This window comes from Stenotrophomonas maltophilia (genome assembly GCF_002799155.1).
GTDB classification, from domain to species: domain Bacteria; phylum Pseudomonadota; class Gammaproteobacteria; order Xanthomonadales; family Xanthomonadaceae; genus Stenotrophomonas; species Stenotrophomonas maltophilia_R.
Genome location: NZ_NERD01000002.1, coordinates 3055303 through 3169140, shown reverse-complemented (window position 1 = coordinate 3169140; position 113838 = coordinate 3055303). Strand labels below are relative to the sequence as shown.

Annotated in this window: 98 protein-coding genes, 1 tRNA gene, 1 other RNA gene, 1 pseudogene and 1 riboswitch (1 of these 102 only partly in view); of the genes and pseudogenes, 47 read left to right on the top strand and 54 right to left on the bottom strand. The window is 67.5% G+C overall.

Annotated features, from left to right (window positions below):
* Together B9Y82_RS15195 and B9Y82_RS15190 are read right to left on the bottom strand one after the other, a co-directional pair.
* Positions 1-353, bottom strand: the 5' end (the start) of a protein-coding gene (locus B9Y82_RS15195; protein ID WP_049480602.1) for a CitMHS family transporter. 976 nt of this gene lie to the left of the window's left edge; only the first 353 of its 1329 coding nucleotides appear in the window; the start codon lies at positions 351-353; its stop codon lies beyond the left edge, outside the window.
* Between the two features lie 75 nt (positions 354-428).
* The gene (locus B9Y82_RS15190; protein WP_071228133.1) at positions 429-1568 is read right to left on the bottom strand and encodes an OprO/OprP family phosphate-selective porin; all 1140 of its coding nucleotides are present in this window, start codon (positions 1566-1568) and stop codon (positions 429-431) included.
* Positions 1569-1810: 242 nt separating this feature from the next.
* Between B9Y82_RS15190 and B9Y82_RS15185 the strand changes: the two genes are divergently transcribed.
* Genes B9Y82_RS15185 through B9Y82_RS15170 form a run of 4 tightly spaced genes read left to right on the top strand, consistent with a single transcriptional unit; the run spans position 1811 to position 5615 of the window.
* Positions 1811-2500: a response regulator transcription factor gene (locus B9Y82_RS15185; protein WP_100473873.1), complete on the top strand. Its 690-nt coding sequence runs from the start codon at positions 1811-1813 to the stop codon at positions 2498-2500.
* Complete coding sequence (locus tag B9Y82_RS15180; protein WP_100475248.1) at positions 2493-3884, top strand: sensor histidine kinase; 1392 nt, start codon at positions 2493-2495, stop codon at positions 3882-3884. Before B9Y82_RS15185 ends, B9Y82_RS15180 begins: the two co-directional genes overlap by 8 nt.
* A complete protein-coding gene (locus B9Y82_RS15175; RefSeq protein WP_100473872.1) occupies positions 3881-4936 on the top strand; it encodes an ABC transporter substrate-binding protein in 1056 nt (351 codons plus the stop codon). Before B9Y82_RS15180 ends, B9Y82_RS15175 begins: the two co-directional genes overlap by 4 nt.
* Positions 4937-4964: 28 nt before the next feature.
* Positions 4965-5615 (top strand): response regulator, encoded by a 651-nt coding sequence (locus B9Y82_RS15170; protein ID WP_100473871.1) that lies wholly within the window; start codon positions 4965-4967, stop codon positions 5613-5615.
* 514 nt (positions 5616-6129) lie between these two features.
* Here the strand turns inward: B9Y82_RS15170 and B9Y82_RS15165 are convergent.
* Together B9Y82_RS15165 and B9Y82_RS15160 are read right to left on the bottom strand one after the other, a co-directional pair.
* Positions 6130-8772 carry a hybrid sensor histidine kinase/response regulator gene (locus B9Y82_RS15165; protein WP_100473870.1) on the bottom strand — a complete coding sequence of 881 codons (2643 nt, stop codon included), beginning with the start codon at positions 8770-8772 and terminating at the stop codon, positions 6130-6132.
* A gap of 66 nt (positions 8773-8838) precedes the next feature.
* Entirely contained in the window at positions 8839-10008 is a 1170-nt protein-coding gene (locus B9Y82_RS15160; protein ID WP_100473869.1) for an OprO/OprP family phosphate-selective porin, read from the bottom strand.
* A 333-nt stretch (positions 10009-10341) separates the two neighbouring features.
* Between B9Y82_RS15160 and B9Y82_RS15155 the strand changes: the two genes are divergently transcribed.
* Together B9Y82_RS15155 and B9Y82_RS15150 are read left to right on the top strand one after the other, a co-directional pair.
* Positions 10342-11685 (top strand): dicarboxylate/amino acid:cation symporter, encoded by a 1344-nt coding sequence (locus tag B9Y82_RS15155; RefSeq protein WP_100473868.1) that lies wholly within the window; start codon positions 10342-10344, stop codon positions 11683-11685.
* Between the two features lie 230 nt (positions 11686-11915).
* Positions 11916-14207 (top strand): NADP-dependent malic enzyme, encoded by a 2292-nt coding sequence (locus B9Y82_RS15150; RefSeq protein WP_014038426.1) that lies wholly within the window; start codon positions 11916-11918, stop codon positions 14205-14207.
* 440 nt (positions 14208-14647) lie between these two features.
* Here the strand turns inward: B9Y82_RS15150 and B9Y82_RS15145 are convergent, their stop codons facing one another.
* Together B9Y82_RS15145 and B9Y82_RS15140 are read right to left on the bottom strand one after the other, a co-directional pair.
* Positions 14648-15391 (bottom strand): basic secretory protein-like protein, encoded by a 744-nt coding sequence (locus tag B9Y82_RS15145; protein WP_100473867.1) that lies wholly within the window; start codon positions 15389-15391, stop codon positions 14648-14650.
* Complete coding sequence (locus B9Y82_RS15140) at positions 15388-18732, bottom strand: GH92 family glycosyl hydrolase (RefSeq protein WP_100473866.1); 3345 nt, start codon at positions 18730-18732, stop codon at positions 15388-15390. The genes B9Y82_RS15145 and B9Y82_RS15140 overlap by 4 nt, the downstream gene beginning before the upstream one ends.
* 417 nt (positions 18733-19149) lie before the next feature.
* On the opposite strand from B9Y82_RS15140, the gene B9Y82_RS15135 reads away from it, so the two are divergent.
* The 4 genes and pseudogenes from B9Y82_RS15135 (at position 19150) to B9Y82_RS15120 (ending at position 22281) form a co-directional block, all read left to right on the top strand.
* Positions 19150-19347, top strand: coding sequence for a zinc-finger domain-containing protein (locus tag B9Y82_RS15135; RefSeq protein ID WP_005410967.1), 198 nt, complete (start codon positions 19150-19152; stop codon positions 19345-19347).
* A 15-nt stretch (positions 19348-19362) separates the two neighbouring features.
* On the top strand, positions 19363-20478 hold the full coding sequence (locus tag B9Y82_RS15130; protein WP_100473865.1) for a glycosyltransferase: 1116 nt from the start codon (positions 19363-19365) through the stop codon (positions 20476-20478).
* Entirely contained in the window at positions 20459-21790 is a 1332-nt protein-coding gene (locus B9Y82_RS15125; RefSeq protein ID WP_100473864.1) for an O-antigen ligase family protein, read from the top strand. The genes B9Y82_RS15130 and B9Y82_RS15125 overlap by 20 nt, the downstream gene beginning before the upstream one ends.
* 138 nt (positions 21791-21928) lie before the next feature.
* A pseudogene (locus tag B9Y82_RS15120) lies at positions 21929-22281 on the top strand (REP-associated tyrosine transposase).
* A 42-nt stretch (positions 22282-22323) separates the two neighbouring features.
* Here the strand turns inward: B9Y82_RS15120 and B9Y82_RS15115 are convergent.
* Complete coding sequence (locus B9Y82_RS15115; protein WP_100473863.1) at positions 22324-23241, bottom strand: LpxL/LpxP family Kdo(2)-lipid IV(A) lauroyl/palmitoleoyl acyltransferase; 918 nt, start codon at positions 23239-23241, stop codon at positions 22324-22326.
* Between the two features lie 60 nt (positions 23242-23301).
* Between B9Y82_RS15115 and waaA the strand changes: the two genes are divergently transcribed.
* Both waaA and B9Y82_RS15105 read left to right on the top strand, forming a co-directional pair.
* Positions 23302-24600, top strand: a complete 1299-nt coding sequence (waaA, locus tag B9Y82_RS15110; protein WP_100473862.1) for a lipid IV(A) 3-deoxy-D-manno-octulosonic acid transferase — start codon at positions 23302-23304, stop codon at positions 24598-24600.
* Positions 24601-24823: 223 nt separating this feature from the next.
* The gene (locus B9Y82_RS15105) at positions 24824-26071 is read left to right on the top strand and encodes an amino acid transporter (protein ID WP_100473861.1); all 1248 of its coding nucleotides are present in this window, start codon (positions 24824-24826) and stop codon (positions 26069-26071) included.
* A gap of 100 nt (positions 26072-26171) precedes the next feature.
* On the opposite strand, the gene B9Y82_RS15100 is transcribed toward B9Y82_RS15105, so the two are convergent.
* From B9Y82_RS15100 to B9Y82_RS15090, 3 genes are all read right to left on the bottom strand, one after another.
* Positions 26172-27530: a TolC family outer membrane protein gene (locus tag B9Y82_RS15100; RefSeq protein ID WP_100473860.1), complete on the bottom strand. Its 1359-nt coding sequence runs from the start codon at positions 27528-27530 to the stop codon at positions 26172-26174.
* 16 nt (positions 27531-27546) lie between these two features.
* Positions 27547-28194 (bottom strand): protein-L-isoaspartate O-methyltransferase family protein, encoded by a 648-nt coding sequence (locus tag B9Y82_RS15095; RefSeq protein ID WP_014648346.1) that lies wholly within the window; start codon positions 28192-28194, stop codon positions 27547-27549.
* A gap of 140 nt (positions 28195-28334) precedes the next feature.
* The gene (locus B9Y82_RS15090; protein ID WP_100473859.1) at positions 28335-29012 is read right to left on the bottom strand and encodes a TetR/AcrR family transcriptional regulator; all 678 of its coding nucleotides are present in this window, start codon (positions 29010-29012) and stop codon (positions 28335-28337) included.
* Between the two features lie 118 nt (positions 29013-29130).
* Here B9Y82_RS15090 and B9Y82_RS15085 point away from each other — a divergent pair, with 118 nt between their 5' ends.
* Positions 29131-30261 (top strand): efflux RND transporter periplasmic adaptor subunit, encoded by a 1131-nt coding sequence (locus tag B9Y82_RS15085; protein WP_100473858.1) that lies wholly within the window; start codon positions 29131-29133, stop codon positions 30259-30261.
* 4 nt (positions 30262-30265) lie between these two features.
* Positions 30266-33427: an efflux RND transporter permease subunit gene (locus tag B9Y82_RS15080; RefSeq protein ID WP_100473857.1), complete on the top strand. Its 3162-nt coding sequence runs from the start codon at positions 30266-30268 to the stop codon at positions 33425-33427.
* A 94-nt stretch (positions 33428-33521) separates the two neighbouring features.
* On the opposite strand, the gene B9Y82_RS15075 is transcribed toward B9Y82_RS15080, so the two are convergent.
* The gene (locus tag B9Y82_RS15075) at positions 33522-34427 is read right to left on the bottom strand and encodes a LysR family transcriptional regulator (RefSeq protein WP_100473856.1); all 906 of its coding nucleotides are present in this window, start codon (positions 34425-34427) and stop codon (positions 33522-33524) included.
* Between the two features lie 117 nt (positions 34428-34544).
* Between B9Y82_RS15075 and B9Y82_RS15070 the strand changes: the two genes are divergently transcribed.
* The gene (locus B9Y82_RS15070) at positions 34545-35318 is read left to right on the top strand and encodes an SDR family oxidoreductase (protein ID WP_100473855.1); all 774 of its coding nucleotides are present in this window, start codon (positions 34545-34547) and stop codon (positions 35316-35318) included.
* A 114-nt stretch (positions 35319-35432) separates the two neighbouring features.
* Here B9Y82_RS15070 and leuB read toward each other — a convergent pair whose 3' ends face one another.
* The 9 genes from leuB to ilvC all read right to left on the bottom strand — a co-directional run bounded on the left by leuB (position 35433) and on the right by ilvC (position 45087).
* Complete coding sequence (gene leuB, locus B9Y82_RS15065) at positions 35433-36497, bottom strand: 3-isopropylmalate dehydrogenase (protein WP_100473854.1); 1065 nt, start codon at positions 36495-36497, stop codon at positions 35433-35435.
* On the bottom strand, positions 36487-37065 hold the full coding sequence (gene leuD, locus B9Y82_RS15060; protein ID WP_100473853.1) for a 3-isopropylmalate dehydratase small subunit: 579 nt from the start codon (positions 37063-37065) through the stop codon (positions 36487-36489). The genes leuB and leuD overlap by 11 nt, the downstream gene beginning before the upstream one ends.
* On the bottom strand, positions 37065-38483 hold the full coding sequence (leuC, locus tag B9Y82_RS15055; protein ID WP_100473852.1) for a 3-isopropylmalate dehydratase large subunit: 1419 nt from the start codon (positions 38481-38483) through the stop codon (positions 37065-37067). The genes leuD and leuC overlap by 1 nt, the downstream gene beginning before the upstream one ends.
* A 60-nt stretch (positions 38484-38543) precedes the next feature.
* Positions 38544-39320: a class I SAM-dependent methyltransferase gene (locus B9Y82_RS15050; RefSeq protein ID WP_100473851.1), complete on the bottom strand. Its 777-nt coding sequence runs from the start codon at positions 39318-39320 to the stop codon at positions 38544-38546.
* Positions 39321-39330: 10 nt separating this feature from the next.
* Positions 39331-40917: a 2-isopropylmalate synthase gene (locus tag B9Y82_RS15045; RefSeq protein ID WP_100473850.1), complete on the bottom strand. Its 1587-nt coding sequence runs from the start codon at positions 40915-40917 to the stop codon at positions 39331-39333.
* Positions 40914-42005: a threonine dehydratase gene (locus B9Y82_RS15040; protein ID WP_100473849.1), complete on the bottom strand. Its 1092-nt coding sequence runs from the start codon at positions 42003-42005 to the stop codon at positions 40914-40916. Before B9Y82_RS15040 ends, B9Y82_RS15045 begins: the two co-directional genes overlap by 4 nt.
* Before the next feature lie 96 nt (positions 42006-42101).
* Positions 42102-42353 (bottom strand): ACT domain-containing protein, encoded by a 252-nt coding sequence (locus tag B9Y82_RS15035; RefSeq protein ID WP_100473848.1) that lies wholly within the window; start codon positions 42351-42353, stop codon positions 42102-42104.
* Positions 42337-44073: an acetolactate synthase 2 catalytic subunit gene (gene ilvG, locus B9Y82_RS15030; protein ID WP_100473847.1), complete on the bottom strand. Its 1737-nt coding sequence runs from the start codon at positions 44071-44073 to the stop codon at positions 42337-42339. The genes B9Y82_RS15035 and ilvG overlap by 17 nt, the downstream gene beginning before the upstream one ends.
* 39 nt (positions 44074-44112) lie before the next feature.
* Positions 44113-45087 carry a ketol-acid reductoisomerase gene (gene ilvC / locus B9Y82_RS15025; protein WP_014038401.1) on the bottom strand — a complete coding sequence of 325 codons (975 nt, stop codon included), beginning with the start codon at positions 45085-45087 and terminating at the stop codon, positions 44113-44115.
* A 614-nt stretch (positions 45088-45701) separates the two neighbouring features.
* Here ilvC and ggt point away from each other — a divergent pair.
* A complete protein-coding gene (gene ggt, locus B9Y82_RS15020) occupies positions 45702-47495 on the top strand; it encodes a gamma-glutamyltransferase (RefSeq protein ID WP_238381615.1) in 1794 nt (597 codons plus the stop codon).
* A gap of 658 nt (positions 47496-48153) precedes the next feature.
* On the opposite strand, the gene B9Y82_RS15010 is transcribed toward ggt, so the two are convergent.
* Positions 48154-49731 carry a BCCT family transporter gene (locus tag B9Y82_RS15010; RefSeq protein WP_100473845.1) on the bottom strand — a complete coding sequence of 526 codons (1578 nt, stop codon included), beginning with the start codon at positions 49729-49731 and terminating at the stop codon, positions 48154-48156.
* Positions 49732-49976: 245 nt separating this feature from the next.
* Positions 49977-50078: riboswitch (TPP riboswitch) on the top strand.
* Positions 50079-50160: 82 nt separating this feature from the next.
* Here B9Y82_RS15010 and thiC point away from each other — a divergent pair.
* The 5 genes from thiC (at position 50161) to B9Y82_RS14985 (ending at position 59264) form a co-directional block, all read left to right on the top strand.
* Positions 50161-52005 carry a phosphomethylpyrimidine synthase ThiC gene (gene thiC / locus B9Y82_RS15005; protein WP_100473844.1) on the top strand — a complete coding sequence of 615 codons (1845 nt, stop codon included), beginning with the start codon at positions 50161-50163 and terminating at the stop codon, positions 52003-52005.
* Between the two features lie 92 nt (positions 52006-52097).
* Complete coding sequence (locus tag B9Y82_RS15000; protein WP_100473843.1) at positions 52098-52769, top strand: ion channel; 672 nt, start codon at positions 52098-52100, stop codon at positions 52767-52769.
* Positions 52770-53028: 259 nt separating this feature from the next.
* A complete protein-coding gene (locus B9Y82_RS14995; protein WP_100473842.1) occupies positions 53029-55350 on the top strand; it encodes a winged helix-turn-helix domain-containing protein in 2322 nt (773 codons plus the stop codon).
* A gap of 115 nt (positions 55351-55465) precedes the next feature.
* The gene (locus tag B9Y82_RS14990) at positions 55466-56365 is read left to right on the top strand and encodes a helix-turn-helix transcriptional regulator (protein ID WP_049446610.1); all 900 of its coding nucleotides are present in this window, start codon (positions 55466-55468) and stop codon (positions 56363-56365) included.
* A gap of 49 nt (positions 56366-56414) precedes the next feature.
* Positions 56415-59264, top strand: coding sequence for a TonB-dependent receptor (locus B9Y82_RS14985; RefSeq protein WP_100473841.1), 2850 nt, complete (start codon positions 56415-56417; stop codon positions 59262-59264).
* A gap of 222 nt (positions 59265-59486) precedes the next feature.
* Here B9Y82_RS14985 and B9Y82_RS14980 read toward each other — a convergent pair whose 3' ends face one another.
* Positions 59487-60608, bottom strand: a complete 1122-nt coding sequence (locus tag B9Y82_RS14980; RefSeq protein WP_014038392.1) for an HDOD domain-containing protein — start codon at positions 60606-60608, stop codon at positions 59487-59489.
* Positions 60609-60772: 164 nt separating this feature from the next.
* Positions 60773-61309 (bottom strand): inorganic diphosphatase, encoded by a 537-nt coding sequence (gene ppa, locus B9Y82_RS14975; protein WP_057497596.1) that lies wholly within the window; start codon positions 61307-61309, stop codon positions 60773-60775.
* Between the two features lie 184 nt (positions 61310-61493).
* Between ppa and B9Y82_RS14970 the strand changes: the two genes are divergently transcribed.
* The 5 genes from B9Y82_RS14970 (at position 61494) to B9Y82_RS14950 (ending at position 67261) form a co-directional block, all read left to right on the top strand.
* On the top strand, positions 61494-61985 hold the full coding sequence (locus B9Y82_RS14970; protein WP_100473840.1) for a hypothetical protein: 492 nt from the start codon (positions 61494-61496) through the stop codon (positions 61983-61985).
* A complete protein-coding gene (locus tag B9Y82_RS14965; protein WP_100473839.1) occupies positions 61985-62461 on the top strand; it encodes a hypothetical protein in 477 nt (158 codons plus the stop codon). Before B9Y82_RS14970 ends, B9Y82_RS14965 begins: the two co-directional genes overlap by 1 nt.
* A gap of 84 nt (positions 62462-62545) precedes the next feature.
* Positions 62546-63046, top strand: a complete 501-nt coding sequence (locus B9Y82_RS14960) for an RNA polymerase sigma factor (protein WP_100473838.1) — start codon at positions 62546-62548, stop codon at positions 63044-63046.
* 104 nt (positions 63047-63150) lie between these two features.
* Entirely contained in the window at positions 63151-64086 is a 936-nt protein-coding gene (locus B9Y82_RS14955; RefSeq protein ID WP_100473837.1) for a FecR family protein, read from the top strand.
* A 256-nt stretch (positions 64087-64342) separates the two neighbouring features.
* On the top strand, positions 64343-67261 hold the full coding sequence (locus B9Y82_RS14950) for a TonB-dependent receptor (protein WP_100473836.1): 2919 nt from the start codon (positions 64343-64345) through the stop codon (positions 67259-67261).
* A 97-nt stretch (positions 67262-67358) separates the two neighbouring features.
* On the opposite strand, the gene B9Y82_RS14945 is transcribed toward B9Y82_RS14950, so the two are convergent.
* The gene (locus tag B9Y82_RS14945) at positions 67359-67616 is read right to left on the bottom strand and encodes a DUF2789 domain-containing protein (protein WP_006390068.1); all 258 of its coding nucleotides are present in this window, start codon (positions 67614-67616) and stop codon (positions 67359-67361) included.
* A gap of 107 nt (positions 67617-67723) precedes the next feature.
* Between B9Y82_RS14945 and B9Y82_RS14940 the strand changes: the two genes are divergently transcribed.
* The 5 genes from B9Y82_RS14940 to B9Y82_RS14920 are packed head-to-tail and all read left to right on the top strand — an operon-like array spanning position 67724 to position 70676.
* Positions 67724-68311, top strand: a complete 588-nt coding sequence (locus B9Y82_RS14940) for a biliverdin-producing heme oxygenase (protein ID WP_100473835.1) — start codon at positions 67724-67726, stop codon at positions 68309-68311.
* A 31-nt stretch (positions 68312-68342) separates the two neighbouring features.
* On the top strand, positions 68343-68810 hold the full coding sequence (locus B9Y82_RS14935) for a YbaN family protein (protein ID WP_100473834.1): 468 nt from the start codon (positions 68343-68345) through the stop codon (positions 68808-68810).
* Entirely contained in the window at positions 68797-69525 is a 729-nt protein-coding gene (gene exbB / locus B9Y82_RS14930) for a tonB-system energizer ExbB (protein WP_238381614.1), read from the top strand. The genes B9Y82_RS14935 and exbB overlap by 14 nt, the downstream gene beginning before the upstream one ends.
* Positions 69526-69534: 9 nt before the next feature.
* A complete protein-coding gene (exbD, locus tag B9Y82_RS14925; RefSeq protein WP_100473832.1) occupies positions 69535-69960 on the top strand; it encodes a TonB system transport protein ExbD in 426 nt (141 codons plus the stop codon).
* Positions 69957-70676 carry an energy transducer TonB gene (locus tag B9Y82_RS14920; protein WP_100473831.1) on the top strand — a complete coding sequence of 240 codons (720 nt, stop codon included), beginning with the start codon at positions 69957-69959 and terminating at the stop codon, positions 70674-70676. Before exbD ends, B9Y82_RS14920 begins: the two co-directional genes overlap by 4 nt.
* 78 nt (positions 70677-70754) lie before the next feature.
* Here the strand turns inward: B9Y82_RS14920 and B9Y82_RS14915 are convergent, their stop codons facing one another.
* Positions 70755-72782: a sodium-translocating pyrophosphatase gene (locus B9Y82_RS14915; protein WP_100473830.1), complete on the bottom strand. Its 2028-nt coding sequence runs from the start codon at positions 72780-72782 to the stop codon at positions 70755-70757.
* A 282-nt stretch (positions 72783-73064) separates the two neighbouring features.
* Here B9Y82_RS14915 and B9Y82_RS14910 point away from each other — a divergent pair, with 282 nt between their 5' ends.
* Positions 73065-73568, top strand: coding sequence for a hypothetical protein (locus B9Y82_RS14910; protein WP_100473829.1), 504 nt, complete (start codon positions 73065-73067; stop codon positions 73566-73568).
* A 56-nt stretch (positions 73569-73624) separates the two neighbouring features.
* Here B9Y82_RS14910 and B9Y82_RS14905 read toward each other — a convergent pair whose 3' ends face one another.
* From B9Y82_RS14905 to B9Y82_RS14895, 3 genes are all read right to left on the bottom strand, one after another.
* Complete coding sequence (locus B9Y82_RS14905; protein ID WP_100475246.1) at positions 73625-74014, bottom strand: DUF488 domain-containing protein; 390 nt, start codon at positions 74012-74014, stop codon at positions 73625-73627.
* 120 nt (positions 74015-74134) lie between these two features.
* Complete coding sequence (locus B9Y82_RS14900; RefSeq protein WP_019338785.1) at positions 74135-74929, bottom strand: hypothetical protein; 795 nt, start codon at positions 74927-74929, stop codon at positions 74135-74137.
* Positions 74930-75096: 167 nt separating this feature from the next.
* Entirely contained in the window at positions 75097-76353 is a 1257-nt protein-coding gene (locus B9Y82_RS14895; RefSeq protein ID WP_100473828.1) for a 6-phosphofructokinase, read from the bottom strand.
* Between the two features lie 136 nt (positions 76354-76489).
* Here B9Y82_RS14895 and B9Y82_RS14890 point away from each other — a divergent pair, with 136 nt between their 5' ends.
* The 3 genes from B9Y82_RS14890 (at position 76490) to B9Y82_RS14880 (ending at position 79322) form a co-directional block, all read left to right on the top strand.
* Positions 76490-77053 (top strand): adenylate kinase, encoded by a 564-nt coding sequence (locus tag B9Y82_RS14890; RefSeq protein ID WP_100473827.1) that lies wholly within the window; start codon positions 76490-76492, stop codon positions 77051-77053.
* A 329-nt stretch (positions 77054-77382) separates the two neighbouring features.
* A complete protein-coding gene (mpl, locus tag B9Y82_RS14885; protein ID WP_100473826.1) occupies positions 77383-78747 on the top strand; it encodes a UDP-N-acetylmuramate:L-alanyl-gamma-D-glutamyl-meso-diaminopimelate ligase in 1365 nt (454 codons plus the stop codon).
* On the top strand, positions 78744-79322 hold the full coding sequence (locus tag B9Y82_RS14880) for an LON peptidase substrate-binding domain-containing protein (protein WP_100473825.1): 579 nt from the start codon (positions 78744-78746) through the stop codon (positions 79320-79322). Before mpl ends, B9Y82_RS14880 begins: the two co-directional genes overlap by 4 nt.
* A 167-nt stretch (positions 79323-79489) precedes the next feature.
* On the opposite strand, the gene B9Y82_RS14875 is transcribed toward B9Y82_RS14880, so the two are convergent.
* On the bottom strand, positions 79490-81487 hold the full coding sequence (locus tag B9Y82_RS14875) for a bifunctional DedA family/phosphatase PAP2 family protein (RefSeq protein WP_100473824.1): 1998 nt from the start codon (positions 81485-81487) through the stop codon (positions 79490-79492).
* An 85-nt stretch (positions 81488-81572) separates the two neighbouring features.
* Between B9Y82_RS14875 and B9Y82_RS14870 the strand changes: the two genes are divergently transcribed.
* The 3 genes from B9Y82_RS14870 (at position 81573) to B9Y82_RS14860 (ending at position 83273) form a co-directional block, all read left to right on the top strand.
* On the top strand, positions 81573-82235 hold the full coding sequence (locus tag B9Y82_RS14870) for a serine/threonine-protein kinase (RefSeq protein ID WP_100473823.1): 663 nt from the start codon (positions 81573-81575) through the stop codon (positions 82233-82235).
* Entirely contained in the window at positions 82232-82738 is a 507-nt protein-coding gene (locus B9Y82_RS14865; protein WP_100473822.1) for a DUF2867 domain-containing protein, read from the top strand. Before B9Y82_RS14870 ends, B9Y82_RS14865 begins: the two co-directional genes overlap by 4 nt.
* Positions 82739-82913: 175 nt before the next feature.
* Positions 82914-83273 (top strand): DUF6984 family protein, encoded by a 360-nt coding sequence (locus tag B9Y82_RS14860; protein WP_157804645.1) that lies wholly within the window; start codon positions 82914-82916, stop codon positions 83271-83273.
* Between the two features lie 193 nt (positions 83274-83466).
* Here B9Y82_RS14860 and B9Y82_RS14855 read toward each other — a convergent pair whose 3' ends face one another.
* The gene (locus tag B9Y82_RS14855; RefSeq protein WP_100473820.1) at positions 83467-84150 is read right to left on the bottom strand and encodes a hypothetical protein; all 684 of its coding nucleotides are present in this window, start codon (positions 84148-84150) and stop codon (positions 83467-83469) included.
* 108 nt (positions 84151-84258) lie between these two features.
* Here B9Y82_RS14855 and B9Y82_RS14850 point away from each other — a divergent pair, with 108 nt between their 5' ends.
* The 3 genes from B9Y82_RS14850 (at position 84259) to B9Y82_RS14840 (ending at position 87260) form a co-directional block, all read left to right on the top strand.
* Positions 84259-85077: an SDR family oxidoreductase gene (locus B9Y82_RS14850; protein WP_100473819.1), complete on the top strand. Its 819-nt coding sequence runs from the start codon at positions 84259-84261 to the stop codon at positions 85075-85077.
* 93 nt (positions 85078-85170) lie between these two features.
* Positions 85171-86163: a YiiG family protein gene (locus tag B9Y82_RS14845; protein WP_100473818.1), complete on the top strand. Its 993-nt coding sequence runs from the start codon at positions 85171-85173 to the stop codon at positions 86161-86163.
* Between the two features lie 155 nt (positions 86164-86318).
* Positions 86319-87260, top strand: a complete 942-nt coding sequence (locus tag B9Y82_RS14840; RefSeq protein WP_100473817.1) for a YiiG family protein — start codon at positions 86319-86321, stop codon at positions 87258-87260.
* 102 nt (positions 87261-87362) lie between these two features.
* Here the strand turns inward: B9Y82_RS14840 and B9Y82_RS14835 are convergent, their stop codons facing one another.
* The gene (locus B9Y82_RS14835) at positions 87363-88235 is read right to left on the bottom strand and encodes an ion transporter (protein WP_049413719.1); all 873 of its coding nucleotides are present in this window, start codon (positions 88233-88235) and stop codon (positions 87363-87365) included.
* A 63-nt stretch (positions 88236-88298) separates the two neighbouring features.
* Between B9Y82_RS14835 and B9Y82_RS14830 the strand changes: the two genes are divergently transcribed.
* Positions 88299-89525: an acetylornithine transaminase gene (locus B9Y82_RS14830; RefSeq protein WP_100473816.1), complete on the top strand. Its 1227-nt coding sequence runs from the start codon at positions 88299-88301 to the stop codon at positions 89523-89525.
* A gap of 53 nt (positions 89526-89578) precedes the next feature.
* Here the strand turns inward: B9Y82_RS14830 and B9Y82_RS14825 are convergent, their stop codons facing one another.
* Positions 89579-90181, bottom strand: a complete 603-nt coding sequence (locus B9Y82_RS14825; protein ID WP_100473815.1) for an HAD-IA family hydrolase — start codon at positions 90179-90181, stop codon at positions 89579-89581.
* Between the two features lie 123 nt (positions 90182-90304).
* On the opposite strand from B9Y82_RS14825, the gene azu reads away from it, so the two are divergent.
* Positions 90305-90754 (top strand): azurin, encoded by a 450-nt coding sequence (gene azu, locus B9Y82_RS14820; RefSeq protein ID WP_100475245.1) that lies wholly within the window; start codon positions 90305-90307, stop codon positions 90752-90754.
* Between the two features lie 88 nt (positions 90755-90842).
* Here the strand turns inward: azu and hemL are convergent, their stop codons facing one another.
* Both hemL and thiE read right to left on the bottom strand, forming a co-directional pair.
* Positions 90843-92132, bottom strand: coding sequence for a glutamate-1-semialdehyde 2,1-aminomutase (hemL, locus tag B9Y82_RS14815; RefSeq protein ID WP_100473814.1), 1290 nt, complete (start codon positions 92130-92132; stop codon positions 90843-90845).
* 16 nt (positions 92133-92148) lie between these two features.
* Positions 92149-92775 (bottom strand): thiamine phosphate synthase, encoded by a 627-nt coding sequence (gene thiE, locus B9Y82_RS14810; RefSeq protein ID WP_100473813.1) that lies wholly within the window; start codon positions 92773-92775, stop codon positions 92149-92151.
* Positions 92776-92809: 34 nt separating this feature from the next.
* Here thiE and B9Y82_RS14805 point away from each other — a divergent pair, with 34 nt between their 5' ends.
* Entirely contained in the window at positions 92810-93034 is a 225-nt protein-coding gene (locus B9Y82_RS14805; protein ID WP_006467103.1) for a rubredoxin, read from the top strand.
* A 59-nt stretch (positions 93035-93093) separates the two neighbouring features.
* On the opposite strand, the gene B9Y82_RS14800 is transcribed toward B9Y82_RS14805, so the two are convergent.
* The 8 genes from B9Y82_RS14800 to B9Y82_RS14765 form a co-directional block, all read right to left on the bottom strand.
* Complete coding sequence (locus B9Y82_RS14800) at positions 93094-93939, bottom strand: SirB1 family protein (protein ID WP_100473812.1); 846 nt, start codon at positions 93937-93939, stop codon at positions 93094-93096.
* Positions 93940-94084: 145 nt separating this feature from the next.
* Complete coding sequence (locus tag B9Y82_RS14795) at positions 94085-94528, bottom strand: DUF192 domain-containing protein (protein WP_100473811.1); 444 nt, start codon at positions 94526-94528, stop codon at positions 94085-94087.
* Positions 94529-94549: 21 nt separating this feature from the next.
* On the bottom strand, positions 94550-95197 hold the full coding sequence (gene rpiA, locus B9Y82_RS14790) for a ribose-5-phosphate isomerase RpiA (protein WP_100473810.1): 648 nt from the start codon (positions 95195-95197) through the stop codon (positions 94550-94552).
* A 22-nt stretch (positions 95198-95219) separates the two neighbouring features.
* Complete coding sequence (locus B9Y82_RS14785; RefSeq protein WP_100473809.1) at positions 95220-95699, bottom strand: EVE domain-containing protein; 480 nt, start codon at positions 95697-95699, stop codon at positions 95220-95222.
* Positions 95696-96289 carry a 5-formyltetrahydrofolate cyclo-ligase gene (locus B9Y82_RS14780; protein ID WP_100473808.1) on the bottom strand — a complete coding sequence of 198 codons (594 nt, stop codon included), beginning with the start codon at positions 96287-96289 and terminating at the stop codon, positions 95696-95698. The genes B9Y82_RS14785 and B9Y82_RS14780 overlap by 4 nt, the downstream gene beginning before the upstream one ends.
* An 83-nt stretch (positions 96290-96372) precedes the next feature.
* Positions 96373-96558, bottom strand: a non-coding RNA gene (gene ssrS / locus B9Y82_RS14775) — 6S RNA.
* A gap of 154 nt (positions 96559-96712) precedes the next feature.
* Positions 96713-97009 carry a cell division protein ZapA gene (locus B9Y82_RS14770; protein ID WP_100473807.1) on the bottom strand — a complete coding sequence of 99 codons (297 nt, stop codon included), beginning with the start codon at positions 97007-97009 and terminating at the stop codon, positions 96713-96715.
* Positions 97006-97227 (bottom strand): TIGR02449 family protein, encoded by a 222-nt coding sequence (locus B9Y82_RS14765; protein ID WP_005410898.1) that lies wholly within the window; start codon positions 97225-97227, stop codon positions 97006-97008. The genes B9Y82_RS14770 and B9Y82_RS14765 overlap by 4 nt, the downstream gene beginning before the upstream one ends.
* A gap of 153 nt (positions 97228-97380) precedes the next feature.
* Here B9Y82_RS14765 and B9Y82_RS14760 point away from each other — a divergent pair, with 153 nt between their 5' ends.
* Positions 97381-97929 carry a YecA family protein gene (locus tag B9Y82_RS14760; RefSeq protein WP_100473806.1) on the top strand — a complete coding sequence of 183 codons (549 nt, stop codon included), beginning with the start codon at positions 97381-97383 and terminating at the stop codon, positions 97927-97929.
* A gap of 5 nt (positions 97930-97934) precedes the next feature.
* Positions 97935-99257 (top strand): aminopeptidase P N-terminal domain-containing protein, encoded by a 1323-nt coding sequence (locus tag B9Y82_RS14755; protein ID WP_100475244.1) that lies wholly within the window; start codon positions 97935-97937, stop codon positions 99255-99257.
* Between the two features lie 554 nt (positions 99258-99811).
* On the opposite strand, the gene pepQ is transcribed toward B9Y82_RS14755, so the two are convergent.
* The 7 genes from pepQ to rph all read right to left on the bottom strand — a co-directional run bounded on the left by pepQ (position 99812) and on the right by rph (position 106993).
* On the bottom strand, positions 99812-101143 hold the full coding sequence (gene pepQ, locus B9Y82_RS14750) for a Xaa-Pro dipeptidase (RefSeq protein WP_100473805.1): 1332 nt from the start codon (positions 101141-101143) through the stop codon (positions 99812-99814).
* A 75-nt stretch (positions 101144-101218) separates the two neighbouring features.
* Complete coding sequence (locus B9Y82_RS14745; protein ID WP_100473804.1) at positions 101219-101593, bottom strand: PilZ domain-containing protein; 375 nt, start codon at positions 101591-101593, stop codon at positions 101219-101221.
* Complete coding sequence (locus tag B9Y82_RS14740; RefSeq protein WP_100473803.1) at positions 101590-103869, bottom strand: DUF1631 family protein; 2280 nt, start codon at positions 103867-103869, stop codon at positions 101590-101592. Before B9Y82_RS14740 ends, B9Y82_RS14745 begins: the two co-directional genes overlap by 4 nt.
* Before the next feature lie 135 nt (positions 103870-104004).
* Entirely contained in the window at positions 104005-105231 is a 1227-nt protein-coding gene (gene hemW, locus B9Y82_RS14735) for a radical SAM family heme chaperone HemW (RefSeq protein ID WP_100473802.1), read from the bottom strand.
* A 57-nt stretch (positions 105232-105288) separates the two neighbouring features.
* Entirely contained in the window at positions 105289-105885 is a 597-nt protein-coding gene (rdgB, locus tag B9Y82_RS14730) for an RdgB/HAM1 family non-canonical purine NTP pyrophosphatase (protein WP_100473801.1), read from the bottom strand.
* Entirely contained in the window at positions 105882-106271 is a 390-nt protein-coding gene (locus B9Y82_RS14725; protein ID WP_100473800.1) for a VOC family protein, read from the bottom strand. Before B9Y82_RS14725 ends, rdgB begins: the two co-directional genes overlap by 4 nt.
* Complete coding sequence (rph, locus tag B9Y82_RS14720; protein ID WP_012512000.1) at positions 106268-106993, bottom strand: ribonuclease PH; 726 nt, start codon at positions 106991-106993, stop codon at positions 106268-106270. The genes B9Y82_RS14725 and rph overlap by 4 nt, the downstream gene beginning before the upstream one ends.
* A 124-nt stretch (positions 106994-107117) precedes the next feature.
* On the opposite strand from rph, the gene B9Y82_RS14715 reads away from it, so the two are divergent.
* Complete coding sequence (locus B9Y82_RS14715; protein WP_005410888.1) at positions 107118-107978, top strand: YicC/YloC family endoribonuclease; 861 nt, start codon at positions 107118-107120, stop codon at positions 107976-107978.
* Positions 107979-108043: 65 nt separating this feature from the next.
* Here B9Y82_RS14715 and selD read toward each other — a convergent pair whose 3' ends face one another.
* The 5 genes from selD to fdhE form a co-directional block, all read right to left on the bottom strand.
* Positions 108044-109123 carry a selenide, water dikinase SelD gene (selD, locus tag B9Y82_RS14710; protein ID WP_100473799.1) on the bottom strand — a complete coding sequence of 360 codons (1080 nt, stop codon included), beginning with the start codon at positions 109121-109123 and terminating at the stop codon, positions 108044-108046.
* Between the two features lie 26 nt (positions 109124-109149).
* Positions 109150-109245, bottom strand: a tRNA-Sec gene (locus B9Y82_RS14705).
* A gap of 24 nt (positions 109246-109269) precedes the next feature.
* The gene (selB, locus tag B9Y82_RS14700) at positions 109270-111201 is read right to left on the bottom strand and encodes a selenocysteine-specific translation elongation factor (RefSeq protein ID WP_100475243.1); all 1932 of its coding nucleotides are present in this window, start codon (positions 111199-111201) and stop codon (positions 109270-109272) included.
* Positions 111198-112622 (bottom strand): L-seryl-tRNA(Sec) selenium transferase, encoded by a 1425-nt coding sequence (gene selA / locus B9Y82_RS14695; RefSeq protein WP_100473798.1) that lies wholly within the window; start codon positions 112620-112622, stop codon positions 111198-111200. The genes selB and selA overlap by 4 nt, the downstream gene beginning before the upstream one ends.
* A gap of 3 nt (positions 112623-112625) precedes the next feature.
* A complete protein-coding gene (gene fdhE / locus B9Y82_RS14690; protein WP_100473797.1) occupies positions 112626-113609 on the bottom strand; it encodes a formate dehydrogenase accessory protein FdhE in 984 nt (327 codons plus the stop codon).
* Positions 113610-113838: the final 229 nt, after the last annotated feature.

The following is a 113838-nucleotide window of genomic DNA, read 5'->3' as shown; positions in this document are numbered from 1 at the left end:
TAGGTGGTCGAGCCATCACCGTCGAGCGAGATCAGCATCGCCAGCACGGCGGTGCCGAGCACGATCTTCATCGGGTCGCCCTTGACGAAGCGCAGGATCACCCGCACCAGCGGATCGAACAGGCCGGCGTCGATCATCACGCCGAAGTAGAGGATGGCGAACATCAGCATCACGCCGGTCGGCGCGATCTTCTTGATGCCCTCCAGCATCATCTCGTCGATGCCGGCGCCGAAGCCGCCGATCAGCGCGAACAGGATGGGGATGGTAATCAGGGCGACGAGCGGCGACAGGCGTTTGCTCATGATCAAGTACATGAACGTAATGACCATGCCAAAGCCGAGGATGCTCAGCATCATCTGCGGACTCCTTGCGGAAACAGGACGTGGGGGAGTGGAAGGGGCCCGGGCGGCGTGCCCGGAATGCCGGGCTTAGAAGTCGTACTGCAGGCGGCCGGTGACGGCGCGCGTGCGGTCCACCGTGACCCCGGCCAGGCGGTCGCGGTTGCGGCTTTCGATCACGTTGAGCATGAAGCGAAGGTTGTCGCGCAGGTACCAGTTGCCGCCCAGCGTCCACGCTTCGGTGCTGCCACGGCGCAGGTCGGGTGCACCGTCGAGATGCTGCGCGCCCCACATCTGGTCGTAGCGCAATGCCACTTCGAAGGCACCGGCCTTGTGGCGGATGTCCTTCACCCGCGCGAAGCGGCCGGTCTTGCGGTCATACGCGCGGCTTTCGCCGGTGACGAACCAGCTGAGCATGCCGTAGGCCGCCATCACGTCACCGCGCTGCGCGCCGTCATCGAAGGTGGCACCGCTGAATTCCCCCTGCCACGACAGCGGGCCGCGCACCTGCGCGTATTCCAGCGACCACTTGTTGACGTCGGTATCGCGGCCGGCGGAGAAGTCAACCAGGGTCAGGCGGCTCTCGTCGGACAGGTGGCCGGCCGGGCGCGGGCGGATGCGCAGGCCGGGCACGCCGTTGGCGCCCGGGTTGTCATAGGCCTCGCGGGCCAGCGACAGGCCCAGGTGCAGCACGTCGCCATCGCTGGGCGAGGGGGCCCAGGTGACGCGGCCACCGGCGGCGCGGCCCTTCACCTGCCAGGCGTCGATGCTCTCCAGGCTGTAGAGGCTGGCCGCCCAGGTGAAGTCCCCCGGGTTGGCCTGCCACGACGCACCCAGGCGGTACAGCGGCGCCAGCGTAGTGCCGGCGTTGCCGCGCTCCAGGAAGCTGCCGTAGTTGGAACTGGTGCGGTCATCCAGCGAGAAGTACTGCTTGAACTGGCCCACGGTCAGCTTGCCGGCCTTGCCGAAGCTGCGCGCCAGGTACACGTCCTTGGCCTCGACGCGGTCGCCGGAGAAGTCCGCTTCCAGCTTGTAGTCGACCACGAAGAACTTGCCGGAAACGTCCAGCCAGGCGCGGCGGATCTCGGTGTCGTCCTTGTTCGGGGTGCCGCGGTTGTCGTTGTCGAAGGTGGCGAAGTCCAGGTGCAGGCGGCCACCGAGGCTGGCGGTGACCGGGCGGTCGTCTTCGGCGGCGAAGGCCGGCGCCGACAGTGCAGCCAAGGCCATCATGGCGGCAGGACGCCGCCAGGCAAACGTGAATTCCACAAACCCTCCCAGGTGCGCGCCAGGCGCGCGGCAATCGTGGGCACCGGACGGTGCGCGGCCGCAGTCTGGGTCGGGCAAGCTGTCATCGTCCTGTCAACGATTTGTGCGGTGCAGCGTAAAAGCGGCCGCTGCGCTCCCTGGGCCACGCCCGGCAAGCGCGGCGGCGGCATGCGGTAGCATTCGGTTCCCCTCCCACCCGTGTGCCCATGCGCCTGCTGCTGGTCGAAGACAACCCGGATCTGGCCGATGCGATCATCCGCCGGATGCGCCGCAGCGGGCACGCCGTGGACTGGCAGGCCGATGGCCTGGCCGCTGCCAGCGTGCTGCGCTACCAGAGCTTCGACCTGGTGGTGCTGGATATCGGCCTGCCCAAGCTCGATGGCCTGCGTGTGCTGGCCGGCATGCGCGAGCGCGGCGACAGCACGCCGGTGCTGATGCTGACCGCACGCGATGGCATCGAAGATCGCGTGCAGGCGCTGGACGTGGGCGCCGACGACTACCTGGGCAAGCCGTTCGACTTCCGCGAGTTCGAAGCGCGCTGCCGCGTGCTGCTGCGGCGTGCGCGTGGCCAGGCCAGCGAAGTGGTGCAGATCGGCGGCTTCCAGTTCGACAATGCTGCACACCGAGTCAGCCTCGACGGGGAGCCGATCGAACTGCCCAACCGCGAATACCGCCTGCTGGAGATACTGGTCGGCCGCCTTGGCCAGGTGGTCGGCAAGGACGAGATCGGCAACGGCCTGTTCGGGTTCGACGATGAGGCCGGTCCGAATGCCATCGAACTGTATGTCGGCCGCCTGCGCAGGAAGCTGGCCGCCGCGCCGCTGCGCATCACCACGGTGCGTGGCGTGGGCTACCTGCTGGAAGCCAGTGATGCCAGTGCCGACGCCGATGGCTGACGCGCGCGCTGCGACGCCCGCGCCGGGTTCGCTGCGGCGCACGCTGCTGCTCTACCTCGGCGTGCTGCTGGCGGTGTTCGCGGTGGCCCTGCTGTTCGCCGCGCGCGATTACGGCCAGCGTGCCGCCAACCGCTCCTACGATCACCTGCTGGTGTCCTCGGCGCTGTCCATTGCCGATTCGGTGGCCCTGGTCGATGGCCAGTGGCAGGTCGATCTGCCGTATGCGGCGCTGGACCTGCTGGCGATGGCGCCGGAAGACCGCGTGTTCTACCGGGTGGCCGACAGCCGCGGCACGCTGATCACCGGCTACGGTGACCTGCCCGCACCGCCGCGCCGGCCTGGTACCCAGCCGCAGCTGTTCGATGCGGCGTACAGCGGTGAGACCGTGCGCTTCGTGGTGGTCGGCCGCAGTTTCGCCGCCGCCTCGGCGCAGGGCGAGGTACAGGTGCAGGTCGGCCAGACCCGGCGTGCGCGTGAAGCGGTCGCGCAGGACATGGTCAATCGTGCATTGCTGGCGATCGGTGTGTTGTCCGGGCTGCTGCTGGCACTGGTGGCGTTCGGCGTGCATCGTGCGTTCCGGCCGCTGGTGCGGGTGGAGCGCGAGCTGTCGCGCCGCGAACCGTCCGACCTGAAGCCGCTGGATGCCCGCGTGCCGCGCGAGATGGACCAGATGGTGGCGGCGCTGAACCGTTTCATGGAGCGCCTGTCCAGCAGCAACGAGACGCTGCGCGCGTTCATGGCCGAGGCCGCGCACCAGATGCGCACGCCGTTGGCGGCATTGCGCGCGCAGGCACAGCTGGGGCTGGACGATGATGACCCGGAGGACATGCGGCGCAGCCTGCAGGCGGTCGAGCGCAACGCCACCCACATGAGCCGGCTGCTCAACCAGCTGCTCAGCGATGCCAGCGTGATCCATCGTTCGCACCTGCAACGCTTTGCTGCCGTGGACCTGGCCGAGACCGTGCACCAGGCCCTGCATGAAGCGCTGCCGCAGGCCGGCCCGGCGCCGCGCGTGCAGCTGGCGATGACCGCTGAGCCTGTACAGGTGCATGGCGATGCGCTGCTGCTGCGCGAGGCGATCAAGAACCTGGTCGACAACGCACTGAAGTACGGCGGCGACGGCGCATTGCAGATCGCCCTGACCGTGGAAGGCGAGCAGGCCGTGCTGACCATCGCCGATCATGGCGCAGGCATCGCGGCCGCCGATGCCGAGCGCGTGTTCGAACGCTTCGCCCGTGGCGAAGGTGCGCCATCCGGCGGCGCCGGACTCGGCCTGGCCATCGTCAAGCGGGTGGTCGACAGCCATGGCGGCCGCATCGACCTCAGCAACCGCCCGCAGGGCGGGCTGATCGCCACCATCCGCCTGCCACGGAGCAGTTCATGATCCGCCTGTTCGCCACGGCCGTTGCCCTGCTGCTGGCCCTGCCGGTGCTGGCCGCGCCGGGGGATGTGCGCCGTTTTCCCGCACAGGGAGCGGCCACCGCGCAGCTGCGCATCCACGGCACCACCGACATCGAAGTGTTCGCGGTGGTCATTGCCGACTACCAGCGTCTGCACCCAGGCACCGAGGTGGTGTACGAGGACATCATCACCCAGGACCTGTACGCGCGGTACCTGCATGACCGTGCCGGGCCGGCGTCGCCGGACCTGCTGATCTCAAGCGGCATGGACCTGCAGACCAAGCTGGTCAACGATGGCCATGCGCTGCCGCACCGTTCGGCGCAGACCGCTGCGCTGCCGGCCTGGGCACAGTGGCGCAACGAGGCGTTCGGCATCAGCTACGAGCCGGTGGTGATGGTCTACAACACCCGCGCGATGCCTTCGGCAAAGGTGCCGCACACGCGCCGCCAGCTGCTGGACCGGCTGCGCGCCGAGGGCGCACCGCTGCGCGGGAAGGTCGGCACCTATGACATCGAACGCAGCAGTGTCGGCTATCTGCTGGCGACCCAGGATGCGCAGCGTGGCAGCATCGCCGGCGCGTTGCTGGGTGCGCTCGGCGACAACGACGTGGTCCGCGAGGAGCGCACCGGCGTGCTGCTGGACAAGGTGGCCAGCGGCCAGCTGTCGCTGGTCTACAACGTGCTCGGCTCCTACGCGCAGGCACGCGTCGATGCCGGCGCGCCGCTGGCCATCGTTGAACCCGAGGACTACACGCTGGTGGTGCTGCGCACCGCCGTGATTCCGCGGACTGGCCCGCATCCGGAGGAGGCCCGGCGCTTCCTCGATTACCTGCTGTCGCCGCGTGGCCAGCAGGTGCTCTCGCGCGAAGCGCGCCTGATGCCGATCGTGACCGGCGATGCTCGTGGCGATGATGCGCCGGGCCGCAGCCGCCGTCCGATCCAGCTCGGCCCGGGCCTGCTGGTGTACCTGGATGCGCTCAAGCGCCGCCAGTTCCTCGATGCCTGGCGCAGCAGCGTGGAGCCGGCGGGGCGCTGACGCGGCGGCCTGCCCGTACAATGGCGGCATGAGCGAATACACCATCCTGATCGCCGATGACCACCCGCTGCTGCGTTCGGCGGTGGTGCAGTCATTGCGGCAGAGCCTGCCGCTGGCGCAGGTGCGCGAGGTCGCCAGCGCTGAGGCGCTGGCCGAGGCGCTCGACGTTCAGCCGGACGTGGACCTGGTGCTGCTCGACCTGACCATGCCTGGCGCGCACGGCTTTTCAGCGCTGCTGCATGTGCGTGGCTCGCATCCGGACATTCCGGTGGTGATTCTCTCGTCCAACGACCATCCGCGGGTGATCCGCCGCGCCCAGCAGTTCGGCGCGGCCGGTTTCATCCCGAAGTCGGCCCCGGCCGAGACCATCGGCGAGGCCGTGCAGGCGGTGCTCGATGGTGGCCTGTGGTTCCCGGCGATGGCCGCCGAGCGCTCGGAGGCCGACGCGCTGCTGGCCAGCCGCCTGGCCCAGCTGACCCCGCAGCAGTTCCGCGTGCTGCTGTGCCTGGCCGATGGCCTGCTCAACAAGCAGATCGCCTACACGCTGGGGCTGGCCGAGAACACGGTGAAGGTGCATGTCACCGCGATCCTGAAGAAGCTCGAGTGCCATAGCCGAACGCAGGCAGCGGTGCTGGTGAAGGCGCTGGAGCCTGAGGGCGACGCCGGGGTTGGGTTGTAGTTTCCAGCCAACGGCGCAGCCCCTCGTGGGTGGACACGTAGAGCAGTCATGGGTGAGGCCGGGCAGGTGGACTGCGCAGGGGCCGCTGCAAGTATGTCCATGTAAGCTCGGTCGCCGCATCCATGCGACTCACGCCCCTGCGCAGCCCACCTGCCCGGCCACGGACAGGTTCCGTGCGCATCCATCCACGGAAGAGAAAAGAAGATCAAAAGCAAAGGCAGCCTGGCCGGTCCGCGAAGCCGAGCATGTGCTCGGCTTTACACGAGCAAGCGCAGCGCGCGATCCGCTTTTGATCTTCTTTTTCTTCTCCGTGGGTGGCAGGCCACCGAAATCTGTCAGAGGCCGGTCGGGTTGGGTTCGCGGGGGTGTCAGCCGCATGGATGCGGCTGCCAAGCCTCCAGGGACGGATTCACGGCGTCCCCCGCGCACCCAACCCGACCGGCCCCCCCCACGGCTTTTGCTTTCCACGACCAACCAGACACCACCCACGAGGGGCTGCGCCGTTGGCTGGAAACTACCCGCGATGCCGGATCAGCAACTGACTCATCAGCGCCCGCAGCGCCGGCGGCTTCACCGGCTTGGCCATCATCCCCCAGCCACGCTCGGCGGCCATCTCACGCAATCCCGCATCGCGCTCGGCAGTGACCAGCACCACCGGCGGACGGGCCTGCCACAGTTCGGCCAATGTCTCGTACAGCACCGGCCCGTGGTGATCGCCCATGCGCACGTCCAGCAACACCAGCTCCGGCACGGTTGCTGTACTGGCCAACTGCAGAGCCGCCTGTGGGCCATCGGCCAGAGACACCTCGCAGCCCCAGCGCTCCAGCAGCGCGCGGCTGGCCGCGCACACGTGCGGGTCGTCGTCGATCACCCACACCCGGCGCCCGCGCAGTGGATTGTCCGCGGCCGGTTCCTGCGCCAGTACCGGCGCGGGTGCAGAGGCGGGAATCGCGCTGGCTTCACCGAACGGCACGCCTACGGCGAATACGCTGCCCTGGCCCAGCTGCGAGCGCAGCCGGATCGGATGCCCGAGCAGGCGGCCGATGCGGTCGACAATGGCCAAGCCAAGGCCGGCACCGCGCTGTTGGCCGTCGTGCAGACGGCGGAACTCCTCGAAGATCTCGCCCTGCAACGCGTCGGGAATGCCGGGACCCTGATCGTGCACTTCGATCCACAGCATGCCTTCGCGGCGACGGCAGCCGAGCAGCACGCGGCCGCGTTCGCTGTAGCGCAGTGCATTGGACAGGAAATTCTGCAGGATGCGCCGCAGCAGCGCTTCATCGCTGACCACCACGGCATTGGTATCAACCCAGTCGACCACCAGGCCGCGTGAGTGCGCGGCGATACCGAACTCGCGCGCCAGCGTCTGCAGCAGCGGGCCCAGCCGGAACGCCTGCACGCGGGTGGGGAGACTGCCCGATTCCAGCCGCGCAATGTCAAGCAGGCTGTTGAGGATCGCATCCTGCGCCGCCAGCGCGGCATCGATGTGATCGGCGGTCTGCTGCTGCGACGGGTCGCCCAGCTTGCCGCGCAGCACCGAGACGAACATGCGCGCCGCGTTGAGCGGCTGCAGCAGGTCGTGCACCGCCGAGGCGACGAAGCGGGTCTTGTAGCGGTTGGCCTGCTCGGCTTCGCGGCGTGCTTCGTCCAGGTCGCGGGTACGCTCGGCGATGCGGTGTTCCAGCGCATCGGCCAGCGAGCGCAGTTCGCGCGCCGCGTTCTTGTAGCTGGTGATGTCGGCGTAGCTGGTGACGAAGCCGCCATCGGGCAGGGGATTGCCACGGATCTCCAGCACCGTGCCGTCGTCCTTCTCGCTCTCGCGCATGTGCGGGCGGCCACTGCGCAGGTGGTTCAGGCGGCGCTCGATGGCCTCGTCCACCGGGCCGGGACCGAGCAGGCCACGGCGTGCATTGAAGCGGAACAGGTCTTCGATCGGCCGGCCCACGCGCACCAGGTCCAGCGGGAAGCGGAACAGTTCCAGATAGCGCGAATTCCACGCGACCAGGCGCAGGTCCCGGTCGATCACCACCACGCCCTGCGGCAGGTGTTCGAGGCTGCGGCTGAGGCCGCTGTCGGCATCGGTGGCGGCCTGCAGCAGGCCATCCTGCGCGGTGCGCAGTTCCTGTGCATGCTGCTTGAGCAGGGTTTCCAGCTCGCGGCGGCTGCGCAGGCGATGCTTGGCCAAGCGCCGGCGCTGCTGCACGAACAGCACCAGGAAGCCCAGTGCCAGCCATGCGGCGCCACCGGTGAGTGCCGCAGCGCGGCCGGCAGCGGTGGCGGCACTGGCGTCGTGCAGCAAGTGCAGGTTCCAGCCTTCGGCGGGCAGCGGCAGGCTCTGCCACAGCATCGGCTGCGGCAGCGCCGGGTCCAGCAGGCGCACCATGCGGCCGCCGTCGGCCAGCACGTCTTCGGTGCGTGCGCGCAGCGGCTGCAATGTACGGTCGGCGTACTGGCGGGCGTCCAGCATCTCGCGGCGCTCATCGGCGCCCAGCGGGCGCAGCAGCCGGTAGCGCCAGCTGTCACGGTTGGCCAGGAACACCACGTCGTGGTCGTCGCTGGCCAGCACCACGTCGGGGCTGCTCAACCATTCCTGTTCCAGTGCGGACAACTCGACCTTGATCACCACCACGCCCAGCCGCTTGCCATCTTCTTCAATGGCCTGCGAAAGGTAATAGCCGGGCACGCCGGTGGTCATGCCGATGCCGTAGAAGCGGCCACGGCCCTGCGCCAGCGCCTGGCGGTAGTAGGGGCGGTAGCTGTAGTTCTCGCCGACGTTGGTGGTCGGCTGGTCCCAGTTGCTGGCCGCCACCGCCACGCCGTCGTGGCCGACCAGGGTCAGGGTAGAGGCACGGGTGACTTCATTGGCGCGTTGCAGCTTGAGGTTCAGCCGCTGCCGTTCAACAGGCGAGGGCGGCACGCGCAGTGCATGCAGAAGATCCGGATCAAGCGCCAGCACCTGCGGCAGCGTACCGAAACGGTCGATACGCTGCTTCAGGCCCTGGCCGTACAGCTGCAGCTGGCGTTGCACCTGGCTGCTTTCCTCGCCGAGTGCGCGGCGCCAGGCGTAATGGCCTGCTGCAACCGCGCACAGCATGGTGCCACCGACCATCACCAGCAGGGTCAGCAACAGCATCCGATGGCGGCTGAGCCAATACATGGCGGCAGTCTACGCAGGGCCGGCGGGCGTGGCGTGCACGCCCGCCGGGGTCTGACGTGGAAGGGGTCAGAAGTGCATCTGCGCGCGCAGTTCGAAGATCTCCGGCGTGCTGTGCACGCCACGACGGCTGGCGTCGACCTTCACGTAGTTGGCCTGGAACTTGAAGTGGCTGGTCAGGTACCAGTTCGCACCCAGGGTGAGGTCATGCTGACGGCCACCGAGGATGTCGCCGTCATCGAGATCCAGGCGGCTGTAGCGGGCTACCAGTTCGACTGCCCCGTAGTTGTGTGCGGGCTTGATGTTGGCCACCGCGCCGGCGTTGTACGGGCGCGATTCGCCGGTCAGCACCCAGCTGGCCATCGCGTACTGGCCGCTGCCGGTGTAGTCGGGCTTGCCGTCATGGCGGGTGACCGTAGCGCGCAGGGCTTCGGCCTGCAGCGAGAACGGGCCGCGGATCCAGATGCCTTCCAGGCCGGTGCGGCGGATCTGGTCGGCGGTGACCAGCGCACCGGAATCGACGTAGCGGATGTCGGTCAGGCCGGCTTCCGGGCGCGCGCGCAGGCGGGCGCTGGCCTCGTGGTGCACGTCGCGGCCATCGCTGTAGCCACGCGGATTCTCCTGCGAGTAGGCCAGGCCCAGGTGGATCACATCACCCGGTGCCTTCACCGGCGTCCACACCGCACGCACGGCCTGGGTGGTGCCGGGGTTGTCGCCCTGCAGGTCCTTGCCGCCATAGGCGCCGGCCTGCAGCAGGTACTGCGGGCGCTCCAGCACCCATTCCACGCCGGTACGGCGGCCGGCGTAGAAGGCCTGCACCGGCAGCGCGGTTTCCAGGAACGTGCCGGCGCGCGAGGACGTGTTCGCGTCCAGGCCGACCGGAGTCTTCATGTAGCCGAAGCGGAAGCGGCCGACGTCACGGCCGAAGAAGGCCTTGCTCTCCAAGCGCACGAACACGTCCAGCCAGGTGTCGGACTGGAAGTCGTAGTAGACCATCGCATCATAGACGCCCTTCTTCTTCAGCGTCGCGCCGAACTCCTTGCGGCGCACGGCGTCGTCGTCCTCGAGGCCACTGCCCGAGGAGAAATCGTTGTAGTCGTAGGCGATGTTGGCGGTGGCCGCCAGCTCGGTGCCGTCGCCGAAGGCGTACTTGGTCGGCCAGTTGTCGAAATCGGCAGCCGAAGCGAAGGCGGGAAGCGCGGCCAGCGACAGGGCCAGCAAGGTGGGAATCGGGCGCATGTTGGGTGCGGCTCTCTCAGATTGCGTGTGGACAGGACAACAACGGCCGCAACGGCCGGAACTTTCGCAATGACGCGCCCGGCCGTTCAGCTCGGGCCACCGGCCTCCCCGTGATCGGGCGGTGCGGCGCCAGTGTAGGCATCGCGGCCACCTGAACCGGCGGGCTAGTACCAATAGGTTATCTGCGCCAGCGTGCCCAGCGCGTACAAAGGCGTCCATTGGTCGCACCCCCCCGCGCGTGCAGCACAGGGCCTGCGAGCAGTTTCCACGGTTACGGTTCCCGTGCAGTCCCGGGGCCGTACGTGCCTGAAAACGCCCCTTCCGGAGTCCGCCATGCACATCCCGACCGCAGCACCGGTGCCTGCAAAGCCGTTGCCGATCTATCGCCAGCTGTACTTCCAGGTGATCGTGGCGATCGTCCTGGGCGCCATCCTCGGCCACTACGAACCGCTGGTCGGCGAGAAGATGAAGCCGCTCGGCGATGCCTTCATCAACCTGGTGAAGATGATCATCGCGCCGGTGATCTTCCTGACCATCGTCACCGGCATCGCGGGAATGACCCACCTGCGCACCGTGGGCCGTGTGTTCATCAAGGCGATGGTGTATTTCCTGTTCTTCTCCACGCTGGCGCTGGTCGTCGGCATGATCGTGGCGCACGTGGTGCAGCCCGGCGCGGGCATGAACATCAATCCGCTCGACCTGGACCAGACCGACGTCAACAACTACGTCAAGAAGTCGCATGACCTGACCCTGGTCGGCTTCCTGATGGACATCATCCCGAAGACGCTGCTCAGCGCGTTCGTCGATGGCAACATCCTGCAGGTGTTGTTCGTGGCCGTGCTGTTCGGCATCGCGCTGGCATCGGTGGGCGAGAAGGGCAAGCCGATCGTGAACTTCCTGGAGGCGCTGGTCGCTCCGGTGTTCAAGCTGGTGCACATCCTGATGAAGGCCGCTCCGATCGGTGCCTTCGGTGCAATCGCCTTCACCATTGGCAAGTACGGCGTCGGTTCGCTGATCAACCTGGCCTGGCTGGTGGGCTCGTTCTACCTCACCGCCTTCCTGTTCGTGGCGGTGATCCTCGGCGTGGTCTGCCGCCTGTGCGGCTTCTCGGTGTTCAAGCTGGCGCGCTACCTGAAGGCCGAACTGCTGCTGGTGCTGGGCACGTCCTCGTCGGAGTCGGCGCTGCCGTCGCTGATGGAGAAGATGGAACGCGCCGGCTGCAGCAAGTCGGTGGTGGGCCTGGTGGTCCCGACCGGCTACTCGTTCAACCTGGACGGCACCAATATCTACATGACCCTGGCGGCACTGTTCATCGCCCAGGCCACCAACACCGAACTGACCCTGGGCCACCAGATCGCCCTGCTGCTGGTCGCCATGCTCAGCTCCAAGGGCGCGGCCGGTGTCACCGGTGCCGGCTTCATCACCCTGGCCGCCACACTGGCCGTGGTGCCGGAAGTGCCGGTGGCCGGCATGGCGCTGATCCTGGGCGTGGACCGCTTCATGAGCGAGTGCCGCTCGCTGACCAACTTCATCGGCAATGCCGTGGCCACCGTGGTGGTCTCGCGCTGGGAAGGCGCGCTGGACCGCAATCGCCTGAAGCTGGCGCTGGATGGCCGTGAAAGCGAACTGCCGCCGCCGGTCGATGCGCTGCCAGAGGCGCTGCCGGCCAAGGGCTGATCCAGGTGTGTGGTACCGCGGGGCCGGTCACGACAGTGGCACGGCCCCGCGGCGTTTCAGGGCGTCCCATGGCTGTCATGGGCAGCGCCGAAGCTGGTGTCGCGGTACCGTCGCATACGGCACGGAATTGTGCGGTCGCAGCATGCTTGCGACAGGATAGCGACAGGTCCAGACGCTCCAACGGGGGTATCATCCCCTGTCCCTTCTGCCCATTCATGTAACCCACATCGATGTCCAACGAAGATTTCAAACAGGCCGCCCTCGATTACCACCGGATGTCCCCGCCGGGAAAGATCAAGGTTTCCGCTACCAAGCCCATGCTGACCCAGCGCGACCTGTCGCTGGCGTATTCGCCGGGCGTGGCGTACGCCTGTGAAGCGATCAAGGCCGACCCGCAGCAGGCCAGCGAGCTGACCGCCCGCGGCAACCTGGTGGCGGTGATCTCCAACGGCACCGCGGTGCTGGGCCTGGGCAACATCGGTGCGCTGGCCGGCAAGCCGGTGATGGAAGGCAAGGGCGTGCTGTTCCAGAAGTTCGCCGGCATCGACGTGTTCGACATCGAAGTCGATGAGACCGACCCGGACAAGCTGGTCGACATCATCGCCTCGCTGGAGCCGACCTTCGGCGGCATCAACCTGGAAGACATCAAGGCGCCGGAATGCTTCGTGGTCGAGCGCAAGCTGCGCGAGCGCATGAAGATCCCGGTGTTCCATGACGACCAGCACGGCACCGCGATCATCGTCGGCGCCGCCGTGCTCAACGCCATGGCCATCACCGGCAAGAAGATCGAGGAAGTGAAGCTGGCGACCACGGGCATGGGCGCGGCCGGCATTTCCTGCGTGAACATGCTGGTGCAGCTGGGCCTGAAGCCGGAGAACATCCTGGCCTTCGACCGCGAGGGCGTGATCCACACCGGTCGCACCGACCTGGACCCGGAAAAGCAGCGTTATGCGCGCGACACCGACAAGCGCACCCTGGCCGAGATCGTCGACGGCGCGGACATCTTCCTGGGCCTGTCGGCACCGGGCATCCTGACTGCCGACATGGTCAAGACCATGGCGCCGGATCCGGTGATCTTCGCGCTGGCCAACCCGACCCCGGAAATCATGCCGGAACTGGCGCGCGCCGCCCGTCCGGACGCGATCATCGGCACCGGCCGTTCGGACTACCCGAACCAGGTCAACAACGTACTGTGCTTCCCGTACCTGTTCCGTGGCGCGCTGGACGTGGGCGCCACCGCGATCAACGAGGAAATGAAGATCGCCTGCGTGCGTGCCATCGCTGCACTGGCCCGCCGCGCCGCCACCGACATGGGCTCGGCCTATGGCGGCGACACCCCGAGCTTCGGCCGTGAATACCTGATTCCGCGTCCGTTCGACCGCCGCCTGCTGGTGGAGCTGTCGGCCGCCGTGGCCCAGGCCGCGATGGACTCGGGCGTGGCCTCGCGCCCGATCGACGACATGGGCGCCTACCGCGACAAGCTGGCCCAGTTCGTCTACCGCACCAGCCTGATGATGAAGCCGGTCTACGACCGCGCGCGCAGCGACAAGCAGCGCGTGGTGTACGCCGAAGGCGAAGAGGAAGTGGTGCTGCAGGCGGTGCAGAACGTGGTCGATGACGGCCTGGCGCACCCGATCCTGATCGGCCGCCCGGAAGTGATCGAATCGCGCATCGAGCGCCTCGGCCTGCGCCTGAAGATCGGCGAGAACGTTGAAGTCACCAACATCAACGACGATCCGCGCTTCAACGAGTACTGGCAGTACTACCATGGCCTGACCGGCCGTCGTGGCGTGACCGTGGCCGCGGCGAAGAACCTGATGCGTTCACGCCCGACCCTGATCGCCGCGGTGATGGTGGCGCGTGGCGAAGCCGATGCGATGCTGACCGGCATCGTCGGCCGCTTCCACAAGAAGCTGGGCTACGTGCGCAGCGTGCTGCCGCTGGAGCCGAAGGTCACCTCGACCTCGGCGATGACCGGCGTGATCAACCAGCAGGGCGTGTTCTTCTTCGTCGATACCCACGTGCAGGAAGACCCGACCGCCGAGCAGCTGTGCGAAGCGACCCTGCAGGCGGCCTACCGCATGAAGCTGTTCGGCATCGAGCCGAAGGTCGCGCTGCTGTCGCACTCCAACTTCGGCAGCCATGATTCGAAGGACGCGCTGAAGATGCGCCAGGTGCGCGAGCTGCTGCTCAAGCGCAATCCGCGTCTGAACGTGGATGGCGAAATGCAGGGTGACACCGCGTGGGATGAAGCGCTGCGCCAGAAGCTGCTGCCGGGCTCGACCCTGCAGGGCCGCGCCAACCTGTTCGTGCTGCCGAACCTGGAGGCGGCCAACATCGCCTACAACCTGGTGCGTGTGTTCACCGACGGCGTGGCGATCGGCCCGATCCTGATGGGCGTGAACAAGCCGGTGCATATCCTGACCACCAGCGCGACCTCGCGCCGGATCCTGAACATGACCGCGATCGCTGCGGTCGATGCGCAGATCCGCAAGCAGCTGGAAGCGGAAAAGAAGGCATAAGCCTTCTTTCCACTTCCGCTGCCCACGCATTCTGCCTTTACCCCCGCCTTCGGCGCGCCCCTTCAACAAGAAGGGGCTCTTGGCCGGAACAAAGATGGCGCGTTTGGACGTCGGCGCAAATGAGAACACCGGGCACTGCCCGGTGTTTTCATTTGCCGCAACGGCCGCCGAACCTGCCACACGCGCTACGCAACCCGGTCATTTCCCTGCAATGCCGTTGCGGCCCAATACGCCCACGCGGCCTGGCCGTGGGAAGGGTCCGGACCGGCCTTCCCACCCTGGGCCCGACCACCTCCCCATCGGCGAAAGTGTCATGCGCAATCGAGTGACCCGGCGGTATTTCCAGCAGCTGTTCGCGCTCTACGCAGGTTTCGTGCAGTCGCGCTGAGGCAGCGATGCGGTAGCGCCGGGGATGCCCGGCGGACGTGTGTGCGAGGGTATCAGCGCCGCTTGCCGCGGCGTGCAGGGGCCGGCGGCGGTGCGTCGGAACGCGGCTTGGCGTACTGCGCCCACAACGCCGGCAGTGCCTTGCCGGTGTGCTTCTGCCATAGCGCCGGTGCATAGCGGCCGTCGCGCAGGGCTTTGTCCAGCGCCAGCACCAGGCCCGGATGCTCGGCCTCGGCCCATTTCAGGAACGCGCCGGTGACCCGGTAGCCGCTGTCGAAGTTCTGGCCCTTCTCGACCTTGCCGGGCAGCGCCCAGCCGGCCGCGGCATTGTCCATGCCGTAGCGGTCGCGTGCGTAGTCGGCGATGCCTTCCACCAGCCAGCCCGGCACCCGCGCGTCGCCGTAGCCCGGATAGCCCTGCACGATGTGCATGGCCTCATGGGTGACCAGGTCGATGTCGTTCGGATGCTGTGCCAGCCAACCCGGATTGATCGTGATCGTCGCCGCCTGGTCCTTGTCGCCGACGAACGCGATGCCGGTGTAGGCCGGATCGATCACGATGCGCACCATCGACGGCGCAGCCGGGTGGAAGTCCGCGCGTTCGCGCAGGTAGGCGAAGTAGAACGTATCGATCACCCGCTTGCGCTGCGGCGCGGCCAGGGCGCCACGGGCGTCCTGGTAGTTCAGCGTCACGCCGTCGCGGGTCAGCTGCGCATCAAAGGCCTGGGTCTGGCCAAAGCTGGAAAAGGAAAGGGCAACAAGGGCCAGAGGCAACAGACGGTAGCGCATAGGGCTCATTGTACGGCGCTGGGCGCCAACAGTTCGATCTCCGCCAGCGGCAGCCGGCCCGGCGCCGCCAGGCGCAGGCGGTACTCGCTGTAACGACCGGGTTTGGCGATGCGGAACGGGCGGGTCTGGCGGGCCGACTCGAAGGCTTCGCCGCTGCGCTGGTCGAGCACGGTCCAGCGGCCGTTGCCGTTGCGTGCTTCCAGTGCCCATTCGCCGCCCTGGATGCGGCCGTCGCCGCTGGTGAGCGTGTACATCATCGGCGCGCCTTCGGCCAGGCCGGTCAGGGCGATGGTTGCGCCGCCGCCCAGGCCCACGGTGGTGGCCGCATCGTCGTCGACCAGCGCCGGCAGGGCACGGCCATCGGCCAGCGCCGCCTTCGCGCCGCTACCGAGCAGGTCGTGCAGCAGCTGCGGCCGCTGGCCACGGGCGGTCAACGAGCGCGGCACGTCCTCCACGCCGCTGCCCCAGCGCGAGGGCTCCGGTCCCATCACGAAGTCCAGCGTCGCACCCTTGGCAATCAGGTCGTGCGGCACCCAGGTCTTCGTCCAGGGCGTGCCGTTGATCTTCAGCGACTGCACGTAGACGTTCTCGCGTGAGTTGTTGGCCGCGTTCACGGTCAGCACCGCGCCGCCCTGCAGTTCCACCCGCGCGTGACGGAAGGCCGGCGAACCGATCACGTACTCCGGCGCGCCCATGCGCAGCGGGTACAGGCCCAGCGAGGCCAGCACGTACCATGCCGAGGTCTCGCCGTTGTCCTCGTCGCCTGGATAGCCCTGGCCGATCTCGCTGCCGACGTACAGCCGGGACAGGATCTCGCGCACGTGCTGCTGGGTCTTCCACGGCTGCCCGGCGTACAGGTACATCCACGGGATGTGGTGCGCCGGCTGGTTGCTGTGCGCGTACATGCCCATGCGCACGTCGCGCGCTTCGGTCATCTCGTGGATGGTGCCGCCGTAGGAGCCGGCCAGTGCCGGGTCCGCGGTTTCCGGCGTGGCGAAGAAGGCATCCAGCTTCGCCGCCAGCTTGTCGCGGCCACCGTACAGCGCGGCCAGGCCTTCGCCATCGTGGGCGGCGGTGAAAGCGAAGGTCCAGCCATTGGATTCGGTGTAATCGTGGCCCCACACGCGGGGGTCGTAGTCCTTGGCATCCACGCGCCAGCGGCCATCGTCCGTGCGGCCCTGGAAGAAGCCGGCGGCCGGATCGAACATCGTCGCGTAGCTGGCGGCGCGGTAGCGGAAGTAGTCCGCTTCGGTGCTGTAGCGCTCGCGTGCGGCAGGCGTGGTCGCGCGCCTGGCCAACGCCTCGGCCATATTGGCGATGCCGAAGTCATTGAGTGCGCCTTCCATCGTCCACGACATGCCTTCGTGCACGTCCGCGCTGGCGTAGCCACGGAAGGTCGAACGGTCCATGCCCTTGCGGCCGACATGGCGGTCGGGCGGGACCACGGTCGCGTTCTTCAGCGCGGCGGCATAGGCCTCGGCCGGATCGAAGCCGCCGATGCCCTTCAGCCATGCATCGGCGAAGGCCACGTCCGAGCTGGTGCCGACCATCAGGTCGGCGTAGCCCGGCGACGACCAGCGCGCGATCCAGCCACCGGCACGGTACTGCTCGATGAAGCCCTGCACCATCTGCCCGGCATCGTCGGGGGTGAACAGTGCATAGGCCGGCCAGGTGGTGCGGAAGGTGTCCCAGAAGCCGTTGTTGACGAACACCCTGCCGTCGCGCACGCCGGTGAAGCTGCGCTTCGCGCTGCCGTCGGTGTTGTCATCGCTGGCGCTGGCCTGGTTGGCGTAGCGCCAGTCCGGTGCGGCCGCGCTGCCCGCGTTCTCGTAGCCGGAATTGGGGTACAGGTACAGCCGGTACAGGCTGGAGTACAGCGTGGTCTTCTGGTCGTCGCTGGCATCGCCGATATCGAAGCGGGCCAGGCGTGCGTCCCATGCATCCTGCGCGCGGCCGGCCACGCTCTCCAGCGTATCGGTGGCGGCGATCTCCAGTGCCAGGTTGTGCCGCGCCTGCTCCACCGAGATCAGCGAGGTGGCGATGCGCATCGTCACCTGACGGTCGCTGCCGGCATCGAACTTGATGTAGCCGGTCGGGCGGCCGGTGTCGAGGTGGCCGCTGCTGCGCCAGGGCTTGTCGAAGCTGGCCACCACGTACATGCGGCTGGCGCCGTTGGACAGGCCGCTGCGGGTATCGGTGTAGCCGGACAGCGTCTGCGTGACGGCGTCCAGGGTCAGGCCACCACGCGCGTCGACGTTGTCGAACAGCAGGTTGGCGTCGCCGCCTTCGGGGAAATCGAAGCGGAACACCGCGGCATGGTCGGTCGGCGCGATCGCGGCGGCGATGCCATTGTCGAAGCGCACGTCGTAGCGGTAGGGACGCGCGCTTTCATGGTGGCGGTCGAACGACAGCGCGCGCCTGCGGCGGTCGGCATCGGGCACGCCACGGCTGGCCGAGGGCATCACCTGGAAGGTCTGGCGGTCGCCCATCCACGGGCTGGGCTGATGGCTCAGCGCCAGTGCCTGCAGCTGTGGACGGTTCTGCGCATCGTTCTGCTCGTTCCAGCGGTACAGCCAGTTCAGTGCGCCGGCATCGGTGACCGGGGTCCAGAAGTTGAACCCGTGCGGCACCGCCGTGGCCGGGAAATTGTTGCCGCGCGAGAAGGTGCCGTTGGCCTGGGTGCCGCGGGTGGTCAGCACCCAGTCGGAGACGCGCTGTGGCTGCTGCCTCGGCACTGCATCCAGGCGCACGTCATCAATCCAGCCAGAGACCGGCGCGCCCTCGGCACTGGCCACCTCCAGCTCGATCGCCACCACGCGGCGCCCCTTCAGCGTGGGTACGTCGCCCAGCCGCACCGCCTTGCGGGCCCACTGTTGCGGGTACAGCGTCTTCGACTCGCCCTGCGCGCGTGCGCCGATCGCCACGCCGTGCTGGTCGCGTGCCTCACCGGCCGAAACGCGGCTGCCATCGTCCAGCAGCAGGTCCAGCGAGACAAAGGTCGAAGCGACGGTGTCCTTGCCGACGATCTCCGGCAGTACCAGCCACGACAGCGTGGTATCGGCCTCGATGGGCAGGTCGGCCTTGAACAGTTCGCGCCGCGCGCTGCCGCCCGCGCTGCTGTAGCGCAGTGCATGCAGGCCGCTGTAGCCAGCGTTGCGCTTGGCGGTGTAGGGCGCGGCCGGTCCATTGCCGATCGTGACCTGAAGTGCACCCGCCGCCTGTGACGGGGCAGGTTCGCCCGGTTCGAACGAGGTCTGCAGCCCCTGTGCCAGCACCGGCATCGCAGTGGTCGCACAGGCCAGGGCCAGGGCGAGTGGAAGCAGGGCGCGGCGCGGATCGGACAGGGTCATGCAAGGGTCTCCCGGAAGGGCTGGCGGGCAGAACCCGCATCGGCGGACACCACGGACGGCATCGCTCCGCCCGCCAGGCTGGCAGTGGGAGAGGCGATGCCGGTCCGGTGGGGGCGGGCCATGCGATCGGGTTGGATTGGAGGGGTCGAGGTGCGACCCGGCCCGATCCTGCAACAGCCGCCGCGCGCTGGCAAGTGCCATTTAGTTCGATCCAAATGCGGGAAATATCGCTGGAGGCGATTCCGGTGAGCGAACCTGCCGGAACGACCACAGAATCCTGCCTGGCGCTGCCGCCCAGCGTGCGGCGGGGAGATGCGAGGCATCGACGGGCGCGCGCAACGACCCGTTGCGGCGCAATGTCGGTGCGGCCCAGATGCTAGAATCACAGGCCTCGCAACCCGTTCACCGACATCCGCCATGAGCCATACCGCCACTGCGCCCGCCAACGCCGAGAAGCGCTACACCGTGCACCGCAGCGATCTGCCGCTGAGCTGCCCGACCCCGGAAATGGCGCTGTGGAACTCGCATCCGCGCGTGTACCTGCCGATCGAAGACGAACCCAACGGCGAAGCGCAGTGCCCGTACTGCGGCTCCGTGTTCGTGCTGGCCGACTAAACGGCGGCCCCTTCGATGCGCCGATTGACCGTGGTGCAGTTGCTGCCGGCGCTGCACTCCGGTGGTGTCGAGCGCTCGACCCTGGAAATCGCTGCGGCCCTGGTTGCCGCCGGCCATCGCGCGCTGGTGGTGTCTGCCGGTGGCCGCCTGGTGCAGCCGCTGCTGGACAGCGGTGCCGAGCACCTCACCCTGGACATCGGCCGCAAGTCGCTGCTGACCCTGCGCCATCTGCCTACCCTGCGCCGGCTGTTTGCCGAGGTTGGCGCGGACATCGTGCATGCCCGTTCGCGGTTGCCGGCCTGGCTGGGCCTGTACGCCATCCGTGCCATGCCTGCCGCGCAGCGCCCGCATTGGGTAACCACCGTGCACGGGTTGAATTCGCCCAGCCGGTACAGTGCGGTGATGACCAGTGGCGAACGCGTGATCTGCGTGTCCAATACCGTGCGCGCGTACGTGCAGCGCCACTACCCGACGGTGCCGGAAGAAAAACTGCAGGTCATTCCCCGCGGTGTCGATGTCGGCCAGTTCCCGCGCGTGGCCCGTGCCGACCGTCGCCCGCGGCTGGCATTGGCGGCCGATTACCCCTGGCTGGCCCAGGTGGAAGGCCCGCTGCTGCTGCTGCCGGGGCGCGGCACCCGGCTGAAGGGCCACGCCCACGCGCTGCAGTTGCTGGCCGACGTGCGTGCCGCTGGCGTGCCTGCCCAGTTGTGGATGCTGGGCACCGACGAACCCGGGCGCGAGGCCTATGTGGCTGACCTGCGCAGCCAGGCTGCGGCATTGGGCGTGGCCGAGGCCGTACAGATCAGCACGCCGACGGCACGCATCGCCCAGGCCTACGCCGCCAGCGATCTTGTGCTGCAGTTGTCGGACAAGCCGGAAGCCTTTGGCCGCACCGTGGTCGAGGCGCTGTCGGTCGGCCGCCCGGTGCTGGGCTGGGACCACGGTGGCGTGGGCGAACTGCTGCAGCAGCTGCAGCCCAGCGGCGCGGTGCCGCCCGGTGATGCACGCGCGCTGGGTGAACGTGCGCTGGCCCTGTTGGCGCAGCCACCGTCGTTGCCGACCCGCATCCCGTTTACCCTGCAGGCCATGCAGCGCGATACCCTCCGCCTCTATGCCGATCTCGCCGGCTGACCCCGCTGTCATCGTGCGCGACGACCGCGCCGGGCGCTGGGCGCCCTGGTGGGTGCTGGCGTACGTGGCGATGTGGCCGTTGCCGGGCATCGCCGAGACCGTGTTGGGCCTCGGCGCGATCTATGCTGCCGCGCGCATGATCATGCGCCGGCTGCAGCGCCGCCCGCACCTGTTGAGCACCGCCGCCTGGGCGCTGACTTCGATCCTGTTCCTCGGTTACTGGCTGCCGCAGGCGTTCTCGGCCATCGATGCCATCGACCCGTCGGCCTCATGGACCAAGGCCGCTGCCGGGCTGCGCTACCTGCCCTTCATGTGGCTGGTGGCGATCGCGGTGGCCACGCCGGAACGGCGGCGGCTGACCTTCGGTGGCCTGGCACTGATCACCGGCGCGTGGACGCTGGACGCACTGGTGCAGGCGCTGGCCGGCACCAGCCCGTGGTTCTGGTCGTTGGAGCACCTGAAGCTGGCCGTGAGTGGCCACGCGCTGTGCCCGGCCGGCGAAGCTGTGCTGGCCGACCGCCTCAGTGGCGTGCTTGGGCCGTGCAATCTGAAATTCGGCCAGGTGCTGGCCAGCCTGTCACCGTTCCTGTTGCTGCCGATGGCGCGGCGTTTCGGCAGTGCCGGGTGGCTGCTGGCCGCTGCCGCGCTGGGATGCGTGTTGCTGCTGGCCGGTTCGCGCGCCTCGTGGATCACCTTTGCGCTGGTGCTGGCCTACAGCGGCGTGCGCCAGTTCGGCTGGAAGCAGCTGCTCCTGCTTGCCCTGGTGGCGGCGATGGGCACGGCCGCACTGGCAGCGGGCGTGCCGCAGCTGCGCGAGCGTGTTGCGCGCACGGCCCAGGCATGGAACGAAGACGGGCAGGGCGTTGACGAGGCACTGTCGGGGCGCGCGCGCATCTGGACGGCGGCGGTGTGCATGATCGAAGAACATCCGGTCAACGGTGTCGGTGCGCGTGGCTTCCGCGATGCGTATCCGGCGTGCGTGGCCGACGAAGGCCCCGCAGTGTGGGGCAATCAACCGGCGTTGCACGCCCACCAGATCGTGCTGGAAATCCTTGCAGAAACCGGCGTGCTGGGCTTGCTGCTGTGGTTGGCGGCGGTGGCGCAGGCCTGGCGTGCCTGGCGCTATGCACCGCCGGCCGCGCGTGATCGCGCCCGCCCGGCGATGCTGGCGCTGGCGGTGACCGTGTTTCCGCTCAATACGCACCTGGCGTTCTATTCCGCGTTCTGGGGTGGCCTGACCGTGCTGTTGGCGGCCCTGTTCGCCGGCAGCCTGCTGGCCCGCGACGCAGATGATTCCCCGCCGGTGAAGTGACCGCGCATCTGCGCCTGGCAGGGATCAACCATGGAGCCGATCAGTAGATCCACGCCATGCGTGGATGGGGCTTTCCCGACCCGAACACGGCGACATCTCCAATATCGGTGTCCCCCACCGGTTGCGCACGCTGGAGGCATGGCCAGCCCCAGACTTCGCTACGGTCGGTATTCCCGATCCGGCAACGTGTACTCATTGACCACAGCAACCCTGGACCGCGAACCGTTTTTCGCCGATGCGGCCAACGTGGCGATCCTGGTTGACTGTCTGCGCTTTTTCGAGCGCCGCGGTATCAGCCACAGCCTCGCCTGGGTGGTCATGCCCGACCATCTGCACTGGCTGATGGAGCTGCGCAGCGAAACCTTGGCCGAGTGCATGGCCCTGCTGAAGTCGCGCAGCAGTCGGCTGCTGAACCGGCGATTCCGGTCCGTGCGGGCCTGGCCAGTGCGTTGGGTGCGTACCCGCACGCATGGTGCCGTTGGCCGTTGTAGTTGCCGGCACCCGGATGCAGAGCATCCGCGCATGGCGTGGATCTACTTGTAGAAATCGCTCCGGCCGCCCGGCTGGCGCTTGAAACGGCGGTGGATCCACAGGTACTGGTCAGGGGCCTCGCGCACCATTGCCTCGATGGCCTGGTTGACCCGCGTGGTATCGGCTTCCACGTCCTCGCTGGGAAAATTCTCCAGCGGGGCGCCGATCTTCAGCACGTACTTCCCGCCTTCGCGGCGGTGGAAATAGGGGATCACCGCGCAACCAGTCATCCGTGCCAGCTGGTGGGTGGCGGTGATGGTCGAAGCGGTGTGGCCGAAGAACGGCACGAACACGGTGTCCTTGCCACGCATGTCCTGGTCCGGCGCGTACCAGAGGAAGCCGCCCTTCTTCAGATGGCGCACGGTCGCGCGGATGTCCTCGTTGGCGAACATCGCCTTGGCATAGCGCAGGCGGCCGAACTTCACCGCCCACTCGTACACCGGGTTCTTGTGCTTGCGGTACATGCCGGACAGGTCGACATAGTCGCACAGCAGCCGCCCGCACATTTCCAGGGTCATGAAGTGGCCGGAGACCAGCAGCACGCCGCGGCCTTCGGCCTGCATCTGCCGCAGGTGTTCCAGGCCTTCGATCCGCACGTGCGGGCGGATGCGGTCGATGCTGCCCCACCAGGCACGGATGCACTCGAACACGCCCACGCCCAGCGCGTCGAAACTATCGCGCACCAGGCGCTGGCGCCAGGCTTCGTCCTTCTCGGGGAAGCACAGCTGCAGGTTGACCTCGGCGGCGCGGCGGCGGCTGCCAAGCAGGCGCCAGGTAATCCAGCCGACGCCCCGGCCCAGCGCGCGCTGCAGCATCCACGGCAGGCGGGCGATGGCGAAGGCGCCGAACATGGCGGCAAACATCGGCCAGTTGCGCGGATCGCGCAGCGACGGGCGGACGGCGGTGGTGGCATCGGACATTGGCCCATTCTACCAAGGCGGCCGCGTGTCTTTCCCGGGGGGCTCCCGTATCCTTGCCGCATGCGTAAAGACCCTGTCGAATGGATCCTGCGCGGCCTGTATTCGGTCGTGCTCTACATCCTGCTGCCGATCACCGTGTACCACCTGGTCTGGCGCGGCTTCCGGGTCCGTGAATACTTCCGGCGCTGGGACGAACGCTACGCCTCCTATCCGCAGCCGACCGGCCAGCCGCGGGTGTGGCTGCACGCGGTCTCGGTAGGCGAGGTCAATGCCGCCGCTCCGCTGGTCAATGCCCTGCGCCAGCAGCGCCCGGACATCCGCTGGGTGATCACCACCATCACCCCGACCGGCTCCGAACGCGTGCGCGCGCTGTGGGGCGACGCCCTGGACCATGTCTACCTGCCCTACGACGTGCCGGGCAGCGTCAACCGTTTCCTGGGCCATTTCCAGCCCAGCCTGGCGCTGATCCTGGAAACCGAGCTGTGGCCGAACATGCTGTTCGGCTGCCGTGACCGCGGTATTCCGGTGTACATCCTCAATGCCCGGTTGTCGGCGCGTTCGCTGCGCGGCTACCGGCTGCTGGCCGCACTGATCCGCCGCGCGCTGCGCACCGTCACCTGCGTGGCCGCGCAGTCGCAGGACGATGCCGAGCGCTTCGTGCAGCTGGGGGCGGAGCCCGGCCAGGTGCAGGCGCTGGGCAACCTGAAGTTCGACATCGCCACACCGGATGTGCAGGGCTTCGTCGAACAGTTCCATGCGCGGGTACCGGCCGCTCGTCCCGTGTGGATCGCCGCCAGTACCCATGATGGCGAAGAGCAGGCGGTGATCGACCTGCACCGGCGCCTGCGCCAGCAGCATCCGGACCTGCTGCTGCTGTGGGCACCGCGCCATCCCGAGCGTTTCCCGAAGGTGGAAGCACTGGCGCGCGAACAGGGCTGGAGCGTGGCGACCCGCCGCGTGGACCAGTGGCCGCACGCGGCCACCGACGTGTTCGTCATCGATACCCTCGGCGAGCTGATGCCGTTCTATGCCTGCGCCCAGGTCGCCTTCGTCGGCGGCAGCCTGCAGGCCATCGGCGGCCACAACCTGCTGGAGCCGGCCGCGATGGGAACGGCGGCGGTGACCGGCCCGCACCTGCACAACTTTGCGGAAATCTCCCGGCGCATGCGTGAGGCCGGTGCGCTGTTGATCGGTGAGGACGCGCAGGCGGTGGGCGATCTGCTGCAGCACCTGCTCGACGATGCCCAGGCCCGCGAGGACATGGCACGCGCCGGTTGCACGCTGGTCAGCAACGGCCGCGGCGCGCTGCAGCGCACGCTTGCCCTGGTCGCGCCGCACCTGCCCCCGCCGCACGAGTGATTCCGTCAGCGCGGCGTCAGCGGCGCTGGCGAGCATTGTCGTGATCAACTTCATCAATTCTGCTTAGCGACGATTTTTCTGTCGTTGCTGGACCGACCCTGCCAATGGCAGCGTGCCTGCCATCACATCGTGGCGCACACGGCACCGATTCTGATTCCGCAGGGCGACGCAGGCTGCCAGCCTGCTGTCGACCGCGCTTGGGCGGATATCAAGGGAACTTGCGATGGACGGCGACAGGGGCAGGGACGGCACCGGTGGGGCCCGGCTGGGCATGGACCATCTGGCAGTGGTGGCGCTGACGCTTCTGGTGGGCGGCAGCGTGATCGCGCTGGTGGGTCAGCACACGGCGGCGCAGGCCGGTCCGGCCATCGTGCTGAGCCTGTTGCTGGCCGCACTGGGGGCCGGCCTGGTGCTGTGCTGCCTGCAGGATATGGTGCTGCGGCTGCCGGCGGCAGAGGGCCTGCACGGGCTGCTGGCTGCCAGCTGGGGGCCGCGGGTGGCTGGCGTGCTGGGCGTGGCCCTGCTGCTGGAGCTGGTGGCGACCACGGCGGGCGTGGCGCAGTCCATGGCCCACCATGTATACGCGGTGCTGGCCGCGGAAGGCCTTCAGGCCAGCGACTGGCTACCGGAACAGGTGACGGCGGCGATGGGTCTGCTGATGCTGGGCGCGCTGGCGTTGCTGCCGCCTCGGCGTGCGGTGCTGGTGGCCTGTGCCCTGCTGACGGTGAAGGTCGGTGCGGGGGTGTTGCTGCTGGCGCTCGCGGCACGTTACGTGCACTACGCCCACTGGATTCCCTGGCTGCCACCGGCGACCGCGCCGTATCGCTTTGGGCTGGGCGGTGTGCTGGCGGCTGCGGTGCCGCTGCTGGGGGTATTTGCCAGCGTCGGCTTGGCACTGGGCTTTCCTGCGCTGCGCCGCCGGGGTGCGATGTGGCAGCCGGCCGTGCTGGCGCTGGTCTCGTTGCTGGCGATGTTGCTGCTGATCGTGCTGGCAGCATTGCAGGCCGGGCTGGTCGAGTTTTCCGCGCTGGCCAGTACCCGGCCGCTGTCGGTGGCGCTGCAGATGCATCCGCAACTGCAGTGGATGCTGCCGTTGTTGCCCTTGGCGGGGGCCGCGGGTCTGGCCGCGCTGCAGCTGGTGCTGCTGATGCTGGCCGTGCGGCTGGCAACGTCGCTATGGCCGGGGAGGGGGGATGCGGTGGGACGATCCCGCGCCGGCCTGACCGTGGCGGTGGTCGGGCTGCCAGCGGTGATGCTGGAGTTGTGGCTGCCGCTGGGCACCCTGCCGACGCTGCCGGGTCCGGCAACCCTGCTGGTGATGGCGGCACTGTGCCTGGCGGTGCTGCGTCGACGGAAAGACACGCGGCAGGGAGCAACCGGCCGCGAGCTGATGCTGCCGATGCTGGCCCCCTTGGCGGCGGCCCTGTGCCTGCTTGCGGCGCTGGAGCGCCTGTGGGCATGGCCAGGCTGAGGATTCGCGGGGCCACGCAACAGGACGGTGCGTGTGGAGGCACCGCCTGCAAAAAAGCCACCCTTGCGGGTGGCTTCTTCGTTGCCGGCGGGGCGACGGATCAGTGCGTGGTCGTTGCCGGGTTGCCCGCGTCCTGGGTCAGCAGGCGGTTGACGTCCTGCAGCTCGGCCACGTCCAGCGCACCCAGCGACTGGCTCAGCAGCAGGCGGTTCTGCAGGAAGGTGTAGCGGGCCTGGGCGTAATCCAGCTGCGCCGAGAACAGGATGCGCTGGTTCTGGATCACGTCCAGCACGGTACGGGTACCGACTTCCAGGCCGACCTGCGAGGCGTCGTACGCGCTCTGCGCCGAGACCACCGCCAGGCGGCGTGCTTCCACTTCGCTGATGCCCTGAACCAGGGTCTGGTAGGCATTGCGGGTGTTGCGGTCCAGGGCGCGCTTCTGCTGCTCGTAGCCGTCCTGGGCGATGTCACGCTGGGCCAGCGCCTGGCGCACGCCCGACTGGGTGGCACCACCGGAGAAGATCGGCACGCTCAGGGTCAGGCCGATGCTGTTGGTGCGGGCGTCCGGCGACAGCGAACCGGAACCGGTGCTGTCACCCCAGGTCGCGCTCTTGCCCCAGCTGCCGCCCAGCGACAGGGTCGGGTAATGGCCGCCACGGGCGGCCTGCACGCCAGCCTCGGCGGCGCTGACCTTCAGTTCCTGGGCCTTCAGCGCCGGATTCTGGGAGGTGGCCTGCTGCACCAGCTCGTCGATGTTGCCGCGGTTGGCCGGCACTTCCGGGCGGAAGTCCGCCGGCAGGCCACGCAGGTTGGTCACAGGCTGGCCGGTCAGTTCGGTCAGCGCCTGGTAGTTATCGGCCAGGGTGTTCTGCGCAACGATGGTGTTGGCACGCGCCTGGTCGTACTGGGCGCGTGCTTCGTGCACGTCGGTGATCGGCGCCAGGCCCACTTCCAGGCGCTTGTCGGCGAAGTCGAACTGCTTCTTCGCGGCCGCTTCATTGGTCTGTGCGGCGTTCAGCGATTCGATCGCCACCAGCACGTTGAAGTAGGCCGCCGAGGTGCGCACGATCAGGCTGTCGTTGGCCGAATCCAGGGTGAAGTCCGCCGCCTTGCTCAGTTCACGCTGCGAGCGCAGGTTGTTGATCTGGGTCCAGTTGAACAGCGTCTGGCTGCCATCGATCGTGTAGGTGCGGCGCTTGCTGGTGAACGAGCCGGAGTTGGCGTCGGCATTGGGCTCGCTGCGCGTGCGGTTCAGCTGGGCCTGGCCGTTGATCTGCGGCAGCAGGGCAGCGCGGGCCTGCACGGCGCCTTCCTTGTCGTACAGCCGGGTCGATTCGGCGGCGGACAGCTGCGGATCGCCATTGCGCGCCATTTCGTAGACCTGCAGCAGGTCGGCGGCATGGGCGGACAACGGCAGCAGGGCAGTGGCCAGCGCAACAGCGAGGGATCGGCGGATCATTGCGGCTTCCTTGGACTCAGAGGTGGAACTGGGGGGCCGGGGCGGCACCACGCAGGTAATCGATATCGGTCTCGAACAGGGACTCGCTGCTGCCATCGGCCTTGACCAGCAGGGCCTCCATCGCCGGCGAACGGCCATGGATCACGAACAGGCGACCACCCGGACGCAGCCACGAAGCGAACTGTGACGGCACGACGTCGACCGCACCAGTGACACAGATCACGTCAAAGCGGCGTTCGGTCTGCCAGGACAGGGCGTCGGCCACTTCCACGCGGACATTGGTGCCCAGGCCGGAAGCATCCAGGCGGGCGCGCGCGGCGGCGGCCAGCTCGGGGTCGATTTCCAGGCTCAGCACGTCGCGCGCCAGCGCGCCGATGCAGGCCGACAGGAAGCCGCTGCCGGTGCCGATTTCCAGCACTTCGTCACCCGGCTGCAGGTCCAGCGCCTGCAGGGTACGACCCTCGATGACCGGCTTCATCATCTTCTGGCCATGGCCGATCGGCAGTTCGACATCGGCGTAGGCCAGTGCCCGGTGTGCATCGGCGACAAAGGCCTCGCGCGGCAGGCGGGCCAGGACGTCGAGCACCTTGATGTCCAGCACGTCCCAGGGACGGATCTGCTGTTCCACCATCAGTTCGCGGGCGTGGGCGTAATCAATCGTCATGAGGTTCAAATCCAGCGCAGTGGGCCGGCCATTTTACCGGTGCCGGAGGCCGGCGGCGCGCCCAGAGCATCAGCTGCCGGGGGGCCGGGGTCGCAGTGCCGGAAGTCATCGCGACCTCCGGTTCATTCAGGTTTGCCGTTTCAGCCGGTTCCGGCCCCTCGCGGCGCATAGGCGCGCAGGAAGAAGTCGATGCTGGCGGTGACATGGACAAGAGGGTCGCACTCCACCGGTGACAGTGGCATGCCGCACATCATATGCATGTGCACTTCGCCCTTGACCAGGGTCAGGAACTGCTGGCCAGCCAGGTAATAGTCGGCGATGTCCAGTTCGCCGCGCTCACCGCGCGCGCGCAGGAAATCGGCCAACGCCTCGCAGGTACGCTCCGGGCCGGCCTGCCAGAACAGCTCGCGCAGGCGCTCATCGGTCTCCGGCGCCATCATCATGCGCTGGATCGAGATCGCCGCGTCGGAGGTGATCAACTCGAAGAAGGCCAGGCCGATACCGATCAGCTGGTCGCGCAGTGGGCCGTCAGCGTCGGCCACGAACAGCGCGTCCGGCAGCATTTCGATGCACTTTGACTGCACGGCTTCGGAGAACAGCGTCTCCTTGTCACCGAAGTGGCTGTACACAGTCAGCTTCGAGACGCCGGCCTGAGCGGCGATGGTGTCCATGCTCACGCCGGTATAGCCCTGTTCGATGAACAGTGCCTTGGCTGCTTCAAGGATCGCCGCGCGCTTGCCGAGGTCCTTGGGGCGCCCGGGTCCGGCGGCCTTGGCAGCGGGCTTGGCCGACGGCTTGCGGGAAGTGTGAGAACTCATCGCGACAATACTAGACCAAGCGGTTCGATATTTATACTATACCGGCCGGTTTATTAAATTGGGCCGGCAGTCCCGGCTCTCCCTTAGTTGCAACCCTGCGTTTTCAGGACGTTGACCGATGAAGATCGTGCGCTGGATGGGCGGTATGGTGTGGATGGCTGCGCTGGCAGCCTGTTCGGGACAGGAGCAGGCGCCACAGGCGGCCGTACCGGTGCTGGTGGTTCACCCCGGCGAGCAGGCCGGGCAAGCGCCGGCGGCGTTCCCGGGCACGGTGCGCGCACGGCAGGAAAGTCCGCTGTCGTTCCGCGTCGGCGGCAACCTGGTCAAGCGCCACGTCGATGCAGGGCAACGGGTGAAGAAGGGCGACGTGCTGGCCGAGCTGGACGTAGCAGACTTCGCACTGCAGGCCCGTGCCTCGCAGGCGCAGCTGGCTGCGGCCGAGGCCGATCTGGTGCGTGCCCGCGATGACCTCAAGCGCTACCAGGTGCTGGCCGACCAGCAACTGGTCAGCCGCTCGCAGCTGGACCAGCAGTCCGCCGCCTTCAAGGCCGCGCAGGGGCAGGCCAATGCCGCTCGCGCCAACCTCGATGTGCTGCGCAACCAGGCCGACTACGCGCAGCTGCGCGCGCCGGCCGATGGCGTGATCGCCAGCCGCGAGGCCGAAGCCGGGCAGGTGGTGTCGGCCGGCCAGACCATCTTCAACCTGGCCGCCGATGGTGCGCGCGAAGTGCTGATCGACCTGCCCGAGGGCACCATCCGCGACTATGCGGTGGGCCAGCCGGTCGAGGTGGAGCTGTGGAACCGCCCCGGCCAGCGCCTGCCGGGCACGATCCGCGAGATCGCGGCCGCCGCCGATCCGCAGGCGCGCACCTACGCGACCCGGGTCAGCCTGCCGGCCGATGCGCTGGCCGATGTCGAACTGGGCCAGAGCGCGCGCGTCTACAGCAGCGCTGGCCGCCACGGCACCCTGCAGCTGCCGCTCGGCGCGCTGCAGCGCGGCGCCAATGGTGCCGCCAGCGTATGGGTGGTCGATCCGGCCAACAGCACGCTGAAGGCCGCAGCGGTCACCACCGGCGCCTACGGCAGCGAGACGGTGCCGGTGCTGTCCGGGGTGGGCGCCGCTGACTGGGTGGTCGCCGCCGGCGGGCACCTGTTGCGGGCCGGCCAGCCGGTGATCGCCGTGGACCGCCAGAACCGCCCGGTGCTGAAGCCGGCCACGCCGGCCGCTGCCGCCAAGGCCAAGGAGTAAGCCGGTGCGCCGCTTCAATCTTTCCGAGTGGGCGTTGTCCAACCGCCCGTTGGTGCTGTTTGCGATGCTTGCCTTCGCGCTGATCGGCGCGTGGTCGTACAAGCATCTGGGCCAGTCCGAGGATCCGCCCTTCACCTTCAAGGCGATGGTGGTGCGCACGCTGTGGCCGGGCGCCACCGCCGAACAGGTTTCGCGGCAGGTGACCGAGCCGATCGAGAAGGCACTGATGAATACCGGCGAGTACGAGTTCATCCGCTCGTATTCGCGCCCCGGCGAATCGCAGGTCATCTTCATGGCGCGCGACAGCCTGCGCTCCAGGCAGATCCCGGACCTGTGGTACCAGGTACGCAAGCGCGTGGGCGATATCCGTCCCACGCTGCCGCGGGAGATCGTCGGCCCGTTCTTCAATGATGAGTTCGGCGACACCTACGGCAACATCTATGCCTTGACCGGCAAGGGCTTCGACTACGCGGTGATGCGCGACTACGCCGACCGCATCCAGCTGGAACTGCAGCGCGTTCCCGACGTTGGCAAGATCGACCTGGTCGGCCTGCAGGACGAGAAGGTGTGGATCGAGCTGTCCAACACCCGGCTGGCGACGCTGGGTGTGTCGATGCAGCAGGTGCAGCAGGCGTTGGCCGACCAGAATGCAGTGACCGGTACCAGCTTCTTCGAGACCGCCACCGACCGTGTACAGCTGCGCGTGACCGGCCAGTTCAACGACATCGAAGCGATCCGCCAGTTCCCGATCCGTGCTGGCGACCGCACCGTGCACCTGGGCGACATCGCCGAGGTCAAGCGTGGCTTCGCCGATCCGGCGTCGCCGAAGATGCGATTCATGGGCGAAGAAGCGATCGGCCTGGCGGTGGCGATGAAGGATGGCGGTGACATCCTCAAGCTGGGCGCCAACCTCGATGCCGAATTCGAACGCCTGCAGAAGACCCTGCCGGCCGGCATGCAGCTGCGCAAAGTGTCCGACCAGCCGCAGTCGGTGGAGGAGTCGGTCGGCGAGTTCGTGCAGGTGCTGACCGAAGCGGTGGTGATCGTGCTGCTGGTCAGCTTCTTTTCGCTGGGCCTGCGCACCGGCCTGGTGGTGGGCGTGACCATTCCGTTGGTGCTGGCGATGACCTTCTTCGTCATGCATTACTTCGACATCGGCCTGCACAAGATCTCGCTGGGCGCGCTGGTGCTGGCGCTGGGCCTGCTGGTGGACGATGCGATCATCGCGGTGGAGATGATGGCCACCAAGATGGAGCAGGGCTTCGATCGCCTGCGCGCGGCCAGTTTCGCCTGGGAATCCACCGCGTTCCCGATGCTGACCGGTACATTGATCACGGCAGCCGGCTTCCTGCCGATCGCCACGGCCGCCTCGAGCACGGGTGAGTACACCCGTTCACTGTTCCAGGTGGTGACCATCGCACTGGTGGTGTCGTGGATTGCCGCGGTGCTGTTCATCCCATACCTGGGCGACAAGATGCTGCCGGACCTGTTCAATCCGCAGCCGCCGAAGCCGGGCAGCCTGTCCGCGCGCTGGCTGGCCAAGCGCCGGCAGTGGGCCGATCGCTATCCGGCGCTGGCCAACCTGATCGCGCCGCCGCAGCATGGGCACGACCACGATCCCTACCAGCGCCCGTTCTACCGCAGCTTCCGGCGCTTCCTGGATGCCTGCCTGCGCCGCCGCTGGTGGGTGATCGCCGCAACCATCGCGCTGTTCGTGTTCTCGCTGATGATGTTCCGCTTCGTGCCGCAGCAGTTCTTCCCGGACTCGACCCGGCCGGAACTGATGGTGGACATCGAGCTGGCCGAGGGTGCCTCGCTGCGCTCGACCCAGGCCCAGGCCGAGAAGCTGGAAAAGCTGCTGTCCCGCCGCGAGGGCATCGCCAACTACGTGTCCTACGTGGGTACCGGTTCGCCGCGCTTCTACCTGCCGCTGGACCAGCAGCTGCCGGCGACCAACTTCGCCCAGTTCGTGGTGCTGGCCAAGGACATCGAATCGCGCGAAACCACCCGCGACTGGCTGCTGCACGAGGTGATCCCGAAGTTCCCGGATGTGCAGATGCGCGTGACCCGCCTGGAGAACGGCCCGCCGGTCGGCTACCCGGTGCAGATGCGCATCTCCGGCGAGCACATCGAGAAGGTGCAGGCGATCGCGCGCCAGGTCGAGGCCAAGGTGCGTGAGAACCCGCACGTGATGAACGTCAACCTGGACTGGAGCGAGCCGAGCAAGGTGGTGCGGCTGGTGATCGACCAGGAGCGTGCCCGCGCGCTGGGCGTGAGCAGTGCCCAGGTCAGCCAGTTCCTGGCCAGTTCGCTCGCCGGCCAGTCGGTGAGCGTGTACCGCGAAGGCAACCGCCAGATCGAGATGCTGCTGCGTGGACCGGCCGATGAACGCAACCAGCTGGAGCTGCTGTCCAGCCTGTCGATGCCGACCGCCAACGGCGGCAGCATCACGCTGTCGCAGGTAGCGACGATGGAGTACGGCTTCGAGGATGGCATCATCTGGCACCGCAACCGGTTGCCGACCGTGACCGTGCGGGCCGACATCAGCGATGGCATGCAGGCGCTGGACGTGGTCCACCAGATCGTGCCCACGCTGGATGGCATCCGTGCCGAGCTGCCCAGCGGCTACCTGCTGGAGACCGGCGGCACCGTGGAGGATTCGGCGCGCGGCCAGAACTCGATCAAGGCCGGCATGCCGCTGTTCCTGGTGGTGGTGGCCACGCTGCTGATGCTGCAGTTGCGCAGCTTCTCGCGTGCGGCGATGGTGCTGGTGACCGCGCCGTTGGGCATCATCGGTGCAACCCTGTTCCTGCTGCTGTTCCGCGCGCCGTTCGGCTTCGTCGCGCTGCTGGGCACGATCGCGCTGGCCGGCATGATCATGCGCAACTCGGTGATCCTGATCGACCAGATCCAGCAGGATATCGACGCCGGGCATGACCGCTGGCATTCGATCATCGATGCGACGGTGCGCCGCTTCCGCCCGATCGTGCTGACCGCGCTGGCGGCCGTGCTGGCGATGATTCCTCTGTCACGCAGTGCGTTCTACGGCTCGATGGCGATCTCGATCATGGGCGGGCTGATCGTGGGCACGGTGCTGACCCTGGTGTTCCTGCCGGCGCTGTACGCGGCGTGGTTCCGGGTCAAGCCGGACGAATCCGGGGCGTGATGCCCCGGGATTTCCGCCTGGGGTCGGGTCCCTTTCCCGCTGGGAATGGGCTCTGACCCCATCCACGATGTGCACATCCACGCACGGCGTGGAACTACTGCAGCTGCAGGCCAGTCTTCAGCACTGGCAGCAGCCATTCGATGAACACCTGCACGCGTGGCGCGCGGTGTTGCCGATGCGGCTGCAACAAGGTGACCGGCAAGGGCTGTGCGACATGCTGTGGCATCACCTCCACCAGTGCACCCGAGTTCAGTTCGGCCTGCACGTCGTAGCGCGGAATCTGCAGCAACCCCAGCCCGGCCACGCAGCAGGCGATCGAGGCCTCGGCGCTGTTGACCCGTACCCAGCCGGGCATCGGCACTGTGCGCAGCTGGCCGCCGTCCTGCCATTCCCAGGGTTCCACCCGGGCCGTGGTCGGCGACGCGTAGTTCACCGCGCGGTGCTGCTGCAGGTTGGCGGGGTGCTGCGGCACACCGTGTTCACGTAGGTAGGCCGGCGCGGCAACGTTGACGAAGTCGAGCTGGCCCAGCGTGCGCGCCACCAGACTGGAGTCGCCCAGCTGGCCGACCCGCAGCACCGCATCGCAGCCGTCTTCGATGAGGTTCACCGCGCGGTCGGTCATGCCCAGGTCCACTTCAACGTGTGGATGGCGCGCGAAGAAGTCGGGCAGGGCCGGGGCGAGGATGCGACGGCCGATGCGGCTGGGCACATCGATCTTCAGCAGGCCCACCGGCTGCGCGTCGTCCTGCCGGAACAGGGATTCGGCCGCTTCAACTTCGGCAATCAGGCGCAGGCAACGGGCATGGAACACATCGCCGTCATGCGTGGTGGAAACCCGGCGGGTCGAGCGCTGCAGCAGCCGGGTACCGAGCCGCTGCTCCAGCTCCGCAATCGCTGCCGAGACGGTGGAGCGGGGCAGGCCGAGCTGATCGGCGGCGCGGGTGAAGCTGGCGCATTCCACGACCCGGGTGAAGATGCGGAAACGATCGATCCGATCCATTGTTCGCTGACTCTGGAAAGTTAAGTCAATGTGGCGGGCTTTATCCGCATTTTCTGCACGATATCGTCGTCAGGGCAGGGTTGCCACCCCGGGCAGCCCCCTCGTGAGACCGAAGCCATGACCGACCATTCCCTCAAGGGCAAGACCGTACTGATCGCCGGCGGCGCCAAGAACCTGGGCGGACTGATCGCCCGCGACTTCGCCAGCCAGGGTGCCAAGGCCATCGTCATCCACTACAACAGTGCCGCCACCCAGGCCGATGCAGAAGCGACCGTCGCCGCCGTGCAGGCCGCCGGCAGCACAGCGGTGGCCCTGCAGGGAGACCTGACCTCTGCGGCAGCGATGGAGCGCTTGTTCGCCGATGCCGTGGCTGCGGTTGGCCGTCCCGACATCGCAATCAACACCGTCGGCAAGGTGCTGAAGAAGCCACTGCTGGAGATCAGCGAAGCGGAGTACGACGAGATGAGTGCGGTCAACGCGAAGGCTGCGTTCTTCTTCCTCAAGGAGGCCGGCCGCCACGTCAACGACGGCGGCCGCATCTGCACCCTGGTCACCTCGCTGCTGGGCGCGTTCACGCCGTTCTATTCCAGCTACGCCGGTACCAAGGCACCGGTCGAGCACTTCACCCGCGCGGCGTCGAAGGAGTTCGGTGAGCGTGGCATCTCGGTGACCGCGATCGGCCCGGGTCCGATGGATACGCCATTCTTCTATCCGGCCGAGAGTGCCGATGCGCAGGCGTATCACAAGACCGCAGCGGCGCTGTCCGCGTTTACCCGCACCGGCCTGACCGACATCGCCGACATCGTGCCGTGGATCCGCTTCCTGGTCACCGACGGCTGGTGGATGACCGGGCAGACCATCCTGGTCAATGGGGGTTACACCACCAAGTAACGCAGCCACGCATGAGGGGCTCTACCAGGCCTCGGTAGAGCCACCCCACGGGCGGCTGCGCACGGTTCAATGCCGGGCAACGGCCACGCATCGCGTGGCTCTACTGCACAGCGATTACGCGCTCAGGCGCGCCAGCACCGCATCCGTTGCGGCAGCGGGGCTCACCGCCCGGCCCTTGGCGGCCAGGTCGGCGGTGAACACGCCATCGTCCAGCACCGCATGTACGGCCGCCTCCACCGCGGCGGCTTCGGCTTCCAGCCCCAGCGAATGGCGCAGCAGCATCGCCGCGCTGAAGATCGTCGCGTAGGGATTGGCAATGCCCTTGCCGGCGATGTCCGGGGCCGAACCGTGGATCGGTTCGTAGATGCCGACCGCGCCCGGTTCGCCCAGCGATGCCGACGGCAGCAGGCCCAGCGAACCGGCCAGCATTGAAGCCTCGTCGGTGAGGATGTCGCCGAACATGTTCTCGGTCACGATCACGTCGTACTCGCGCGGCTTGGCCAGCAGGTGCATGGCCATCGAATCGACCAGCTGGTGCTCCAGCGCTACGTCCGGGAACTCGTCGCGACCGATGCGCGCGGCCACGTCACGCCAGAGTCGCGAGGTCTCCAGCACGTTGGCCTTGTCCACCGAGGTGACCTTGCCGCGACGCTGCTGCGCCAGGCGGAACGCACTGCGCAGCACGCGTTCGATCTCGGCCACGGTGTAGCGGCACAGGTCGCTGGCGCTGTCGGCATCGCGGGTCTTGTCGCCGAAGTAGATGCCGCCGGTCAGTTCACGCACCACCACGAAGTCCACCCCCTGCAGCAGCTCGGCCTTGATCGGCGAGGCGTGCAGCGCGGCTTCGTGGGTACGCACCGGGCGCAGGTTGGCATACAGGCCCAGTGCCTTGCGGATCGCCAGCAGGCCCTGTTCCGGGCGCACCTTGGCGTTCGGGTCGGACCACTTCGGGCCACCGACCGCGCCCAGCAGCACCGCATTCGCGGCCTGGCAGGCCGCCAGGGTCGACGCCGGCAGCGGTTCGCCGTGGCGGTCGATGGCGATGCCACCGATATCGTGCTCGCTGAAGGTGAAGGTGTGGTTGAAGCGTTCGGCGACCGCCTTCAGGACGGCCACTGCCGCGGCGGCCACTTCCGGGCCGATGCCATCACCGGGCAGGACAACAATTTCAGCGTGCATGCTCACTCTCGTAGCGTTCGATTTCAGGGACACGGCCCAACAGATACCCCAACTGGTCGACGCCTTCCAGCAGGCAGGTCTGCGAGAAGCCATCCAGCGGGAAGGAATAGACGCGGCCGTCCGGCGTGCGCAATTCGCGCGAGGCCACGTCGATGGTCAGCTCGTCGTCCGGGCGCTGCATCAGCGCCTGCACGTCGGCTTCGTCCAGCACGATCGGCAGCAGGCCGTTCTTCAACGCGTTGCCGCGGAAAATGTCGGCGATCTCGCTGCTGACGATGGCGCGCAGGCCCAGGTCGGTCAGTGCCCAGGGCGCGTGTTCGCGCGACGAGCCGCAGCCGAAGTTGCGGCCGGCCAGCAGGATGCTGCGGCCAGCGTTGTGCGGCTGGTTGAAGGCGAAGTCGGCTACTGGTGCGCCGTCGGCCTGCCAGCGCCAGTCATTGAACGCGTTGCGGCCGAGGCCGGCGCGTTCGGTGGTGGACAGGAACCGGGCCGGGATGATCTGGTCGGTGTCGATGTTGGTCTGGCGCAGCACCACGCTGGCCGAGGTCAGGGTACGGAAACCGGCCATCACGCCACCTCCTGTGCGAACAGGTCGCGGGTATCGGCAACGTGCCCGTTCACTGCGGCCCACGCGGCGCTCATCGGCGAGGCCAACAGCGTGCGCGAACCGGGACCCTGGCGGCCCTCGAAGTTGCGGTTGCTGGTGCTCACGGCCAGCTGGCCGGGTGCGACCAGATCGCCGTTCATGGCGATGCACATCGAACAGCCCGGCTCGCGCCATTCGGCACCGGCCGCGCGCACGATCTCATGGATACCTTCGGCCTCGGCCTCGCGCTTGACGATCTCCGAACCCGGCACCACCAGCATGCGCACCCGCTCGGCGACGCGGCGACCGCGCAGGACCTGCGCCACTTCGCGCATGTCGCTCAGGCGGCCATTGGTGCACGAACCGACGAACACCACGTCCACCGGCGTACCCGCCAGCGCCTTGCCGGCCTGGAAGTGCATGTAGTCCAGGCCCTTCTGTGCGGCGGCATCATTGGCCGCTGGAATCGGGGCATCCACCGCGATGGCGGTGCCCGGGTGGGTGCCCCAGGTCAGGGTGGGGCGGATATCGGCGGCGTCGATGTGCACCTCGTTGTCGAAGCGTGCGCCTTCATCGCTGCGCAGCTGCTGCCAGCGTGCCACGGCAGCGTCGAAGTCGGCGCCCTTGGGACCACGCGGGGTCGCGGCGACGAAGTCGAAGGTGACCTGGTCCGGCGCCACCATGCCGGCGCGTGCGCCGGCCTCGATCGACATGTTGCACAGGGTCATGCGCTGTTCCATGTCCATCGCTTCGATGGTGCTGCCACGGAACTCGATCACGTGGCCGGTGCCACCGTTGACGCCGATCACGCCGATGATGTGCAGCACCACATCCTTGGCACCGACGCCCGGCGCCAGGACGCCATCGACGGTGATTGCCAGGGTCTTGGCCTTGCGCTGCAGCAGGCACTGCGTGGCCAGCACGTGGCCGACCTCGCTGGTGCCGATGCCGAAGGCCAGCGAGCCGAACGCACCATGGGTGGAGGTGTGGCTGTCGCCGCACACGATGGTCATGCCGGGCTGGGTGAACCCCTGTTCCGGGGCGATCACGTGGACGATGCCGCGGTTGTCCGAGGCCATGTCGAACAACTCGATGCCGTGCTCGGCGCAGTTGCGCGCCAGCGTGGCGACCTGGGCTTCGGAGGCGGCGCTGGCGTAGGGCAGCGTGCCGTCGGCGGCGGCCGGCAGGGTTGGTGTGGAGTGGTCCATCGTTGCCTTGGTACGGTCCGGTCGGCGCGGTGACAGGCCGCGTTGGCGCAGTTCGGTGAACGCCTGCGGCGAGGTCACCTCGTGGATCAGGTGCAGGTCGATGTACAGCACGGCGGGCGCGCTGTCGGATTCAGGGACAACCACGTGGGCGTCCCACAGTTTGTCGTACAGGGTGCGGGGTGCGGAGGTCATGCGTATGCCTTGCAGAAGTACGAAGTTGCGGACATCGGAAAAGATGACGAATGGATCATGTCAGCGGCGACGGGCAAGTACCCGCAGCCGCACGTAGTCGGCCAGCGGCTGGCCGGCGGCGTTGCGCGGCAGGTGGGCCAGCAGCGCGGTGGCGGCCTCGCGCACGGTCGCGCGTGCCTCGGCGGGCAGGTCGTCCAGCAGCGGTGCGGCGAACACCCGCAGCCAGCCGGCCACGCCGGTCGGCAGTGCGGTCGGGCGCGGTGTGCACTCGATCAGCTGCACCTGGAAGCCATGCTGGCGCAGGCGATCGGCGTAGGCATCGGCAGTGGGGAAGTACCACTGGAAGGCGCTGGCACCATGGCCGTGGGCCACGCGCGCGGCCTGCACCGCCGCGACGATGGTGGCCACGTTGCCGTGGCCGCCGAACTCGGCGACGAAGCGGCCGCCGGGGCGCAGCGCGCGGCGCACGCCTTCCAGCACCTGATCGGGGTTGGTCATCCAGTGCAGTGCTGCGTTGCTGAACACCGCGTCGAACGCGCCGTCGAAGGACAGGGCATGGCCGTCCATCACCTGCGCATCGACGCCGCGCGCGCGGGCGGCGATCACCAGTTCCGGCGACGCGTCCACGCCATGGATGCGTGCACCACTCAACGCCAGTTCACTGCTGAGCACTCCATCGCCACAGCCCAGATCGAGGATGTACTCACCGGCGCGCGGGTCGAGCAGGCGCGACACCGCGTTGCCGAGCAGCGGCACGAAGCCGGCATCGATCGCGTAGTCCTGGGCGTTCCACTGCTGGCCTGCCGTAGCGGCCGTGGTCGTGTCGAAGGCGCTCATGTCAGGTTTCTCAGGCTGTGGCGGGGGCGGCGGTTTCGCTGACGCTGCTGGCGGCGGCCTGGCGTTGGCGCAGCAGCCGGTTGGCGACGTCCAGCCAAGCCAGCGCGGAGGCTTCGATGATGTCCTTGCTGGTGCCGGTGCCGTCGTATTCGATGCCGTCGTGGCGCACGCTCAGGTTGGCCTCGCCGCGTGCATCGGCACCGATGCCGACGCTGTGCACGTGGTAACTGTCGAGCATCAGCTGCACGCCGGTGGCGGCCGACAACGCGCCGAACAGCGCATCCACCGGGCCGTCGCCCTGCGCGGTCTCGGCCACGCGGTTGCCGTCGGGGTCGGACAGCTCGACCAGTGCATTGGCGCGACTGCCGACATCGCTGATGGTCATCGAGGCCAGGCGATAGCCCTGTGCATTGGCACCGCCCTGCATCAGGGTCTGCAGGTCGGCATCGGTGACCACCCGCTGCTGCTCGCACAGCCCCTTGAACTGCTCGAACACCAGCTTCAGTTCGTCTTCGTCCAGCCAGAAGCCCAGCGCACGCAGGCGCGCTTCGACGGCGGCGCGGCCACTGTGGCGGCCCAGCACCATCTGTGAATCCTCCCAGCCCACGTCTTCCGGCCGCATGATTTCGTAGGTGCCGCGATGGCGCAGCATGCCGTGCTGGTGGATGCCCGATTCGTGGGCGAAGGCATTGGCGCCGACGATGGCCTTGTTGCGCTGTACCGGCATGCCGACCAGGCGCTGCAGCAGCTGCGAGGTGCCGACGATGCGCGGGGTGTTGATCGAGCTGTCCTGCTCGTAGAAGGCCTGGCGCACCTTCAGCACCATTGCGATTTCTTCCAGCGAGCAGTTGCCGGCGCGCTCGCCGATGCCGTTGATGGTGCACTCGACCTGCCGGGCGCCGCCTTCGACGGCGGCCAGCGAGTTGGCCACGGCCAGGCCCAGGTCGTTGTGGCAATGCGCACTGAAGATCACGTTGGCGGCATTCGGCACGTCGGCGACACCGGCGATGACCTGCTGGAACATCGCGCGGATTTCTTCCGGCGTAGTGAAGCCGACGGTGTCGGGCAGGTTGATGGTGGTGGCGCCAGCGGCGATCGCCACGCGCGAGACCTCGATCAGGTAGTCCAGTTCGGTACGGGTGGCATCCTCGGCCGAGAACTCGACATCGTCGATGTAGGACCGGGCCAGCGAGACGTGCTTGCGTACCGACTCCAGTACCTGCTCGCGGGTCATGCGCAGCTTGTGCTCGCGGTGCAACGGGCTGGTCGACAGGAACACGTGCAGGCGCGGGTTGGCGGCGGCCTCCAGGGCACGTGCCGAGGTCTCGATGTCGGCCTGCAGGCAGCGCGACAGCACCGCCAGGCTCAGGCTGGGGCGGCGCAGTTCGCGGCCGATCAGCGCCATCGCCTCGCGGTCGGACTGCGAGCTGGCTGGGAAGCCGGTCTCGATGATGTCCACGCCCAGTTCATCCAGCGCACGCGCCATCACCAGCTTCTGCGGTGGGCTCATGCTGCAGCCGGGGGACTGCTCGCCGTCACGCAGGGTGGTGTCGAAGATGCGGATGCGCGGGGTGGTAATTCGTTCGATGGTGGTCACAGGGAAATCTCCTCGACAGCGGGTGCGACGGCTTGCAGGGGGGAAGGGGAAGAGGTGGGAGATGCGGAAGCGCTGGCCCTGGCGGGCGAGCGCGGGGTTTCACTGCGCCGTCGCCGTGGTTTGCGTGGCGCGCGCGGGCGGATGTCGGTGAGCAGGCCGGCCAGAACGCCGGCATCGATGTTGCCGCCGGAGACCACTGCGCACTTGCGGCGGCCGGCGACGCGGCGGCCAGCGGCCAGCGCCAACGCGCCCGCGCCCTCGGCGATGATGTGCTCCTCCAGCGCCAGCCGGACCAGGGTTTCGCGCAGTTCGGCCTCGCGCACGATCACCACGTCGTCCAGCAGCGAGGTGCACAGGCGGCGGGTCAGGAAGCCGGGAATCTTCACCCGGACGCCATCGGCCAGCGACGCGACGGGGGCGATCTCGCGCACGTCGCCACGGATCGCACGCGCCATCGAGTCGACGCCCTCCACCTGCGCGCCGACCACGCGCACGCCCTGCGATTTCAGTGCCAGTGCAACGCCGGACGCCAGCCCACCGCCGCCGATCGGAACGATTACCACGTCCGGCGCGTGTGCGGCCAGCTCGATGCCGACCGTGCCCTGGCCGGCGATCACGTCGGCATCGTCGAACGCGGACAGGAAGCGGTAGCCGTGGCGTTGTGCCAGATCGACCGCGAAGGCGTAGGCCTCGTCATAGCTGTTGCCGTGCTGGCGCACGGTCGCGCCCCAATGGGCGACGCCGGCGATCTTGGTGGCCGGTGCGCCATGCGGCATCACGGTGATGGCCGGCACGTCCAGGCGGTAGGCGGCCCACGCCACGCCCTGGGCGTGGTTGCCGGCCGAGGCACAGATCACCGGCCGGGTATCGCCGCGCTCGCGGCCGGCCAGCAGCGCGTTCAACGCGCCGCGCACTTTGTAGGACCCGGTGCGCTGCAGGTTCTCCAGCTTCAGCCAGGTGCCGAAGCGCTCGGCATGGTGCAGCGGGGTGTGCGGCAGGAAGCGGCGCAGCCGGGCCTGCGCCGCCAGTACGTCGGCGACGCTTACGTCGCCGACATCGCTTTCCTGGCTGGCATCAGCGGCCGGCATGGGCCACCAGCGCGGTGCAGGCGACCGCCGCATGCGGGCACGGGCGGCGAAGAAGACGCCTCCGTACCGGCACCGTGCTCGCTACGGTACGGGTGTTCATACGGATGCTCCTTCCACGGCGGTGACCTGTACGGACACGCAGTCGTAGATCTTCTCCATCTGCCGGCACAGGGTCTCCGGCGGACGCTGTCCATCCACCACCAGCTGCAGGTGCCAGCGGCCATCGTCGGCGGCCATCGGCGCACCGGTGATCGCACGCGGCGCGAAGCCACGGCGTTCGGCCATGCCGATCACGCGCAGCAGCGCGCCTTCGGCCGGGTGCAGCACCAGGTCAAGCCGGTATTGCATTGGGGGTCTCCTGGCGGGCGTGGGCGGGATTGCTTTCCAGCATCGTGCTGTTGGCGGTGTTCGGCGGCACCAGCGGCCACACGTTGGCGCGTGCGTCGATGGCCACGTGCAGCAGCGCCGGGCCGGGCTCGGCCAGCAGCGCGGCCAGGCCACCCTCGACGTCATCACGCGCGTCGATGCGGGTCGCGGCAATGCCGAACACCTGCGCCAACGCCACGAAGTCCGGGTTGTCGGACAGGTCGATCTCGCTGTAACGCTCGGCGAAGAACAGCTCCTGCCACTGCCGCACCATGCCCAGCGAACTGTTGTCCAGCAGCACGATCTTCACCGGCAGGCGGCAGCGGGCGATGGTGGCCAGCTCCTGCACGTTCATCATGAAGCTGCCGTCGCCGGACACCAGCACCACGGTGCGATCGGGGCAGGCGAACTGCGCACCCATCGCAGCCGGCAGGCCGAAGCCCATGGTGCCCAGGGCGCCGCTGGTCAGGTGGTTGCGCGGGTGGTTGAAGCGGCAGTGCTGCGCCACCCACATCTGGTGCTGGCCGACATCGCAGGCGATCACCGCATCGGCCGGCGCCAGCTCGCTCAGGCGCTTCAGCATGGCCGGTGCGTAGATGTGCTGGCCGGGCGCGTCGTAACGCGCAGCGAAACGATCGCGATGCTGTGCACAGCGCTTGCGCCATGCGTCCTGGTGGGCCTTGGGGGAGGGGAAGGCCGCACGCAGGGCGCGGATGGCATGGCCGACATTGCCCGGCACGGCGACATCGGCGCTGCGCAGCTTGGAGATCTCGTAGGCGTCGGCATCGATGTGGACGACACGGGCGAACGGTGCGAACTCGGCCAGCTTGCCGGTGGCGCGGTCATCGAAGCGCGCGCCCAGCACCAGCAGCAGGTCGCTTTCCTGCACCGCCATGTTGGCCGCGCGGGTGCCATGCATGCCCAGCATGCCCAGCGACTGCGGGTGGTTGGCCGGAAGTGCGCCCAGCCCGCGCAGGGTCATCACGGTGGGGATGGCGCTGGCCTCGACGAAGTCGCGCAGGTCCTGCACCGCATCGCCCAGCGCGATGCCACCACCGGCGTAGACCACCGGCTTTTCGGCGGCCGCCAATGCGGCGATGGCCTCGGCGATGGCAGCTTCGGCCGGGGCCGGCGGCGGCTCGACGCTGCTCGGCACGTGCGCCGGCAGATGGCTGGCATCGGCCAGCTGCACGTCCTTGGGCAGGTCGATCAGCACCGGGCCGGGCCGGCCTTCGCGGGCGATGCGGAAGGCATCGGCGACCACGCGGGGCAGGTCGTCGACGCTGCGCACCAGCCAGCTGTGCTTGACGATCGGCAACGTCAGGCCGAACACATCCAGCTCCTGGAAGGCGTCGGTGCCCAGCAGCGGCGTGGCGACCTGGCCGGTGATGCAGACCATCGGCACCGAATCCAGCATCGCGTCGGCGATGCCGGTGACCAGGTTGGAGGCGCCCGGACCGGAGGTGGCCACGCAGACGCCCACCTGGTTGCTGGCGCGGGCAAAACCATTGGCAGCCAGCGCAGCGCCCTGCTCATGGCGCACCAGGACGTGCTTCAGCGACGAATCCACCAGCGCGTCGTAGAACGGCATGATGGTGCCGCCGGGATAGCCGAACAGCGTGTGGACGCCCTCGGCCTCCAGCGCCTGGGTCAGCCAGCGCGCGCCATTGGGCGGCGCGCTGCGATGTGTGGAAGAGTTCATGGGGGAACCTTGCAAAGCGGGTGGGGGAGGGCCGCGCGGTTACGCGGCCTGTCCTTGCAACCAGACCATCTTGGCGCGCAGTTCCTTGCCCACCTTTTCGATCGGGTGCTCCAGGTCGGCCTGCTTGAACCTGTTGTAGTTCGGCAGGCCCGCTTCGTACTCGGCCACCCAGTTCTTGGTGAAGGTGCCGTCCTGGATGTCCTTCAGGACCTCCTTCATGCGCGCCTTGGTGCCGGCGTCGATCACCCGCGGGCCACTGACGTAGTCGCCGTACTGCGCGGTTTCGGAGATGAACTCCAGCATGCGCGAGATGCCACCTTCGTAGAACAGGTCGACGATCAGCTTCAGTTCGTGCAGCACTTCGTAGTAGGCGATCTCGGGCTGGTAGCCGGCCTCGACCAGCGTCTCGAAACCGGCCTGCACCAGCGCCGAGGCACCGCCGCACAGCACCGCCTGTTCGCCGAACAGATCGGTCTCGGTCTCTTCCTTGAAGGTCGTCTGGATCAGGTTGGCGCGTGCACCGCCGAGGCCGGCCGCATAGGCCAGGGCGTACTCGGCCGCCTTGCCGCTCTTGTCCTGGTAGACCGCCCAGATGCACGGCACGCCACGGCCGATTTCATACTCGCGGCGCACCAGCGCACCCGGTCCCTTGGGCGCGACCAGCACCACGTCCAGGTCCTCGCGCGGCTTGATCATGTCGAAGTGCACGTTCAGGCCGTGCGCGAACAACAGCACCGCACCCTGTTTCATGTTCGCAGCCAGCACGTCGTCGTAGAGCTTCTTCTGCACCATGTCCGGCGTCAGCACGGCAACCAGGTCCGCATCCTTCACTGCGTCGGCCGGTGCTTTCACGGTGAAGCCATCGGCCTGTGCCTTGACCTCGGTCGGGCCGCCCGGACGCAGGCCTACCACCACGTCGAAGCCGGATTCGCGCAGGTTCAGTGCGTGGGCGCGGCCCTGGCTGCCGTAGCCGATGACGGCGATCTTGGTCTGGGGCAGGTCGTTGGTGCTCATGGGGGAGGTTCCTTGCGGTGGGAAGAAAAAAGAACGGCCGGTCGTCGAGGTGACGTGCCGGCCGGTCAGGGGAAAGCGGTGGAGGAGGCGCCGCGCATCGCACAGGCACAGCCACCACGAGGCGTCGTGGTGGTGTGGGTCCGGGTGTTGCGTTGGGCGTTGTGCATGGTGGTTGCGTCTGAAACCAGGTTCTGAAATGAAAAAACCCGCACCGGGGTGGGTGCGGGTTTTTGAAGAGTTCCGGTGTGTTTGTTGCTTACACGCTGGCTCGTCCCGCACCTGTGGGTTGGGTAATAAGTACGAGCACAAGAATCGAACGCAGCGATGCGGCGCCGATGTCGGCGGCTTCGATGTGGGTTCGCGGTGGCGTGTTGTGTTGCAGCATGTGATCGAGAGAAACACAGCCGTTTCGGCGATGTCAACCCTCGCAACGGATTTTTTATCGGTTTCCGCTGCATCCAGCGCAATCGCTTGTGGCACAAGGATGGTTGCCGCTGAAAGTGATTCGGTGAACCCGAATTCACTCCTTTCAGGGCCGCTTTTGCGCGGAATCCGGCGGATTTTGGCCTTGGTGGGGCGGACCGTGTTCCGCACCCACCCCAGGATCAACGCCCATGACCTCTGCCCGATACCGCGTGAAGGCTGCAGCGGCGAAGATCGGGGAACCACCCTTCCATCGGAACCCGACCGTGTCCCGACGCCTTGCCCGTTCCCTGCTCGCCGCCGCCGTGCTGGCTGCCGTGCCCGCGCTGTCCTTTGCCGCCGACCGCATCACCGGTCACACCTTCGCCACCCGTTCGGAGGTGATCGCCCCGCATGCGATGGCCGCCACCTCGCAGCCACTGGCCACCCAGATTGCGCTGGACGTGATGAAGGGCGGTGGCTCGGCCGTGGACGCGGCGATTGCCGCCAACGCCGCGCTCGGCCTGATGGAGCCCACCGGCAACGGCATCGGTGGTGACCTGTTCGCCATCGTCTGGGACCCGAAGACGCAGAAGCTCTATGGCTACAACGGCTCGGGCCGCTCGCCGAAGTCGCTGACCCTGGCCGAGTTCCAGCGTCGTGGCCTGAAGGACATCCCGGCTACCGGCCCGCTGCCGGTGTCCGTGCCCGGCGCGGTCGATGGCTGGTTCGCGCTGCACGACCGCTTCGGCCGCAAGCCGATGGCGGACAACCTGGCGCCGGCCATCCGCTATGCCCGCGAGGGCCACCCGGTGGCCGAGGTGATCGCCTACTACTGGGACCGCTCGGTGCCCAAACTGTCGCAGTACCCGGGCTTCAAGGAGCAGTTCACGATCAACGGCCACGCCCCGCGCAAGGGCGAGATGTGGAAGAACCCGAACCTGGCCAGCACGCTGCAGAAGATCGCCGACGGCGGGCGCGACGCTTTCTACAAGGGTGACATCGCCCGTACCATCGGCGACTACTTCAAGGCCAATGGTGGCTACCTGAGCTACCAGGACATGGCCGACCACAACGGTGAGTGGGTCGAACCGGTCAGCAGCAACTACCGTGGCTACGACGTATGGGAACTGCCACCGAACAGCCAGGGCATCGCTGCGCTGCAGATCCTCAACGTGCTGGAGGGCTACGACTTCTCCAAGATCCCGTTCGGTTCACCGGAGCACGTGCACCTGTTCGTTGAAGCGAAGAAGCTGGCCTTTGCCGACCGTGCGCGCTTCTATGCCGACATGGCGTTCCAGCCGGCGCCGGTGCAGAAGCTGATCTCCAAGGAATACGCCGCACAGCGCCGCGCGCTGATCTCGATGGACAAAGCGCTGAAGGAAGTGCAGCCGGGGACGCCGAAGCAGCTGGAAGAGGGCGACACGATCTACATGACCGTGGCCGACGCCGACGGCATGATGGTGTCACTGATCCAGTCCAACTACCGCGGCATGGGCAGTGGCATGGCGCCGCCGGGGCTGGGCTTCATCCTGCAGGACCGTGGCGAGATGTTCGTGCTGCAGAAGAACCATCCCAACGGCTACGCACCGGGCAAGCGGCCGTTCCAGACCATCATCCCGGCCTTCATCACCAAGGGTGGCAAGCCGTATGCCAGCTTCGGCGTGATGGGCGGCGCGATGCAGCCGCAGGGTCATGCGCAGATCGTGATGAACCTGGTGGACTTCGGGATGAATCTGCAGGAAGCCGGTGATGCGCCGCGCATCCAGCACGAAGGCTCGACCGAACCGACCGGGCAGGCTACGGCAATGTCCGATGGCGGCGAGGTGAATCTGGAAACCGGGTTCCCGTATGAAACAGTGCGTGCGCTGATGCGCAAGGGGCATCGCATCGTGTTTGCCGATGGTCCCTATGGCGGGTACCAGGCGATCATGCGTGATCCCGACACCGGGGTTTACTACGGTGCCTCGGAGAGCCGCAAGGATGGGCAGGCGGCGGGGTATTGAAGTTTCCCGCCCACCAGGCTGAGCCCCCTCTGCGGTGTCGGTTTAGAAGCTGGATTGCGTGATTGGGCCGGGCGGGTGGATTGTCTGGGGGACGCCGTGAATACGTCCCTGTAGGCTCGGTCGCCGCATCCATGCGGCTCACGCCCCCAGCCAACCCACCCGCCCGGCCACGGACAGTTTCCGTGTCCGTCACCGCAGGAAAAGAAAAAAGAAGAGCAAGAGCAAAGGCAACAGCAAGAGCAAAGGCAACAGCAAGAGCAAAGGCAACAGCAAGAGCAAAGGCAACAGCAAGAGCAAAGGCAACAGCAAGAGCAAAGGCAACAGCAAGAGCAAAGGCAACAGCCGCGCGCTTTGGGTTGGGGGCGGATCCGTTTTCCAAAGGAAAACGGATCCGACCCCTTCCTGTTTTCCGATACACCTCATCCACGCATGGCGTGGAAAACCCACCGTCACACGGAAACTGTCGGGGGTGGGTCGGTGTGGGCCGGCAGGACCGTTGGCGCCATGGATGGCGCCATCGAGCCCCCAGGGACGGGTTTACGGCGTGTCCTGCCGGCCCACACCGACCCGCCCAACCAACAGCAACCCAGAGCCGCCGTTGAAGTTGCTGTTGCTGTTGCTTGAGAAAAGCAGTGCAGCCGCAGGCTGCAAAACCCCCTCAATCCTGATCGTGCGCGCGCGCGGCCTCCGCCTGGGTCTCCTCCTGCGCCGCCATCTCGCGTGCGATCCAGGCATCGATCATGTGCCGCTGGCGCTGCGCCTGCCGCCGCTCACGCGTGTACTCCTGGTCCAGCACCCGGTACAGCGACACCATCACCAGCACCATCAGCAGCGCGAATGGCAACGCCGCGATCGTGATCATGCCCTGCAGTGCATCCAGGCCACCGGCCAGCAGCAACGCCGCTGCGATCAACGCCACCGCGATGCCCCAGGCCAGCTTGCGCTTCAACGGAGGATCGCCTGCTTCGTCAGTGGACATGCTGGCCAGCACCAGCACCGCCGAGTCGGCCGAGGTCACGAAGAAGATCATCAGCAGTACCAGTGCGATGCACGACAGCAGCAGCGGCAGCGGCATGCTGTCGAACAGCGTGAACAGCACCGTCTCGTAGCCGTTGCCCAGCGCCTGCACCAGATCGGCATGGCCGAAGATCTGCGCCCACAGCGCGGTGCCGCCGAATACCGCGAACCAGAAGAAGCCCAGCAGTGTCGGCGCGAGCACCACGCCGATCACGAACTCGCGCACGCTGCGCCCGCGAGAGATGCGTGCGATGAACGACCCTACGAACGGTGCCCACGAGATCCACCAGGCCCAGTAGAAGATCGTCCAGTCCGCCACCCAGGTGCTGCCGGAGAACGGTGACATGCGCAGGCTCATCGTCACCAGCTGGTTGAGGTAGGAGCCCAGCGTGGTGGTGAACGTATCGAAGATGAAGCCGGTCGGCCCCAGCACCAGCAGGATGGCTGCCAGCAGGGCAGCCAACGCCAGGTTGAAGTTGGACAGCCATTTCACACCTCGCTCCACGCCACTGGCGGTGGACGCCATGTACAGCACGAAGGCGACCGCAATGATGGTCATCTGTACTGCGACGGTAGCCTGCACGCCGAACACGCGCTCGATGCCGGCGGCGATCTGGATGGTGCCGAAGCCCAGCGTAGTCGCGACACCGATCGCCGTGGCGACCACTGCCGCGATGTTGACCACGCGCCCGGTCCAGCCGCGATGGTGGCGGCCGATGATCGGCTGCAGCATGTCGCTGACCAGGCCGCGGCCGTTGCGGTTGAACTGGAACCAGGCCATCGCCAGGCCGATCAGCGCGTAGATGGCCCACGGGTGCAGGCCCCAGTGGAAGAATGCATAGCGTATCGAGGCGCGTGCCGCATCCATGCTCTGCGGAGCAAGCCCTTCCGGTGGCTTGCTGAAGTGCGAGATGGGTTCGGCGGCGCCCCAGAACACCAGGCCGATGCCCATGCCGGCGGCGAACAGCATCGACATCCAGCTGGCCCGCGAGAACTCGGGCTCGGCGTCTTCGCCACCGATGCGCAGGTTGCCGAAGCGGCCGAAGGCCAGGTACATCAGGAACACCAGGGCCAGGAACACCACCAGCAGGTACAGCCAGCCGACGCTGCGGATGACTTCTGCCAGCATCGACTGCACCACGGCATTGAAGGGGCCCGGTGCAACACCGGCAAGCAGCACCAGCAGCAGGACCAGTGCGATGGAAACGCGAAACACCATGAAGGAGCTTCTCCGATCAAGGGATTGAGGGGAGCGAGCAGAGCTTGCAGCGAAGGGCCGGCGGCATGCAGCACGAGCCGGGCAGGGGCCGCGAAGACGGCGAAGGAAACACCGGTCGCAGCGACACGATGCGCGTGCACGTTACTGAACGCGATGTCATGGTTCCGTTAAAGCCAGTGCGGCAGATCCACGCCGGGCGTGGATGAGCGGTACTGGGGCCAAGCGCTTTCTGTGCTCTAATGCACATCAAGAAGCGGGGGTACCGCGGCCAAGCGGCCACGGTTGAGACAGTCCCTTGGAACCTGATCCGGCTCATACCGGCGTAGGGAAGCTTTGCAGTGCAGCCGTGCCCGGACTCCGCCCAAGGACCGTCCGTGCGCGGGCGCAGTGCGCCGCCGCTTCGTCCCTGACCTTCCTGGACGATGCCCGATGAACGCACAGCTCTCCGCCCTGCAGCAACAGGCCCAGCAACTCTCCGAATCCGTGACCCGGCCCATTCCCGGCTCGCGCAAGATCCACGTGCCCGGTTCGCGTCCGGATCTGCAGGTGCCGATGCGCGAGATCGCGCTGACCCGCACGCCGACGCTGTTCGGAGGCGAAGAGAATGCACCGGTCACGGTCTATGACACGTCTGGCCCCTACACCGATCCGGACGTGCGTATTGATCTTTCCGCGGGCCTGCCGGCGCTGCGTCGCGGTTGGGTGGAGGAACGCGGCGATACCGAGCAGCTCGACGGCCTGAGTCCGTCGTTCGGCCGCGGCCGCGAGCAGGATCCCAAGCTCGATGCCGTGCGGTTCCCTGCGCGCAGCCTGCCGCGCCGTGCACGGGAAGGCGCGAACGTCACCCAGATGCACTACGCGCGCCGCGGCATCATCACGCCGGAAATGGAATTCGTCGCCATCCGTGAGAACCAGCGGCTGGAAGCGATCCGCGATGCCGGCCTGCTGCAGCAGCACCCGGGCGAGGCGTTCGGGGCTTCGATCCAGAAGATCATCACGCCAGAATTCGTGCGCGATGAGATCGCGCGCGGCCGTGCGGTGCTGCCCAACAACATCAACCATCCGGAAAGCGAGCCGATGATCATCGGCCGCAACTTCCTGACCAAGATCAACGCCAACATCGGCAACAGCGCCGTGTCCTCGGGCATCGCCGAGGAAGTGGAGAAGCTGGTGTGGGCGATCCGCTGGGGCGGCGACACGGTGATGGACCTGTCCACCGGCAAGCACATCCATGAGACCCGCGAGTGGATCATCCGCAACTCGCCGGTGGCGATCGGTACCGTGCCGATCTACCAGGCGCTGGAGAAGGTTGATGGCCGTGCCGAAGCGCTCACCTGGGAGATCTTCCGCGACACGCTGATCGAGCAGGCCGAGCAAGGCGTGGACTACTTCACCATCCATGCCGGCGTGCTGCTGCGCTATGTGCCGCTCACTGCCAAGCGCGTGACCGGCATCGTCAGCCGGGGCGGCTCGATCATGGCCAAGTGGTGCCTGGCGCACCATGAGGAGAACTTCCTCTACACACACTTCGAAGAGATCTGCGAAATCATGAAGGCCTACGACGTGACCTTCTCGCTGGGCGATGGCCTGCGTCCGGGCTGCATCGCCGATGCCAACGACGCGGCGCAGTTCGGTGAGCTGGAAACGCTGGGTGAGCTGACGAAGATCGCCTGGAAGCATGATGTGCAGACCATGATCGAAGGCCCTGGCCATGTGCCGATGCAGCTGATCAAGGAGAACATGGACAAGCAGCTGCGCGAGTGCGGTGAAGCGCCGTTCTACACGCTGGGCCCGCTGACCACCGATATCGCACCGGGCTACGACCACATCACCAGTGCGATCGGTGCGGCGATGATCGGCTGGTTCGGCACGGCCATGCTCTGCTACGTGACGCCGAAGGAGCACCTGGGCCTGCCCAATCGCCAGGACGTGCGCGACGGCATCATGGCCTATCGCATCGCCGCGCATGCGGCCGACCTTGCCAAGGGCCATCCCGGCGCGCAGGTGCGCGACAACGCACTGAGCAAAGCGCGCTTCGAATTCCGCTGGGAAGACCAGTTCCACCTTGGCCTGGATCCGGAGAAGGCCAAGGAGTTCCATGACGAGACGCTGCCGAAGGATGCGCACAAGCTGGCGCACTTCTGCTCGATGTGCGGCCCGCATTTCTGTTCGATGAAGATCACCCAGGACGTGCGTGACTACGCCGAGGCCGGCATGAAGGAGAAGTCGGAAGAGTTCCGCGCTGCTGGCGCCGAGGTCTACCGCCAGGGTTGATGCGGAAACGGGGGTGCCGGCCGTTGGCCGGCACTACCGCTCATCACGCTGTACCCCGCTATGCTCCGTCCATCGCCCAAGGGAAGGACGCCATGCCCGTTGCCATGACCACGCGTTGGCTGGCCATTGCCCGCCGCCATCCTTCGGCCTGGTTGCTGGGCGCGCAGTTGCTGGCGGTGATGCTGTATCCCGCGCTGGATGACACCGCCGCGGGCCGCGCGGCACTGGGCATGTTCGGCATGGCGGTACTCGGCCTGGCGCTGTGGGTGGTCCAGCGCAGTCCGCTGGGTACGTGGCTGGCGCTGCTGCTGGCCATCCCCTCGGTGGTGTTCTCGCTGGCCGGAGCTCTGCTCGACCGCACGGCACTGCTGACCACCGCGCAGTTGCTGGAGAGCCTGCTGTACTTCTATACGGCTGGCGCCCTGATCGCCTACATGCTCCAGGACCACAAGGTCACCCGGGACGAACTGTTCGCCGCAGGCGCGACCTTCACCCTGCTGGCGTGGGCATTCGCATTCGCATTCGCCGTGTGCCAGCAGTGGTATCCGGGCAGTTTCCAGGGCACCGGCGGGGGCGGGCAGCGCAGTTGGATGGAACTGCTTTATCTCAGCTTCAGCTTGTTGTCTGGAGTCGGCTTGAGTGACGTGGTGCCACTGCATCCACAGGCACGCGCACTGGTCATGCTGGAGCAGTTTTCCGGCGTGATGTACGTGGCTTTGGTGGTTTCGCGACTGGTCGGATTGACCATGCTGCGGCGCATGTGAAAATGAACGCCAGATAAAAATTTCGCGCCCAAGAGGGCGCGAATGGTGTCGCAAATTATGTGAATGCGTCGGCGAGAGAGAGCCTGATGTCGACCACGCGATAGGCGAGGTAACCTGCATAGGCTAGTATTCGCGCGCTCGATTGTTTTTGCGGTATGCGCCGATGCTTTGTGCGGAGTCTGGCTTTTCGCTGTTCCCAGGACGGGGCGGTATCGAAGGCAAACACTGCCCGGGACCTGTCTCAACTGTGTAGCAGAAAATGAACAGCAGCGAAATCCAGCCCCCCGTATCCGATCGGATACGGATAGGAGAGTGCACCGTCACTTTGTCCTCGCGCGAAGTCGAGGTCGTTGGTGCACGCCGCCCGCGCCGGCTGACGCCGAAGGCGCTGGGCGTGCTGCGCGTGCTGCTGCGGCAGCCGGGCCGCGTTGTCACCCGCGACGAGTTGTTCGCCGAGGTGTGGCCGGACACGCTGCCGACCAACGATGTGCTGACCCAGGCCGTCACCCAGCTGCGCAAGGCGTTCAGCAACGACGACGACAACGGCCAGGCCTATATCGAGACCATCGCCAAGACGGGCTATCGGCTTCTGGTACCGGTACAGGTGCTGGACGATGCGGAGCCATCGGCCTCGGCAGGGTCTGACGACGAACGCGTGGATGTGCAGCCGGTACCGGCTGCTGCTGTGCCGTCCCCGCGTGCGCAGGAATCGCGCCGCCGCTGGCGCCATGTCCGCCGCCGCGTGCTGCTGGCGCTGGGCGTGTTGATGCTGGCCACGCTGCTGGTCATGACAACGCTGCTGCTGCGCCGCGCTCCGGCCAGCAGTTCACCGGTGGAGGCTGCCGTGGAGAACGGCACGCGGGTGATCGGCAGCCCGCAACGCCCCTATCGGTTGATCACCGCGACCAGTGGCTTTGAAACCTATCCCACGCTGTCGCCAGACGGTTCGCTGGTGGCATATGAGGGCGCCAACGAAGATGGCAACGGTGGCGGTGCGATCAAGGTGCAGACCTCGGGCAATGCGCCGGCGCGCCAGTTGCTGGTGCCGCCGGCCGGTGCCGTCGATCGATTCCCGAACTGGTCGCCGGACGGTCGCGAGATCGCCTTCGCACGGTTTTCCGCCGACGGTGGTTGCCAGGTGCTGATCGCCAGCGCTACCGGTGGCGCACTGCGCCAGGCCACGCGCTGCGATGGCACCGAGCTGCTCAGCTTTGACTGGACGCCCGATGGTCGTGGCCTGGTGTTCGGCAGCATGGTCGGGCGCTACGCCCACCGTGGCATCCGCGTGCTCGACCTGGCCAGCGGCGAATGGCGCGCGCTGGCCTACAGCGTCGACCAGGATGACTTCGATTACGCGCCGCGTTATTCGCCGGACGGGCAATGGCTGGTGTTCGTGCGCAACCCGCAGCTGGGCGATCTGTGGCGGGTGCCGGCCGCGGGCGGTACGCCCGAGCAGTTGACCAACGAGGCGGCAGAACTGCGCGGCTGGGCCTGGCTGGACGACGGCCGCACCATTGTGTTCGGCCGCCGCGTCGACAGTGAGGCGCGGCTCTACTACCTGGACGTCGAGCGGCACACGCTGCGCGATGCCGGCCTGGATGATGCGCAGTGGCCGGCCGTGTCGCGACGCGGTGGCATGCTGGCCTTCGTCCACCGGCGCGCGCAGTTCGGCGTGTTCAAGGTGCCGATGCAGGGCAGTGGCGCGCCTGAGCGCCTGTTTGCCTCCAGTGGCCGCGATGGACAGCCGATGGCAGCGCCCGATGGCCGCCAGCTGGTCTTCACCTCGGATCGCTCCGGCAGCTTCGCCCTATGGTGGGCCGACATGCAGCGACCGGATTCGCTGCGCCCCATCGAAGGCCTGCGGCCGGAAGCGCGGCAGGCACCGGACTGGTCGGCCGACAGCCGCCAGTTGCTCGTGGTTGGCCGCGACGCGCACGGGCGCACGGTGGTTTACGAGATCGCGCCACGCGATGAACGCCTGCAACCCTTGCCGGTACCGGCCGAACAGCCGCTGCAGGCGCTGTATGGCGCGTCGCCGGAGCAGCTGTTTGTGGTCGAACGCGATGCCGACCAGCGCACCCGTTTGAGCCTGTTCGACCGCAGCACCCAGCCGTGGCGCCGGTTGGCCAGCATTGACGGGGTGTCGCAGGCGCGCTTCGACCGCAGCAGTGGCCGCGTGTTGTTCACCCGCCTTGCCGCCGGTGGCCTGTGGTCGGTCGATGCGGCGTTGTCGTCGGGCAGCGTGCAGCAGATCAGCGATGACCGGCCCAGCCGCTGGCGATACCGGGCCTGGACCGTGGCCGGCAACAGTGGCATCGGCTACCTTGGAACCTCGACGACCTGTGGCACCACGCTCGTGCGCATCCAGCCCGGCCGCGAGGAGCCCGAACGCTGCCTGGACGCCGAGCGGCTCAGCGCGGGCAACGGGCTCAGCGCCAGCACTGACGGACGTGACCTGTTCGTGGCGATGGCGGTCAGCGATGGCGCCGACATCGGCGTGATGCGGTTGCCCGAACGCCCGCCCGCACTGTTCCCGGCGTTCTCCAAGTTGTTGTTGTTCAAGGGAAATGGACCTTCGTAATTTCTTCGTCAGGATCTCGTCGCGAATTCGTGGCGATCTCGTCTGACTTTCCTGACGCGGTGCCGCCTGATTAGGCAAAACGGAGCCCTGTACTAGGCAAATCCGTGGTGCCCCCATGCGTCAACTCTCGCTGGCCGATCGCGGCCAAACCGTCTCCCTGGACCGGTCGCTCGATGATGTCGCGCCGACCTGCCTGGGTGTGGCCCGGCTGGGCAGCCTGCAGACCGCCGGCTCCAGCTTCACCGTCTGGATGCAGGTGCGTGGCAGTTCGTGGGTGGAAGCCAAGGAAGGACGCTTCCGCCTGCGCCAGGGCGAGTGGATCGCCTTCGAAAAGGAATCGCGGCCGTTGGTGCAGGCCGGTCGCAACGGGCTGTGCGTCGGCCTGAACCTCAACGTCGAAGCACTTCGTGTGCTGACCGAGATGGCCGACTGCGGCCTGTATGCCGGTCGTGGCCGCATGAACCGCAGTGACGCCCGCGTGGCACTGCGCCTGTGGCGCGATGCGCTGGCCAGCGGCCAGCCGGCCCAGGCCCTGCGCCCGCTGCTGCTGCACCTGGCTGGCCTGCAGCGTGGCCTGGCCGACAACGTGCAGCGCTGCCCGGGCCGCTCGCGCAGCCGCAAGCGCCAGGTGTTCGGCCGCATGCAGCGTGCGCGCCTGTACCTGGAAGGCAACAGCCACCGGGTGGTGCGCATCGGCGAACTGGCCGAGCTGACCAACTTCTCCAGCTGGTACCTCTCCAAGACCTTCCAGAGCCTGTACGAGGAAAGCCCGCAGTCGCTTTCGGCGCGATTGCGCCTCGAGCGCGCCGCCGACCTGCTGCGCGACACCGACATGATGGTGGGCGAGGTCGCCGCCGCCAGTGGCTTCGACAACTGCTGCAGCTTCGCGCGTGCGTTCCGCGCCCGCTACGGCCAGTCCGCATCGCGCTTCAGGGAGAACGGCGGCTTGCTCCCGCCACAATCCGCAAAGTCTCCGGTTGGTTCGCGCAAATACAGCGCTGCAACGCAATCGTAACGTGCTGGGGTGTTTTAACACGCTGCTAACACGTACCTTGGAGAGATAGATGAACGTTCGTAATCCCGCAGTGCGGTTCGGCTTGCTGCCGGCCGGCATTGCGCTGGCGCTGGCGCCGGCCTTTGCTTCGGCTCAGGAAGCAAAGGGCACCACCGACCTGGACCGCATTTCGGTCACCGGCTCGCGCATCCGCGGCGCCTCGGTGGAGACCCAGCAGCCGATCCTGACGATGACCCGCGAATCCCTGGAAAAGCAGGGCTTCTCGAGCGTCGCCGACGTGCTGAACAACCTGACCTCGGCCGGCTCCCCGGCCATCTCGCGTTCGGAGTCGCTGGCTTCGGGCGAGAACGTGGGCGGTTACTACGTCGACATCCGCAACCTGGGCGCCGAGCGCACCCTGGTGCTGATGAACGGCAAGCGCCTGGGCGCTTCCACCTCGGGCCTGCAGGACCTGAGCCAGATCCCGATGTCGGCCGTTGAGCGCATCGAGATCCTGAAGGACGGCGCTTCGTCGATCTACGGTTCCGACGCCATCGCCGGCGTGGTCAACGTGATCACCCGCAAGAACTTCGACGGCGGCGAAGCCAACGTCTACGTCGGCCAGTACGGCAAGGGCGACGGCGACACCGAAACCTACTCGATGACCCTCGGTGCCCGCGGCGAGCGCGGCAGCCTGACCCTGTCGGCCGAGTACTCCAAGCAGGACCCGGTGTGGGCCAAGGACCGCTGGTACAGCCGTGACGGCTCGCTGGGTCCGAACTCGACCTCGGCTGACTGGAGCCCGATCAGCCAGAACGGCAGCTGGTGCAACCCGGCGCTGTATGACTGCAGCAAGTCGAGCGCCGTGTGGCAGACCCTGAACCCGGGTGGCAATCCGAAGAACCCGAACGACTACCACGCGATCACCGAAGACGAGTTCGCCAACTCGAACGAGCAGATGACCCTGCTCACCGGTGTGAAGCGCAAGTCGGTCTACATCAACGGCACCTACGACTTCACCGATTCGATCAGCCTGAACACCGACGTGCTCTACAACGAGCGCCAGACGTTCCAGCAGATCGCCGGCTACCCGTACCAGTCCGCTTCGAAGTCGATCAACACCCCGTTGTCGGCCGCCAGCGCCTTCAACCCGGTGGGCCAGGACGTCAGCTTCCGCCGTCGCCTGTGGGAAGTGCCGCGTACCACTGACAGCCAGCTGAAGACCCTGCGCTTCGCTCCGACCCTGACCGGCTTCTTCGAGCTGGGCGGCAAGACCTTCGACTGGGATGTCGGCGCGCTGTGGAACCGCAACGAGTCGATCAAGAGCAACCGTGGTGACATGAGCCTGATCGGTGCACGCCAGGCGCTGGGCCCGTCGTTCATCGATGCCGGTGGCGTTGCCCGCTGCGGTACCGCCGCCAACCCGATCCTGGGCGACTGCCGTCCGTGGAACCCGCTGCTGCCGTACGGCGTTGATGGCCAGGGCTCGCTGGCGAACCAGGAGCTGCAGGACTTCCTGTTCCCGGTCTTCACCACCCGTGGTGTCACCAAGACCACCAGCTTCACCGCCAACCTGTCCGGTTCCATCGTGACCCTGCCGGCCGGTGACCTGGGCTTCGCCCTGGGTGTCGAGCACCGCAAGGAAGAAGGCAGCTACGTGCCGGACGCCTTCGCACAGTCGGGCCAGTCCACCGGCCTGGGCCAGAAGCCGACCCGCGGCGAATACGATCTGAATGAGGTCTACCTCGAACTGAACGTGCCGCTGCTGGCCGACATGGCCTTCGCCAAGGAACTGACCCTGAACGTTGCCAGCCGTTATTCGGACTACAGCAACTTCGGTGGCACCACCAACAGCAAGTTCGGCCTGACCTGGCGTCCGCTCGACGAGCTGCTGGTCCGCGGCACCTACGCCGAGGGCTTCCGCGCTCCGACCATCAGCGATCTGTACGGTGGCCTGAGCTCGAGCTTCGAGTCGTACATCGATCCGTGCGGCGTGAAGGCTCCGGGCAGCGTTGCCGGCAATGCCGCGTGCTCCGGCGCAGGCGTGCCGGCCAACTACGTGCAGCTGGGCCAAGGTGGCAAGGAATGCTCGACTCTGCCGTGCCAGTCGGGTGACCAGTTCATCTCTGGTGCCAACCCGAACCTGAAGCCGGAAACCTCCAAGAGCACCACCTTCGGTCTGGTGTGGAGCCCGCGTTGGGTGCAGGGCCTGGACCTGTCGCTGGATTGGTACAAGTACGAAATCAGCGACATGATCATCGCTGACAGCGTTGACCGCATCCTGCGTGACTGCTACGTGCTGGGCAATGCCGATCGCTGCTCGAGCGTGACCCGTGCGGCTGACGGCCACGTCAGTGCGATCACCTACGGTACCGCCAACCTCGGCAAGATGAAGACCGAAGGTTACGACCTGGGCGTCAAGTACCGCCTGCCGGAACTGGCCATCGGTCAGTTCAGCATCGACTGGACCACCAGCTACACCTCCAAGTACGACGAGCAGGGCCAGGACAGCGCCGGCAACAACATCATGATCGGCCGCGTCAGCGAGCCGGGCCTGTTCCGCGTCCGTTCGAACCTGGGCGTCAACTGGCAGTACGGCGACTTCGGTGTGAACTACACCGCGCGCTACTACTCCGGCATGAAGGAAAGCTGCATCTCGCTGGACGACGGCTGGTGCGATGCCCCGAACCACATGGCCAACGGCGAGAGCGATCCGCTGCGTCACACTGGCTCCAACACCTTCCACGACCTGCAGGTCAGCTGGAAGGCGCCGTGGGATGCAACCGTCGCCCTGGGCGCGAACAATGTGTTCGACCACAAGGGTTCGCTGCAGTACTCGGCTCCGAACTCGGCGTTCGCCTACTACGGCGGCTTCGACGTGGGTCGCTTCCTGTACATGAAGTACACCCAGCGCTTCTGATCCATCGAAGTGCGGTAGCAACAGGAGGAGGGCGGACCGCAAGGTCCGCCCTCTTTTTTTCTGCGAAGAGTCCGCCAGCAGTGCCTGGCCAGCGGCAAGCCGCCGGTCATCCGCCGGTCGCAGTGCCGTCGTTGCGTGCAGGACGGCCTGCGGGACCCGCAGATGCAGAAAGGGCGCACCTTGCGGGTGCGCCCTCTGCCCTTCGGCAATCGTGCAACGCGCTCAGGCGTCGCTGGGCACCAGCCCCATCAGCGCGTTGGCGTGTTCGCGCCATTGCGGCAGCTTGTTCAGCACGCCTGCGCGCTGCAGGTAGTCCTCGTCCACCGGATCGCCATTGACCAGCGCCAGGGCCACGTGCACCGCGCCGGTCACCCAGAAGCTGCGGGTGTTGGCACGCTGCGGCTGCAGGTGGAATGCCACCGCTTCGATGATCGGCATCGGCAGGCCCCACAGGCCCAGCAGGTAGGCGCCGGCCTCGGCATGGCCGGGGCGGGTGTCACCGGCCAGCGAAGGCTCGCTGCGCTCGTTGCGCACGCCCGGCAGCAGCAGGCCGATGTCGGCCAGCAGCGCGGCGGTCGCCCCCAGTTCGGCACTGGATTCGGGCAGCAGGCGTGCCGCCAGCCGCGAAGCGAGCAGTGCACGCTGCTGCAGCGAGTTGCGCTCGGCGGCCGACAGCGTCGGTGCGGAGAACACTTCGCTGGCCAGCACCAGGTCGCGCAGCGTCGCCAGGCCCAGCCGGGTCACTGCGGTGCGCAGGTCGGCAATGGTGCGGCCCTGGCTGAAGAACGCGGAGTTCGACAGTTGCAGCACCTTGGCCGCGATCGCCGGATCGGCGGCGACCAGCTTGGCTACATCGGCGCTGTCGGCATCGTCGTCATGCTCCAGGGCCTGGGTCAGGCTCAGGTACAGGTGCGGCGGCGAGGGCAGCTTCTCGATACGGCCGATGGCATCGCGCAGGCGCGGGCTGTCCAGCACTTCGCGCAGTTCTTCCAGGCTGGTCAGCGCCTCCAGCAGCACTTCCGGCGCCAGCGGCAGCGGCAGGAAGCGGTGGGCAACACCGATCAGGCGCGCCGGCGGTGGCCGGTTGCCATGCTGCGCATCGACCAGCGCGATGCGGATGGTCTCCGGGCGCAAGGTCCGGATCTGGCCCAGCAGCGTGGTGGCATTGAGATCGGGCAACTGCGGGCAGACGATCACCGCGTCCACGCCCTGCGTGGCCACCGCGGTCATCGCGGCCTGGCCATCGGTGGCGGTCAACGGCTGCCAGTCTTCCCCAAGATCGGCAATGAATTCGGTCAGCTCGGCCGGCAGGCTGGCTGCATCCCCAACAAGCAGAATACGCACGACACATTCCCCTGGCTGTCTCGACGATGGATGTCGATGACGTGTGAAGTGACGCAATTTACCTAATACGGCAGCAAGAGTGATGTGCCGTCGTCATGAAACGTGACCCGCATCGCTCCGGCAGGGTACCGCCGGAGCGATCCGGTTCAGGCTCAGGCTCAGGCTCAGGCCTTGCTGTCGAGATGGCGCTGGTGCGCCTCGACCAGGATCTGCTTGGCCTCAGCGGCGCCGCCCCAGCCGTCCAGCTTGACCCACTTGCCCTTCTCCAGGTCCTTGTAGTGCTCGAAGAAGTGGCCGATGCGCTCCAGCCAGTGGCTCGAGACCTGGGCGATGTCTTCGACGTGCGCATAGCCGCTGAAGATCTTCGAGACCGGCACGGCCAGGATCTTCTCGTCGCTGCCCGCCTCATCGCTCATCTTCAGCACGCCGACCGGACGGCAGCGCACGACCGAGCCCGGCACCAGCGGCAGCGGCAGCACCACCAGCACGTCGGCCGGATCGCCATCGCCACACAGGGTGCTCGGCACGTAGCCGTAGTTGCACGGGTAGCGCATCGGGGTGGACAGGATGCGGTCGACGAAGATCGCGCCGGTTTCCTTGTCCACTTCGTACTTCACCGGCTCCGAGTCCTTCGGGATCTCGATGATGACGTTGATTTCTTCCGGCGGATTCTTGCCGGGCGAGACGAGTTCCAGACCCATGGTGTGCTCCAGGTGGGGGATATAGACGGACAGCTCACCATTTTATGCCTTTGCCGGGCGCTGTGCAGGGGGAGGGCGCCGACCCGCCCGCGCGGCAAGGCCTGACGGGGCACTACGGCCTGGGCTGATGGGGCCGGGGGGCGTGCTGGCGCAGGCTGGATGCCCATTTCCAAGGAGTCCTGCCATGTCCTGGTATGCCCGATGCATCGGGGCCGTGCTGTTGCTGGTATCCCTGCCTGTCCTCGCCCGCGGCCTGCACGTGGACCTGATCGATTACCCCGCGCCCGAGGCCAACTGGGAACGCGCCTATGGGTTGGAGGCCGCCCTCGTGCGTGAATTCGACAGGCTCTGCGGCGATACCTGGTGCGAGGGGGAGTACAGCAACTACCGGGTGATGGAGTTCCGCTGCGCGGTGCTGGCGCATCGCGGGACGGTGCAGCGATGCGTGTGGGTGGTGGCGGCCAGCGAGCTGGTCGTGCAGGCCGACACGGGTGAAGTGCAGGTCGACAATGGTCGTTGGGCCTGTCCGGTGGAGCTGCAGCCGGGTGTGCCCGTAGAAGCCTTCCATGCTTCGCTGGAAGCGCCCGATGGTCTGACGGCCGCTCTGCCCGGCCTCGACCATGGCCTGTTCGATGCACTGCCGGACTGCATCCGGAAGACTGGGAGGGTGGGCTGATGCGCATCTTCCCCGCCCGATGGCTGGCCTGTGGGCTGCTGATGGCAGCGGGCGCCCAGGCAGCGCCGCCCTATGTGGATGCCCGTGACCATCCCGATCCGGCGGCCGGCCGCGAGCGCTTCCTTGCCGCTGAGCGCCTTTTGGTGCGCGGCTTCGACGATATCTGCGGCGACACCTTCTGCGAAGGGCAGTACTACAACCTCCGGTCCATGCGTCTGCGCTGTTCGGTGCATCGAACCACCGGCGTGGTGGGTAGCTGCATCTGGACCTTCGCTGGAAGCTATACCCAGGTGCAACAGACCGGGCAGATCAACGTCGACCATGGGAGCTATGCCTGCGTGCTCCCGATTGCACCGGGAACCCGTCTGACCGAGCTGCTGGCTGTGTGGGATGCAGCAACCGGGTACGACGCCCTGCATGCGACGCTGCCCGGCACCCGGACCCATGTCTATGACGGGTTGACCGACTGCCTATGACCCTGCGGATGATGCGAACGTGACTGATTCGCATTAACGGAGTAGCATGCGCGGCGGCTCCCGTCTGTCGTCCCGGCTCCGCGCATGTCCTCCAATGCCGTCTCCCTCACCGAACTGCTGATCCGCGAGCGGCCAGCGCTGCTGCGCCGGGTGCAACGCATCCTGGGGGGCGACAACGGCGCCGAGGACGTGATCCAGGCGGTGTGGTTCAAGGCCCGTGGGGTCGATGACAGCCAGGCGATCGACAATCCGCGCGCCTACCTGTACCGGCTGGCCGCCAACCTGGCCACCGACCACGGCCGCGAGTCGACCCGACGCAACCGCCTGCTGGCCGATCACTACCTGTGGGGGCCGGATGAGGCGATTTCGACCGAGGAACAGGCGATGGCGCAGGACGAGCTGCAGCGGGTACTCGACGCGGCCGGCCATCTGCCGGAGCCGACCCGCACCATCTTCCGTCTCAATCGACTGCAGGGCCTGACCCAGGCCGAGATCGCGCGTCGCCTTGGGGTATCGGTGACCACGGTGGAGAATCACGTACGCGCCGCGCTGCAACGCCTGGCCTGGGCGCGCAGCGGTCGATGATCGCGCCAGCTTGGGGCTGGCCTTCGCGCAAACGTCTTGATCACTGGACCGTGGATGCGGTCTAGTTCCCCCGCCCGCGCTTGAATGCGCCTGCCCGCCAGCCGATGAGCCCGCCAAACACACTGCCCGCCGCCAATGACGACGCCCTGGCCGAACAGGCCCGGGGCTGGATCGCGTGGCTGGCCTCGGGGGACATCGGCGAGGGGCGCATGCGCGAGTTCGAGTGCTGGCTGGCACAGCCGGGGCACCGTCGGGCCTTCGAGCAGGAGCGCGCGCTGTGGCGCAGTGTGGGGCCGCGCCCGCAAGCCACGCCGGTCGAGCGCCGTCGGCCGCGGCGGCTGCGCTGGGCGGTGGCCGCCGCGGCGGCACTGGCGGTGCTGGTGGCGTGGCCCGAGGCCTGGTTGCGCCTGCAGGCCGACCATCGCAGTACGCATTTCGTGCAGAGCGTGCGACTGCCCGATGGTAGTCGCGCCGTGCTGGATGCGGACAGCGCGATTGCCGTGCGCTTCGATGCGAACGCGCGCGAGGTCGAGTTGCTGCGAGGTCGTGCCTGGTTCGAGGTCACTGCGGACGCACAGCGGCGCTTCAGCGTGCGCGCCGGCAATGGCGTGGTAGAGGACATCTCGACCGCGTTCACCGTTGCGCGGGGCGATGGCCGGGTGGAAGCCCAGGTCGGGCAGGGCAGGGTACGTGTGGCCAACCCGGTTGACGGTGGCTGGACCTACCTGCAACAGGGCCAGCGCGCGGCCTATGGTGAGCACAGCGGTGTAACGCGACTGGCGGACCTGGCGGCCGACAGCGTCGGCGCCTGGCGCCAGGGCGAGCTGCTGCTGGAACAGGCCCGCGTCGCAGATGCGGTACAGAGGGTGGGCCGCTATCGCGCTGGCCCGACCTTCGTGCGTGGTGATCTGTCGCAGCTGCCGGCGGTCAGTGCAGCATTGCGCATCGACCGCCCGGAACAGGCACTGGATGCGCTGGCTGCGACGGCCGGATTGCAGGTGACCCGGCTGCCGCTCGGCGTGGCCATCGTCCATCGGTAGATCGACGCCATTCCCCCTGTGCCGACCAACGGTCGGCACCCACCACTGCAACCGGCCGACCAACGGTGGGCACCCACCACTGCAACCGGCCGACCAACGGCCGGCACCTGCCGCGACCGCAATTGCCCTTGGGGTTGCCACGATTTCATCCGTCTTAGTCCGCGAACGTACCCGCCGCCGCCACGTACGTCGCCGTGTCCGCCCGTGTTGCGGATGACGCCGCGTCCGCGGCACCGATTACCTGACAGGTTCCCCCATGTTCGACTCCCATCGTCCGGGCCGCGTGCTGCGCCCGTCCCGCCTGTGCATCGCGTTGCTCGCGGCCGGTCTGGCCAGTGCCGCGCCGCCCGTGCTGGCGCAGAGCGCCAGCGGCGACCACGCTGCCGTGCAGCGCTTCGACATTCCGGCGCAACCGCTGGATGACGCGCTGCGCAGCTACATGCGCCAGTCCGGCGTACAGGTGGTGTACCCCGCGTCGCTGGCGCGTGGCGTAACCTCGCGCGCGTTCAGCGGCAGCCTGTCGGCCAACGAGGCGTTGCAGCACCTGCTGCAGGGCAGTGGCCTGGCGGTGCGCCGGGTCAGCGCCGATGCAGTCACGCTGGAGGCGGCAACGCCGGTGCAGGCCGACAGCGGTGTGATCGTCACCGACACGCTGAGCGTGGCCGGCGACCGCGTCGACAGCGGTGCGACCAGTGATGAAGCGCGCCTGCTTGACAGCTACCGCAGCGTGGGCTCCACCACCACGCTCAACCGCACGCACCTGGAGCGTTTCCGCGGTACCTCCAACGGCGACATCGTCAAGGGCGTGGCCGGTGTCACCGCTGGTGATCCGCGCGTGGGCAACGGCTTCGACGTCAACATCCGTGGCATCCAGGGCCAGGGCCGCGTGCCGGTGATCATCGACGGTGGCCAGTCCAGCATGGACACCTACCGAGGCTACGCAGGCCAGTCACAGCGTACTTACCTCGACCCGGATCTGATCTCCAGCCTGACCATCACCAAGGGCCCGAGCCTGCAGGCGAACGCCTCCGGCGGCATCGGCGGCGTGGTCGAGATGGAGACGCTGAAGATCGGTGACGTGCTGCGCGAGGGCCGCGACTTCGGCGTGCGCGTGCGCGGTGGCCTGGCCAACGGCAGCGCCAACAACCTGCCGTCCTACAGTGCCGCGCCGCGTACTGATCGCAGTGCTACAGGCAGCCAGTTCTTCAACGTCGCCGCCGCGGGGCACTGGGACCGCTTCGATCTGGTCGCTGCCTACGCCTACCGCGACAACGGCAACTACTTCTCCGGCAAGCATGGCTACGACGATTTCCCGCAGACCCGGCGCACGCTGGCGCCGCTGAATCCGCCGCGTACCGAGGTGTTCAATACCTCGTCGCGCTCGAAATCGGCGCTGCTCAAGGGCACCTGGCGCATCGACGACGCGCAGACCCTGGAGGCCGGCTACCGCCGTTATGAAGGCACCGCTGGCGAGATCATGGCCTCGCAGATCATCCGCGTGGATCGTGACCGCATTCCGCAATGGGATCCGGGCCATGTCGACATGGACAGCTACAGCCTGCGCTACCGCTTCAACCCGGACACCGAGCTGATCGACCTGCGCGTCAATGCCTACTACACCGACACCGACAGCGTGATGTACAACAGCCTGACCGGCATCACGCCGTGGTACTTCGATCGCCGCACCGAGTGGTATGACGCGCCCAGCTTCAGCGGCGACCCCGGCTACAAGGATGCCTACCGCAATCCGCTGCGACAGAAACGCTTCGGCCTGGACGCCAGCAACACCTCGACGTTCGACACTCGTGCCGGCGCGTTCACCCTCGACTACGGCCTGTCCTACAGCGACGAAGACATCGCCCCGGGCAGCTCGGCACCGATCATGCACGACGATCTGGTCAACAACCGCTTCCTGCGCAACGCCGAGCGCAAGGAATACAGTGCCGTGGCCTCGCTGAAGTGGCAGCCCGACGAGCACTGGGAGCTGCTGGCCGGTGGCCGCTGGAACCGCGTGGATGTGCATGACCGCAACCGCCTGGCCACGCCCGATGCCTACGAGGTGCAGGGCCAGTACCGCTACACCGAACTGCTCAACGGCAACCCGGCACTGCCCTCGTGGCGCGCCAAGCGCATCGCGCTGCTGAACTGGTACCCGGATGCCAACGGCAACTTCACCCAGGAATCGCTGCTGGCTTCACCGTACAAGAAGGGCACGGTGGGCGACATCGGTGGTTGGAACTTCTACGACGCCGGCAAGGCGCAGGACCTGGAGGTGCCGGTCAGCTGGAGCTGGTCGCAGCCGATCCGGCGCCGCGACAGCGCGTTCTCGCCAACCGCCAGCGTGGCCTACCGCTTCAACGAAGACACCATGGTCTACGTGAAGTACGCCGAAGGCACCAAGCTGCCGAGCCTGTTCGAGACCACGCTGGGCCTGTTCACCGCCGCCAAACCGGTCGGCGAACTGAAGCCGGAGCGCGCGCGCAGCTGGGAGATCGGTGCCAGCACCATCCGCTATGACCTGTTCACCGCCGGCGATCGCCTGGCGCTGAAGCTGGCGTACTTCGATACCCGCATCGACGACTTGATCACCCGTGACTACCGCACGCTGTCGGCCGGACTGATCCGCAACGTCGACCAGTTCAAGGTCTCGGGCATGGAGTTCCAGTCCAGCTATGACAGCGGCAAAGTGTTTGCCGATCTGTCCGCGCACTACTACTTCAAGGCCAAGACCTGCGCGCCGGACATCGCCGCCGAGCGACGCGCCTACGGTGCGCAGCGCAGGAATGACGAGCTGGCCAACACGCCCAACTGCGTGGACGGCGGCTTCGAGGGCTCGTACACCAACACGCAGAACCCGCCACGCTACATGGTCAACCTGACCCTGGGCTCGCGCCTGTTCGACGAGCGCCTGACCTTCGGCACCCGCGTGATCCACAACGCCGGTCCGATCAGCAAGCTGGACAAGGACTGGAACGTGGGCCTGTCGGCGATCCAGCAGCTGTACCGGCCGACCACCCTGGTCGACCTGTTCGCCAGCTGGAGCTTCAACGACCAGCTGTCGGTGGAAGCGGGCGTGGACAACCTGACCGACCGTTACTATCTGGACCCGCTTGCTCTGGGCGTGATGCCGGCCCCGGGCCGTACCGCGCGGCTGGCGCTGACCTGGAAGTACTGATCGTCGGGGTCGGATCCCTTTCCCTGGGGAAAGGGCTCTGGCCCCTGCGGGAGACAACGGTAGCGCCGGACCATGCCCGGCGCCTTCCTCCAGGCAGTTACAGCCCGGTCGCCGCCTTCACCGCATCTTCGTGCAGCGACTCGTTCAGCTCATCCACCACCGTGGTCCATGCCGCATCGGCCTGCAGTGATTCGGACAGGAACTGGCGCTGGGCATCGTTCCAGTACGGTGCTTCGACCACTTCGACGTCGGTGGCCAGCTGGTGTTCGCGGATGAAGCGGGCGATGCCCTCGGCGCTGGCATCCAGGCCCAGCTGCAGGAACAGGTTGGTCATGCGCGGTTCGGTGGTGATCATCGTCGGTTCCTGCGGGAAGAAGGGATGCGCCATTATCGGTGCACATAGCCTTGGGGAAAGCCCCGTGGCGAACGTCTACAGCAGGACGAACCCCCTCGGCATCCCCCATGAACGCACACATCGCCCCTGAAGACAGCCGCAGCCTGCGGCTCAAGGCCGCCACCCGCGACAGCCATGGTGCGCTGGACAAGCGCATCATGGCCGGCGACATCTTCGCCGACCGCAGCAACTTCGCCCGTTTCCTGCGCGTGCAGTATCGCTTCCATCGCAGCATCGATGCGCTGTATGCCAACCCTGCGCTAGACGCATTGCTGCCGGACCTGGGCGAGCGCCGCCGCCTGACACAGGTCGCGCGCGACCTGCAGGACCTGGAGCAGACCCTGCCGGGGGCCGACATCGCACCGTTGCCGTCCGATCTGGCGCTGCCCGCCGCGTTGGGATGGCTGTATGTGGCTGAAGGCTCCAACCTGGGCGGCACCATTCTGTACAAGATGGCTGCCAAGCTCGGCCTGGATCGTGATTTCGGCGCCCGCCACCTGGCCGCGCACCCCGATGGCGCGGCGCGCCACTGGCGTGAGTTCACCGCCGCGCTGGACGCGGTACCGCTGAGTGCCGGGCAGGAGCAGCAGGTGATCGACGCGGCCGACGCGGCGTTCCGCAGCGTGCACGGCCACGTCGAAGTGGAATTTGCTTGATGCACGGCGCCCGCCCGCAGGCGCAACGCTGATGCGCTGGCTCTGGTTCGCGCTGGGCTGGCTGATGGTCGGCCTCGGGGTGATCGGCGCGCTGCTGCCGGTGATGCCGACCACCATCTTCCTGATCCTGGCCGTGGGCTGCTTCGCGCGCAGTTCGCCGAAGTTCGAGCAGCGCCTGCTGGCGCATCCGCGCTACGGCCCGTCGTTGCGGCTGTGGCGCGAGCAGGGCGCGGTGTCGCGCAAGGGCAAGGCGTTCGCCAGCGCCGGCATGGCGGTGGGCTTCGCGCTGTTCTGCTGGGGCGCGCACCCGTCGTGGCGCCTGCTGTTGGGCGTGGGCCTGTTCTTCGCGGTCAGCGCCGGCTACGTGCTCAGCCGCCCGGCGCCACGGCTGGAGCCCAATCCGCTCGTGGAAGTCGACGATGCCAATGATCCGCGCGCGGCCCGCCGCCGCGCCGCGACCCCTGATGCTGATGGAAACCGAGACGATGCTGCCTGCTGACCTGGCCCCTGTGGCCGCCCCCGCATTGACCCCGTGGGGCATGTACCTGGCCGCCGACGTGGTGGTGAAGACGGTGATGATCGCACTGGCACTGGCGTCGCTGGCCACCTGGACCGTGCTGCTGGCCAAGGGCTGGGAGCTGGCCCGCCAGGGCCGGCAGCTGCGTGCAGCGCGTGCGCTGTTGCTGCAGGCGCCGAGCCTGCCCGGCGGGAGCGCGGAGGCCAGCCTGCAGCAGGGCACCGCACTCGCCATGCTGGACGCGGCGCGAACCGAACTGCGCCTGTCGCAGGAGCTGGACAGCCGCGATGGCACCAAGGAACGCGTTGCCTCGCGCCTGGACCGCATCGAACTGGAAACCGCGCGCATGCAGCGGCGCGGCATCGGCGTGCTGGCCAGCATCGGCGCGGTGGCGCCGTTCGTCGGCCTGTTCGGCACGGTGTGGGGCATCATGAACAGTTTCATCGGCATCGCCCACAGCAACACCACCAACCTGGCGGTGGTCGCGCCCGGCATCGCCGAGGCCCTGCTGGCGACCGCGCTGGGCCTGGTTGCGGCGATTCCCGCAGTACTGGTCTACAACCATTTCAGCCGCGTGCTGGCTGGCCTGCGTGGGCTGCTCGGCGATCTGTCGGCGGCCGTGCAGCAGCTGGTCTCGCGCGATCTCGATCGCACGGCACCACGCACCGCAACGACGGCGTTGCGCGCGGTGCAGTGAGGCTCGACGATGGCGATCAGGACCGCGTCCGACCGTGACGATGCACCCGAAGAAGCGCACGAGATCAACGTCACCCCCTTCATCGACGTGATGCTGGTGCTGCTGATCATCTTCATGGTGGCCGCACCGCTGGCCACCGTGTCGGTACCGGTACAGCTGCCGGCCAGCAGTGCCAGCGCCACGCCGCCGGAACAGGCACCGGTGTATGTGACCGTGCAGGCCGATCTGTCGCTGCGCGTTGGTGAACAGGCCGTGGCGCGCGACGGGCTGGCGGCTGCATTGCAGGCGGCCACTCACAGTGACACCACGCAGCGCATCTTCCTGCGTGCCGATACCCGTGTGCCCTACGGCGAACTGATGGCCACGCTGGATGTGCTGCGTGCAGCGGGTTACCTGAAGGTGGCGCTGGTCGGCCTGGAGCAGGGCGCGCGATGAGTGGACTGCGGCGCTGGGCGACCAGCCTGGCGATCGTGCTGCTGGTGCATGCGCTGTTGATCGGCGCGGCCTGCTGGTGGGCGGCCCGTGCGCCAGCGCTGGCTGCAACGGCGCCGCCCGCGGCGCTGATGCTGGAACTGGCGCCGATGGCGCAGGCACCGCCGGTACCGCCGCGCGAGGTCGCCACCGGGCCCTTGCAGCAGCAACAGCAGCGGCAGGCGCCGACGCCGGCCGTGCGTGAACAGCCCAAGGCGCCGGTGCAGCCGCAGGGCGAGCTGCCACCGCCGCGTACACCGGAGCCGACGCCCTCGCCGGACACCGCCGAGGCCAATGTCGCGCAGACCAGCGCACCGCCGCAGGTGGCGGCTAACGCGGCCGCACGCTACACCGCACCGCAGACCACGGCCGGCGAGCGCAGTCCTGCCGAGGCAAGCTGGGAAGGACGCCTGCTCGGGCATCTGCAGAAGCACCGGCGCTATCCACGCCAGGCCGAGCGGCTGCGCCAGCAGGGCGTGGTCTACGTGCGCTTTGCCGTGGCCCGCGACGGCGCGGTCTCGGGGCTGAAACTGGGCCGCAGCAGTGGCTTTGCGCTGCTCGACCAGGAGACGCTGGACACCGTGCAGCGGGCAAGCCCGGTACCGGCGCCGCCGGCCGAAGTGGCCGGCGACCCGGTGGAAGTGATGGTGCCGGTGTCGTTCTTTCTGCGCGGGCGGTGACCGCCATCGGGGTCGGATCCCTTTCCCCAGGAAAGGGCTCTGACCCCGTCAAGCCCGCCATCCACGCATGGCGCGAATCTACAGCAACGGCACCAGCAGCAGCGCCACGATGTTGATGATCTTGATCAGCGGGTTGATCGCCGGACCGGCGGTGTCCTTGTAGGGATCGCCGACGGTATCGCCGGTCACCGCCGCCTTGTGCGCCTCGCTGCCCTTGCCGCCGAAGTGCCCATCCTCGATGTACTTCTTGGCGTTGTCCCAGGCACCGCCGCCGGTGGTCATCGAAATGGCCACGAACAGGCCGGTCACGATCGTGCCGATCAGCAGGCCTCCGAGCGCGCGCGGCCCCAGCAGAAGGCCGACCACCACCGGCACCGCCACCGGCAGCAATGACGGCACGATCATTTCGCGGATCGCCGAGCGGGTCAGCATGTCCACTGCCCTGTCGTACTGCGGCTTGCCGGTGCCCTGCATGATGCCGGGGATCTCGCGGAACTGGCGGCGCACTTCTTCCACCACCGCACCGGCGGCGCGGCCGACCGCTTCCATCGCCATCGCACCGAACAGGTAGGGAATCAGGCCGCCGATCAGCAGGCCGATGATCACCGTGTGGTCGCTGAGGTCGAAACGGAATTCCTGCCCGGGATGTGCTGCCTGCAGGTTGTGCGTGTAGTCGGCGAACAGCACCAGTGCCGCCAGCGCCGCCGAGCCGATCGCGTAACCCTTGGTCACCGCCTTGGTGGTGTTGCCCACTGCATCCAGCGGATCGGTGATGTCGCGGATCTCCGAGGGCAGCTCGGCCATTTCGGCGATGCCACCTGCGTTGTCGGTGATCGGGCCGTAGGCATCGAGGGCGACGATCATGCCGGCCATCGACAGCATCGCGGTGGCGGCGATGGCGATGCCGTACAGGCCCCCCAGCGCGAATGCGCCCCAGATCGCGGCACACACCGCCACCACCGGCAGCGCGGTGGACTTCATCGAAATGCCGAGGCCGGCGATGATGTTGGTGCCGTGGCCGGTGGTTGAAGCCTGGGCCACGTGCTGCACCGGCCTGTACTGGGTGCCGGTGTAGTACTCGGTGATCCACACGATCAGGCCGGTCAGCACCAGCCCGATCAACGCGCAGCCATACAGCGCCATCGGCCCATGTGCGTTGTCACTCATCAACCCGGTGGTGATCGGGTAGAACGCAATCGCGGCCAGCACGCCGGAGACGATCACGCCCTTGTACAGCGCACCCATGATCGAGCCGCCTGGCTTCACCTTGACGAACAACGCACCGATGATCGATGCGATGATCGATACGCCGCCCAGCACCAGCGGATACAGCACCGCATTGGCACCAGCCTCGGCCAGCATCAGGCTGCCCAGCAGCATGGTGGCGATCACGGTCACCGCATAGGTCTCGAACAGGTCGGCGGCCATGCCGGCGCAGTCGCCCACGTTGTCACCCACGTTGTCGGCGATCACCGCCGGGTTGCGCGGGTCGTCCTCGGGGATGCCGGCTTCGACCTTGCCGACCAGATCGGCACCGACGTCGGCACCCTTGGTGAAGATGCCGCCGCCCAGCCGCGCGAAGATCGAGATCAGCGAGGAGCCGAACGCCAGCCCGACCAGGGCGTGCAGCGCCTGCTCCATCGGCAGGCCCATGCGCAGCAGCAGTGCGTAATAACCGGCCACGCCCAGCAGGCCCAGCCCGACCACCAGCATGCCGGTGATCGCGCCGCCGCGGAAGGCGACATCCATCGCCGCGCTGATGCCGTGGCGCGCCGCCTCCGCGGTGCGCACATTGGCGCGCACCGAGACGTTCATGCCGATATAGCCGGCGGCGCCGGACAGCACCGCACCGACCGCGAATCCAATCGCGGTGTACCAGCTGAGGAAGATGCCGACCAGCACGAACAACACCACGCCGGCGATGCCGATGGTCAGGTACTGGCGGTTGAGATAGGCACGCGCACCTTCCTGGATCGCGGTGGCGATCGCGATCATGCGTTCATTGCCGGTGGGTTGGCGCAGGATCCAGCGCGCCGAGACGATTCCGAACAGGATCGCGAGAATGGCGCAGCCCAGCGCCAGTGACAGCCCGTGACGTTCCAGCATTAGACCCCTCCGCAGAATGGATGTAGGCATCCAGTGGCGATGAACGGCACCACGAGGGGGACGACGGGCTGCAGCCTGGAACCAACCCGTACCGACCTTGGTGGTCGTCCGACGTATGGCGGTGTTCAGCATTCCCTGGTGCCCGCAGTATGCGTGCACCTGCGCCCGGATGGTAGCGCCGGGCCATGCCCGGCGAGCGCAGAGGCTGCTCGATGGATGCGCCTTTGCACCCCGTTAAGCCAGCCTCTGCAAGCCTGCGCGGAGTCCTGAAGGAGATCCCCCATGCGCCTGTCCCTGTTGATGCTTGCCGCCCTGGTCCCGGCCATGCCGGCACTCGCCGCGGAAACCCCGGAGCTGCAGCGCGCCGTGGGTGCCCCCCAGGCGGTGGGCGCGGTGCATACCCTGCGCCAGATCCCCGAAGCCTGCGCGCGCCTGGAAGGTGCGTTCACCGGCGACGCCGCTGCGCCGTACCGCTTCTCCGCCGTGCGTACCAGCGAGCAGTGCCAGCCGCGCGCGCGTTTCGTCGATTACACCAAGGCACAGCCGAGTGCCGACAAGGGCTGGAAGCTCAACGATGTAATCCGCGTGCCCAATGCCGCGTGTCCGGCGCAGCAGGCCGTGGTGCGGGTGTGGCGCCTGCCATCGAGCAACAAGGTCGAGCTGGATGGGCAGGGCCAGTCGCGCATCTACCTGGAAGAAGCGAAGAAGCTGGCTGCGGCCGGTCAGATTCCGCAGGTGACGATGTTCGCCGCGCAGCTGCAGATGGAAGGCAAGGCCTGCAATTGAGGCCATCCGGCACGGTACTCGGTCGTGCCGGCCGCTGGCCGGCAACCCTGCAATCGTCACTCCGCCAGCGTCGCCCCGCGCGCCACCAGCAGCTCGCGCAGCGCCGTGCGGTGGCAGCGCGCTTCATTCTCGCAGTAACAGCCCACGCTGATGTCGCTGTGCTGTGACATCGCGGCCAGAAGATCCAGCGCGTGGGCCGCATCCGGCGCCTTCATCTCGGCCTTGTAGTGGCGGAAGAATGCATTCCAGTCGGCCGCGGTTTTCGCTTCGTGCGCCTGCTTCACCAGTTCCGCGCTGGGTGACAGGGTCGGGAACCAGACGTCGTACCAGTCCTGTCTGGCGAATTCGCTGCGTGGTACGCCGCGCGGCGGGCGCCGAACGGTGCCGATACGCAGCCCTTCGCTGGGGTGGCGCGGCGTACCCAGTCGAACAACACGCAGTGCCATGGTGATCTCCAGGCGGGGCATCCATCATGCTGTGACGCACGTGCGCCAGGCGTGAACCGTTGTGGAAACGAAAAGGCCCGGGCGCTTGCGCACCCGGGCCTTTCCCCATGCCGGCAGCGATCAATTGCCGCGGCAGTCCTTCAGCCACAACACACGACCAATCTGGTCGTAGCTGTCGACCACGCCGGTCAGCGTCACCTTCTCGCGCGGACGCAGGGCCAGCGCATACGCGGCCTGGTTGGCTGCGAACGAGCAGGAAATGGCCACGCGTTCAAAGTCGATGCTGCCATCGCTGGGCAGGTCGAAGCTGGTGTTGTAGGTGCCGCCACTGCGCAGGACGGTGGTGATGCGGCCGGTAATGGCGTAGGTCTTGCCCTTGTAGCGCGGCTCGACTGCGGCCGGGTTGTCCTTGTTCTGGTTGCGCAGCTGGAAGCCGAAACGGTCGGCGGCAATCGTTACCACCGACGCCTGCGGAGTCGCCTTGGCCGCCTGTTCGCCAGCCTTGCCCGGCTTGATCTGGTTGAGCAGCTTGCACATTTCTTCGCGCACGCCGTCGGCCGAGGCGATGGCGCCCTTGTTGACCTTCACCACCATGCCGACGGTGCCCTGGCCGCCTTCGGAGGTGGCACTGATGATCATCGGAATCGGCTTGTGGGCCATGGATTCCGGCTCTTCGATCAGCATCGAGCCACCTTCCACGTCCTCGCTGAGGACGTCCATGTTGGCGTTTTTGGCGATCACCCGCATCTGGCCGATGGCGCTGGCCACGGTCAGGTCCGGGTGGGTGACCGATGAAGTGAAGGTGGTGCCGACGAAGGGATTGCCCTTCTTCTGGAAGTTGCTTTCGCAGGTCGCAGCGAAGGCCGGCGCGGCAGCACCGCACAGCAGCGCGGCGATCAGGATCGGGTGCTTCATGGTTACAGTCCTTGTGAAATGGCAGCACAGGCCCGGGCCTTGAAGGCCGGGCAGCGTCGAATCTGGCTTGCGGCGGCCCCTTTGCCCCGGGCCGGACCCCGATTGTGAGGCGCTTCGTCGGCCGCCGCAATGCGCCCTGTGCTCTCCACACTGGGCGCGGGTGCACCTCAGCCCTCGAAGGCCGGCAGCTTCTGCTTCACCGCCACGTTCTTCAGGGTGACGTACTTCGGCAGGCCATCGGTGCCATACGGCAGCGGGGCTTCGCCTTTGATCAACGGCGACAGGTAGGCACGCGCCTTGGCGGTGATGCCGAAGCCATCGCGGCGGATGAAGCCGGCCGGCATCTTCTTCTCGTGGTTGGCGATCTTCGACAGCGGCGCTGCTTCGATCTTCCAGCGGTAGGGCGCATCGCTGCTGCGCACGATCACCGGCATCACGCCGTTCTGACCCTTCAGCGCCAGCTGCACGGCGGCCTTGCCGACCGCCTGCGCCTGCTCCCAGTCGGTCCTGCTGGCCAGGTGGCGGGCCGAGCGCTGCAGGTAGTCGGGCAATGCCCAATGCACTTTCAGGCCCAGCTGATCCTTGACGCGGCCGGCCAGGTGCGCGGCTACGCCGCCGAGCTGCGAATGTCCGAACGAATCCTTGCCGCCACCGGCGTCGGCGACGAAGCGGCCATCGGCGGTCGCGATGCCTTCCGACGCCACCACCACGCAGTAGCCGACGCGCTCGACCACGGCCTTCACCTTGGCCAGGAACGCGGCCTCATCGTAGGCGCGCTCGGGCAGCAGGATGATGTGCGGTGCTTCGTCATCGCCGTTGCCGGCCAGGCCAGCGGCTGCGGCCAGCCAGCCGGCGTGGCGGCCCATCGCCTCGTAGATGAAGACGCGGGTGGAGGTCTCGGCCATGGCCGCCACGTCCAGCGCCGCCTCGCGCACCGAGACGGCGGTGTACTTGGCCGCCGAGCCGAAGCCGGGGCAGGTGTCGGTCACCGCCAGGTCGTTGTCGATGGTCTTGGGCACGCCGATGCAGGTCAGGTCGTAGCCGGAGGCCTTGGCCAGCTGCGAGACCTTCAGCGCGGTATCGGCCGAATCGTTGCCACCGTTGTAGAGGAACCAGCGCACGTCATGCGCGCGCAGCACCTCCAGCAGGCGGTCGTAGCGGGCACGGTCGGCGTCCAGCGATTTCAGCTTGACCCGGCACGAGCCGAAGGCGCCGCCCGGGGTATGGGCCAGCGCGCGGATGGCTGCGGCGCTCTCCTTGCTGGTGTCGATCAGCTCCTCGCGCAGGGCGCCAAGGATGCCGTTGCGGGCAGCCAGGACCTTGATGCCCTTGGCCCGGGCCTGCTCGATCACCGCTGCCGCCGTGGCATTGATGACGGCGGTGACACCGCCGGACTGGGCATAAAGGAGAGTACCGTTGCGCATGCTTCTACCTGCTCGGGGGAGGGGACATTGCAGGGACATTACCCGGATGCGGTAAAGTGGCGCTATTGCGGTGCAGCGATACCGGACCGTCCGGGACGCGAACCTTCTTTGTTTTCAACACGTTGGAGTCAGGTCAATGCGATTGGTTCTGTTGGGACCGCCCGGTTCGGGCAAGGGGACACAGGCGACGCGCCTGAAGGAAAAGCTGGGGATCGCCCACATTTCGACCGGTGACATGCTGCGCGCGGAAATCGCCGCCGGCACGGAGCTGGGCAAGCAGGCCAAGACGGTGATGGATGCCGGCAACCTGGTGTCGGACGACATCCTGCTGGGCATGCTGGAGTCGCGCCTGACCCAGGCTGATGTCGCCAAGGGCTTTATCCTCGATGGCTACCCGCGCAATGTGGCCCAGGCCAATGCGATGGACGGCCTGCTGGCCAAGATCGGCCAGCCGCTGGACGCCGTGGTGCAGCTGGACGTGGCCACCGAGCTGCTGGTCGACCGCATCGCCGGTCGTGCCAAGGAGCAGGGCCGCGCCGATGACAATCCGGAAGCGGTGCGCCAGCGCCTGCAGGTCTACAACGACCAGACCGCCCCGGTGGTCGACTTCTACGCCAGCCGTGGCACCTTGGCCCGCGTTGACGGCGTCGGTGAGCTGGACGAGATCGAAGCCCGCATCCTGGCGGCGATCAAGGCCTGATCCGGAAGGGCCGGTACGCTTCCGGCGCTTCGGGCGCAAAAAAACACAGGCCTGGTCCGCGAGGATCAGGCCTGTGTCGTTTGATAGGCGCCAGCGAAGGGCTTGCTCAGGGCCCCGCAGCATGAGCTCCCTTGGGGATGGCCTCTTGGGGAGTAGGACCGGTTCGGGTACTGCGGCTGGCAGTTCGAATTGTGTCCGGGTTCACAGAACATCGCTATCGGGAATTCCCTGACAGCTGATTGGAGTTTTCTCACATCCCGTGTAGGGGTTGTCTTACCCCGAATCGGACATTGGCCCTATACAGCCGTCATCGGTCACAATCCTCGGTCATGAGCAGCGTACATATCCTTGCAATCGCCGGCACCTTCATGGGCGGCGTGGCCGCCCTGGCGCGGGAACTGGGCCACTCGGTCAGTGGCAGCGACCAGGCCATCTACCCGCCAATGTCGACCCAGCTGGAACAGCTGGGTATCACCCTGGACCAGGGCTACCGCGCCGACAGCGTGCCGGCCGGCACCGACGAGGTGGTGATCGGCAACGCACTCTCACGCGGCAACGCAGCCGTGGAGGCCGTGCTCGACGCCGGCCAGCGCTACATCTCCGGTGCGCAGTGGTTGTCCGAGCAGGTGCTTCCGGGGCGCGACACGCTGGCCGTCGCCGGTACCCATGGCAAGACCACCACCACCACCATCCTTACCTGGCTGCTGGAAAGCGCCGGGCGATCACCCGGCTTCCTGATCGGCGGCGTAGCCGAGGACTTCGGTGTTTCCGCGCGCCTGGGCCAGGGCCGCGAGTTCGTGGTCGAGGCCGATGAGTACGACACTGCCTTCTTCGACAAGCGCAGCAAGTTCGTGCACTACCGGCCGCTGGTGGCCATCCTCAACAATCTTGAATACGACCACGCCGACATCTTCCCGGACGTGGCGGCGATCCAGCGCCAGTTCCACCACCTGGTGCGCACGGTGCCGGCGCGCGGCCGCCTGATCGTCAATGGCGAGGATCAGCACCTGGCCGAAGTGCTGGCGATGGGCTGCTGGACCCCGGTCGAACGTTTCGGATTCGATCCGTCGCTGGAATGGTATGCCGAGCTGCTGACCGCCGATGGCAGCGCGTTCCGCGTGCACCATCGTGGGCAGGCACTGGGCGATGTGCAGTGGCCGCTGCTGGGCCGCCACAACGTGCTCAACGGACTGGCCGCGCTGGCCGCCGCGCATGCGGTGGGCGTGGCACCGGCCGACGTGATTCCGGCGCTGGCGCGATTCCGCAGTGTCAAGCGCCGCATGGAAGTGATCGGTGGCCATGGCGGCATCACCGTCTACGACGATTTCGCCCATCACCCGACCGCGATCGCCACCACGCTGGAAGGCCTGCGTGTCAAGGTCGGCGATGCGCGCATCGTGGTCGCGATGGAGCCGCGCAGCAACTCGATGCGGCTGGGCGCACATGCGCAGGCGCTGGCCCCGTCGCTGGCGCTGGCCGATGAAGTGGTGTTCCTGCATCGCCCGGAACTGGCCTGGAATGCCGCTGCGGTGATCGCCGCGGTGCGCGGTGAAGCCCACGCGGTGCCGGATACCGACGCATTGCTCGCGCAGTTGCAGTCCAGCGCGCGCAGCGGCGACCACGTAGTGTTCATGTCCAACGGCGGCTTCGACGGCGCCCCGCGCCGCTTCCTCGCCGCGCTGCAGGCCCGATGAGCGTCGACAGCTCGCTGCCGCTGTTTCCGCTGCACACCACGCTGGTGCCAGGCGCGGCGGTGGGCCTGCGCGTATTCGAGCGGCGCTACCTGGACTTGGTCCGCGACTGCGGCCGCAGTGGTGAGGGGTTTGGTGTCTGCCTGATCCTCGATGGCGAGGAAGTCGGCGCACCAGCGACACCGGCGGCCTACGGCGTGCAGGTACGCATCGAAGACTTCGATGTCGGCGCCGATGGCGTGCTGCAGCTGCGCCTGCGCGGTACCCGTCGCTTCCATGTCGAGCGCACCCGTGTGCGTGACAACGGCCTGGTGGTGGCCGACGTGCACTGGTGCGAGGAGGATCCTGACGACGAACTTCGGCCACAGCATGCGCTGCTGGCCACGGTACTGGGGCACATCATCGAACAGGCCGGCGAGGCCTATGCGCCGTCCAACCCGGCGTTGCTGGACCAGGCCAGCTGGGTCGGCTGGCGGTTGGCCGAGCTGCTGCCGCTGAGCGAGCAGCAGCGCCTGCAGCTGCTGCAGATGGACGACCCGCACCAGCGCCTGCAGCAGTTGCTGGGCTGGATGCCGTAGCCGCCTGCCTCAGGTGGATGTGCACCTTGGTGCACACGCTGGGGCGTGCGTGGAGTGCCATCCACGCATGGCGTGGATCTACTGTATCGCCGAGCCCGTGCTCGGCTGGTCGGATCGCGCGAAGCGCAGCCGAGCGTAGGCTCGGCTCCACAGTACGTCGCTTGCAGTCAGGGCGTGGTGGTCTTCAACCGCAGCACCGGCAACCCGGTTTCGCTGTGCACAGCCTCGCGTTGCGGCAGGTCCTGCACGGCTTCCTTCACTGCATTGAGCGCCGGGTCGACGCCACGCAGCGGGTGCCACATGCCGATCCACTCGAAATGGCGCTCGTAGCGCAGGGTCTGCGCGCTGCCCAGCCACAGCGGCGTGTGGCCCGGTTGCAGCTGGGCCGGCGCCGGCCACAGGCGCAGCACATAGCGCTCATCCGGCTTCGCACCCTGGCGCACCATCAGCAGCGCTTCCACGCGCGTTTCCAGCGTGGCCGGCAGCACCGGCAATTCCTCGGCGCCGGTGTTCTTGTCCAGCATCAGCAGCGCTTCCTGCCAGCCGGCCTGTTCCTGCCGCTTCCAGCCGCGTGCTTCCAGCTGCGCCTGCAGCGGCGCCAGCGGGCCCGCCACCTGCACGTCCAACGGCCAGCGCTGGTCGTCGTCGAACTCGTTGCGGCGCGCTGGCAGCGTCGCCCAGTCGTGCTGCCACCAGGCCTGCATGTCCATCGCCTGCGGTGCCGGCAGGGTCGGCTCGAAGCGTTCCAGCTTCACCGGAATATGGCGCGGTGCGTACCACATCGCAGCGACGGCGAAGACGCCGTAGAACAGCCACGCCACCGGCTTCACCCAGAACGAGCGGTTGAAGCGGCGGCGGTAGGCGATGCCCAGCACCAGCAGCCAGAACGTGCCGAACAGCATGCCGCCGATCACATCGCTCAGCCAGTGCGCGCCCAGGTACAGGCGCGCGAAGCCGATCAGGCTCACCACGATGCCCGACACCAGGTACGGCCAGACGCGGGTGCGGCCGGGCATTTCACGGGCGATCAGCACCGCGAAGAAGCCGAAGGTGATGGTGGCCATGGTCACCGACACCGACGGGAAGCCGAAGCCACTGCTGGCATCGATCGGGCGCACCACATCCACCGTGGCGCCGAGCAGCATGGTCAACGCCAGGCCGAACGCAAGCGCGGCCAGCCAGTGCGCGGCCGCCATCCAGCGCCGGCGCCAGACCAGGTAGCCCATCGCCGCCGCAGTGGCCGGCAGCAATACCTGCCAGGCGCCCAGCGAAGCCAGCGCGGCCATCGGGTAATCGGCCAGCGGGTTGCGCAGCGCCAGCATGGCCTGGTGCACCAGCAGGTCGATGGCCAGTGGCTCGCCGTGCGCGACCACCACGGTCAGCAGCGCGAACCAGCCCCAGCCCAGCACCAGCAGCATCAGCGCCAGCATCGCCAGCGGCACCGACTCGCGCCGCTTCGGGTCCAGCACACCGACGGTATAACGGCCCAGCGTGGGGTGGCGGTTGGACCAGTCCAGCAGGCGTGCCAGCCAGTTATCCATGCGTGCGGCCGACCAGCGGTAGCCGTACAGCACGATGGCCCAGACCAGGCCGAGGATCACCGCCAGCAGGCCGACCACCACCACCAGTCGCCCAGCCACCGCAGCCACCGCGTCGTAGGCCTCGCCGAGAATCCAGCCCGGTGCCAGGAACAGCACCGCCCAGGAAATGCTGGCGATGCCGCTGGCCTGCACATAGCGGCTGGCGGGCATCTTCATCATGCCGGCGATGGCCGGCACGAACGGGCGGATAGCGCCCACGTAGCGTGCGATCAGGATGCTCTTGAAGGCATTGCGGCGGAACAGGTTCTCGCCGCGGTCGAGCAGCTGCGGGTAGCGGCTGAACGGCCACACGCCACGCAGGCGGTCGCCCCAGCGGCGGCCGATCCAGTAGCTGATGCCATCACCGGCGAACGCACCCAGCGCCGCCGCCGCCACCGCATACGGCCCGGAGATCTGGCCCAGGCCGATGAACACGCCCACCGCGAACAGCAGCGGCAGGGCCGGCACGATGGCACCGAGAATGATCACCGCATCGCAGAAGGCGATGAGGAAGATAACGGCACCCGCCAGCACGGGGTGAGCGGCAATCCACGCAAGGGTGGCGTCGATCCATGAAGAGTCCATTGCCCGATTATAGGGGCGTGAAGGTGACTGGTTCCCAGCCGCTTCGTGACCGTTTGCAACCGGCGCCATCGCCTAGAATGGGCACATGCCGCATTCCCCAGACACGCCCTCGCACGCCCTGAAGGCCGACAGCTTCGGTCGGATCCTCCTTGTGGACGGGCCTGCCGGTCCCTTCGTACGCCGTGACCTGGGCGCCACGCCGCTGTGGCTGCGGCTGCCGGCCTGGTGGCTGGCCCGCCGTGAAGCGCGCGCGCTGCGCCACATCCACGGCATGGCCGATGTGCCGCAGCTGCTGGCGTGGGATGGCCGTCATCTCGACCGCAGCTTCATGGCCGGTGATGCCATGTACCAGCGTCCGCCACGCGGTGACCTGGCCTGGTTCCGCGCCGCGCGTCGCCTGCTGCAGCAGCTGCATCGCAATGGCGTGGCACACAATGATCTGGCCAAGGAAGCCAACTGGCTGGTGACCGACGATGGCCGCCCGGCATTGATCGACTTCCAGCTGGCGGTGATCGGCAACCCGCGCTCGCGCTGGATGCGCCTGCTGGCCCGCGAGGACCTGCGCCATCTACTCAAGCACAAGCGCATGTATTGCCGCGAGTCGCTCACCCCGGTGGAGAAGCGCGTGCTCAAGCGCACCTCGTGGGTGCGCGAACTGTGGTTCGCCACCGGCAAGCCGGTCTACCGCTTCGTCACCCGCCGCATCCTGCATTGGGAAGACAACGAGGGGCAGGGGCCGAAGCCGTGAGCCCTGCGCAGGTGGTGACCGGCCCGCCAAGCGCGGGCAGCGTCCTGCGCCCACAGCTGGCCGGCGCCGACTTCGTGCATGCCTGCCAGGCAACGACCCATCGTGATGGACGCTCGGCCTTGCAGGCCTATCGCGATATGGCCGCGACCATTCCCGGCTGGTTCGACGGATTGATGGCGCTGCGCAACCACGGCATGCGCCTGCTCGGCATGAAGCACCTGGGCTCATTGCGTGCGGTGCAGGATGTTGCGGATCCTCAACCCGGGCAGCGGCTGGGCATCTTCACCCTGCAGTCGCTGACTGACGATGCGATCGTGCTGGAAGACGACGATCGCCACCTGCGTGTGCAGCTGGCCCTGCAGTGGCAGGGCGCCGTGCTGGAGGTGGCGACGGTGGTGCATACGCACAACGCGTTCGGGCGCGTGTACATGCTGCCGGTCGCGCCGGTGCATCGGTTGATCGTGCCGCATCTGCTGAGGAAGCAGGTGCAGGCGTACCGGTAGATCCACGCCATGCGTGGATGCAGTTTGCGATCCATTACATGCTCGTCGGTCATTGCCAAGTGTCACTGAAACGTGGATTCTGCATGCGGCACTCCAGCACCAGTCCAACGCGATGTAAGCAGGGCCGGGGGGCGCGGTGAGTCGGTACGGGAGCAACCCTGAGATCAACGATGCGATGAGCAATCCGACGCGTGCTGTTTCCTGCTTTGAAAGGCAGTTGATCGAGGCTGTGGCATCTCATCTGCCTGAGGCCTCTGCCTCGCAGCTTCACGCCGACCTTGCTCTCGCAGCGGCCGTGGAAATGGGTCTTGGTGGAGCTCGGGTGGGACTCGTCATTTCCGGATATGAGCGTCCTCCGTACCAAGGCCAGCACGCGTATCCCGTCGAGCTGCAGATGCAGGACGCAGATGGTGCTGAACTCACGCCGATTCTTCATGCGGACGCAAACGACCGTCTGCTGGAGCTGGAAAACATCCGCTGGGACGGTGCCGAGCTGATATCTCCTCGAATTGAAAGCTTGGTCTGCTATGCCTGAGGTGGCAATGAAGGGTTCTGGTGGAAACAAGCACGATGTGCGGATGGCCGGCCTCGAAGAGCCGGTGGACGTCGCGGACGATTCTCGCGAATTCGAGTGAAGGGTCTTGCTAGTGGCGATGATGTGGAGCCGAGCCATGCTCGGCTGCATTCAATGAGCCGAGCATGGCTCGGCTCTACAGACGCCGGTGACCTTACGGCGTCGCCGGCACCACCTGCTGGCCGATGAAGTTGCGCTTGGCGTCGAAGTCGTAGGCGATCTGCAGCTGGCCCACATCCGGGCAGGCGTGGCAGTCGCGCAGTGGCGTGCGATACATCACGCGGATGCCGCCATTCTCCAGTGGCGTGGCCCCGGCCGACTGCGCCGGGGCGAACGGCGTGGCCTGCGGGTTGGCCTTCAGCAGTTCCTGCACGGCGGGGTCGGCACGCAGGGTGTCGTCCAATTGCACGGCATCCACATCGATGCGCTTGCCGCTGGCGTCGACCAGGCGGGTGCCTTCGTTGGTGTTGGCGCGGAACGGATACTCGACCGTGGCAATGCCCAGGCCTTCGTTCTCGTGCCAGGCCGTCACATAGGCCAGCTCACCGCCGGTGGACAACTGCTCGGCGGCAGCAATGGCATCGGCGCTGGCGCCACCGGCGCGCATCGCATCGCGCAGGCACTCGCGGGTGGCCGCATTCTCGCCCTGGCGGCAGGCGTTGAGGTCGCCATCCCACACCACGGCCTCGCTCCAGCGCAGCTTGCCGTCGGCGGCGGCCTTCTCTGCGCTGGGCGTGTCACCGGCAGGTGGCTCCTTGCCCGGTTCCGGCGAACGGCCCTGGCAGGCGGTCAGCAGGGCAAGCCCCAGGGCAGGCAGCAACAGGCGGGAACGGCGCATGGCGTGGACCTCGTGCGTTGACTGGAGGCCCGAGTATCGTCAAGGCCGGGTGAACTCCGCGTCGGCGCGGCATACTAGCGGCTCATTGCATACGCTGGAGTGTGGAACGTGGGCAGTCTGCAGGGCAAAACCCTTTTCATCACCGGTGCCTCGCGTGGCATCGGCCTGGCCATCGCACTGCGCGCTGCGCGCGACGGCGCCAACGTGGCCATCGCGGCCAAGTCGTCGGTGCCGAACCCGAAGCTGCCGGGCACCATCCACACCGCGGCCGAGGCCGTTACGGCGGCCGGGGGCCAAGGGCTGGCCCTGAAGTGCGACATCCGCGAGGAGGAGCAGGTACAGGCCGCAGTTGCGGCCACGGTCGACACCTTCGGTGGCATCGACATCCTGATCAACAACGCCAGTGCGATCTGGCTGCGTGGCACGCTGGATACGCCGATGAAGCGTTTCGACCTGATGCAGCAGGTCAACTCGCGCGGCAGTTTCCTGTGTGCGCAGGCCTGCCTGCCGTATCTGCTGCAGGCGCCGAACCCGCACATCCTCACCCTGGCACCGCCGCCGAGCCTTGAGCCGAAGTGGTGGGGCGCGCATACCGGCTACACGCTGGCGAAGATGGGCATGAGCTTCGTCACGCTCGGCCTGTCCGCGGAGTTCGGTCCGCAGGGGGTGGCGGTGAACGCGCTGTGGCCGCGCACCGTGATCGCCACTGATGCGATCAACATGATTCCGGGCGTGGATGCGGCCGGCTGCCGCACGCCGCAGATCATGGCCGACGCCGCGCATGCGGTGCTGGTGCGCGAAGCGGCCGGCTTCCACGGCCAGTTCCTGATCGACGACGAAGTGCTGGCGCAGGCCGGTATCACCGATCTTTCGGGCTACGCGGTGGATCCATCGCGTCCGTTGTTGCCGGATCTGTTCCTGGAGTGATCGCGCGTCGCCGGCAGAGGCCGAGGGCTGCGACCTTCGGCCTGCTGCGCTAGAATGCGCGGCTGTAATCGTTTTCAACAAGGACGTGAACCCATGTCACGTACGCTTTCCGTCGCGGCGCTGGCCGCTTCGCTGTCGATTGTCCTGGCTGCCTGCGGCGGCAAGGCACCCGCGGCTGCGGGTGGCGCCGCTGCTTCCGGCACGCCGGACGCCAGCACGGCCCCGTCCGACACACAGCAGCAGTTGACCGCCAAGCTCAACGCCTACATCGGCTGCTTCAACACGCTTGATTCGAAGACGCACGACAGCCTCCAGTCCTACACGCGCTGGATCAAGGACGTCGAGGCCGGCCCGAGCGGGCGCGAGACCCAGGTGTACGGTCCGTTCGAGATCAGCGATTACGACATGAAGCAGTGCGATGGCCCGGTGACCGAGGCGATGGCTGCCAAGCCGGCGCTGGCCGAACTCGATGCTGCTGCCAGCCATTATCAGCAGGCGCTGAAGGCGCTGGTGCCGGTCAGCAAGGAGGCGCACGACTACTATGATCGCCAGGACTACGAAGACGACCAGTTTGCCAGGGGCAAGCAACTGCACGCGCCCTTGATGGCCGCCTTCAAGGACTTCGTGGCTGCCAGCGAAACGTTCAACGCCGAGCTGGAGCGCCAGAACGACGCTGCCCAGCGCGAGCAGCTCAAGGCACTGGAACAGGCCGAGGGGCGCACGCGCGAGTACTACCGTCTGGCGATGATGCTGGAAGCCAAGGCCATCGTGGATCTGATGAGTGAGGATGACTTCGATCAGGCCAAGGCGCGCGAGCGCCTGGATGCGTTCAACCGCATTTCCGACGAAGCGCATGCGAAGGTGGCTGATCAGGAGCCGGGCAAGCTGGACTGGAACAGCTTCGAGCGTGAAGCCGAGAACTTCCGTCGCGAAGGCAAGGAGCGGCTGCAGCGCGTCAGCGAGAAAAAGCCTTACAGCGATTTCGAACGACGCATGCTGGATTCGCCCTCGATGGCGCCGCGTGGCTCCGCCAACAAGCTGATGCAGGAATACAACTCGCTGGTTTTCCAGAGCAACCGCCAGTAGCGAAGCTCAACGTTATTTTTGTCGCGATCGAGCAGGATGATTGCGACATGACGCGTCCCGCAGCCCCGAATGCCAGCACCTTCCCGAGGTGCTGGAGCGCGCGCCCGCGCCATGCATGAAGATGCCTGCAGTTTTCACTGGTGCAAGGAACTGATTTGAACGCATCCACACGCCTGCTTCCTGTTCTCCTGCTCGGCGCGCTGGCCGGCTGCAACAACCCGGCGGGCCTGGCTGTCGCCGATCCCGGGTTGGAAAAGATCAACGCCTACATCGAGTGCTACAACGGCGTCGAACAGCCCATCCACGAAGGTTTCCAGACCTACACGGGCTGGATGAAGGATCCCAAGGCAGGTCCAACCGGCAAGGAAGCGCAGCCGCGCTCCCCCGGCAAGGTGCTGTCGCACCGCGTCGAGTACTGCGGCCAGCCGCTGACCGATGCGCTGGCAAAGAGCCCCGCGACGCCGCTGGATGCGCCCGCGCGGCAGTACCAGCAGGCGTTCCAGGCACTGAACACCTTGGTCGAGCGCGCAGATGGCTACTTCACCCGCGAAGACTTTCGCCGCGATGGTGGTGAAGGAATGCGCAGCCAGCATGCCCCGCTGATGCAGGCCTATGCCGAGTTCTTCAAGGCCAGCGAAGCGATGGATGCGGCGCTGGAAAAGAACGAGAACGATCGTCGCGCCGCGCAGCTGAAGCAGATCGAGGAACGCGAAGGCCGCTCGCTGGCCTATTACCACCTGCGCCTTGTCGGCGATGGCAAGCAGCTGGCGATGGCGTTCCAGAGCGACGCGCCGGACGTTGCGGCGTTGCGCGGCCAGCTGGCCGACTACCAGGCGCTGGTGACGGACATCCAGAACAGCGGTGTCGGCAAGGATGACCCGATGTGGGGCCATGTGCAGCGTTCGGCCGACAAGCTGGTGCGTACCGCCGGTCGCGGTGTCGAGCGTCTGGAGCAGGGCAAGCCGATCACCGCCGATGCGTTGGCCGCCGAGCGCAAGGCGTCGGGCAGCTGGCTCACCACCGATCCTGAGGGCGCGCAGTCGACGATTCTGGATGCCTACAACGACCTGGTGACCACCAGCAACCGCATGCGTTGAGGAGGATCCACGCATGGCGTGGAGCTACCGAGGGTAGTGCCGGGTCACGCCCGGCACGCACCCTGCGGGTTTGGTAGTGCCGGCCGCTGGCCGGCATGTGCCTCAATGGCTGAATGCATCCGGTAGTTCACCCCCGCACTTGCGGCAATGCCGGGCATCCGGCTCGTGGCCTTCCAGCCCGCAGTGCGGGCACCCGCGCGCGTCACGGCGCGCAGCCAGTTCGGCTTCGCGCATGGTGCTGGCCAGTTCGGCGGTGTAGATGCCGGTGGGCACGGCGATGATGCTGTAGCCGATCAGGATCAGCACCGAGGTGACAAAGCGACCGAGCACGGTCTGCGGCACGATGTCGCCGAAGCCGACCGTGGCCATGGTCACCACCGCCCAGTACATGCTGGCTGGAATATTGGTGAAGCCGTGCTCCGGTCCTTCGATCACATACATCAGCGCACCGGCGATGATGGTGATGGTGATCACCGTGAACAGGAACACCAGCACCTTGCGCCGGCTGCGCCACAGCGAGGTCATGAGGACGCCGCTTTCCTCGATGTAGCGGGTCAGCTTGAGGATGCGGAACACCCGCAGGATGCGCAGTGCGCGCACCACCAGCAGGCTCTGCGCGCCTGGAATGAACATCGACAGGTAGGCGGGCAGGATCGATAGCAGGTCGATGATGCCCCAGATGCTCACCGCGTAACGCAGCGGTCGCTTGACCACCGCCAGCCGCAGCAGGTACTCGGCGGTGAAGATGATCGTGAAGCCCCATTCCAGGATGTACAGGCCCGTGGACCACTCGGCATGCAGGTGCTGCACGCTGTCGATCATCACCACCAGGATGCTGGCGACGATCGCCACCACCAGGATCAGGTCGAAATTGCGCGAGGGCCGCGAGTCGTGGCGGTAGATGATGTCGAACCACCGACGGCGCCAGCCGGTCTCGGTGGCGGGGTTCAGCTGGGGGGCGGAGAACGGTCGCATGGGCGCATTGTGCCGCAGGGGTTCCGGCGCGAGAATGGGTGTTCCTGAACCCTGCCGACTGCCATGACCGCCGCTACCGATCCGCTGATCTCCCTGTCGCACTACTACCTGCCGGTCTACAAGCCCCGCCAGGTGGTACTGGAGCGAGGCCAGGGCGCCCGCGTGTGGGACAGCCAGGGCCGTGAGTTCATCGACCTGGCCGCCGGCATCGCCGTGTGCGGGCTGGGCCACAATGATCCGGACCTGGTGGCCGCGCTGGTCGAGCAGGCCGGCAAGCTCTGGCACACCAGCAACGTGTTCTACAGCGCACCGCCGCTGCACCTGGCCGAGGAGCTGGTGAAGGCCAGCCGCTTCGCCGAGCGCGTGTTCCTGTGCAACTCCGGCGCCGAAGCCAACGAAGTGGCGATCAAGATGGTCCGCAAGTGGGCTTCCAGCCAGGGTCGCCCGGCCGACAAGCGGGTGATCATCACCTTCCGTGGCAGCTTCCACGGCCGCACGATGGGCGCGGTCACCGCCACCGCCCAGCCGAAGTACCAGGAAGGCTACGAGCCGCTGCCCGGTGGCTTCCGCTACATCGATTTCAACGATGAGCTCCAGCTGGAAACCGCGATGGCCGCCGGCGACGTGGCTGCGGTGATGCTGGAGCCGATCCAGGGAGAGGGCGGCGTGATGCCGGCCAAGTCCGGCTTCCTCAAGCGCGTGCGCGAGCTGTGCGACCAGCACAACGCACTGCTGGTGCTGGACGAGATCCAGGCCGGCATGGGCCGTACCGGCACGTTGTTCGCGCACTGGCAGGACGATGTGGTGCCGGACATGGTCACCCTGGCCAAGGCGCTGGGCGGCGGCTTCCCTATCGGTGCGATGCTGGCTGGCCCGAAGGTGGCCGAAACCATGCAGTTCGGCGCGCATGGCACCACCTTCGGTGGCAACCCGCTGGCTGCCGCGGTGGCCCGCGTGGCGCTGCGCAAGCTGGCCTCGGCGGAGATCGCCGCCAACGTCAGCCGCCAGTCGAAGGCGCTGCGCGATGGCTTCGCCCGCATCAACGATGAGTTCGGTGTGTTCAGCGATGTGCGTGGCCGCGGCCTGATGCTGGGCGCGGTGCTCAGCAAGGACTTCGCCGGCCAGGCCGGTGTGATCCTCGATCATGCCGCCGAGCAGGGCCTGCTGACCCTGCAGGCCGGCCCGGACGTGCTGCGCTTCGTGCCGTCGCTGAACATCACCGACGAAGAAGTGGCCGAAGGGCTGAAGCGCCTTCGCGCGGCGATTGCAGCGTTCATCGCAGCGCGCTGAAGCCCCGGCGCTGGGGTCGGATCCCTCTCCTGCGGAGAGGGCTCTGGCCCCGATCAGTTCACGGCGTAACGCTTCAACACCTTGCCCAACCCACGGCCATCGCGCACGGTTTCCGCGTGCAGGCCGGCAGCGCGCGCGCCACGCACATTGGCGAACAGGTCATCGACGAACAGCGTTCGCGCAGGCGCCACGCCCAGCGCTTCCAGCGTGCGCAGAAACACTGCTGGCGCAGGCTTGCGCAGGCCAAAATCCGCGCTGCAGAACACGCGGCCCTGCAAGGCAGGAAACAGATCCGGCAACAGGCTGGGCAACGCCTGCACCATCAGCGCGCCGTTGTTGGTCAGTACTGCCATTGGCAGCTGCAGGGCCTGCAGCCGCTGCAGCACGGCAAACTGCGGGTGGCTGGCGGCCTGGCGCGCGGCGGTCCATGTCGTCACATCAACGGTTCTGCCCAGCAGCGCCCCCAGCCGTGCCAGATAGGCCGGACCGTCCAGCGTGCCATTGTCATGCGCAGCTTCCAGCCCGCTGTCATACAGCGCGGCCTGCACGGCCGGCGTCGGAACCCGCAGTGCCTGTGCCAGGTGCAGCACGCGCTGCGCGCGCTGGTATTGCACCAGGACGCCATCTACATCCAGCAGCAACAGATCGATCCGCATCGCCCGAGCATGCCACTGCAGTGAGTGCGCGGGAAAGCCTGGAGTTGGCATGCGACAGACGGTCGCAGACGGGGACGCGGGGGCCTGCCTAGAATGGCGCTTGAATCCGCAGGAGACGCAATGATGAAGGCTTGGATGGTGGCAGTGGGGCTGGGTGCGCTGGTGCTGGCGCCGTCGGCGATGGCGCGGGTGTGTGCGGTGAGCATCGACAGCACCGACCAGATGAGCTTCAGCAGTCGCGAGATCAAGGTCGCCGCTGATTGCACCGCCGTGGACCTGACCCTGCGCCACACCGGCAAGCTCGCCGCCACCGCGATGGGCCACAACTGGGTGCTGACCCGCACCGCCGATTACCAGCCGGTGGCCATGGCGGGCATGCGCATGACCCTGGCCGACAGTTACCTGCCGAAGGCTGACAAGCGTGTGCTGGCGCACACCAAAGTGATCGGCGGCGGCGAGACCACGCGCGTGCGCTTCTCTACCCAGGGCCTGCAGAAGGGCGGTGACTACACCTTCTTCTGCTCGTTCCCCGGCCACTTCGCGATGATGAAGGGCAAATTCGTCTTTGGTTGAGTGGATGGAAAAAGGGGACGGAGGGGATCAAGTCGTTTGTGCACAAACGACTTGATCCCCTCCGTCCCCTTTTTCGTGCAGAGCGGGCTCAGCCCTTGGCGGTCTTGAATGCCACGCGTGCAGCGGCCAGGGTGGCCTCGATCACGGCATCATCGTGGGCGCTGGAGAGGAACCCGGCCTCGTATGCCGACGGCGCAAGGAACACGCCCTGTTCCAGCATCGCGTGGAAGAAGCGGTTGAACGCCGGGATGTCACAGGATGTGGCCTGCGCATAGGTCTCCACCTTCTCGCTGGTGAAGAACAGGCCAAACATCGCACCCACGCGGGTGGTGGTCACTGCCACGCCGGCTTCGGCGGCGGCCGCTTCCAGGCCGGCACACAGGCGCGCGGTGCGCTCGGCCAGGTCGGCGTGGAAGCCCGGCTGCTGGATCAGTTCCAGCATCGCCAGGCCAGCAGCCATCGCCACCGGGTTGCCGCTCAGCGTGCCGGCCTGGTAGATCGGGCCGGCCGGGGCGATCTGCTGCATCAGCTCGCGGCGGCCGCCGTAGGCACCCACCGGCATGCCGCCGCCGATGATCTTGCCGAAGGTGGTCAGGTCCGGGGTGATGCCGTAGTGCGCCTGCGCACCGCCGAGGGCGACGCGGAAGCCGGTCATCACCTCGTCGAAGATCAGCAGCGCGCCGTGCTTCGTGCACAGTTCGCGCAGGTGCTGCAGGTAACCCTCGCGCGGCGGGATGCAGTTGGCGTTGCCGACCACCGGTTCGATGATCAGGCCGGCGATCTCGTTACCCTGCTGTTCGAACAGCGCCGTGGCCGCTTCGAAGTCGTTGTAGGGCAGGGTCAGGGTCAGTTCGCTCAGGCCGGCAGGGACGCCCGGCGAGGTCGGCACGCCCAGGGTCAGCATGCCGCTGCCGGCCTTGACCAGGAACGAGTCGCCATGGCCGTGGTAGCAGCCTTCGAACTTGACGATGCGGTTGCGGCCGGTCGCACCACGCGCCAGCCGGATCGCCGACAGCGTGGCTTCGGTGCCGGAGTTGACCATGCGCACCATCTCGCACGACGGCACCAGGCGGGTGATGGTCTCGGCCATGGTGACTTCGGCCGCGCACGGCGCACCGAACGACAGGCCGTTGTCGATCGCCTTCTTCACCGCCTGGCGCACGGCCGGATGGTTGTGGCCGACGATCATCGGGCCCCAGGAACCGACGTAGTCGATGTAGCGGTTGCCATCGACGTCGTACAGGTAGGCGCCGTCGGCGCGCTCGACGAAGAACGGTTCACCACCGACTGACTTGAACGCGCGTACCGGCGAATTGACGCCGCCCGGCAGCAGCTGCTGGGCGCGGGAGAACAGGGCGTGGGACTGGTCGTGGTTCATGCGGATTTCCTGGGCATTACGCGAACTGGGCGAGGTAGGCGCGCTGGACCGCAAGCGGGTCTTCGGCGGCGAACACGCTGCTGACCACGGCGACCAGATCGGCGCCAGCGTCGATGATGGGACCGACATTGTCCGGCGTCAGGCCGCCGATCGCCACCCGCGGCACGCCCAGTGCGGCGCTTTGCCGCAGCAGGTCGGTATGGGCGCGGCTGCTGGTGATCTTGGTGGTGGTCGGGAAGAAGGCGCCGAAGGCCACGTAGCTGGCACCGGCGGCCACGGCCTGCTCGGCATTGGCCAGCTGGTCGTAGCAGGAAGCGCCGATGATGGCTTCGGGGCCGAGCAGGGCGCGCGCGCTGGGGATGTCACCGTCGGTGCCGCCCAGGTGCACGCCGGCGGCGCCGACTGCCTTGGCCAGTGCCGGGTCGTCGTTGACGATCAGCGGCACGCCGTGTTCCACGCACAGCGCCTGCAGGGCGGTGGCCTGCTCCCGCCGCAGCGCGTCACTGGCGGTCTTGTTGCGGTACTGCAGCCAGGTGGCGCCCGCAGCCAGCAGCGGCGCGGTACGGGCCAGCAGGCGCGCGGTATCGGGCTCGTCCGGGGTGATCAGGTAGACGCCGCGGGGCGCCGGGGAAGCAGAAGTCATCGATGGCTACCGGTGAGTGGACCGCGATGGGACAATGGCGGCCCGTGAATCCAGCCCTGATTATCCGATGAGCGATGCCACCCCCACCACCTTGCGCACCTGGATGTGCGTGGTCTGCGGCTTCCTTTACAGCGAAGCGGACGGCCTGCCGGAGGAGGGCATCGCGCCGGGGACGCGCTGGGAGGACATTCCCGAGACCTGGACCTGCCCGGACTGTGGCGTGACCAAGGCCGATTTCGAGATGGTCGAGGTCGATTGACGGGTGGGCCACCCGGCCCCTCCGGTGGGTGTGGACCGTTGATCCACACACTGACACCTTCAATGCAACCGCGGCACCGGTCCGCCGAGGTCGATCAGCTTCTCGCGCAGCCACTGCGCATCGCTGGCTTCCGGGTTGCGCTTCAGGTACTGCCCCAGGTCGTGGCGGGCACCGGCCAGGTATTCCAGCTGCAGGTAGGCCAGGCCGCGGTCGCGCAGCGCGTCGTCCTGCTCCGGGGCCAGCTTCAGCAGGCGGTCGGCACTGCGCGCGGCACGGTCCCATTCGCCGGCTTCGGCGTACACGCCATGCAGGTTGCGCAGCATGCGCATCAGGATCGCACGCGCCGGCGCCGGGTCCAGGATCTGCGCCAGTACCTGGTCGTCCGGCATTTGCCCACCCAGATGTGACTTGGCGCGTTCGCGCAGTTCGTCCACGTCCAGCGGGCGGCCACCGTTGAACGGGTCCATCACCAGCACGCCGTCGTCTACCGGCAGGCGCACCAGGAAGTGGCCGGGAAAGGACACGCCGTCGAGCGGAATGCCCAGCCGGCGCGCGACTTCCATCTGCACCAGTGCCAGCGAGATCGGGTTGCCCAGGCGGCGCTCGAAGACCTGGTTGAGGTAGCTGTTGCGCGGGTCGTAGTACTCGTCGTGGTCGCCGCTGTAGCCCAGCTCGTCGAACAGGTGGCGGTTGATCGCCGCCATCTTCAGCGGGCTGTTGTCGATGCTGTCCACTTCCGAGCGGAGGTGGTCGACATGGCTCTGGATCAGTGCGTCGTAGGTCGACGGCTGCAGATCGGGGTATTCATCGCGCGCGATCAGCAGCGCGGTCGGCAGCAGTGGCAGCGCCTCGTCTTCGAGGTCGGCCAGTGCATCCCAGTCGGGGAGTGTGATCCGGTCCTGCATGGCCACAGACTGGCGTCATTCGCAGGCGGTTTCAAGCGGTGCCGCGTGAAAAATTCAGGGGTCAGATCCCTTTCGCGTGCGAAAGGGATCTGACCCCGGCAGGATTGCCGGCCAGCGGCCGGCACTACCGCTGGCAGAACCCTTGTTACTCGATGCCCGGTCCGAGCTTCAGCTCCGTGCCATCCTTCAGCTTGAGCTTCTCGGCCTGGCCGGCGTTGAGCTCCAGCACATAGCGCGCTGGGCCGCCGCTGGGGTAGGGCGGGCACATGTCGCCGGCCGAGCACGGCGGTACGTCGCGCTGCTGGCTGACCAGCTTGCGCTGGCTGTCGAAGTACAGGATGTCCAGCGCGATCCTGGTGTTCTTCATCCAGTACGCCTGCATTTCTTCGCGGTCGTGGATGAACAGCATGCCGTGGTCGGCCGACATCTGGTCGCGGAACATCAGTCCGCGCGCGCGGGTTTCATCGTTGGTGGCCAGCTCGACCTGGTAGCGGGCACCCTCCAGCTCGACCCAGTGGCGGGCCGCATCGGTGGCACAACCGGCCAGGGCCAGCAGCGGAAGCATCAGCAGCGAACGCAGCAGCGACATCGTCAGGATCCTTCGAAAGGGTCAGAGCACGACCGGCGGTTCGCCGCCGACGATCACCACATCGGCGCGGCGGCGCGCGAACAGGCCGACGCAGACCACGCCCGGCAGCTGGTTCAGCTCGCGCTCCAGCTTTTCCGGATCGGTGATCTGCAGGTTGTGGATGTCCAGGATCTGGTTGCCGTTATCGGTGATCACGCCTTCGCGCCAGGTCGGCTGGCCGCCGGTCATGTCGCGGATCTGGCGGGCGACCAGGCTGCGCGCCATCGGGATCACTTCCACCGGCAGCGGGAACCTGCCCAGCACCGGCACCTGCTTGCTCGGGTCGATGATGCAGATGAAGCGCTCGCTGGCCTCGGCGATGATCTTCTCGCGGGTGAGCGCGGCGCCACCGCCCTTGATCAGGCACTTGTTGGCGTCGCACTCATCGGCGCCGTCGACGTACAGCGACAGGTTGCCGCTGTGGTTCAGCTCGATCACCTCGATGCCGTGCTGCTTCAGGCGCGCGGTGCTCTGTTCGGAGCTGGACACGGCCCCCTTGATGCGGTGCTGGATGCGGGCAAGGGCATCGATGAAATAGGCCACGGTGGAACCGGTGCCGACACCGACGATCATGCCGTCTTCAACGTACTCGATGGCTTTCTCGGCGGCCAGGCGCTTGGCTTCGGACATGGGAGAACTCTCAGGCAGGGGATCAGGATTTCTTTTCCAGCGACAGCAGCAGCTTCCACTGCGCGGCGGTCACCGGGAACACCGACAGGCGGTTGCCCTTGGCAACCAGCGGGAAGCCTTCGCCGAGTTCGTCGGCGTGCAGCTTGATCTCGTCCAGCGCGATCACCTGCTTGAGCTTGCGGTCGAAGGCCACGTCCACCAGCATCCAGCGCGGGTTCTCGCGCGTGCTCTTGGGGTCGTGGTAATCGGATGTCGGGTCGAACTGGGTGTCGTCCGGGTAGGCCGTGCTGGCCACCGTGGCCAGCCCCACGATGCCGGGGACCTTGGTATTGGAGTGGTAGAACAGGATGCCGTCGCCCACCTGCATGCCATCGCGCATGAAATTGCGCGCCTGGTAGTTGCGCACCCCGTTCCAGGGTTCGACCTTGACCTTGGCCAGGTCATCGATGGAGAAGGCGTCCGGTTCGGACTTCATCAGCCAGTAGCGCTTGCGGGCGGTCATGCGTTCACAGGGGCAGCGGAGGGGAACAGGGTGCCTTCTTCAGTGCAGATCGCATCCACCGGCACGTCCCACGACGCCACCGGCAAGGACTCGACCTGCTGCACCGCGAACGCTGCACCGACCAGCCAGGGCGGCGCCGGCCGGTCGTGGCGGAAGGCGAAGCTGCGATCATACCAGCCGCCCCCCATGCCCAGCCGCTGGCACTGCGTGTCGAAGCCCACCAGCGGGGCCACCACCAGCGCCATCTGCGCCGGTTCCAGGGTGTCCTCCATGGCCACGTCCGGCTCGGGAATGCCATAGCGGTTGCTGGTCAGCGGCTGCCCGGGCCGCCACGGCGCGAAGCGCAGCACGTCGCCGGCCAGCACCGGCAGGCAGTAGGTGAGTCCCTCGGGCAATTGCAGCTGCCAGCGGTGCAGGGCGATTTCGCCATCCAGCGCCCAGTAGCCGGCCACGGCGCCTTCGCGCGGGGCGAACGGCAGGGCGAGCAGAGACTCGGCAAGCGATTCGGCGGCGGCAATGCGCTCACCGGCGGAAAGGTCGCGGCGGCGTTGCCGCAGGTCGTGGCGCAGGGCCTGGCGCGGGTCGGTCATGGCAGCGTGCGGCAAGGATCAGCCGCCATTGTGCCGGAAAGAACAAGGGCGACGCCCGAAGACGCCGCCCTTGCTGGAATATTGCATTCTCCGCAATGTCGATGCATGCGAAACGACCTTGAACCCGGGGGCTCAAGTGGGAACGCTGGAGAACCATCGGGCTTCCCGCTACAAGGCGGACCTGCACTCCCGGCGCTGTCGCGCTCCCGGTGTCGTTCTTAAGGGACAAGGCGAATGTTTGCACATGCCGTCGAGTACCGCAGAGAACGCGTGGCCATTATAGCCAGCGTGCAGGATCTGGATAGGCCGTTCGTCGGCAACAGTCCGTGCCAATTCAGATACGCGAAAAAGGGGACGGAGGGAATTAAGACGTTTCCAGCACGGAAGGGGCGAATGCGCCTTAATTCCCTCCGTCCCCTTTTTCTATGGGGGGGCGTCGATCGCGCGGTCCAGGCGCCGGTTCAGGTCGGCCAGCGTCTGCTGCAGGGCCACTGCCTGGCGGGCGTTCTCGTCGCGCAGCAGCTGCAGTTCGTGGGCCAGGTTCAGTGCGGCCAGCACGGCGACGCGGTCGACGGCGGCCATGCGATTGCTGCCGCGGATTTCGCGCATGCGCGCATCGAGCAGGCGCGCGGCGGCCATCAGGCTGTCGCGTTCATCGCCGCCAACACCCACGGTGTATTCACGATCGAGGATGCGGACACTGACCGGTTCGGCGCTCATGTGTGCTGCTCCAGGGATTTGAGCCGGCTGATCATTGCTTCCACCCGCGAGCGTGCCTGCTCGTTCTTGGCCAGCAGCGTGGAACGCTCGGCCACCAGCTGTTCCTGCTGGTGGCGCAGGCTGCGGTTCTCCTCGGCCAAGCGCTGGTTGCGTTCAAGCAACGCTTCCACGCGGGCGGCGAAGTCCTGCAGCTGGGCAAGGGGATCGGCGGGTTCCATGCAGGCACGATAGGCAAGCCGGGTAAGGGCGGTCAAGCGTTGTCGCAGCAAGGCCTGGCGGCCGCAGAGAGGATGCTGCGGGGTTGCTACACTACGGGGTCTCACGGGCGCGCGCGTGCGCGCCCCGGGTTTCCTTTCCGAACGAGCCGCACGATGACCGAACTTCCCTCCGTCGACGACGTTACCCGCGCCAGCCAGGAACTGGGCCTGGGCGCCACCGCTGCCGAGCTGCATGGTGCGCTGTGTGGCTGGCTGGCCGCGGGCGGCGCCCCCGGCAATGACTGGCCGGCGCGGGTGCTGGCCGACGACAACCTGCCGCCGGTGGCCGCCGACAGCGTGCTGGGGCAGCTGCTGCAGGCCACCATCAAGCAGCTGGAAGACCGCGACTTCGCCTTCGAACTGCTGTTGACCGACGGCGACGACGTGTCCGCGCAGGCTGATGCCATGTTCAGCTGGACCCGCTCGTTCCTGGGCGGCTTCGGCCTGGGCAGCGGCGGTCGCCGCCCGGCCCTGTCCGAAGAGGGCGAAGAAGCGCTGACCGACATGGCCAGCCTGGCCCGTGCCTCCAGCGAGGATTTCGAGGCCGGTGGCGACGATGACGAAGAAGCCCTGTCGGAGATCGAGGAATTCATCCGCGTGGCAGTACTGCTGCTGCACGGCGACGTGGTGCTGGCCTCGCGTCATCGGCAGCGCTTGAACTGATGGACATCAAGCAGCGCACCGGCATCGCGGCCGGCGAATACAAGCGTCGTCGCCGCCAGCTGATGGACATGGCCGGCGAGGACGCGATCCTGGTACTGCCGGCCGCGGCCGAGAAGGTGCGCAGCCTCGATACCCACTATCCGTTCCGGCAGGATTCGGACTTCCAGTACCTGAGCGGTTTCCCGGAACCGGAAGCAGTGCTGGTGCTGATTCCGGGCCGCCGCCACGGCGAGGCCATCCTGTTCTGCCGCGAGCGCGATGCCGAGCGCGAGGCCTGGGACGGCAGTCGCGCCGGCCAGGAAGGGGCAGTGGCGCAGTACGGCATGGACGATGCCTACCCGATCGATGATCTGGACGACATCCTGCCAGGCCTGCTGGAAGGGCGCTCGCGCGTTTACTACCACTTCGGCCGCGATGCCGATTTCGACCTCAAGCTGATCGGTTGGGTCAACCGCGTGCGCTCGCAGGTGCGCCACGGCGCACAGCCACCGCATGAGTTCCTGGAACTGGGGCACCTGCTGCACGAGCAGCGCCTGTTCAAATCAGGTGCAGAAGTGGCGCTGATGCACCACGCCGCGCAGATCAGCGTGCGTGCGCATCTGGCCGCGATGAAGGCCGCCAGGGCGGGCATCCACGAGTACGAACTGCAGGCGGAACTGGAGCGCGTGTTCCGCGCCAACGACGCAGTGCCAGCCTATTGCAGCATCGTCGGTGCCGGCCGCAACGGCTGCATCCTGCATTACCGCGACAACAACGCACGTTCGCGTGATGGCGAACTGGTGCTGATCGATGCCGGTGCCGAATACCGCGGCTATGCCAGTGACATCACCCGTACGTTCCCGGTGAACGGCCGCTTCAGTGCCGAACAACGCGCGCTGCATGACCTGGTCGGCGAGGCACAGGCTGCGGCGCTGGCCCAGGCCCAGCCGGGCGTGCCATACGAGGCCGGTCACCTCGCGGCGGTGCAGACCCTGACCGAGGGCCTGCTGCGGCTGGGCCTGCTGAAGGGCACGCTGGAAAAGAACCTGTCCGAAGGCCTGTACCAGCGTTTCTACCGGCACAAGACCGGGCACTGGATCGGGCTGGATGTGCACGACGTGGGCGACTACCGCTTGGCGGGCGATTCGCGCCTGCTGGAGCCGGGCATGGCGTTCACCATCGAGCCGGGGCTGTACATCGGCGTGGACGACACGACGGTGGAGCCGCGCTGGCGCGGTATCGGCATCCGTACCGAGGATGACGTGCTGATCACCGACGACGGCCATCGCGTGCTGACCGAAGGCCTGGCGCGCAGCGCCGATGAGATCGAAGCGGTGATGGCGGGGTAAGGGGCTTTTCTGCAGGGCTTGCAGCCCTGCATCCGCTACACGCAAGAGCAACAGCAACGGCGGGCATTCCGTGGGATGGCGGGGCACTGTGGGTTTGCGGGGACGCCGTGAATCCATCCCTGGAGGCTTGGTCGCCGCATCCATGCGGCTCACACCCCGCAGACCCACAGTGCCCCGCCTTCGACAGGTTCACGCGGCTGTTGGTGGGTGCCGACCGTTGGTCGGCACATCTGTCAGATATCGAATGAATCCTCCACGCATGGCGTGGATCTACTGGCGACTGCGGCCGTTGGAACGCGCGGCTGTTGGTAGGTGTCGACCTTGGTCGACACAGAGCGAGCGCAGCGAGAGACCCGCTTTTGCTCTTCTTCTTTCTTTTCCGTGGTTGAACGCGCGCAAGAAACTGTCAGAGGTGGGGCGGGGTGGGTTCGCGGGGGTGTCCGCGGCATGGATGCCGCGGCCAAGCCTCCAGGGATGGATTCACGGCGTCCCCCGCGAACCCACCCCGCCCCGCCAAGCGCGGCTTTTGATTTCAGCGACCAACCACGAGGGGCTCAGCCGTTCGCCGCCGCAAACTCCGGCCGCGTCAGGTTGTCCGCTTCGCCCTCGGTGCACAGCACTTCGTCTTCGATGCGGATGCCGCCATACGGACGGAAGAAGTCCACGCGCTCCCAGTTGATCGCATCGCCATGGCCGGCGTCCTTCACTTCGTTCAACAGCATGTCGATGAAGTACAGGCCCGGTTCGATGGTCACCACCATGCCCGGTTCCAGCACGCGGGTCAGGCGCAGGTACGGGTGGCCGGCCGGGCGCTCGATGCGACCGCCTTCGTCGCTGGCTGCGAAACCCGCCACGTCGTGCACCTGCAGGCCGATCAGGTGGCCGATGCCGTGCGGGAAGAACGCGGCGCTGACGCCGGTTTCCAGCGCGGTCTGCGGCGACACCTTGATCACCCCGAAGTCCTTCAGCACGCCCATCAGCGAAAGATGTGCGTCCACGTGCAGCTGCTTGTAGTCGAAGCCGGGGCGCACGGCTGCGCACATCTGCTGCTGGGCGGCGTCGACGGCGGCGATCATCGCTGCGAATTCGTCGTGGCCGTGCGCGGCGTAGGTACGGGTGATGTCGCTGGCGTAACCGTGCGCGCTGGCACCCGCATCGATCAGGAAGCTGCGCAGCGGTTGCGGTGCCTTGCGGCCCAGCTCGGTGTAATGCAGCACGGCGGCATGTTCGTTCAGTGCCACGATGTTGCCGTAGGGCAGCTCGTTGGCATCCTGGCCGACGGCCTGGCAGTACGCCATGTGGATGCTGAACTCGTCGGCACCGTTGCGGAACGCGGCTTCGGCGGCGCGGTGGCCGCGCACACCCAGCACCTGCGCCTGGCGCATCAGCGCGATTTCATACGGCGTCTTGCTGCCGCGGTGCCATTCCAGGTAATTCACCACGGGCGCCGGGTTGTTCGGCACGTAGTTGCCCAGTGCGCTCTGCGGCTCGCCGAGGATCGCGCAGCGCGACGGGTCGGCCGGCAGCAGGGCCAGCGCCTCTTCCGGCGTGCGGATGATGTGGATGTCGAAGTGGTCCACCCACCAGCCGCTCGGCGCATCCGGCACCACGTGCCAGTAGTCGAAGGGCTGGTGGAAGATCACCGCCGGGCGCTTGCCGGGGGTGAACACGATCCAGCTGTTGGGTACGCGGGTCAGTGGCAGCCAGGCCTTGAACTGCGGATTGGCGGCATAGGGATAGTCGCGATCATCGAACACCTGGTAGTGCAGGGTGCCGCTGGGCACCACCAGATGATCGAAGCCGCCGCGGGCCAGCGCCTGTTCGGCACGTCGGCACAGCACGGCCAGGTGGTCGGGATACAGGGCGCCGGGGTCTTGCTGGATCATTGCGGTGGCTCGACACGGGAAACGGCCCTAGATTCTGCCGCATACCGGGAAAAACCGCTGTGCTGGAACCGGCACTCAGGTCGTCGAAACCTGCCCCTCGTCGCTGTCTTCGCCTACCCACTGGCGCAGCAGCTGCCGGTGTTCGCGCGACAGGGTGAGGAACCGGAAGCCGGTCCAGCTCTGGCCGGGGGCATGCGCGGGCTCGCTCCACAGCAGGTGCACGCCCACATCGATGTCCTGTTGGCGGCCATCGCCCAGCGGCAGCGGGAAGCGCAGCTGGTACAGCGCATCCTCGCGCAGTGGCGCGCTGGCCAGCATCAGCATGCCGGTTTCAGAGACATTGCCGAGACGACCGACCACGCATTCGCGCATCTGGTCAGTGACCGGCACCAGGTCCGAGACCTGGCGGCGGGGCGCGCGGCGTGTGTCCTGCGGCGGTACGGCTTTCATGCGTGGGTCTCCTGCGTGCGGCTGGCTGCCAGTGCGCGCAATGTGCCCAGGCTGGCTTCCCAGGCGCGGTCGACCAGCCGGGCCTTGTCTTCGGTGACCAGCTGCGCGTGCCCAGCGCTGATCTGCCGGGCCAGCGTATCCAGATCGGTGTCGACGATCTTCTGCCCGCGTGGATTGACGAACAGGGCGTGGCCGGTCAGCAGGCTGTACCAGGAAAGGCGCTGGCGACGCAGCGTGCCATCACCGGCATCGATGTCGAACCAGCTGCCGAACGGCAGGGTGCACAGCTGCTGGTAAGCGGCTTCTTCGGCACTGCTGCGCGGTGTCGCGGGCGCCGTGCCGGCCGTCGTGCCGGCATGCTCGCCCAGGCGCGCACGCGCCTTCAGGCGGGCGCTGAGTTCGGTACGCGAGGTGCTTTCGTCCTCGCCGCCGGGCGTGGCCAGCCGGCGAGCGACGGCGGCGGCTTCCTCGGCGTGGTAGCCGACCTGCAGCAGGGCGGCCTCGACGTCCGCGGCGAGTGCGGCATCGGTGCCGCCGGGGCCATCGACGGCCTGTGCCGTGATCGCAGCGATGCGCTGGGTCTGCTGCAGGCGCTCCTGCCATTGCAGTGAATCGTCGCCATGGCGCAGGCGGGTGAGGGTGAGTGCATCGGCCCAGGCCTGGCGCAGCAGGGTCTGCACGAAGCGCGGCGGTTCCTGTGCGTCGCAGCACTGGTCGATCTGTGCATTGGCCTGGCGGCGCGCCAGTTCCAGCCGTTCCTTGCCACGCGCGGCTTCGACGTGACGGCGCTCGGCCAGTTCGGCGCGGTGGGCCGCCGCGCGCTGGTGCTGCTGCACGTCTTCGTTGGCGGTGGCGAAGGCCTCGGGCGAGCGCGCATCCTGGCTGAGCAGGCCCTGCACGCTCTGCGCCATGCGCTGCAGCAGCTGGGGGTCAACATCATCGTCGCCCAGCCAGTTCGCGCCGACTTCTGCAATCTGGTTGAGCAGTTCGCGTGCAGGGTGTTCGTCGCGCACGAAGAAGCCGGGGTCGGCCATCGCCGCGCGCGCCAGCGGCACCTGCAGGCGCGCCAGCAGGGCCGCCGGCACCGGGTCGGGACGCTGCTGCTGCTGTACCTGCTGCATCAGCAGGCGCAGCAGGTCGAGGTTGTCGCGGTCGTGGCTGCCCAACTGGGCCTGCGCGCCGTGCTCGCTGCGCAGCTGGGCGACCACCGCCGCCTGCAGGTCGACGACGCCGGTGGCCGCGCTGGACTGGGCCTGCAGGCGCGCGAGGACCGCGTCGACCGCCGCACTGGGCACGGCAGCAGCCTCTGCGGGGGGCGCCGTGGCGTGGCGCGCCTGTTGCAGCAGTTCATGCAGCGCACTGCCGGTGGACGTGGTCACGCCGGGAGTTGCGGCACCCGGGGTGACCGCATCGTTGAAGGCATCCTGCACCAGGTTCGACCAGGAACCGGCGGCAGCGGAGCCGTTCCAGCCCGTCAGTGGTGCGGCGGCACGCTTGGCAGGCTGGGTTGCGCGGCCACCGCCCACCGACTGGGTGAGGATCCGCCGGGTACTCGACGAGCGTGCCAGGTACGGGGTGTAGACCAGCCCCGGCAGCACGCCGTGCTGGGCCAGCAGCGCATTGGCGCGGTCCAGCACTTCGCCCAGGCGTTCCAGCACCTGCCGTTCGAAGCTGCGGTACAGCGCAAGCTGCACCTCCACCCCGAGGGCGTCCTGCTCGGCGATCCGGCGCACCATCGTGCACAGGGCCTGTGGTGCCAGGGGCAGGGTATCGGCCTCGAAGGTGGGCGCCGCAGCGAGCACACCCAGGCGCTGGCCCAGCAGGTTCAGCGTGTTGGCCGAGCGCAGCGTCTCCCGGCGCACCATCTCGGTCAGCAGCAGGTCGCGATCAACCTCGTGCTCATCGACCAGTGAAAGGCCGAGCGTGCCTGGCAGGGGCGGTGGCGTGGCGTTGGCTGCAGCGGCGGTGGACGGCGCGCGCAGGGTCGCCAGCGCCTCGGCCACGGCATCGAGCATGCGGTCGGCGAAATGGCCGGCGAAGGCATGCAGCTGGCCACGCTGGGCCATCAGGTCCGCCTGCTGCATGGGATTGCGCGCGCGGTCGGCGTCGTGCAGCAGCGTCTGCTCCAGCGCTTCGACGGTCAGGATCAGGGGGGCGGCCAGCGTTTGCCGGCACAGGCCGATCAATGCACCCAGCAGCTCACGCACCCGCGGTGGCAGGTCGCTGGCGGCCAGGCGGGCTTTGTCGGCAGAGGTGATGGAAAAGACAGCTGACATCGGCGAGCGGTACCCGGATTCCCGCGGATCGATTCTGTGAATCTACCGTGTCGGCCGCGGTTGGCGCTACTTTAGGGTGAATGTCGCTTGCCTGCGCCGGCCAGCGGCCGGCACTACCCGTTGCCGCGGCAGGGATCACGCCTCCAGGAACAGGCTCACCACATCGTTGGTGAAGCGGCGGCCCAGTTCAGTCGGCCGCACATGGCCGTCGGTCACTTCCAGCCAGCCGTGCTGGACCGCCTCGGCCAGGGGGGCGTCCAGCACGCTGCGCGGCAGCCCGGTACGCGACTCGAAATCGCGCAGGCTGAAACCTTCGTGCAGGCGCAGCAGGTTGAGCATGTACTCGAACGGCAGGCGCTCGGGTGCGATCACATCGTCGCCCCCGAACGAGCCCGGAGTACCGGCACTGTCCAGGTAAGCCTGCGGATGCTTCAGCTTCCAGCGGCGCAGCACGTGTTCCTCGGCACCCGAGCTGATCTTGCCGTGCGCGCCGGCACCGATGCCCAGGTAGTCGCCGAAGCGCCAGTAGTTCAGGTTGTGCGCGCTCTGCCGGCCGGGGCGTGCGTAGGCGCTGACCTCGTACTGGCCGAAACCGGCCTGCGCCAGCAGTGCCTGGCAGTGTTCCTGCATGTCCCAGGCGTTGTCTTCATCGGGTATGCCCTGCGGCGGCCGCGCGAAGAACACCGTGTTCGGTTCCAGGGTCAGCTGGTAGTGCGAGATGTGCGCCGGCTGCAGCGCGAACGCGCGTTCAAGATCGGCCTCGGCACCGGCCAGGGTCTGTTCCGGCAGCGCGTACATCAGGTCGATGTTGAAGTTGTCGTAGCCCGCGTCCTGCGCCATCTTCACCGCGCGCTCGGCTTCGCCACTGTCGTGGATGCGGCCCAGGCGCTTGAGCATCGCATCGTCGAAACTCTGGATGCCGAAGCTGAGGCGGTTCACGCCGGCTGCGCGGTAGCGGTCGAAACGGCCATGCTCGGCCGTGCCCGGGTTGGTTTCCAGGGTGATTTCGGCATTGGGTGCAAAGCGCAGGCGGGCGCTGGCCTGCTGCAGGAAGCGGTCGATCGCTTCCGGCGGGAACAGGCTGGGCGTGCCGCCACCGAAGAACACGCTGTGCACCACCCGGCCCCAGACCAGCGGCAGGTCCTGGTCGAGGTCGCGCAGCAGTGCATCGATGTAGGCATCGAACGGCAGCTCGCCCTTGGCCTGGTGCGAATTGAAATCGCAGTACGGGCACTTGCGCACGCACCACGGCAGGTGCACGTACAGCGACAGTGGCGGTGGTACCAGGCGCGGCGCGGTCTCATGGTCGCCTGGGCAGGCTTCGCCGGGCAGGTGGTTGCAGTGGTCGTGGGCGTGCGGCATGGGCGTCATCGGTAGTGCCGGCCGCTGGCCGGCTTCCCTGGGGTATTCAGCAAGGCGTCAAAGCCAGGTGGCCAGCTGCTGCTTGAGCTGCTGCAGGGCGAGGGCACGGTGGCTGATGGCGTTCTTCAGGGCCGGCTCCATTTCTGCAGCGGTCAGGCCGTGGGTGGTGTCCAGGAACACCGGGTTGTAGCCGAAGCCATTCGTGCCACGCAGTTCGCGGATGATCTGGCCCTCCCAGCGGCCCTCGCAGATCAGTGGCTGCGGGTCGCTGGCGTGGCGCAGCAGCACGATCACCGCATAGAAGCGGGCGCTGCGCTGACCATCGGGAACGTCGGCCATCGCGTCCAGCAGCTTGGCGTTGTTGGCTGCAGCATTGGTCGGGTGGCCGGCATAGCGCGCGCTGTACAGGCCCGGTGCACCGCCGAGGGCATCGACGATCAGGCCCGAATCATCGGCCAGCGCCGGCAGGCCGGTCGCTTCGCAGGCCGCGCGCGCCTTCAGCAGCGCGTTCTCGACGAAGGTCAGGCCGGTTTCTTCCACATCGCCCAGGCCCAGTTCGGCGGCCGAGGTGATCTGCAGCGGCAGGTCGGCGAGGATCTCCTGCATCTCCACCAGCTTGCCGGCGTTGTGGCTGGCCAGTACCAGTTTCTTCATTGACGGGGCTCCAGCAGGTCCCAGGTGTTGCCATAAAGATCGCGGAACACCGCGACCGTTGCATAGGGTTCTTCGCGCGGCGCTTCCAGGAACTCGACCCCGGCAGCCAGCATCGCGGCGTGGTCGCGGTGGAAGTCGTCGGTGTTGAGGAAGAAGGCGACCCGGCCACCGGTCTGGTTGCCGATGCGGCTGCGCTGTTCCTCGTCGCTGGCACGGGCCAGCAGCAGGGCGGCAGCGCTGCCGTCGGTCGGGCCGACCACCACCCAGCGCTTGTGGCCCTGGTCGATGTCCTCCAGCAGCGCGAAGCCGAGCTTGCCGGTGTACCAGGCAATGGCTTCGTCATAGTCGGCCACCACCAGGGTGGCCAGGGCGATGCGGCGGTTCATGCCGACAGCGCCGCCTGCTGCGCGTCCAGCAGCTCGCGCACGCCCTTTTCGGCCAGGCCCAGCAGCGCGTCCAGTTCATCGCGGCGGAAGGCATGGCCTTCGGCGGTGCCCTGCAGCTCGATGAAGCCGCCGCCATCGTTCATCACGACGTTCATGTCGGTGTCGCAGTCGCTGTCTTCGGCGTAGTCCAGGTCCAGCACCGGGGTGCCGCGGTACACGCCCACCGACACGGCGGCCACTGCGCCCAGGATCGGGTTGCGCTTGATGTCGCCACGCTTCATCAGCACGTTCACCGCATCGACCAGCGCCACGTAGGCGCCGGTGATGGCAGCGGTGCGGGTGCCACCGTCGGCCTGCAGCACGTCGCAGTCGAGGGTGATGGTGCGCTCGCCCAGCGCGTTGCGATCCACGCAGGCACGCAGGCTGCGGCCGATCAGGCGCTGGATCTCCAGCGTGCGGCCACCCTGCTTGCCACGGGCCGCTTCGCGGTCGCTGCGGGTGTGGGTGGCGCGCGGCAGCATGCCGTACTCGGCGGTCACCCAGCCTTCGCCCTTGCCGCGCAGGAAGCCCGGCACGCGGTTCTCGACGCTGGCGGTGCACAGCACACGGGTTTCACCGAAGCACACCAGCACCGAACCTTCGGCGTGGCGGGTGAAGCCGCGTTGGATGACGACCGGGCGGAGCTGGTCGGGCTGGCGGCCGCTGGGGCGGGAATCGGACATGGTGCGGGTTCCGTAATGGCGTGGGAGTACGCCGCCACGCCCGCGGCCTTCACGGGGCGGGCAAGGGGGCTCTGGTGAGGGCGCTAGGGTACCATTCCCCCTTTGCACGCACCGGACACAATCCATGATTCGAAGCATGACCGCCTACGCCGGCGGCGAGCGGGTCACCCCGTGGGGCACGCTGGGCTGCGAGCTGCGCTCGGTCAACCACCGCTTCCTGGAGGTCGGAACCCGCCTGCCCGAGGAACTGCGGGCGCTGGAGCCGCAGCTGCGCGAGCGCATTGCCGCACGCCTGAGCCGCGGCAAGCTGGATCTGGTGATGCGCCTGCGCGCGCCGGAAGCGGCGGCAAACCTGCAGGTGGACGAGGCCCTGCTGGGCCAGCTGGGCCGCCTGGCCCACCGCCTGACCTCCGATTTCCCGAACCTGCAGGTCAGCTTCACCGATCTGCTGCAGTTGCCGGGCGTGACCCGCGGCGAGGCCACGGATGCCGCCGCCCTGCAGGTCGAGGCGCTGGCCCTGCTGGACCAGGTGCTGGACGGCTTCGTCGAGGCCCGTGAGCGCGAAGGTGGCAAGCTGGCCGCGGCCATCAGCGAGCGTGTGGACGGCATCGAACGCATCGCCACCGAAGTCCGCACCCTGATTCCGGCCATTCGCGACGGGCAGCGCGCCAAGCTGGCCGCACGCCTGGCCGACCTGCCACACCCGGTCGACCCCGGCCGCGCCGAGCAGGAACTGGTGCTGTGGCTGCAGAAGCTGGACGTGGATGAAGAGCTGGACCGCCTCGGCAGCCATATCGTCGAGATCCGGCGCGTGCTCAAGCAGCGCGAACCGGTCGGCCGCCGCCTGGACTTCCTGCTGCAGGAGTTCAACCGCGAAGCCAATACGCTGGGCTCCAAGTCGGTGGACAGCCGTACGTCCAATGCGGCGGTGGAGCTGAAAGTGTTGATCGACCAGATCCGCGAACAGGTGCAGAACATCGAGTGATGTTGCATCCAGCCGTACAGCAGGGGCGCCTTCGGGTGCCCTTGTTGTTTCAGCGCATCAGTGCATCAGTGCACCCTGACGGCCGGCGCTCCCCCGCTCAAGCGCCCCACCACGGCCGCCTGGCCGAATCCGGCATCGTGGAAGCAGGCCAGCACCGCATCCACCGCTTCCGGGGCACAGGACACCAGCAGCCCGCCACTGGTCTGCGGATCGGTCAGCAGTGGCTGCCACTGGGCGGCCAAGCCCTCGGCGAAGCACACCTCGGCGCCATACGAGGCCCAGTTGCGGTTGGAGGCACCGGTCACGCAGCCACGCTGCAGCAGGTCCAGGCTCTGCGGCAGCAGCGGCACCTGTGCACTGTCCACTTCGGCGGCGACGCCGCTGGCGCGGCACACTTCCAGCAGGTGGCCGAGCAGGCCGAAGCCGGTGACGTCGGTCATCGCGTGCACGCCGTCCAGCGCGGCCAGTGGCACGCCCACGCTGTTCAAGCGGGTAGTCGACGCGATCATCTGCCGGTAGCCCTCGGCATCCAGGACTTCTTTCTTCAGCGCCGATGAATACACGCCCACGCCCAACGGCTTGCCCAGCACCAGCACATCACCGGCGCGGGCATCGGCATTGCGCTTGAGCCGCTGCGGATCGAGCACGCCGATCGCGGCCAGGCCGTAGATGGGTTCCACCGAATCGATGCTGTGGCCGCCGGCAACCACGATGCCGGCATCGGCGCAGGCGCGCTCGCCACCCTGCAGGATGCCGCGGATGGTGTCCTGCGGCAGGGTGTTGATCGGCATGCCGACGATGGCCAGCGCGAACAGCGGGCGCGCGCCCATCGCATACAGGTCTGACAGCGCGTTGGTGGCGGCGATGCGGCCGAAGTCGAACGGGTCGTCGACAATCGGCATGAAGAAGTCGGTAGTGGCGACGATCGCCTGATGGTCATCAAGGCGATACACCGCCGCGTCGTCGCTGGTCTCGCGGCCGACCAGCAGCTCAGCCGGTGCCGGAAGCGCGGGGACCCTGCGCAGCAGATCAGCCAGCACGCCCGGCGCGATCTTGCAGCCGCAGCCACCGCCATGCGCGAGAGACGTCAGTCGTTGTGGGACATCGGCCGTTGAAGGAGCGGGGGACTGCGCGTGCGTGGCCATGCCGACATCTCCTGCGGAAACACGAATGGCGGAAGGCAGCAGGAGTCGAACCTACCAGGGAACGATCGACGCCCCCTACTGGGTTTGAAGCCCAGCCGCATGCCCGGATGCGCATGCCTTCCGAAAGTACGGCGGCACCGGTGGGCTCACTCGTGGGCTGCGTTCCACTGCAGGTCGCCGCGCGGCCGATGCTGGTCACCGACGCGCCGAGTGTAGCCAACGCGATTGAAGAACTCCAAGATCTGGATGCTGCGTTTGCGCCCCAGGCCGATGGCATCGCGGAATGTGGCCGCATCCACCGTGCCGGTGGCCTGTGACAGCTGCGCGACGATCGCGGCCAGCTCGGCGATGCGGGTGGCTGCATAGAACAGGTCAGGTACCACCTGGAACAGTTCGCCGCGCATGGCGGCGCGGCGCAGCGGGGCGCGGACATCGTCTTCGGCGAGGCCGAGATCGGCGGCCAGCGTGCGCACCCACGGCGGATCGAAGCCACCGGCATGCAGTTGCGGCAGTACGCGTTCGAGCAGCAGGCGTTCGTGTTCTGGCGGTGCGTGATCGTGGCCGGGCAAGCGCCACCATGCGCCCACGCGCTGCAGCGTGCCATCGGCGAGCAGATCCTGCAGCAGGGCATTCCACAGGCTGCTCGCCAGCGCGGGCAGGGTGCTGCGCTGCAGGCGTCCACTGTCGACACCGGGTTCGTCGGGGCGTCGCTCATGCCATCCACGCAGTGAGGTGATCACCTGCTCGCGCAACGCCTGCCAGTGCAAGGCAAGGATGATCACCGTGTCTTCGCGGGTAGCGATGCGTCGCGCGTCTTCAGGCAGTTCGATCTGGTCGGCGGCACGTCGGCAATACCGTTGCAGGGAGGTGAGGGGAATGCCGGCAGGTGCCTGCTGCAGCAGGGGGACAACACCGGCACCGGCCGCCAGCTGCTCCAGTGCCCCCAGCCATGCGAGTCGTGCCGTGCTGCGCCGGCGCCGCTGCGGTGGGTCCGGATCGAGTACGACGCCACCGCCCAGGGTGTGGGTGGCCGATGAATCACGGGCGATGAAGCGATCACCACACATCGCGCAGACCGGCGCGTCGAACACCAGCTGCACCAGCTGCCCATCGCCTTCGTCCTGGTCCTCCAACAGCACCACATGCGCCTGGCGATGCATCGTGCCCCAGTGGATGTGAAGCGGCGCCCAGTCGCGCAGCGCCACGGCCCGCGCGGACAGCCGCAGGCGCACATCGACGCGGGGGGTGGCCAGCAGTGCGCGCGGGTCGGCAATCCAGTCGCCACGATGAATCTCGTCGCGGGCGATGGCGGCCAGGTTCAACGCGCAACGCTGGCCGGCCATGGCGTGTTCGCTGGGCTGGCTCTGCGCGTGGATGCTGCGCACGCGGACATCGGTAGCGGCGGGCATCAGTTGCAGGTGCTCGCCAGCCGTGGCGATGCCACCATGCACCGCGCCGGTCACCAGCGTGCCGTGGCCGGGCAACGAGAACACGCGGTCCACCGGCATGCGGAACAGCTCGCTGCGCAGTTCGGCTTGGCGCGTGCTGGCGTCGTCCGCCGCCCACGCGTGCAGCTGGGCTCGCAGTGCGCTGATGCCGGCATCGTCGGGCGCGGTGCTGTTGCAGGCGAACAGAGGTGAATCCTGCAGCGGTGTCGCGGCCAGCAGCGCAGCGATCTCGATCTCGACCCGGGCGATGCGCGCCGCATCCACGCGGTCGATCTTGGTCAGGGCCACTGCACCCCGGTTCACGCCCAGCATCAGCAGGATCGCCAGGTGCTCGCGGGTCTGGGGCATCACCCCATCGTCGGCGGCGACCACCAGCAGGGCGACATCGATGCCGGTGGCGCCAGCCACCATCGTGTGCACGAAGCGCTCATGGCCCGGTACGTCGACGAAACCCAGCGTGGTCGCAGGGCCTTCATTGCCCGAACGTTCCACCGGGACATAGGCGTAGCCCAGCTCGATGGAGATGCCGCGCGTACGCTCTTCCTGCAGGCGATCGGTTTCGATGCCAGTCAGTGCGCGCACCAGGCGTGTCTTGCCATGGTCGATATGCCCGGCGGTCCCGACGATCATGCCTGCAGCATGCTCCATTGGGCCAGGAAGGCCACTTCGTCGGCGGGTTCCAGGCAGCGCAGGTCCAGCCACAACGCGTCCTCTGCGATACGGCCCACTACCGGGCGCGGCAGTTGGCGCAGGCGCTTGGCCAAACGGTCCAGTCCGCCGCGACGCGCGCTGGTGATGCGCAGCCCCGCGCTTGCCAGCTGCGCCCCTGGCTGCGCACCGCTGCCGATCTGGCTGTGCATCGACGCCCGTTCAAGGCTGTAGCCGGCCGCAAGCGCGGAACGCATCGGCTGCAGCAGGCGCTGGGCCTGCGAACCCATGTCGTCCTGCGAGCGCGACAGGGTGCGCAGGGTCGGCAGCCGTTGCGCCAACAGCTCCGGTTCGCGGTACAGGGCCAGCACCGCTTCCAGCGCAGCCAAGCCCATCTTGTCCATGCGCAGCGCTCGCTTCAGCGGGTTGCGGTTGATACGGGCAATCAGATCGGCGCGACCGGCGATGATGCCGGCCTGCGGCCCGCCCAGCAGCTTGTCGCCGCTGAAGCAAACCAGGTCGGCGCCGGACGCCAGCGTTTCCTGCACGGTGGGCTCGTGCGGCAGGCCGAACGAGGCCAGATCACACAGGCTGCCGCTGCCCAGGTCCACCACCAGTGGCAAGCCATGTTCGTGCGCGATCGCGGCCATCGCTGCGGTGTCGACCTTGGCGGTGAAGCCGCTGATCGTGTAGTTGCTGGCATGCACTTCCATCAGCAGTGCGGTGCGTGCGCCAATGGCGTGGGTGAAGTCGGCCGGGTGGGTGCGGTTGGTGGTACCCACCTCCAGCAGCCGCGCACCGGCGCTGCGCATCACGTCGGGAATGCGGAAGGCGCCACCGATCTCCACCAGTTCGCCGCGCGACACCACCACCTCGCGTCGGTTGGCCAGGCTGTTGAGCAGCAGCAGGACCGCCGCCGCATTGTTGTTGACCACGGTGGCGGCCTCAGCGCCGGTCAGTTCGCAGACCAGCGCCTGCACCCGTGCATCGCGGTCGCCGCGGCGGCCGCGGGTGATGTCGAATTCCAGATCGACCGGCGCTGTCATCGCGCGGGTGACGGCGTGCACGGCGGCATCGGGCAGCAATGCGCGACCGAGGTTGGTGTGCAGTACGGTGCCGGTCAGGTTGAACATCGGCTGCAGGTCCAGCCGTGCATCCGCGGCGAGGGCGGCGTCGAGCGCTGCGACCAGTGCCGGGCCGTCAACCGCTTCCTGCAGCTGCGCGGTCGACAGCTGGCCGGCGCCGATACGGTCGCGCAGCATCTGCAGGCGCGAGCGCAGCAGGTGGGTGATGCGGCTGCGGCCGTGGACGTCAATCAGTGGTGACAAGGCCGGCAGGCGCAGCAGCCGGTCCAGCGAGGGCAGGGTAGTGGCAGATGCAGGGATGGGGGGCGTGCGTGGCATCGGTCAGTCACCGTCGGACTGCCACAGCAGTGGATTCTGGCTGGCGCGTGCATAACCTTCTTCGCCCAGCAGCAGGTCCAGTGCCAGCGTGCCGAGGTCATCGGCCACCGGCTCCAGTGTGGGGTTCTTCTCCAGATACAGGATCTTGCGATAGCTGTGGCAATGTTCGCAGGTCTCGGCACGGACCGCGCTCTCGCGCACGGCCTCGCCGCTGTCGCCGTCCACATCAGCCAGGGCGCGGTAGGCGATGTCCTTGCCGGCAGCACCACACTGGCTGCACTGAACGCGCACGTAGTGCCACTGGCAGGCGCACAGCGAGCACGACAGGTAGCGGTAGGACGCATAGGGCGGCCGTGCCTGCACCGCGCTGGCCACTGGCAGCGAGCCGCACAGCGGGCACAGGCCCGGAGCATCGGCCAACGGTTTCAGGTCGGTGGGGCGGAAGCTGTCCGCCAGCACCGCCCAGTAGACCTGCAGTGCATTCATCACCAGCAGCGCAGCGACCGCATCCACCGACGGCGCGTCATCACGCTCCAGCACCGCATGCGCCTGTGCATCCAGCCACGCGTCGTCGGCAGCGGCAACGCGCTGCAGTTCCCTGCGGGTTTCCGCCGGCAGACCGGCTTCGTCGCCGCAGTGCTGGCACAGCATGCGCAGCCAGTCGCGCCAGCACCCATCCAGGTGAAGCATATTGGCTGGCCGCAACGGCATGCCGGCGCTGGCGGCCGCGCTGGACTGCTGCGCGCGCGCGTGGTCCTGCAGCGCCTCGCGTTGCTGGGGTGTCAACGCCTCCAGCAGCGCCTGCTGCGCATCGGCCAGTGCCGCCAGCAGCTGCAGGTAGCCACCAATGGCACTGTGCGCGGCCAGGCTGCGCAGACGTGCCGCGCGTGCGACGAACAGGGAAGCGACATCGGGCAGGATGATGCGCGGAACATCGCGCGAGGCGAGCGTCTCGATCTCACCGGGTTCAAGGATGCGTTGCGCCATGCAGGGCCAGCCAGGAGAACCAGCTTCCATCCTCGCTGTTGTCAGCGCTGGCGTCCAGCGCACTGCCGGCCATTTGAAATGGTTGGGGTCAGATCCGTTTTCCATAGGAAAGCGGATCTGACCCCATCGCTTGTTGCCATGTTCATTGTGTCGACCAAGGTCGACACCCACCAACAGCAGCGGGAAACTGTCGAGGGCGGGGTGGGTCAGGTTGCGGGGGCGTGAGCCG

Bases quoted from the DNA above. Each gene is read 5' to 3' on its own strand.
- leuC (WP_100473852.1), bottom strand. From the start codon at position 38,483: ATGACCTCCGCACCCCGCACCCTGTACGACAAACTGTGGGACGCCCAC.
- B9Y82_RS15190 (WP_071228133.1), bottom strand. From the start codon at position 1,568: ATGATGGCCTTGGCTGCACTGTCGGCGCCGGCCTTCGCCGCCGAAGAC.
- B9Y82_RS15145 (WP_100473867.1), bottom strand. From the start codon at position 15,391: ATGAGCCCTATGCGCTACCGTCTGTTGCCTCTGGCCCTTGTTGCCCTT.
- B9Y82_RS15135 (WP_005410967.1), top strand. From the start codon at position 19,150: ATGAGCCATACCGCCACTGCGCCCGCCAACGCCGAGAAGCGCTACACC.
- B9Y82_RS14745 (WP_100473804.1), bottom strand. From the start codon at position 101,593: ATGAAAGCCGTACCGCCGCAGGACACACGCCGCGCGCCCCGCCGCCAG.
- B9Y82_RS14960 (WP_100473838.1), top strand. From the start codon at position 62,546: ATGTCCTCCAATGCCGTCTCCCTCACCGAACTGCTGATCCGCGAGCGG.
- B9Y82_RS15165 (WP_100473870.1), bottom strand. From the start codon at position 8,772: ATGTATTGGCTCAGCCGCCATCGGATGCTGTTGCTGACCCTGCTGGTG.
- B9Y82_RS14990 (WP_049446610.1), top strand. From the start codon at position 55,466: ATGCGTCAACTCTCGCTGGCCGATCGCGGCCAAACCGTCTCCCTGGAC.
- rpiA (WP_100473810.1), bottom strand. From the start codon at position 95,197: ATGTCCGAAGCCAAGCGCCTGGCCGCCGAGAAAGCCATCGAGTACGTT.
- B9Y82_RS14780 (WP_100473808.1), bottom strand. From the start codon at position 96,289: ATGACCGACCCGCGCCAGGCCCTGCGCCACGACCTGCGGCAACGCCGC.
- B9Y82_RS15130 (WP_100473865.1), top strand. From the start codon at position 19,363: ATGCGCCGATTGACCGTGGTGCAGTTGCTGCCGGCGCTGCACTCCGGT.
- B9Y82_RS14945 (WP_006390068.1), bottom strand. From the start codon at position 67,616: ATGATCACCACCGAACCGCGCATGACCAACCTGTTCCTGCAGCTGGGC.
- B9Y82_RS14920 (WP_100473831.1), top strand. From the start codon at position 69,957: ATGAGTGGACTGCGGCGCTGGGCGACCAGCCTGGCGATCGTGCTGCTG.
- B9Y82_RS15085 (WP_100473858.1), top strand. From the start codon at position 29,131: ATGAAGATCGTGCGCTGGATGGGCGGTATGGTGTGGATGGCTGCGCTG.
- ggt (WP_238381615.1), top strand. From the start codon at position 45,702: ATGACCTCTGCCCGATACCGCGTGAAGGCTGCAGCGGCGAAGATCGGG.
- B9Y82_RS14915 (WP_100473830.1), bottom strand. From the start codon at position 72,782: ATGCTGGAACGTCACGGGCTGTCACTGGCGCTGGGCTGCGCCATTCTC.
- selD (WP_100473799.1), bottom strand. From the start codon at position 109,123: ATGGCCACGCACGCGCAGTCCCCCGCTCCTTCAACGGCCGATGTCCCA.
- B9Y82_RS14875 (WP_100473824.1), bottom strand. From the start codon at position 81,487: ATGGACTCTTCATGGATCGACGCCACCCTTGCGTGGATTGCCGCTCAC.
- B9Y82_RS14795 (WP_100473811.1), bottom strand. From the start codon at position 94,528: ATGTCGCTGCTGCGTTCGCTGCTGATGCTTCCGCTGCTGGCCCTGGCC.
- B9Y82_RS15035 (WP_100473848.1), bottom strand. From the start codon at position 42,353: ATGCAATACCGGCTTGACCTGGTGCTGCACCCGGCCGAAGGCGCGCTG.
- selB (WP_100475243.1), bottom strand. From the start codon at position 111,201: ATGATCGTCGGGACCGCCGGGCATATCGACCATGGCAAGACACGCCTG.
- thiE (WP_100473813.1), bottom strand. From the start codon at position 92,775: ATGACTTCTGCTTCCCCGGCGCCCCGCGGCGTCTACCTGATCACCCCG.
- B9Y82_RS14880 (WP_100473825.1), top strand. From the start codon at position 78,744: ATGAGCGTCGACAGCTCGCTGCCGCTGTTTCCGCTGCACACCACGCTG.
- ilvC (WP_014038401.1), bottom strand. From the start codon at position 45,087: ATGAGCACCAACGACCTGCCCCAGACCAAGATCGCCGTCATCGGCTAC.
- B9Y82_RS14895 (WP_100473828.1), bottom strand. From the start codon at position 76,353: ATGCGCAACGGTACTCTCCTTTATGCCCAGTCCGGCGGTGTCACCGCC.
- B9Y82_RS14860 (WP_157804645.1), top strand. From the start codon at position 82,914: ATGAGCAATCCGACGCGTGCTGTTTCCTGCTTTGAAAGGCAGTTGATC.
- rdgB (WP_100473801.1), bottom strand. From the start codon at position 105,885: ATGAAGAAACTGGTACTGGCCAGCCACAACGCCGGCAAGCTGGTGGAG.
- B9Y82_RS15075 (WP_100473856.1), bottom strand. From the start codon at position 34,427: ATGGATCGGATCGATCGTTTCCGCATCTTCACCCGGGTCGTGGAATGC.
- ilvG (WP_100473847.1), bottom strand. From the start codon at position 44,073: ATGAACTCTTCCACACATCGCAGCGCGCCGCCCAATGGCGCGCGCTGG.
- B9Y82_RS14800 (WP_100473812.1), bottom strand. From the start codon at position 93,939: ATGCAGGACCGGATCACACTCCCCGACTGGGATGCACTGGCCGACCTC.
- B9Y82_RS14770 (WP_100473807.1), bottom strand. From the start codon at position 97,009: ATGAGCGCCGAACCGGTCAGTGTCCGCATCCTCGATCGTGAATACACC.
- B9Y82_RS14715 (WP_005410888.1), top strand. From the start codon at position 107,118: ATGATTCGAAGCATGACCGCCTACGCCGGCGGCGAGCGGGTCACCCCG.
- B9Y82_RS14830 (WP_100473816.1), top strand. From the start codon at position 88,299: ATGACCGCCGCTACCGATCCGCTGATCTCCCTGTCGCACTACTACCTG.
- B9Y82_RS14995 (WP_100473842.1), top strand. From the start codon at position 53,029: ATGAACAGCAGCGAAATCCAGCCCCCCGTATCCGATCGGATACGGATA.
- leuD (WP_100473853.1), bottom strand. From the start codon at position 37,065: ATGGCCGGTTTCCGTACCCTGACCTCGGCCAGCGTGGTGCTGCGCCAG.
- B9Y82_RS15000 (WP_100473843.1), top strand. From the start codon at position 52,098: ATGCCCGTTGCCATGACCACGCGTTGGCTGGCCATTGCCCGCCGCCAT.
- B9Y82_RS14855 (WP_100473820.1), bottom strand. From the start codon at position 84,150: ATGCGCCGTTCCCGCCTGTTGCTGCCTGCCCTGGGGCTTGCCCTGCTG.
- B9Y82_RS15125 (WP_100473864.1), top strand. From the start codon at position 20,459: ATGCCGATCTCGCCGGCTGACCCCGCTGTCATCGTGCGCGACGACCGC.
- B9Y82_RS14965 (WP_100473839.1), top strand. From the start codon at position 61,985: ATGCGCATCTTCCCCGCCCGATGGCTGGCCTGTGGGCTGCTGATGGCA.
- B9Y82_RS15160 (WP_100473869.1), bottom strand. From the start codon at position 10,008: ATGCGCCCGATTCCCACCTTGCTGGCCCTGTCGCTGGCCGCGCTTCCC.
- B9Y82_RS15100 (WP_100473860.1), bottom strand. From the start codon at position 27,530: ATGATCCGCCGATCCCTCGCTGTTGCGCTGGCCACTGCCCTGCTGCCG.
- B9Y82_RS15090 (WP_100473859.1), bottom strand. From the start codon at position 29,012: ATGAGTTCTCACACTTCCCGCAAGCCGTCGGCCAAGCCCGCTGCCAAG.
- hemL (WP_100473814.1), bottom strand. From the start codon at position 92,132: ATGAACCACGACCAGTCCCACGCCCTGTTCTCCCGCGCCCAGCAGCTG.
- B9Y82_RS15180 (WP_100475248.1), top strand. From the start codon at position 2,493: ATGGCTGACGCGCGCGCTGCGACGCCCGCGCCGGGTTCGCTGCGGCGC.
- B9Y82_RS15175 (WP_100473872.1), top strand. From the start codon at position 3,881: ATGATCCGCCTGTTCGCCACGGCCGTTGCCCTGCTGCTGGCCCTGCCG.
- B9Y82_RS15070 (WP_100473855.1), top strand. From the start codon at position 34,545: ATGACCGACCATTCCCTCAAGGGCAAGACCGTACTGATCGCCGGCGGC.
- ppa (WP_057497596.1), bottom strand. From the start codon at position 61,309: ATGGGTCTGGAACTCGTCTCGCCCGGCAAGAATCCGCCGGAAGAAATC.
- rph (WP_012512000.1), bottom strand. From the start codon at position 106,993: ATGTCCGATTCCCGCCCCAGCGGCCGCCAGCCCGACCAGCTCCGCCCG.
- B9Y82_RS14870 (WP_100473823.1), top strand. From the start codon at position 81,573: ATGCCGCATTCCCCAGACACGCCCTCGCACGCCCTGAAGGCCGACAGC.
- B9Y82_RS14935 (WP_100473834.1), top strand. From the start codon at position 68,343: ATGCGCTGGCTCTGGTTCGCGCTGGGCTGGCTGATGGTCGGCCTCGGG.
- mpl (WP_100473826.1), top strand. From the start codon at position 77,383: ATGAGCAGCGTACATATCCTTGCAATCGCCGGCACCTTCATGGGCGGC.
- exbD (WP_100473832.1), top strand. From the start codon at position 69,535: ATGGCGATCAGGACCGCGTCCGACCGTGACGATGCACCCGAAGAAGCG.
- B9Y82_RS14760 (WP_100473806.1), top strand. From the start codon at position 97,381: ATGACCGAACTTCCCTCCGTCGACGACGTTACCCGCGCCAGCCAGGAA.
- B9Y82_RS15040 (WP_100473849.1), bottom strand. From the start codon at position 42,005: ATGCCGGCCGCTGATGCCAGCCAGGAAAGCGATGTCGGCGACGTAAGC.
- B9Y82_RS14905 (WP_100475246.1), bottom strand. From the start codon at position 74,014: ATGGCACTGCGTGTTGTTCGACTGGGTACGCCGCGCCACCCCAGCGAA.
- pepQ (WP_100473805.1), bottom strand. From the start codon at position 101,143: ATGATCCAGCAAGACCCCGGCGCCCTGTATCCCGACCACCTGGCCGTG.
- B9Y82_RS14725 (WP_100473800.1), bottom strand. From the start codon at position 106,271: ATGAACCGCCGCATCGCCCTGGCCACCCTGGTGGTGGCCGACTATGAC.
- leuB (WP_100473854.1), bottom strand. From the start codon at position 36,497: ATGCACGCTGAAATTGTTGTCCTGCCCGGTGATGGCATCGGCCCGGAA.
- exbB (WP_238381614.1), top strand. From the start codon at position 68,797: ATGCTGCCTGCTGACCTGGCCCCTGTGGCCGCCCCCGCATTGACCCCG.
- azu (WP_100475245.1), top strand. From the start codon at position 90,305: ATGAAGGCTTGGATGGTGGCAGTGGGGCTGGGTGCGCTGGTGCTGGCG.
- B9Y82_RS14835 (WP_049413719.1), bottom strand. From the start codon at position 88,235: ATGCGACCGTTCTCCGCCCCCCAGCTGAACCCCGCCACCGAGACCGGC.
- B9Y82_RS15105 (WP_100473861.1), top strand. From the start codon at position 24,824: ATGGACGGCGACAGGGGCAGGGACGGCACCGGTGGGGCCCGGCTGGGC.
- B9Y82_RS15115 (WP_100473863.1), bottom strand. From the start codon at position 23,241: ATGTCCGATGCCACCACCGCCGTCCGCCCGTCGCTGCGCGATCCGCGC.
- selA (WP_100473798.1), bottom strand. From the start codon at position 112,622: ATGCCACGCACGCCCCCCATCCCTGCATCTGCCACTACCCTGCCCTCG.
- fdhE (WP_100473797.1), bottom strand. From the start codon at position 113,609: ATGGCGCAACGCATCCTTGAACCCGGTGAGATCGAGACGCTCGCCTCG.
- B9Y82_RS14805 (WP_006467103.1), top strand. From the start codon at position 92,810: ATGGCGGCCCGTGAATCCAGCCCTGATTATCCGATGAGCGATGCCACC.
- B9Y82_RS14940 (WP_100473835.1), top strand. From the start codon at position 67,724: ATGAACGCACACATCGCCCCTGAAGACAGCCGCAGCCTGCGGCTCAAG.
- B9Y82_RS15185 (WP_100473873.1), top strand. From the start codon at position 1,811: ATGCGCCTGCTGCTGGTCGAAGACAACCCGGATCTGGCCGATGCGATC.
- B9Y82_RS14785 (WP_100473809.1), bottom strand. From the start codon at position 95,699: ATGACCGCCCGCAAGCGCTACTGGCTGATGAAGTCCGAACCGGACGCC.
- B9Y82_RS14765 (WP_005410898.1), bottom strand. From the start codon at position 97,227: ATGGAACCCGCCGATCCCCTTGCCCAGCTGCAGGACTTCGCCGCCCGC.
- B9Y82_RS14985 (WP_100473841.1), top strand. From the start codon at position 56,415: ATGAACGTTCGTAATCCCGCAGTGCGGTTCGGCTTGCTGCCGGCCGGC.
- hemW (WP_100473802.1), bottom strand. From the start codon at position 105,231: ATGCCGCACGCCCACGACCACTGCAACCACCTGCCCGGCGAAGCCTGC.
- B9Y82_RS15140 (WP_100473866.1), bottom strand. From the start codon at position 18,732: ATGACCCTGTCCGATCCGCGCCGCGCCCTGCTTCCACTCGCCCTGGCC.
- B9Y82_RS15150 (WP_014038426.1), top strand. From the start codon at position 11,916: ATGTCCAACGAAGATTTCAAACAGGCCGCCCTCGATTACCACCGGATG.
- B9Y82_RS15050 (WP_100473851.1), bottom strand. From the start codon at position 39,320: ATGAGCGCCTTCGACACGACCACGGCCGCTACGGCAGGCCAGCAGTGG.
- waaA (WP_100473862.1), top strand. From the start codon at position 23,302: ATGCGTAAAGACCCTGTCGAATGGATCCTGCGCGGCCTGTATTCGGTC.
- B9Y82_RS14900 (WP_019338785.1), bottom strand. From the start codon at position 74,929: ATGAAGCACCCGATCCTGATCGCCGCGCTGCTGTGCGGTGCTGCCGCG.
- B9Y82_RS14890 (WP_100473827.1), top strand. From the start codon at position 76,490: ATGCGATTGGTTCTGTTGGGACCGCCCGGTTCGGGCAAGGGGACACAG.
- B9Y82_RS14950 (WP_100473836.1), top strand. From the start codon at position 64,343: ATGTTCGACTCCCATCGTCCGGGCCGCGTGCTGCGCCCGTCCCGCCTG.
- thiC (WP_100473844.1), top strand. From the start codon at position 50,161: ATGAACGCACAGCTCTCCGCCCTGCAGCAACAGGCCCAGCAACTCTCC.
- B9Y82_RS14955 (WP_100473837.1), top strand. From the start codon at position 63,151: ATGAGCCCGCCAAACACACTGCCCGCCGCCAATGACGACGCCCTGGCC.
- B9Y82_RS14845 (WP_100473818.1), top strand. From the start codon at position 85,171: ATGTCACGTACGCTTTCCGTCGCGGCGCTGGCCGCTTCGCTGTCGATT.
- B9Y82_RS14910 (WP_100473829.1), top strand. From the start codon at position 73,065: ATGCGCCTGTCCCTGTTGATGCTTGCCGCCCTGGTCCCGGCCATGCCG.
- B9Y82_RS15155 (WP_100473868.1), top strand. From the start codon at position 10,342: ATGCACATCCCGACCGCAGCACCGGTGCCTGCAAAGCCGTTGCCGATC.
- B9Y82_RS14740 (WP_100473803.1), bottom strand. From the start codon at position 103,869: ATGTCAGCTGTCTTTTCCATCACCTCTGCCGACAAAGCCCGCCTGGCC.
- B9Y82_RS14970 (WP_100473840.1), top strand. From the start codon at position 61,494: ATGTCCTGGTATGCCCGATGCATCGGGGCCGTGCTGTTGCTGGTATCC.
- B9Y82_RS15010 (WP_100473845.1), bottom strand. From the start codon at position 49,731: ATGGTGTTTCGCGTTTCCATCGCACTGGTCCTGCTGCTGGTGCTGCTT.
- B9Y82_RS15170 (WP_100473871.1), top strand. From the start codon at position 4,965: ATGAGCGAATACACCATCCTGATCGCCGATGACCACCCGCTGCTGCGT.
- B9Y82_RS15095 (WP_014648346.1), bottom strand. From the start codon at position 28,194: ATGACGATTGATTACGCCCACGCCCGCGAACTGATGGTGGAACAGCAG.
- B9Y82_RS14825 (WP_100473815.1), bottom strand. From the start codon at position 90,181: ATGCGGATCGATCTGTTGCTGCTGGATGTAGATGGCGTCCTGGTGCAA.